Source organism: Pseudoalteromonas sp. McH1-42 (assembly GCF_022347845.1).
Lineage (GTDB): Bacteria > Pseudomonadota > Gammaproteobacteria > Enterobacterales > Alteromonadaceae > Pseudoalteromonas > Pseudoalteromonas rubra_D.
The window spans coordinates 1-88,958 of sequence record NZ_JAKRFU010000027.1; the positions used below are offsets into that span (position 1 = coordinate 1).

72 protein-coding genes and 8 tRNA genes are annotated in these 88,958 nt (G+C 48.5%); 24 read left to right on the plus strand and 56 right to left on the minus strand.

What is annotated here, in order from left to right; all coding sequences use genetic code 11:
- From MHN31_RS20360 to MHN31_RS20375, 4 genes are all read right to left on the minus strand, one after another.
- Positions 1 to 2,433 (minus strand): FimV/HubP family polar landmark protein (locus MHN31_RS20360; protein ID WP_275446870.1); only part of this gene is annotated, 2,433 nt, incomplete at its 3' end.
- Between the two features lie 325 nt (positions 2,434 to 2,758).
- Entirely contained in the window at positions 2,759 to 3,775 is a 1,017-nt protein-coding gene (locus MHN31_RS20365) for an aspartate-semialdehyde dehydrogenase (protein WP_239445178.1), read from the minus strand.
- Between the two features lies 1 nt (position 3,776).
- Positions 3,777 to 4,910 carry a 4-phosphoerythronate dehydrogenase gene (locus MHN31_RS20370; protein ID WP_239445179.1) on the minus strand — a complete coding sequence of 378 codons (1,134 nt, stop codon included), beginning with the start codon at positions 4,908 to 4,910 and terminating at the stop codon, positions 3,777 to 3,779.
- 62 nt (positions 4,911 to 4,972) lie between these two features.
- Positions 4,973 to 5,263, minus strand: a complete 291-nt coding sequence (locus tag MHN31_RS20375; RefSeq protein WP_125563472.1) for a DUF6419 family natural product biosynthesis protein — start codon at positions 5,261 to 5,263, stop codon at positions 4,973 to 4,975.
- A 209-nt stretch (positions 5,264 to 5,472) separates the two neighbouring features.
- Between MHN31_RS20375 and fadE the strand changes: the two genes are divergently transcribed.
- A complete protein-coding gene (fadE, locus tag MHN31_RS20380; RefSeq protein ID WP_125563474.1) occupies positions 5,473 to 7,923 on the plus strand; it encodes an acyl-CoA dehydrogenase FadE in 2,451 nt (816 codons plus the stop codon).
- Positions 7,924 to 7,984: 61 nt separating this feature from the next.
- On the opposite strand, the gene MHN31_RS20385 is transcribed toward fadE, so the two are convergent.
- From MHN31_RS20385 to MHN31_RS20400, 4 genes are all read right to left on the minus strand, one after another.
- The gene (locus tag MHN31_RS20385; protein WP_239445180.1) at positions 7,985 to 9,061 is read right to left on the minus strand and encodes a DUF6136 family protein; all 1,077 of its coding nucleotides are present in this window, start codon (positions 9,059 to 9,061) and stop codon (positions 7,985 to 7,987) included.
- 7 nt (positions 9,062 to 9,068) lie between these two features.
- Positions 9,069 to 9,650 carry an ATP-binding cassette domain-containing protein gene (locus tag MHN31_RS20390; protein ID WP_239445181.1) on the minus strand — a complete coding sequence of 194 codons (582 nt, stop codon included), beginning with the start codon at positions 9,648 to 9,650 and terminating at the stop codon, positions 9,069 to 9,071.
- A 67-nt stretch (positions 9,651 to 9,717) separates the two neighbouring features.
- Positions 9,718 to 10,623 (minus strand): SMP-30/gluconolactonase/LRE family protein, encoded by a 906-nt coding sequence (locus tag MHN31_RS20395; protein ID WP_082225463.1) that lies wholly within the window; start codon positions 10,621 to 10,623, stop codon positions 9,718 to 9,720.
- Positions 10,624 to 10,718: 95 nt separating this feature from the next.
- Positions 10,719 to 12,986 carry a DUF5916 domain-containing protein gene (locus tag MHN31_RS20400; protein ID WP_239445182.1) on the minus strand — a complete coding sequence of 756 codons (2,268 nt, stop codon included), beginning with the start codon at positions 12,984 to 12,986 and terminating at the stop codon, positions 10,719 to 10,721.
- 275 nt (positions 12,987 to 13,261) lie between these two features.
- On the opposite strand from MHN31_RS20400, the gene MHN31_RS20405 reads away from it, so the two are divergent.
- Positions 13,262 to 15,289 (plus strand): winged helix-turn-helix domain-containing protein, encoded by a 2,028-nt coding sequence (locus MHN31_RS20405; protein ID WP_239445183.1) that lies wholly within the window; start codon positions 13,262 to 13,264, stop codon positions 15,287 to 15,289.
- Positions 15,290 to 15,299: 10 nt separating this feature from the next.
- On the opposite strand, the gene MHN31_RS20410 is transcribed toward MHN31_RS20405, so the two are convergent.
- The 12 genes from MHN31_RS20410 to dnaQ all read right to left on the minus strand — a co-directional run bounded on the left by MHN31_RS20410 (position 15,300) and on the right by dnaQ (position 21,303).
- Positions 15,300 to 16,067 (minus strand): transporter substrate-binding domain-containing protein, encoded by a 768-nt coding sequence (locus MHN31_RS20410; RefSeq protein WP_239445184.1) that lies wholly within the window; start codon positions 16,065 to 16,067, stop codon positions 15,300 to 15,302.
- Between the two features lie 247 nt (positions 16,068 to 16,314).
- Positions 16,315 to 16,719, minus strand: a complete 405-nt coding sequence (locus tag MHN31_RS20415; protein ID WP_239445185.1) for a hypothetical protein — start codon at positions 16,717 to 16,719, stop codon at positions 16,315 to 16,317.
- A gap of 552 nt (positions 16,720 to 17,271) precedes the next feature.
- Positions 17,272 to 17,673 (minus strand): hypothetical protein, encoded by a 402-nt coding sequence (locus tag MHN31_RS20420; protein WP_239445186.1) that lies wholly within the window; start codon positions 17,671 to 17,673, stop codon positions 17,272 to 17,274.
- 594 nt (positions 17,674 to 18,267) lie between these two features.
- Positions 18,268 to 18,344, minus strand: a tRNA-Asp gene (locus MHN31_RS20425).
- Between the two features lie 32 nt (positions 18,345 to 18,376).
- Positions 18,377 to 18,453: transfer RNA gene (locus MHN31_RS20430), tRNA-Asp, on the minus strand.
- Positions 18,454 to 18,491: 38 nt separating this feature from the next.
- A tRNA-Asp gene (locus MHN31_RS20435) sits at positions 18,492 to 18,568 on the minus strand.
- An 87-nt stretch (positions 18,569 to 18,655) separates the two neighbouring features.
- Positions 18,656 to 18,732, minus strand: a tRNA-Asp gene (locus MHN31_RS20440).
- A gap of 35 nt (positions 18,733 to 18,767) precedes the next feature.
- Positions 18,768 to 18,844 (minus strand) — tRNA-Asp (locus MHN31_RS20445).
- Between the two features lie 27 nt (positions 18,845 to 18,871).
- Positions 18,872 to 18,948, minus strand: a tRNA-Asp gene (locus MHN31_RS20450).
- A gap of 27 nt (positions 18,949 to 18,975) precedes the next feature.
- Positions 18,976 to 19,052 (minus strand) — tRNA-Asp (locus tag MHN31_RS20455).
- Positions 19,053 to 19,159: 107 nt separating this feature from the next.
- Positions 19,160 to 20,506 (minus strand): TIGR03503 family protein, encoded by a 1,347-nt coding sequence (locus MHN31_RS20460; protein ID WP_230090656.1) that lies wholly within the window; start codon positions 20,504 to 20,506, stop codon positions 19,160 to 19,162.
- A gap of 86 nt (positions 20,507 to 20,592) precedes the next feature.
- Entirely contained in the window at positions 20,593 to 21,303 is a 711-nt protein-coding gene (dnaQ, locus tag MHN31_RS20465; RefSeq protein ID WP_010382759.1) for a DNA polymerase III subunit epsilon, read from the minus strand.
- Positions 21,304 to 21,372: 69 nt separating this feature from the next.
- Here dnaQ and rnhA point away from each other — a divergent pair, with 69 nt between their 5' ends.
- Complete coding sequence (rnhA, locus tag MHN31_RS20470; RefSeq protein WP_239445187.1) at positions 21,373 to 21,840, plus strand: ribonuclease HI; 468 nt, start codon at positions 21,373 to 21,375, stop codon at positions 21,838 to 21,840.
- A 66-nt stretch (positions 21,841 to 21,906) separates the two neighbouring features.
- On the opposite strand, the gene MHN31_RS20475 is transcribed toward rnhA, so the two are convergent.
- Positions 21,907 to 22,659, minus strand: a complete 753-nt coding sequence (locus MHN31_RS20475; protein WP_125563499.1) for a class I SAM-dependent methyltransferase — start codon at positions 22,657 to 22,659, stop codon at positions 21,907 to 21,909.
- A 51-nt stretch (positions 22,660 to 22,710) separates the two neighbouring features.
- Here MHN31_RS20475 and gloB point away from each other — a divergent pair, with 51 nt between their 5' ends.
- Both gloB and MHN31_RS20485 read left to right on the plus strand, forming a co-directional pair.
- A complete protein-coding gene (gene gloB, locus MHN31_RS20480) occupies positions 22,711 to 23,490 on the plus strand; it encodes a hydroxyacylglutathione hydrolase (RefSeq protein ID WP_239445188.1) in 780 nt (259 codons plus the stop codon).
- A 102-nt stretch (positions 23,491 to 23,592) separates the two neighbouring features.
- A complete protein-coding gene (locus MHN31_RS20485) occupies positions 23,593 to 25,155 on the plus strand; it encodes a LysM peptidoglycan-binding domain-containing protein (protein ID WP_239445189.1) in 1,563 nt (520 codons plus the stop codon).
- 57 nt (positions 25,156 to 25,212) lie between these two features.
- Here MHN31_RS20485 and MHN31_RS20490 read toward each other — a convergent pair whose 3' ends face one another.
- The 3 genes from MHN31_RS20490 to MHN31_RS20500 are packed head-to-tail and all read right to left on the minus strand — an operon-like array spanning position 25,213 to position 26,708.
- Entirely contained in the window at positions 25,213 to 25,656 is a 444-nt protein-coding gene (locus tag MHN31_RS20490) for a flavodoxin domain-containing protein (RefSeq protein ID WP_010382766.1), read from the minus strand.
- Complete coding sequence (gene truC / locus MHN31_RS20495; RefSeq protein WP_049864921.1) at positions 25,656 to 26,390, minus strand: tRNA pseudouridine(65) synthase TruC; 735 nt, start codon at positions 26,388 to 26,390, stop codon at positions 25,656 to 25,658. Before truC ends, MHN31_RS20490 begins: the two co-directional genes overlap by 1 nt.
- Positions 26,391 to 26,396: 6 nt before the next feature.
- Positions 26,397 to 26,708, minus strand: a complete 312-nt coding sequence (locus MHN31_RS20500; RefSeq protein ID WP_239445190.1) for a YqcC family protein — start codon at positions 26,706 to 26,708, stop codon at positions 26,397 to 26,399.
- A gap of 134 nt (positions 26,709 to 26,842) precedes the next feature.
- On the opposite strand from MHN31_RS20500, the gene MHN31_RS20505 reads away from it, so the two are divergent.
- Together MHN31_RS20505 and MHN31_RS20510 are read left to right on the plus strand one after the other, a co-directional pair.
- Positions 26,843 to 27,874, plus strand: coding sequence for a DUF3549 family protein (locus MHN31_RS20505; RefSeq protein WP_239445191.1), 1,032 nt, complete (start codon positions 26,843 to 26,845; stop codon positions 27,872 to 27,874).
- Complete coding sequence (locus MHN31_RS20510) at positions 27,871 to 28,173, plus strand: DUF3301 domain-containing protein (protein ID WP_010382772.1); 303 nt, start codon at positions 27,871 to 27,873, stop codon at positions 28,171 to 28,173. Before MHN31_RS20505 ends, MHN31_RS20510 begins: the two co-directional genes overlap by 4 nt.
- A 1,117-nt stretch (positions 28,174 to 29,290) precedes the next feature.
- On the opposite strand, the gene MHN31_RS20515 is transcribed toward MHN31_RS20510, so the two are convergent.
- Entirely contained in the window at positions 29,291 to 29,947 is a 657-nt protein-coding gene (locus MHN31_RS20515) for a GNAT family N-acetyltransferase (protein ID WP_125563512.1), read from the minus strand.
- A 105-nt stretch (positions 29,948 to 30,052) separates the two neighbouring features.
- Between MHN31_RS20515 and MHN31_RS20520 the strand changes: the two genes are divergently transcribed.
- The 3 genes from MHN31_RS20520 to MHN31_RS20530 all read left to right on the plus strand — a co-directional run bounded on the left by MHN31_RS20520 (position 30,053) and on the right by MHN31_RS20530 (position 31,511).
- A complete protein-coding gene (locus MHN31_RS20520; RefSeq protein ID WP_125563514.1) occupies positions 30,053 to 30,280 on the plus strand; it encodes a DUF2789 domain-containing protein in 228 nt (75 codons plus the stop codon).
- Between the two features lie 180 nt (positions 30,281 to 30,460).
- A complete protein-coding gene (locus MHN31_RS20525) occupies positions 30,461 to 30,736 on the plus strand; it encodes a hypothetical protein (RefSeq protein WP_239445192.1) in 276 nt (91 codons plus the stop codon).
- A 1-nt stretch (position 30,737) separates the two neighbouring features.
- Positions 30,738 to 31,511, plus strand: a complete 774-nt coding sequence (locus tag MHN31_RS20530) for a Zn-ribbon-containing protein (protein ID WP_239445193.1) — start codon at positions 30,738 to 30,740, stop codon at positions 31,509 to 31,511.
- A 37-nt stretch (positions 31,512 to 31,548) separates the two neighbouring features.
- On the opposite strand, the gene syd is transcribed toward MHN31_RS20530, so the two are convergent.
- Positions 31,549 to 32,094, minus strand: a complete 546-nt coding sequence (gene syd, locus MHN31_RS20535; protein WP_239445208.1) for a SecY-interacting protein — start codon at positions 32,092 to 32,094, stop codon at positions 31,549 to 31,551.
- A gap of 61 nt (positions 32,095 to 32,155) precedes the next feature.
- Between syd and queF the strand changes: the two genes are divergently transcribed.
- Entirely contained in the window at positions 32,156 to 33,001 is an 846-nt protein-coding gene (gene queF, locus MHN31_RS20540) for an NADPH-dependent 7-cyano-7-deazaguanine reductase QueF (RefSeq protein WP_194868413.1), read from the plus strand.
- Here queF and MHN31_RS20545 read toward each other — a convergent pair.
- The 4 genes from MHN31_RS20545 to MHN31_RS20560 are packed head-to-tail and all read right to left on the minus strand — an operon-like array spanning position 32,988 to position 40,207.
- Complete coding sequence (locus MHN31_RS20545) at positions 32,988 to 33,881, minus strand: peptidylprolyl isomerase (protein WP_239445194.1); 894 nt, start codon at positions 33,879 to 33,881, stop codon at positions 32,988 to 32,990. The genes queF and MHN31_RS20545 overlap by 14 nt on opposite strands.
- Positions 33,811 to 34,749: a transporter substrate-binding domain-containing protein gene (locus MHN31_RS20550; RefSeq protein ID WP_239445195.1), complete on the minus strand. Its 939-nt coding sequence runs from the start codon at positions 34,747 to 34,749 to the stop codon at positions 33,811 to 33,813. The genes MHN31_RS20545 and MHN31_RS20550 overlap by 71 nt, the downstream gene beginning before the upstream one ends.
- Complete coding sequence (locus MHN31_RS20555; protein WP_239445196.1) at positions 34,749 to 38,471, minus strand: translocation/assembly module TamB domain-containing protein; 3,723 nt, start codon at positions 38,469 to 38,471, stop codon at positions 34,749 to 34,751. Before MHN31_RS20555 ends, MHN31_RS20550 begins: the two co-directional genes overlap by 1 nt.
- Positions 38,471 to 40,207 carry an autotransporter assembly complex family protein gene (locus tag MHN31_RS20560; RefSeq protein ID WP_239445197.1) on the minus strand — a complete coding sequence of 579 codons (1,737 nt, stop codon included), beginning with the start codon at positions 40,205 to 40,207 and terminating at the stop codon, positions 38,471 to 38,473. The genes MHN31_RS20555 and MHN31_RS20560 overlap by 1 nt, the downstream gene beginning before the upstream one ends.
- Positions 40,208 to 40,389: 182 nt before the next feature.
- Here MHN31_RS20560 and MHN31_RS20565 point away from each other — a divergent pair, with 182 nt between their 5' ends.
- Entirely contained in the window at positions 40,390 to 40,716 is a 327-nt protein-coding gene (locus MHN31_RS20565; RefSeq protein ID WP_138538645.1) for a ribonuclease E inhibitor RraB, read from the plus strand.
- Between the two features lie 39 nt (positions 40,717 to 40,755).
- Here MHN31_RS20565 and MHN31_RS20570 read toward each other — a convergent pair whose 3' ends face one another.
- The 16 genes from MHN31_RS20570 to MHN31_RS20645 all read right to left on the minus strand — a co-directional run bounded on the left by MHN31_RS20570 (position 40,756) and on the right by MHN31_RS20645 (position 59,159).
- Positions 40,756 to 42,492, minus strand: coding sequence for a DEAD/DEAH box helicase family protein (locus MHN31_RS20570; RefSeq protein WP_239445209.1), 1,737 nt, complete (start codon positions 42,490 to 42,492; stop codon positions 40,756 to 40,758).
- 145 nt (positions 42,493 to 42,637) lie between these two features.
- A complete protein-coding gene (locus MHN31_RS20575; protein ID WP_125563537.1) occupies positions 42,638 to 42,943 on the minus strand; it encodes an H-NS histone family protein in 306 nt (101 codons plus the stop codon).
- A gap of 196 nt (positions 42,944 to 43,139) precedes the next feature.
- Positions 43,140 to 46,217 (minus strand): ligand-binding sensor domain-containing diguanylate cyclase, encoded by a 3,078-nt coding sequence (locus MHN31_RS20580; RefSeq protein WP_125563539.1) that lies wholly within the window; start codon positions 46,215 to 46,217, stop codon positions 43,140 to 43,142.
- A 27-nt stretch (positions 46,218 to 46,244) separates the two neighbouring features.
- Positions 46,245 to 46,730, minus strand: coding sequence for a phosphatidylglycerophosphatase A (locus tag MHN31_RS20585; protein WP_125563541.1), 486 nt, complete (start codon positions 46,728 to 46,730; stop codon positions 46,245 to 46,247).
- A gap of 12 nt (positions 46,731 to 46,742) precedes the next feature.
- Entirely contained in the window at positions 46,743 to 47,702 is a 960-nt protein-coding gene (gene thiL, locus MHN31_RS20590) for a thiamine-phosphate kinase (protein ID WP_239445198.1), read from the minus strand.
- A 44-nt stretch (positions 47,703 to 47,746) separates the two neighbouring features.
- Positions 47,747 to 48,157: a transcription antitermination factor NusB gene (nusB, locus tag MHN31_RS20595; protein ID WP_010382792.1), complete on the minus strand. Its 411-nt coding sequence runs from the start codon at positions 48,155 to 48,157 to the stop codon at positions 47,747 to 47,749.
- Between the two features lie 11 nt (positions 48,158 to 48,168).
- The gene (gene ribE, locus MHN31_RS20600; RefSeq protein WP_010382793.1) at positions 48,169 to 48,633 is read right to left on the minus strand and encodes a 6,7-dimethyl-8-ribityllumazine synthase; all 465 of its coding nucleotides are present in this window, start codon (positions 48,631 to 48,633) and stop codon (positions 48,169 to 48,171) included.
- A 116-nt stretch (positions 48,634 to 48,749) separates the two neighbouring features.
- On the minus strand, positions 48,750 to 49,862 hold the full coding sequence (ribBA, locus tag MHN31_RS20605) for a bifunctional 3,4-dihydroxy-2-butanone-4-phosphate synthase/GTP cyclohydrolase II (protein ID WP_125563545.1): 1,113 nt from the start codon (positions 49,860 to 49,862) through the stop codon (positions 48,750 to 48,752).
- A gap of 32 nt (positions 49,863 to 49,894) precedes the next feature.
- Positions 49,895 to 50,551: a riboflavin synthase gene (locus tag MHN31_RS20610; protein WP_010382796.1), complete on the minus strand. Its 657-nt coding sequence runs from the start codon at positions 50,549 to 50,551 to the stop codon at positions 49,895 to 49,897.
- A gap of 6 nt (positions 50,552 to 50,557) precedes the next feature.
- Positions 50,558 to 51,676: a bifunctional diaminohydroxyphosphoribosylaminopyrimidine deaminase/5-amino-6-(5-phosphoribosylamino)uracil reductase RibD gene (gene ribD, locus MHN31_RS20615; protein WP_194868409.1), complete on the minus strand. Its 1,119-nt coding sequence runs from the start codon at positions 51,674 to 51,676 to the stop codon at positions 50,558 to 50,560.
- Positions 51,673 to 52,125, minus strand: a complete 453-nt coding sequence (gene nrdR / locus MHN31_RS20620) for a transcriptional regulator NrdR (RefSeq protein ID WP_010382799.1) — start codon at positions 52,123 to 52,125, stop codon at positions 51,673 to 51,675. The genes ribD and nrdR overlap by 4 nt, the downstream gene beginning before the upstream one ends.
- 166 nt (positions 52,126 to 52,291) lie before the next feature.
- The gene (glyA, locus tag MHN31_RS20625) at positions 52,292 to 53,548 is read right to left on the minus strand and encodes a serine hydroxymethyltransferase (RefSeq protein ID WP_010382800.1); all 1,257 of its coding nucleotides are present in this window, start codon (positions 53,546 to 53,548) and stop codon (positions 52,292 to 52,294) included.
- Between the two features lie 255 nt (positions 53,549 to 53,803).
- On the minus strand, positions 53,804 to 55,090 hold the full coding sequence (gene thrC / locus MHN31_RS20630; protein ID WP_125563551.1) for a threonine synthase: 1,287 nt from the start codon (positions 55,088 to 55,090) through the stop codon (positions 53,804 to 53,806).
- A 1-nt stretch (position 55,091) separates the two neighbouring features.
- Positions 55,092 to 56,030: a homoserine kinase gene (gene thrB, locus MHN31_RS20635; RefSeq protein ID WP_010382802.1), complete on the minus strand. Its 939-nt coding sequence runs from the start codon at positions 56,028 to 56,030 to the stop codon at positions 55,092 to 55,094.
- An 8-nt stretch (positions 56,031 to 56,038) separates the two neighbouring features.
- Positions 56,039 to 58,456 (minus strand): bifunctional aspartate kinase/homoserine dehydrogenase I, encoded by a 2,418-nt coding sequence (gene thrA / locus MHN31_RS20640; RefSeq protein WP_239445199.1) that lies wholly within the window; start codon positions 58,454 to 58,456, stop codon positions 56,039 to 56,041.
- Between the two features lie 337 nt (positions 58,457 to 58,793).
- Positions 58,794 to 59,159 (minus strand): response regulator, encoded by a 366-nt coding sequence (locus MHN31_RS20645; RefSeq protein ID WP_125563557.1) that lies wholly within the window; start codon positions 59,157 to 59,159, stop codon positions 58,794 to 58,796.
- Positions 59,160 to 59,376: 217 nt separating this feature from the next.
- Here MHN31_RS20645 and MHN31_RS20650 point away from each other — a divergent pair, with 217 nt between their 5' ends.
- Both MHN31_RS20650 and rdgC read left to right on the plus strand, forming a co-directional pair.
- The gene (locus tag MHN31_RS20650) at positions 59,377 to 61,137 is read left to right on the plus strand and encodes a HAMP domain-containing sensor histidine kinase (RefSeq protein WP_125563559.1); all 1,761 of its coding nucleotides are present in this window, start codon (positions 59,377 to 59,379) and stop codon (positions 61,135 to 61,137) included.
- Positions 61,138 to 61,241: 104 nt separating this feature from the next.
- Positions 61,242 to 62,150, plus strand: a complete 909-nt coding sequence (gene rdgC, locus MHN31_RS20655; RefSeq protein WP_010382806.1) for a recombination-associated protein RdgC — start codon at positions 61,242 to 61,244, stop codon at positions 62,148 to 62,150.
- 46 nt (positions 62,151 to 62,196) lie between these two features.
- Here the strand turns inward: rdgC and MHN31_RS20660 are convergent, their stop codons facing one another.
- Positions 62,197 to 63,036 (minus strand): HDOD domain-containing protein, encoded by an 840-nt coding sequence (locus MHN31_RS20660; RefSeq protein ID WP_010382808.1) that lies wholly within the window; start codon positions 63,034 to 63,036, stop codon positions 62,197 to 62,199.
- A 325-nt stretch (positions 63,037 to 63,361) separates the two neighbouring features.
- On the opposite strand from MHN31_RS20660, the gene MHN31_RS20665 reads away from it, so the two are divergent.
- Positions 63,362 to 65,047 carry a Zn-dependent hydrolase gene (locus tag MHN31_RS20665; protein WP_239445200.1) on the plus strand — a complete coding sequence of 562 codons (1,686 nt, stop codon included), beginning with the start codon at positions 63,362 to 63,364 and terminating at the stop codon, positions 65,045 to 65,047.
- 34 nt (positions 65,048 to 65,081) lie between these two features.
- On the opposite strand, the gene MHN31_RS20670 is transcribed toward MHN31_RS20665, so the two are convergent.
- On the minus strand, positions 65,082 to 65,480 hold the full coding sequence (locus tag MHN31_RS20670) for an HIT family protein (protein ID WP_125563563.1): 399 nt from the start codon (positions 65,478 to 65,480) through the stop codon (positions 65,082 to 65,084).
- A 186-nt stretch (positions 65,481 to 65,666) separates the two neighbouring features.
- Here MHN31_RS20670 and MHN31_RS20675 point away from each other — a divergent pair, with 186 nt between their 5' ends.
- Positions 65,667 to 67,883 carry a S9 family peptidase gene (locus tag MHN31_RS20675; protein WP_228553452.1) on the plus strand — a complete coding sequence of 739 codons (2,217 nt, stop codon included), beginning with the start codon at positions 65,667 to 65,669 and terminating at the stop codon, positions 67,881 to 67,883.
- Between the two features lie 211 nt (positions 67,884 to 68,094).
- Entirely contained in the window at positions 68,095 to 69,729 is a 1,635-nt protein-coding gene (locus MHN31_RS20680; RefSeq protein WP_239445201.1) for a methyl-accepting chemotaxis protein, read from the plus strand.
- Here the strand turns inward: MHN31_RS20680 and MHN31_RS20685 are convergent.
- From MHN31_RS20685 to dinB, 3 genes are all read right to left on the minus strand, one after another.
- A complete protein-coding gene (locus tag MHN31_RS20685) occupies positions 69,726 to 71,258 on the minus strand; it encodes a leucyl aminopeptidase family protein (protein ID WP_239445202.1) in 1,533 nt (510 codons plus the stop codon). The genes MHN31_RS20680 and MHN31_RS20685 overlap by 4 nt on opposite strands.
- A gap of 149 nt (positions 71,259 to 71,407) precedes the next feature.
- Complete coding sequence (locus MHN31_RS20690; protein WP_138538656.1) at positions 71,408 to 73,099, minus strand: carbon starvation protein A; 1,692 nt, start codon at positions 73,097 to 73,099, stop codon at positions 71,408 to 71,410.
- 243 nt (positions 73,100 to 73,342) lie between these two features.
- Positions 73,343 to 74,413 carry a DNA polymerase IV gene (gene dinB, locus MHN31_RS20695; protein ID WP_125563573.1) on the minus strand — a complete coding sequence of 357 codons (1,071 nt, stop codon included), beginning with the start codon at positions 74,411 to 74,413 and terminating at the stop codon, positions 73,343 to 73,345.
- 192 nt (positions 74,414 to 74,605) lie between these two features.
- On the opposite strand from dinB, the gene MHN31_RS20700 reads away from it, so the two are divergent.
- The 5 genes from MHN31_RS20700 (at position 74,606) to MHN31_RS20720 (ending at position 80,990) form a co-directional block, all read left to right on the plus strand.
- Entirely contained in the window at positions 74,606 to 75,658 is a 1,053-nt protein-coding gene (locus tag MHN31_RS20700; protein ID WP_239445203.1) for an aldo/keto reductase, read from the plus strand.
- A gap of 85 nt (positions 75,659 to 75,743) precedes the next feature.
- The gene (locus tag MHN31_RS20705) at positions 75,744 to 76,262 is read left to right on the plus strand and encodes an NUDIX domain-containing protein (protein ID WP_125563577.1); all 519 of its coding nucleotides are present in this window, start codon (positions 75,744 to 75,746) and stop codon (positions 76,260 to 76,262) included.
- A gap of 73 nt (positions 76,263 to 76,335) precedes the next feature.
- On the plus strand, positions 76,336 to 77,037 hold the full coding sequence (locus MHN31_RS20710; RefSeq protein ID WP_239445204.1) for a hypothetical protein: 702 nt from the start codon (positions 76,336 to 76,338) through the stop codon (positions 77,035 to 77,037).
- 290 nt (positions 77,038 to 77,327) lie between these two features.
- Positions 77,328 to 80,003, plus strand: coding sequence for a bifunctional acetate--CoA ligase family protein/GNAT family N-acetyltransferase (locus MHN31_RS20715; protein ID WP_239445205.1), 2,676 nt, complete (start codon positions 77,328 to 77,330; stop codon positions 80,001 to 80,003).
- A 39-nt stretch (positions 80,004 to 80,042) separates the two neighbouring features.
- A complete protein-coding gene (locus MHN31_RS20720) occupies positions 80,043 to 80,990 on the plus strand; it encodes an ion transporter (RefSeq protein ID WP_125563583.1) in 948 nt (315 codons plus the stop codon).
- A gap of 33 nt (positions 80,991 to 81,023) precedes the next feature.
- Here the strand turns inward: MHN31_RS20720 and MHN31_RS20725 are convergent, their stop codons facing one another.
- From MHN31_RS20725 to MHN31_RS20735, 3 genes are read right to left on the minus strand one after another with little or no spacing between them, the layout of a single operon-like run.
- A complete protein-coding gene (locus tag MHN31_RS20725) occupies positions 81,024 to 85,487 on the minus strand; it encodes an EAL domain-containing protein (protein WP_239445206.1) in 4,464 nt (1,487 codons plus the stop codon).
- 8 nt (positions 85,488 to 85,495) lie between these two features.
- Entirely contained in the window at positions 85,496 to 85,918 is a 423-nt protein-coding gene (locus MHN31_RS20730; protein WP_125563587.1) for a GNAT family N-acetyltransferase, read from the minus strand.
- Between the two features lie 2 nt (positions 85,919 to 85,920).
- On the minus strand, positions 85,921 to 86,124 hold the full coding sequence (locus MHN31_RS20735; protein ID WP_010387258.1) for a DUF3283 family protein: 204 nt from the start codon (positions 86,122 to 86,124) through the stop codon (positions 85,921 to 85,923).
- Positions 86,125 to 86,280: 156 nt separating this feature from the next.
- Between MHN31_RS20735 and MHN31_RS20740 the strand changes: the two genes are divergently transcribed.
- Positions 86,281 to 86,964 carry a transporter substrate-binding domain-containing protein gene (locus MHN31_RS20740; protein ID WP_239445207.1) on the plus strand — a complete coding sequence of 228 codons (684 nt, stop codon included), beginning with the start codon at positions 86,281 to 86,283 and terminating at the stop codon, positions 86,962 to 86,964.
- Here the strand turns inward: MHN31_RS20740 and MHN31_RS20745 are convergent.
- Entirely contained in the window at positions 86,961 to 87,218 is a 258-nt protein-coding gene (locus MHN31_RS20745) for a DUF1289 domain-containing protein (RefSeq protein WP_138538680.1), read from the minus strand. The two genes, MHN31_RS20740 and MHN31_RS20745, sit on opposite strands and share 4 nt — an antisense overlap.
- Before the next feature lie 136 nt (positions 87,219 to 87,354).
- Between MHN31_RS20745 and MHN31_RS20750 the strand changes: the two genes are divergently transcribed.
- Positions 87,355 to 87,660: a hypothetical protein gene (locus MHN31_RS20750; RefSeq protein ID WP_125563591.1), complete on the plus strand. Its 306-nt coding sequence runs from the start codon at positions 87,355 to 87,357 to the stop codon at positions 87,658 to 87,660.
- A gap of 1,204 nt (positions 87,661 to 88,864) precedes the next feature.
- Here the strand turns inward: MHN31_RS20750 and MHN31_RS20755 are convergent.
- Positions 88,865 to 88,940, minus strand: a tRNA-Phe gene (locus MHN31_RS20755).
- Positions 88,941 to 88,958: the final 18 nt, after the last annotated feature.

Here is an 88,958-nt window from a genome sequence, read left to right on the forward strand (position 1 = left end):
TTCTAACAAACCATCGAGGTCATCCGGCTCTTCCGTCAGCAATGCTTCTTCCGGCGCTGCGTCAGGCTCTTCTTCTAACAAACCATCGAGGTCATCCGGTTCTTCCGTCAGCAATGCTTCTTCCGACGCTGCGTCAGGCTCTTCTTCTAACAAACCATCGAGGTCATCCGGTTCTTCTGTTAGCACCTCTTCTTCAATGGCCGGCTCAACAGCCTCTTCTAACAAGCTATCTATGTCATCAGGCTCTTCTGCCAGCATTTCTTCTTCAAGAACCGGCTCAGCAGCTTCTTCTAACAAGCTATCTATGTCATCCGGCTCTTCTGCCAGTACTTCTTCTTCGAGAACCGGCTCAGCAACCTCTTCTAACAAGCGATCTATGTCATCCGGCTCTTCTGCCAGCACTTCTTCTTCTTCGAGAACCGGCTCAGCAGCTTCTTCTAACAAGCTATCTATGTCATCCGGCTCTTCTGCCAGCACTTCTTCTTCGAGAACCGGCTCAACAGCCTCTTCTAACAAGCTATCTATGTCACCCGGCTCTTCTGCCAGCACTTCTTCTTCGAGAACCGGCTCAGCAACCTCTTCTAACAAGCTATCTATGTCATCCGGCTCTTCTGCCAGCACTTCTTCTTCGAGAACCGGCTCGGCAGCTTCTTCTAACAAGCTATCTATGTCATCCGGCACCTCAGCCTGCAAATCGTCTTGCGCAGCTGAATCAGAGACTTCCTCCAACAAGCTATCTATGTCATCCGGGACTTCCGCCTGCAAGTCGTCTTCTATATCAGTATCAACGGCTTCGTCTATGAGACTATCTATATCATCAACATCGAAGTCGTCCTCTGCAATATCCGGTTCATCATCCAGCGCACCATCGAGCAAGTCATCGATGTCGTCCGCACTCAGAATACCGTCATCGGTTGCTGCTCCCTCAGCCGCTGGGGACTTTGGGGGCGACTCCCCGACTTCATCGATCAGACTGTCTATGTCATCAAGATCAAAGTCTTCATCAGCCGCTGTATCCGAATTATCACCCTCTTCAAGGCTTTCTTCGGCTAACTCCTCACTTAATGCCGCAAGCGCATCATCGCTGACATCCAGGGTATCGTCATCGGCCTCATCACCGACTTCATTAAACAAGTCGTCAATATCATCAGCACTGAGTATGTCGTTGTCGCCCTGCGTGACTTCTGCGTCAACATCCAGCGTAATTTCATCACCCAAGCTATCATCAGCTTCATCAAAATTCTGTTGCAAGAAGTCATCGAGGTCATCGGTACTGGCTTCTTCATTATTAACATCAGACTCATCGTCAAACACAATGTCGTCATTGAGTAAACTGTCCAGCTCGTCCTGTTCGAGCGTGTCATTACCCTCTTCAAACCCATCGTCTTCGAGACTGTCAAAAACAATCTCGTCATCAGGCAGAATATCGTCATCCAGCTGCACACCTTCGTTTAAGGCATCTTCAGCACTGTCTTGCGGCATATCCAAATCGAGCGGATCAACCGCTGCTGTTGCTGCGGCAGCAGCTGCCGCTGGTGCAGGTGATTGTGGTAAGAACTCATCGTCTTCCTCAACTTGCTTGGCCTTGCCTTTGCGCAAACGCATGACAACCGCACCGATGATCAGTAAAGCAGGAATAGTCGCGAGTAAAGCAACAACCAACGGGTTGGCGAATAACTTAGCAATGCTGAATTCAGCTTCTGCCTGTGCCTGCATTTGCTGCTGAGCAATTATCTCATTTTGCATGTCAATCACAGCTTTCAGCTGCTGTTGAATTTCGCTGTCTCTGCCAAGCTGGTCCTGTACATTTTTAAGCTCTTCAGAAATATTGTTCAGCTTTCTCTCAAGCTCGTTATTTTCTTCAAGGATTTCCTCAACGCTACGCACAGAGGTTTTAAACTGAGTTTGCAGTTCATGGAGCCGAGAATCTTGCTCCATCTTGAGCGATTTGAGCTCATTGGTTAACGCCTCTCGCGCCTCCTCTACATCAACCTTGCGCGCCTGAGTAACACGTTTGTCAGCAGCATCTATGGTGGCCTGATCAAGCTTACCGCTTTTTTTCAGCTCCCATAGTTCATCATCCTGATCCGATTTTTGTCTTGCCAGTTGCGGATTAACACGGCGGATCTCAGCCAGTGTAGGAATTTTAAGGTAAGCACCGTCACGCATGTGGTTAAGGTTATTGTCGAGAAAAGCCTGAGGGTTTTTCTCATACAAAGCTTGCATGACCTGATAGATTGAAACCGAGTCGCTCGGGCGAATTTTATGCGCGATACGCCATAAGGTATCTGTTGACTTGATTGGGCCAACTGATCGCCCCTGAAGACCGAGATCCACTCCCTTTGGACCTTTAAGAACGGTCCCATCTTGAGTGTGAACGGGCGCTGCAATAAGGGCCATTGCTAAGATACAAATAAAGGCTAAACCGCGCATGCTGTTCCTTTGTATACTCTTCTTGCGCTGCCATGACGGCAACGCGACTACTGAATTGTGCTTAATAGGGCTTGTGCAAGCTCTGTTCCAATTGCCAACTATAAACCAGATAACAGCGAATATCCATCGCCAAAGTATTGAAAATTAACATTCTTATCATGCTTTTTGATGAGTTAGCTATGCATTATTTAAGCCGCTGAATACCCTCAAGGATAGTCGAAATACGTCAACTTGGCGGGACAGAAATCAAAAGAGGCAAATTGCTGCCGTTCAGGGACAGCCGAGGCGAAATGGGTCTGTCAGAATAAACAGACCCTGACAAAGATTATAAGTAGTGCGCAATCAACTCTTCAGCAATTTGTACGCTGTTCGTTGCGGCACCTTTGCGCGTATTATCAGATACAACCCATAGATTTAAACCATGCGGGTGAGAAATATCTGCTCTCAGACGGCCCACATAAACAGTGTCATTACCACTGGCATCACTGACCGGCGTAGGATAATCCTGTTCATCCTCAATCAGTTCAATACCCGGTGCATCATTTAATAGTTGCTTAATATGCTCCAGGTCGTAAGGCATGCGAGTTTCCAGATGAATGGCTTCGGCATGACCATAAAATACGGGCACACGAACTGCCGTAGGATTGACCATGACACTGCTGTCGCCCAGGATCTTTTGAGTTTCCCACACCATTTTCATTTCTTCTTTGGTGTAACCATTATCCTGAAACGCATCAATTTGCGGGATCACATTAAACGCGATCTGCTTGGTAAACATCTCGTTTTCTACTGGTCTGGCGTTCATCAGATTAGCCGTTTGCTTTGCCAGCTCTTCAACCGCTTCTTTACCTGCACCCGATACGGCCTGATAAGTAGACACATTGATACGGTCTATGCCATAAGCATCGTAAATCGGTTTTAATGCCACCATCATTTGAATTGTCGAGCAGTTTGGGTTGGCGATGATGTTGCGATTGCGAAAATCTGCCAGACTGGCACTGTTTACTTCAGGCACCACCAGCGGCACGTCATAGTCATATCTAAAATGTGAGGTGTTATCAATCACAACACAGCCCGCTTCCGCTGCTATCGGAGCATATTGCTCAGAGACGCTGCCACCGGCAGAAAATAAACCAATATGGGCCTGGCTAAAATCAAACTCAGCCACATCCAACACTGTGAGTGTTTCGCCGTTAAACTCTATTTCCTCACCCGCACTACGGCTACTCGCCAAAGGATACAGGTTGCCAACCGGGAACTTTCGCTCTGCCAGTGTTTCAATAATTTGCTTACCGACCAACCCGGTTACACCGAGCACCGCCACATCGTATTTCTGCGACATATTATTCCTCATTCGAATTAACTACTTTAAAACCAAGCTGCTGTAACTGCTGCCCACATTGGGGGGCATTTTGTACCGTAAGGGTATTGAACTCGCGGCGAGGCGGATAGTTTTTGCGCAACATATCAAACCCCTGACTGGCGATATTACTGCGCATCAGACCATCGTCTCGACGAATATCATAGACCAGATGCACCAGTCTGCCGAGCTCCTGTTCACTCAGCGTATGCTCTGCATAGCAAGAAGTCAGTGCCGGAATAGGTAAAAATGACTCAAGTGATTTACTCGCCTCTACCCCCAACTGATTACACAGCGCCTGATATAACATTTGTGTACCGCGTGCCTTTCCTTCTAAGGTATGGCCGGCAATATGGACCGAGGCAAACAAGGTATGTTCTAACAGCGGCATCAGAATGTCTGGCTCGTTTTCCCAGACATCCAATACCAGATCAATTGCTTGCCCCGCTTCAAGCGCATTTAACAACGCCTGATTATCAATCACATCGCCACGACTTGCATTAATGACTAACATGCCTGGTTTCAGGGCTGCAATACGCTGCGCATTGAGTAGATGACGGGTTTGATGCCCACCTGTTTTAACCAAAGGCACATGAAAAGTAACGATGTCAGCCTGTGCCAACAAGTCATCAAGTGGCATATGCTGGTCTAAGCTACCGGTCTCATGACGAAGCGGATCACACAACAACAACTCAATGCCGCTAGCAGCCAGTTTCTCACGTAAGCACTGACCAATATTACCCACCCCAACTATGCCCAGCTTTTTGCCTTGCAGATTGATCGCTTTGTGTTGTGCGTAGGCATACAATGCACTGATCACATATTCAGCAACGGCAACCGCATTACACCCAGGGGCACTGGCAAAACCAATATCACGCTCAGCCAACAAAGGTCTGTCGATATGATCAACACCTATAGTCGCAGTGCCAACAAACTTGAGCTGTGCTGCCTCTGCCAACAGCGTGCTGTTAACCTGAGTCACGGAACGTGTCAGCAGCACATCTGCATCTGCAAGCTGATGCGGACTCAGACTGCGGCCATCAAAACGTTTCACTACCCCTAGATCTGAGAAAAACTCTTCAACCAGGGGCATATTCTGATCTGCGAGGATCTTCATTTATACTTCCCAAACGATACACGGACCCCGTATTGTAACGCAGCCATCGTCCAGACAACAGGCTAACGTTTGCTGACACCAATACTGATAGCCGCAAACATCACGCAAAGTAAAAATATCACCAACACTTTAATACTGGGTTGCTCGGTCAGGTTAATCCATGGACTAACTAAAAATGCCTGCACATTGCACCAGGCTAAAAACATGGCAATGATACTGGCCCCCTGGTAACCATACATGGCGCACAAAACGCAGCTGGCAAGATTAAGAAATACAGCGGGTTGATAAAGGTGTGCTGAAAGCAGCATCGAAAAAAAGGTCGCTGACGCGACACACAATGTTCCATATTGCATGACTATTCCCTCCTAGAATCATCTCTTCAACTATAGAAGAAAACGTTAAAATTACAAATTCATTACATAAAAACAACACCAAGTTGGCTAACTCGCGTGGCAAATAAATAGCAACTAAAATAAAGATAAGATGCTATTTAGGCTTGAAATCACTGGTCCAACAAGCTAGCCTAGCCAGTGTGGTCAGACCTCTTACAAGGAATAACAACATGACACTATTATTTACACTCGCTTTAATCGCACTGGTGAGCGCTGCCTGCTACCACCGTGCGAGCTGGAACACCTGTCTGGGTGTTGCTGCGGCGACGTTGCTGATCGGCACCTTTGCCGGGGCCTTTGGCGCGTTTGCCTGGTTAATATTCTTAGCCATTGCAGTTCCTCTTTCGATGACAAACGTGCGTCAACAGTACATTGTTGCGCCTTTGTTCAAGGCGTTCAAAAAAGTGACGCCAAGCATGTCAGAAACAGAAAAATCGGCGATTGATGCCGGTACAACCTGGTGGGAAGCGGATCTATTCTGTGGTAATCCTAACTGGAATAAGTTGCACCAATATCAGGCTCCACGTCTTACTGCGGAAGAACAGGCCTTTATGGATGGCCCGGTTGAAGAAGTCTGTGCAATGCTGAATGACTGGGAAGCAACACACGAGCTAACCGACTTACCCCAAGAAGTATGGCAATATCTGAAAGACAACAAGTTCTTTGCCATGATCATCAAAAAGCAATATGGTGGTCTGGAATTTTCAGCGTACGCACAGTCTTGCGTATTACAAAAGCTGACCAGTAAGTCAACTTTGCTGTCTTCAATCGTTGGCGTACCTAATTCATTAGGTCCGGGCGAATTACTACAACACTATGGTACACAAGAACAGAAAGAACATTACCTGCCTCGTCTGGCGAAAGGTGATGAGATCCCTTGTTTTGCACTGACCTCTCCGGAAGCAGGCTCTGACGCGTCATCGATCCCGGATTTTGGTATCGTATGTAAAGGCGAATGGGAAGGTAAAGAAACCTTAGGTATCCGCCTGACCTGGAACAAGCGCTACATCACGCTTGCACCAGTCGCCACCGTGCTGGGTTTGGCGTTTAAAATGCGCGACCCGGATGGTTTGCTGGGTGATAAAAAAGAAATTGGTATTACCTGTGCGTTGATTCCAACTAACACACCGGGTGTTGAAATTGGCCGTCGTCACTTCCCATTGAACGTGCCATTCCAGAATGGTCCAACGCAAGGCGAAGACGTCTTTGTCCCTCTTGATTTTATCATTGGTGGCCCGAAAATGGCCGGCCAGGGCTGGCGTATGCTGGTTGAGTGTCTGTCAGTGGGTCGCGTGATCACCCTGCCATCTAATTCAACAGGCGGCATTAAGTCTCTGGCACTGGCCAGTGGTGCGTACAGCCGTATTCGCCGTCAGTTCAAATTGCCGATTGGTAAAATGGAAGGGGTTGAGGAAGCATTGGCTAAGCTTGGTGGCTATGCCTATAGCAGCGATGCGGCCGTGAGCATGTCAACCGGCGCTGTCGATTTAGGTGAAAAGCCGTCTGTTATTTCTGCCATTTTGAAATATCACCTGACTGAACAAATGCGTACCTCGACCATGCATGCAATGGATGTCCATGGTGGTAAAGGGATCTGCCTGGGTCCAAACAACTACCTGGGCCGTGGTTATCAGGGTGCCCCCATTGCTATCACAGTAGAAGGTGCAAACATTCTGACCCGTAACATGATCATCTACGGTCAGGGTGCTATCCGCTGCCATCCTTTTGTTTTGGCTGAGCTTAATGCCTGTACCATCAAAGATAAAGAAGAAGCCTTAAACAGCTTTGATAAAGCCTTGATGGGCCATGTAGGCTTCACCATTTCTAACCTGGTGCGCACTAAATGGCTGGCACTGACTGGAGGTCGCTTCAGCAAAGTACCATTTAACGATGAAACAGCAGATTACTACCGTGCTGCTGCCCGCTTCAGTGCGTCACTGGCACTCATGTCCGACATCTGCATGGCAGTGTTTGGTGGGTCTTTAAAACGTAAAGAACGCATTTCTGCACGCCTTGGCGACTTACTGAGTTACCTGTACCTGGTTTCTGCGACGCTGAAACGTTATAATGACGAAGGTCGTCGCAAAGAAGATTTACCGTATGTTCAGTGGGCCTGTCAGGAACATTTGTACCTGTGTCAGCGTGCACTGGCAGATCTGATCAACAACATGCCGTCAATGGCGTTACGGGGTCTGCTTAAACTCATCTTATTCCCATTCGGTCGCCCGGTTCGCAAACCAACAGATCAGATGGAGCATAAACTGGCGCAGCTACTGCAAACACCAAGTGCAGCCCGTGACCGTCTTGCCTCGCATATCTATCTGCGTGATGAGCCGCTTAACCTGATCGGTAAACAAGAGCAAACACTGAAAGACATTCTGGAAGTGGAACCGCTATTCGACAAAGTATGTCGTGCCAAAGGCGAAAAGCTGCCATTTATGCGCCTGGATAAAGTGGCTGAAATGGGTCGTGAATGTGGTGCGCTTAACAACGACGAAGCCGATAAACTGGCCGCCGTTGAAGCGAAGCGGCTCGAGGTTATCAATGTGGATGACTTTGACCCCGCGGACCTGCTGGCTGGCAAAGCCAGAGTGGTTGCAAAAGATGCGGACGCCGCATAACTTGTCTCTAACCTAAAGGCCAGCCATGCTGGCCTTTTTTGTACCTGGTATTTTATCTGCGCTAAATAAATAACACTTTGAACATCATCAGTGCCACGCTAATGCAGCCCCACACAACCGCTAATCGCCGAGGATGATAAGTAACTGTCCACACCAACAATGGCGTGCTCACTAACACCGCCAAATTAAACAGCTCACCATTGAGCAACACAATAGCACCGAGCCAGCTTGCAAAGCACAAGCCGTAAATCAATAACGACTGACTGCGTACAAGTTGAGGGTACATGTCAAGGCTGCGCCAAAACTGCCTGCGCCCCGTTACGTGTTTATCGGTATCCAGATACAAACTACTCCACCACAACTGATTAATCAGCAAGATCACTAACGTATAGTAATGCAGCAAATCGGGGCGCTCTTTGGCCATAATCAACCCTGCCCACAATGTGATCAATGATGCGCCGGCACGCCACACAATCATCCAGGGAGACGTCTTGATGACGTAATACCAAAAACTAGCAGGGGTCAGCGAGGGCTGCGGCAAAGCAAGCTTTATTTCAGGCCTGAACCAGTCCAATGCCAACCACAGTGTGATGACAGCCAGATATATTGGCAGACTAGGCACCAGCCACACGGCAGTAAAGGCAACCAGCAAGGAACTCACTAAAGCCTGAGGACGGTAAAGCAAAATTAATGCAAAACACCACTGCAAGAGCATAAATGCAGGCAACTGTGGTGCCTGCCAGAGCTTGTCAAAGCCAATACTCACAGCCAGGATCAGCGCAGCAACAAAGAGCACATGACACCCCAATAAGAGTATCCAGTCTGCGGCAACTTGGTGTAGCCGCCCGCGCAGCAATGTGCGGTGATAAGCGCGATGTGCTGAATCCGTGATTGCAGGTTTAAGCGCCTGTAACAGCAAGCTCTGTAGCAGCAAAAAGCCAAATGCCACTTTGATGGCAAGGTGATGCGAATCAAACGAGACCAGCTTTCCCAAACCATAAAACACCCCAATGATCAGCTGGGGAATAAAAATAAAAAATAAGGTTATCAACATCATCGAGAACTGTTGCAATTGCTTCATCAACACAGCCAGCTGAACGCGACATGCCCGATAACGATACTGATAATAATGTAACATTTGCACCTCACCGAAACAGTGGCTGTGTCACAAAGCCAATTTCCATAAAGGGCTGAGGTTCATGGCAGCTGATGATCACTTGGGCCGGGTGATGTTTCAGCCAGCCTAACAACACATCCAGGCTGGCGTGATCCAGTGCCGCACTTGGCTCATCCAACACCAGATAAGGCGTATTACGCATCATGGCGTTTATGAGCTGACACTTTTTCTGATTGCCGGATGATAACGCACCGTAACGAGTATCCAGAAATGGCTCAAAGGCCAGTTGGTGTATCATCAGTTCAGGCCAGGGACACGCCCAGCTCTTTACCGTCAATTGCAGTAACTGCCTGGCTGTCAAAAACTCGGGAAAGGGAATGGACTCGCTGGCAAGCGCCGCCACTCTCTGGGCAGCAGGCTGGGGTTGGCCGTCAAATAGCACTTCGCCATGAAAGGCGTCGTCCAGACCTGAAATGATCCTGAATAAGGTGCTTTTCCCCAGTCCGTTTGGCGCTTCGAGACAGAGCTTTTGCTCTGCCAGTACGGTACTATAGTCAGAGAAAACCGGGTCGTGCAGATACACTTTGGTAAGGTGTTTTATTTCTATCATACAGGTCCTTGTTCATTGCCTGTTCCGATATTAACAAAACACCCTGGCGCCGCATATGCGCCCGTCGTTACAAAGTATGTCGGTTAAAAGCGCGCCCAGCATACTCAGAGATAAAAGTTTCGATAGCGCCGCGCTTTTGCATCGTCACGAAGACCTGCTTACCATCTTTCCCACCAAAAGCAATATTGGTCGGATACTGGCCCTTGAGTGCAACCTTGCGCAGCAACTTGCCCTGAGCAGAGAGTATCACTACTTCGCCTGCGCCATAGCGTGCAACATACAGATTACCGGCTTCATCACAACGCATGCCGTCCAGGCCATGATCCTCAAACTCATAAAACAGCTCAGGCTTACCTATCATGCCCTGCTCGTCGAGCGAAAAAGCCCAGATCCGGCGCTGCACACTCTCATTGACATACAAAGTACGATTATCCGGACTGACTTCGATACCATTTGTGGTACCCATATTGGCGCGCAGCAACTGAGTCTGTCCATCGGGTGAGATGCGCCAGAGCTGCCCCTGACCATTTTGCCAGTCCGGGTCACTGGCGAAGAGCACGCCATTATCACTGATCGCCAAATCATTAGGCTGGTGCATTTTCGGATTATGGGCCAGCACAGAAACCGACTTATCGGGAGCCACTTTCAGGACATTGTGACCTGTGTAGTCAGCGATATACATATTGTCCCGGGCGTCAAAACGGATCCCATTGCCCGTGCTCCCTTCTGGTAAGGTCAGGTATAAGTTCGCCTCGTCGCGTCCGCTCACCTGGCCGACAGTGCCCTGTTGCGCAAAATTAACAGCAAAGAGTACCCCATTACGATTAACTGCTGGACCCTCTACCCCCTCGGTAAATACCCCATCCGCAACCCAGTCCTGTGACTGATATAACGCAGGTCCCGATTGAGAAGAAACACAGGCAGCAAGCAGGCTCAATGTCGCACCCAGGATAAAAACATGTCTTATTGGCATAGCTTTGTCCCTAAATATAAAAGTCTGAGTATGCGGTTTCGCCCACGGGCTGTGAATTGAGAAATATTCACGCAGAACTAAGGGCAGAGTGCCCCTCAGAACTTATAGCGCACTTTTAACAATACCGAATCCTGCATTGGGGCTTGCCAGAGCTGCTTTGCACTCTCCAGCCAGGCCTCTGAGCCAATCTGGCTGCGGGGCAACCTGTCGCCTGTCGCAGCGCCACGACGATAAACCAGAAACAAATCTGACAGTGCGCCCATCCGGTAACGGAGTTTAAACTGACTGGACAAGCGGCGATCTTCAAAGCTGGTGTCTACCCCATTTAATAACTGTCGCTGGTGGTCCTGTAGCGCAAAAACCTGCTCACTGCGCGCTTCCAGTATCGCCCACTCTAGGGTTGAGGAGAACTCCAACTTATCCGTTATCAAGCCACTAACCTGAATTTTATTGACGAAAAAATCCCGTTCATACTGTGTGACCTGATCTGTGTCGCTTGCCACCAGCCAGCCATCTCCGGTGCGATAAAAGTTATTAAACTTAAGCGTCCAGTTTGGATGTGGCAACCAGGTCAAATCAACGGCATACTGTTGCGCACTCCCCTCAAACCCTTCCTGATCATATTCAAAGCTGGCAGCCCATGAGAATTTACCTATGTAGGGACTGATATACATGACTCGGGTTTCCCAATTAGCCGGTACTTCGAATGCCTGGCTCTGGCGACCTATGTTGTCCTGCCAGCCACCATTGATCCGGTCAATATGAAAGTCAACCTGACCCCCATTTGTCAGCAACCATTGACTGAGATAAGCCTGTCGGGCCGGTAATTTCAAACCCTCACTATCGGCTTCATAACGAACAGTAAGTGAGTGCTTAATACGAGCTAACCAATGACTCTGAGTATTGATTGCATGACTCAACTTCGCCTCACTATACTGCCAATTGTTCCGCTGAGAATAACCTAAATCACTGTTATTAAATCCTTTATTTAGCTTAAGGTAACGTCCTTCCAGACTCGTATTTGGCGAGAACTGATATCCCAGCTGCATCGAGGCCCCATTGCCCGTTTGTTCGCTCATTTGTTCAACCTGGCTTGCCAGTAACGCCCCCTGAAACGACCAGGTTGCACTTTGATATTGGCTGTCCCAGGCCATGGTCAATGCGTTGCGATCCAGCCAGGGTCGATCGGTATAAGTGGCCAGTAATCCTGACTGCCAGTGCTTCTGGCGATATTTAGCCCGGGCGGCATAAAAGCGCTTACCGGCATCACTGTCTAAGTCCTTTTCTTTTACTGCAAACGCCCCCACTTGCAACGTCTCGCCCTGATGCACAAACCGGGTAGCCAGATCTATGGGTGTAATAAACTCACTGCCATCATCGCTGCCCGCACCAATTCGACGGGTGTGGATAAGCTTAGTATCCTGCAATGCCTGCACATTGAATACGGCAATGTCCTGGGTGAAGAAAGGCCGCTTGTCACTGCGGAGTGTTTCAACCGCACTGTAGTTGATATCCACTTCATCACTGTCCACCTGGCCAAAATCCGGATTCACCGCCACCGACAATTTCTGATGATGATTGGGCTTGTAAAACAAATCGAAACCCACGTCACTGTCGCTGTTATCCGTGGCCTGGTCGGCAAAATGTTGCTGATGACTAAAATAGGGCACAAAACTTAACTGACTATGGCTGGGGATCGCCGATGCCAGCTTAGGCATGGCAAGGAAAAAATCGCTATTACTGGTCGTTTGTTTTTGATTTGCATAGATATAATTTTTACTGAGGTCATAAAGCTGAATAGATACACCGATTTCTCCTTGCTCACTGTCCGCATTATGTGCCGGATTATAAAACGACACTGTATGCCAGGGGATGAACACCTCTGTGGACCAGTGATCTTCCGCTTCAAATGTAGCCGACTGCCAGTCTCCATCCCAATCACTGTCCTTAGTCAGCTGTGGCGTAAGCACCGCGTCCTGGGTACCCCCGCCCAGTGTAACGGCAAACTCATACGCGCCACTGCCATCACCGGCAAAATCCACAACAATCCGGTTAAACTCAGCCTGCATAAAGGCATCCTGAATATTAAACTGCTTCTGCCGACTTGCCTCATCCTGATAATTAATAATACCTATGTAAACACCCGATTGGTCGCTCAATACACGGGCATGCACCTTATCAGTATGCTCAGTTAAGGTTGCCGGAACCACCTGGTAAAACCGATTAAATTGTCGGCCGGTTTGCCACAATGCTTCGTCCAGACGACCATCAAGCTTGATGTGCGTGTTGTGTGTTTGATTTGCCCATAGCGCCTGACTGCTCAATGCCCCACTGATGCATAAGGCGAGATAATACTGCTTCATATGACTGCTCCCGATATGAGTGACTGCACTCATTACAACAGAAAAGCGCAACAGAAAAGCTGAAAGTTTCCTGAAGAAGCGTGATCAAGCTCTGATGATTATTGACTTTGTTCTGAACTAGGTTAGTTTCTGCTAATAATACGTGACCGGCTTAAGCTAACAGCTGCTGAGTTTTAAAAATAACAATGAATGCAATGAAAAAAAGCCAGAGCCCAGAACCCGATTACAGCACCGATAAAGACTGCAGGCATGGAATCATCAACGAAGGACCAAATATGGAAACATCCACACGCGCTCAACATTATCACTTCCTGTCCTGGCAGTTTGATGCCAGCAAGGATGAATTGCGCGCGCCTGACAGCCAGGTGGCGATAAAATTAGAACCTCAGGTTGCCAGGCTGCTAGAGCTGTTTGTCTGCGCACCGGATCAGGTGTTGTCACGCTCGACGCTGAATGAGGCATTGTGGCCAGACACCATTGTCGAATCTAACAGCCTGTATCAGTTGCTGACTAAATTACGCCGGGTGCTGAATGACAGCGCCAGGCAACCCCGTTTTATCAAAACGGTGCCCAAACGTGGGTACGTGTTTATTGCGCCGGTAGAACGACATCAGCCGACCTCTCAACTGAACGTGCATACTGATACTGAGATCCAGCGCGCCGCCGGGAGCAATCCTCATATCAGATTCAAAAAGCGCGCATTGATGGCGGCAATACCAGTCGTCACCGCGTGCTTCAGTGCCATAGCCTACTTTTCCACAGTACCTGAGCCAATCACGCTCCCCCAGTATGAAGTCGAGGATATAACCTATGAACTGGGACTGGAATTTGATGTTGCAGCCCACACCACGTTGCCGCTATTGGCCTATGTTGACGATTTTAAAACCCTGGTCATCTCAGATAAACAAGGCAATGTCACTCAGCGCCTGCATTTTGACGACCGGGTCGCCAAACCAGCCTGGCACCCCACTAAAGGCTGGCTGGCATTTTGGCAATATCAGGGAGATGGCTGTACCCTATTGATTGTCAATGCGAATGGGCAACAACTAAATCAGTCGCAGGCCATCCCCTGTTATCATATTCAGGCACCAAGCTGGCAATCAGACACCCTGCTTATTGCCACGGTACGCACCCAAGCAGGGACACTTCCTTATCAGTATAATATTGATAGTAATAAATATATTTCTATTCCACTCAAGCTGAACGACGATGAAAAGCTCATCACAACACTACGAGGCTGGGACAACCAGACCTACTACCTGATCAAAGATGCCAGTCAACACAGCCGCCTGGTTACCCTCGATGGTAAAGTTCAGATGCGCTGGTCTTACCCTGTCTGGTTGATTGCCTACGATCCTAAGCATCACAGCATGATCACCAATGACAACAGCAAGCACCATAATCTGATTGCGACCACCCGCGATGGACATGAATACCCGGTTATTGCCACGCCGCAGGGGATCTTCAGTAGTCTGAGTGTTGACGACGAGGGCAACATTTTTAGTGCCGCAGAAAGCTGGCAGGTTAATATTCGTGACAAAGACAATCTGCCAATTTTCTCGAGCTCAAGCCATGACTATCTGCCGGTTACCAATAGCCTCGGCGAAACCGCCTTTATGTCACGCCGCACTGGCGCCTGCGAGATTTATCTGCACAGTCATGATCGGGTTATTCAGCTCACGCATCACAAAGGCAGTGACTACGTGAACTTTGTCACCTGGAGCCCTGACAACGCTTACATCCTTGCCAATCGCGAAACACGATTATTACTGCTCGACCGCACCGGTGTGCAGAAAACCTTTACGCCTCAGCTGTCACTGCCTCTCAGACACTTTGGCTGGTTAGATACCGATACCCTGTGGGCCACAGATGGTCATGAGGTCGTTATTTACACCAAAAGCGGGCAATTCAAACACCGTGTTGCTATCGCATCTGACCTGATACTGTACGACTATCAAACCCAAAACTGGCTGATTTTTAAAGACTCGATGATTTATCGCACAGCAGATCTGGCGGGCACGTTTGAAGATGAAATGCCGCTCACTACGCTTAAGCCCCAGGCTTATCATCAGGTGACAAACCCCAGGCTAAGAGATGGCTTCCTGTACTGGCAAAGTGCCTGGTCTAAGACCGATCATATCTGGCGCCTGGCGCTTGATGGCAAAACCCAGCCAGAACTCCTGAAAACGCAAAACCTGTTATGGCACTACGACATCGCAGCGGATGGCACTTTACTGATTGCCAAAATGGAATCTGTCGAAGGGGACATCAAACGTCTGAGCCAAAAACCCGACCCAAATTAGCACCCACAGCTCAATTCTCCAGAGGAATGAACTCACCCTTGATAAGCCGTTGCCACTGACGTTCAACCTCGCCTGACGCTTTGAGCTTTTTCAGGCTGGCATTAAAACGCTCGCGCAGCGCACTGCTGCTCGCAATAGATTTAGGAAACAGTACGTGTGCCCGGTAGTTTAAAAAAGGCTTAGGGTGCGCTTGTATCTGGTCTTTCGGCATGGATGGAAAGTGTTCTGCCAGTAGGCTTTGCATCGCCGTATCACTGAGCAAAATCAAATCAACGCGATCATTTAGCAGCATGTTCAGGTTAAGTCGGTCATTACTGACCATAATCACATCCAGCTCCCCCTTTTGCATCGCCTGATGAAACTCTGGTACATATTCGTATCCTAAAATCGCGCCTATCCGATAGGACTTCAGATCGTCAATGCTGTGCCATTGCGGCAACGGCGTCTCAGCCCTGAAATAGAGTAACAGCTGGCCACGATAGAGCTCATCGCTACAATAAAAGTGTTGTTGATATTCACGCTCGCAAACCCAGTAAGACGCCATGTCATACTTACCTTGCTGCGCAGCCTGAAAACTGCGCTTCCAGGGCAAATAAACAAACTCGGCGCTCAGCCCCGCCTCTGCAAGTACCTGACGTATGAGGTGATTGACAAAGCCATCGTCAACAAGCTTGCTGCCGGTAAACGGTGGATATTCCCCAGTTGCAATGCGAATGGACTCACTTGCCCATGCAAAACTACAACCAACCAGCATTAATAAAACCAGGGTCCAGTGCATGTTGCTTCACGACAATAAACTAAGCCTTGCTGATACTATAGATGTACCTGACTGATCGCGCTATGTAGCTTGTCAGACTGAAACAACAAAGCACAAGGGCTTTTAACAGCGCCTAGACTGATTGTCTAAAATGTGTGAGGTGCAAGCACAAAAAAAGTGAGTGTGCTTTTAAACTCAAGCTCAGGAGACAGCTTTATGTGATATAAACCAACATAAAACAATGAACTATTAATGACATAGACTGTTGTTATAAGTCCTTATCTTGGCGCTTCTTAGCGAATTGCCAACCATATAAACAAGCAATCAGCATGCTAATGGCGCTAAACAACGAGCTGACTTCTCTTTGCAGTATGGAAACGAAAACCAGCAAAATTGAGCATATTCCGAAAAAAACACAACACATTTTAAGGCCATGATTGCTTAATAAACCTCCCCCTTTACGAGGTTTATTAAAAACCAATCGATAACCTAGTTTGCCAAACCACCAAGAGCACAAGGCCAACGCAAGTGAGCCTAAAACAGCAATAGAACCAAACACAGAATTCGCGAAAACCACACCAATCAAAGCTGCAAAAACGAGCGCAATGAAAAGAAGTGTTAAACCGACACAGACCTCTATACCTCTGCCTGATGATTGCTCATAAAAGTTCATGTGATTCCAAGGACATAACACCAGGCTAAATTGAGACACCAAGTGGAACTGAGCCTGGATTCAATCGCCTCTCTTAATTACTTTGCCCGGTGGCTTTTTGAGAAAACCACACAAGCACGAACAAGTTCATAGAATAAAACGATAGCCGTAAATATTAAACAATGATCTGCGGTTGAAACATAAGAATCACCACAATCCCCGTTATATGCAGTTCTGGTGTAAACGAGTGAAGCAACTATCAGTGCAATAGTGACTACTGAAATATAAGCCTTGTTCCTAGTTCTGCATAATCGAACAAAGCTGGCGACAGTAACCAGAATAAGTGCAGTAATTGCGTAAGGATCGGCATGCGCAAAACTTCGCTCATAGGCACTTCCATCAAAACAAGCGATTGATGAAAAGGGAAAAAAGCACAAAAAAATAGCGGCGAATTTAATCGTTTTCACTGTCGCTTAGTGACCTGTAGTTATGTTAAGGGGAAAGAAAAGCACTACCAAAGCTGTCACGCTCACCTCAGTTGCCAAAAACAACGCACGGTAAAGACGCCACGCATTACAACCTCTTATCAGTCATTTGCTGTCGTTCTTTTGCCCACAGTTTATCAGACCTAAATGCGTACATAAAAACGGGATAAGATATAAACAAAAGTAAGCCGAATGTCCCCAGAGAAAACACCAGCTGAATTAAACTAAAGTGATTAATTGTAAATGCAACTCCCCACAAAACAACCAAACTACCCGGAACTAAAATCGTAAGTACGAAGATTAGGATAGCTATCGCTTTGCTTCCAATTGCAACCCCGTAAGCATAACCATACATAGGTATCAGTATTGAACAGTACAATATGAGCGATACAAAAGTGTTGAGATCTATATGCTCTTTAAATGGTAAGCCAATAAACTCAAGTGCAGTGATGAAAGCTGAAAAGCCAAATAGTATTTTCCACTTTTTCACAACTATCCCCTTAATACATTACGCCTCAATCAACGGCAAAAAGTAGCGGGCAAAACTTTAATCAAGCGCCACCTGTAACCGCATTCTTCACAAAGTTCCAGTTTGGCAATAACATCTTTAATCTTTATCACCGCCCCCATATATTCAGCCTTAGCTGCCAGCGAATCAAAGTCACATTTTGCGTCCAGTTCTTTCTGTTGATTTTTAATACTTTAATTGCTGGATTCATCAAGGCACTCAATACAGGCAACAACCAAATATCCCTCAAATCATAAGGGCATAAACTGACAAGGCGCTTATATTATATGACTTTACCGCCAATATAAGTAAGTGATCACAAACTAAATTACAGACTATTAATAGGATACCAAGACAGATTAAGCGCAGGCTTTGGTGTAATTAAACACGGCACAAATAACCGACCTCACCGATGACAAATGGCGAACTTATCACACACTATTTTTTTTACTGGCCGGACAAATCGGTATTGAGGGTTTCTGGCTTTGGTTCAAACAATGAATATGAAAATTATAAGCTTAAAAAAGGAATGATATTGGGATGAGGAAACAGAATTTTACTGAACTTTATAAAAAGTGGCGGAGTGGACGGGACTCGAACCCGCGACCCCCGGCGTGACAGGCCGGTATTCTAACCAACTGAACTACCACTCCGCAGTGGTATGACTTTTTATGCTTATATCAAATGGCGGAGTGGACGGGACTCGAACCCGCGACCCCCGGCGTGACAGGCCGGTATTCTAACCAACTGAACTACCACTCCGCAGAGATATAATGCAATTTTTTTACTCGTTAAAATGTTGGCGGAGTGGACGGGACTCGAACCCGCGACCCCCGGCGTGACAGGCCGGTATTCTAACCAACTGAACTACCACTCCACGAGTAAATAACGATGTTAGTGACGTCGTTTTGTCATAAACTCAGACTACATTGAATCTGATAATCCAAACTAAACCCTGGCTAGATGGCGGAGTGGACGGGACTCGAACCCGCGACCCCCGGCGTGACAGGCCGGTATTCTAACCAACTGAACTACCACTCCACGGTGGTTTAGCTCGGTGTACTTCTTAAAGATGTTGGCGGAGTGGACGGGACTCGAACCCGCGACCCCCGGCGTGACAGGCCGGTATTCTAACCAACTGAACTACCACTCCAAAGAAGTACTGCACAGGATAAGCGATTGGCGGAGTGGACGGGACTCGAACCCGCGACCCCCGGCGTGACAGGCCGGTATTCTAACCAACTGAACTACCACTCCAGCGTGCGCTTATAGAGAAAAAGTATGTGGCGGAGTGGACGGGACTCGAACCCGCGACCCCCGGCGTGACAGGCCGGTATTCTAACCAACTGAACTACCACTCCGCAGCATCTTGTTCTCTCGCTGTTCAGGTGTGCTCCCTGACAGCGGCGTGAATAATACGAATGCCCCCCTTAAGAGTCAACACCTTTTTTGAAAAAATCGGGGATTTTTAGTCATCCGACATCGAAAGGTTCAAAATATCAGCTGATTTGTCATTTTTTGAACTTGGTTTGCCAGAGTTTTCTGCATTCTGATCTAACTCTTCCAAATCTAACTGCTTTTTCTTACCGATAAAGGGCAGGCTGATTTTTAATTTGATGGGCTTTTTCTGTACAAAAATGCGCACGGCCAGCCAACCCAACAGCAGGATCAGCAAATTACCAACAACCACAATGGCAACAATGGCACCGGTGCTGAGACCCGGTTCCGGTTCAGGCGGTGTGACCACACGCTGCGTTGGCCGCTCTGACTCAGGTAACTCCGGTACTTTTTCGATCGGGCGTTCTATTTCAAAGTTATAATCTGGCAGGCGTGCCATAAACTCTCGGCCGTTGATGTTTTCACCAAAGGCGGACAACTCCACACTGTATCGACCCCAGTCATAATTTTTAATTGCCAGCTGGCGGTACAAACGCTCTTCGCCATTAAGGGTGAACATTTGCTCTTCACCATTGGGGTATAAGATTTTTCCCTGAAAGATCACAGTTTCCGGTTTCACCACCTCGGACTCCAACCTGATAGTCAACTGGTGCTCAAAGTCTTCCTGCCCTGCCAGCATCAATTCAAAAGAAAAAGGTGGCTCTGCAATAATGATGGGATCTTTCACTACGCGACGTTTGAGGATGGGCGTTTCTATATAGAATTCGGGTTGCCACTCACCGGCTGGAAAATTCAGACGAAATTCACCAGTAAAGATGCCATCCAGAGGGCGCTCATCAAATTCCCGGCCATCATCTTTAAATTCGGCCACACTTTGCGTGCCCGCACCAAAGTTGGCGTACTGATCATTATTAGTGCTGACAAACTCGACATACAGAGTAACAACATCACGGAAGTAACCAATATCGACGGGCTGGCCATCGTTGGTGACCTGTCCCTGAATTTTCAGCATTTCACCACGGAAGATCAAAGGCGGTAAGGGATCAACCTGCAACTCAATATCCCCCAATACCATAACCCGGCTGTCCTGGCGGATCTGGCCTAACACCTGCCAGGGACCTGGCATAGGATCGGTCACTATCACCAGGTCATAACTGATCTCGTCATACCATTCGAGCTTTTCGTCAGCAATAGCATGCGTGGCGTAGTATTTACTGCCGTCGGGTTTAACCAGCACCACGGCAGGCGTACCCGGGGCACGAAAGAACAACAACGTAATTTTCTTAACATTGTGGTCAATGCGAAAGCGATTATCCAGTAAAGGGATCTCATTGACCTTGCCGTCTCGCTCAAGCAGCGTAATTTGCGGTGTGTCGGCCATCATCGTCGCGCTAAACACTGCGCAATATAACAACATCAATCCTGTTAAGCCGATCCGCATGCCACTTTACCTCATCATAAATTAATCGTTCTCTTGCACTACAGGTGCGAGCCTGAGTGCAGCTACTGCTGCCACAAACTCTGCCCGCAGGCTTTATTGACCAGCTCCATGCGCGCTTCATGCGCATCTAGCTCTTCTGCCGTCGCCAGCACCACATTCAGCGGCGCACGCTCAGCACTCAAGCGACGGATCCCCCCGCCACTGCCCTGCTGTGCCTGTTCATTGTGCTGAGCCAGATTAAGCTTCTTCTGGCCCCCTGTCATAGCCAGGTAGACATCCGATAAAATCTCGGAATCCAGTAAAGCGCCGTGCAATGTTCGTTTTGAGTTATCTATATCATAACGGCGACATAAAGCATCAAGGCTGTTCTTCTGACCCGGATGCAAGTCCCGCGCCATCACCAAAGTATCGAGTACCTCACATACCTCATGAGTTTTTGCAAACCCCTGATTAAGCATAGCAAACTCGTGATCCATAAAGCCGACGTCGAACGGCGCGTTGTGGATCACCAGTTCGGCCCCCTGAATATAGTCATAAAACTCTTGCGCAACATGATGGAAAAAAGGTTTGTCTCGCAGGAACTCATTGGTAATACCGTGAACGTCAATGGCCTCTTCTTCAATACTACGTTGTGGGTTGATGTAGACATGAAAGTTGTTGCCAGTCAGGCGACGATTCACTAATTCCACACATCCAATCTCAATGATCCGGTGACCTTCTTTGGGGTCAATGCCCGTGGTTTCTGTATCCAGTACTATTTGTCTTTTATGCATATCGTCGATTGCCTAACTTTGCTATGGTTAGCGTCTATTGGAGTATTTTACATAAAAACAGGCAAATTCGTGCAAAAATCCGTAGAGATCTATACCGACGGCTCCTGCTTGGGCAACCCGGGTCCTGGCGGCTATGGTGTGTACCTCAGTTACCGAGGTCATGAAAAGACCCTCAACGCCGGATATCGGCTTACCACAAATAACCGCATGGAGATGCTGGCAGCGATAGTTGCACTCGAAACACTCAAGCGTCCATGCCAGGTGATCCTGTACACAGACAGTCAATATGTGAAACAAGGGATCGAATCCTGGCTGGCCAACTGGAAAAAGCGCAACTGGAAAACAGCCGCCAAAAAGCCAGTTAAAAATGTCGACCTATGGCAACGACTGGACGCTGCGGTTCAGCGTCACACCATTGAGTGGCGTTGGGTTAAGGGCCATGCAGGCAACAAATACAATGAGCTAGTGGACGACCTGGCACGCGAAGCCGCTGGCGGTGCGGATCTGCAAGAAGATACCGGTTACCAGAGCGAGTAACCGACTAACTTTGTTCCTGATTACGACATCTGCAAGAAGATACCGGTTACCAGAGCGAGTAACCGACTAACTTTGTTCCTGATTACGACTGTGCTTCAGTCGCGCGCCTTTTACCGCTGGCGTCCATTTAGGACGCGCATGCCATTTGGGTTTAATCGGCGTTAAAGGTGCGACCCGTTTGCGGGCCACCAGCAAATAGACACTGCCCATCGGCTTCATGTAATGACGACAAAAACGTCGCCAGGGCGCAAAACGCGACAACCGTGAACCTCTTGCCAGTGAGGCATGGACGAATCGCTCATCGGCAAGAATTTCAAACCCCAGCAGATCCAGCCAGTCCTTAACCCGGGACGGGGTAAAAAAGCGTCCCGACCAGGGCAGTTTTTCTTTGCTAAATGGCAGCAAATGCGCCAGTCCACACAAACTAAATGGATTAAACCCGCTGATCACGATATACCCACCCGGGATCAGTGTTCGGTGTGCCTCCCGTAAAATATGATGGGGATCAGAATGATATTCCAGACATTGACTGAGAATACATGCGTCTACGCTATGTTCATAAAAGGGTAACTCATCGATTTCTGCTAACACGCCAACATGCCCCCCCTCTGGCGCAACACAAATCTGATGACTGATCGGACTTTGTGACGTATCCAGCTGACCACTCAGGCAGCCCAGCTTGAGCATATGATAACCAAACATTCGCGGCAGCCAATGAGCCATCCGCCTTTCTATGCCTGCGCGCACATAATCTCCATGTGGAAAATCCTGCCACTGGTAGGGTTTCGGACCCTGCTGAAAACTTAGAGCTGGTTTCATGATACGCACTCGCTATACTTGTTACACCTTCACTTTATAGAGCAATGAGTTATGGCGCAAGTCGCAGTGCAAATCCACCCCATCAACGCCTTCAATGACAATTATATCTGGGCAATATGTCCGTCAGATAGCAATTTAATGTGGGTTGTGGACCCCGGGCAAAGCGAGCCTGTTATTGAATTCGCCACAGCACAACACAAACAACTGGCCGGCATCTTAGTCACGCACCATCACTGGGATCATACCGATGGCATCGCACCTTTGCTGGCACATTATGGCAACCTGCCCGTCTATGGCCCCAAAAATACGCCATTTGGCGGCATCACACACCCCTTGAGTGACAGTGATAAGGTCACCATTGCCGGGCTGGAGTTTACCATTGCGCATACACCTGGACATACACTGGACCACATCTGCTACCTGAGTACTGATTTGGCATTTACCGGAGATACCTTATTCAGCGCGGGCTGTGGCCGTTTATTTGAGGGTAGCCCGGCACAGATGTGGCGCGCTATGCAAGCTCTTGCCCAGCTCCCTCCCGAGTGTAAAATTTATTGCACGCATGAATATACGCAGGCTAACCTGACTTTTGCCGCTGCGGTAGAGCCTGGCAATCACGACATTACTACATGGCAGGAGTGGGGCCAGCAACAGCGCGCACAGGCGCTACCGACCTTACCGACAACCATCGCACGTGAGTTAAGCATTAACCCTTTTATGCGGGCAAATCTGCCACATATGCTCGATACTGTACCGTCTGAGTTACAAGCTGACTGTGATGAAGACTGGCAAAGGTTTGCCGTGCTTAGACAATGGAAGGATAATTTTTAGGCACTGCTTTAATTTTTACAACTAAACAGTTAACATTGACGGGTTTTAGCTGTGGATTTTCTGCGGCACCGTACCCTGACAATGGATCAATGACCGAGTTTTATGAAAAAGCCTCTCTTGCTGCTGTTAGTATCAGCACTGTTGAGCGGTTGTCAAACCACGTTCGACAGCCCCACAATTGAACAAGCCGAACAACTGGATCACGCCAGTCCAGCCGAAATCAGCGACACTCTGATGAGTGCCATTCAGGAACCCGTGGAAGCCGATGAGCCGCCACCTGTGTTCGACGACGTCTGGGAGCGGATCCGCTATCAGTTGTCTATTGACGTGCCACAAAACCGGCCTGTAGTTGCAGAACGTAACTACTATCAACGCCACCAGGCTTACCTGGATCGGATTTCGAAGCGCGCCGAACCCTACCTGTACTATATTGTAGAGGAAGTTGAGAAACGCGAAATGCCGATTGAAATTGCATTGCTGCCAATCGTAGAAAGTGCGTTCGATCCGTTCGGTTATTCTCACCGCAGCGCGTCTGGGATCTGGCAGTTTATGCCACAAACCGGAGAGCGGTTCGATCTTAAACAAAACTGGTGGTATGACGGCCGTCGCGACATCGTTCAGTCAACTCGCGCCGCACTGGAATATCTCACTTACCTGCATAAGACACTCGAAGGCGACTGGCTCAATGCCATTGCGGCCTATAACTCAGGAGAAGGGCGACTACTCAAGGCGATCCGGAAAAATCGTAAGGAGCACTTACCAACCGATTTCTGGTCTTTAGATTTGCCACGTGAAACCACAGCCTATGTGCCTAAATTGCTCGCCCTGTCTGACTTGTTAAAACGCCAGGATGAGTTTAATGTTAAATGGAATAAGATCATTAATGCGCAGGTGGTTGATACCGTCGAAGTAGGATCACAAATCGATTTGGCGTTAGCCGCCGAAATGGCAGATATGTCGCTCACGGAGCTTTATCGTCTGAACCCGGGTTTTAACCGCTGGGCCACAGATCCGAACGGACCACATACCCTGTTGCTGCCAGCAGATAAAATCGAAGCATTTCAAACCCGCCTTGCCAGTACACCAGTCAAAGATCGCCTGCGCTGGCAATACTACACCGTTGCGCGCGGTGATAGTTTATCAGTGATTGCCAAGAAGTTTACCACCAGCACCAGTGCAATCCGTTCACTGAATAAATTGGATTCACATATGATCCGGGTTGGTCAGAAACTGCTGGTCCCACTGAGCGACGGCGAGTTACAAAGCGAGCATTTACCAGATGCCGTGCGCAGCGCTGCAAACAAAGCAACACGCAATAAAAAAACCCATACAGTCACCAGTGGCGATACCTTATGGGATATCAGCCGCGAGTATGACGTCACCGTGGCGCAGCTTGCCAAATGGAACAAACTCAAAGCCAACGCAGTACTTAAGCTGGGACAAAAACTCACCATTTATCAGAGCCAGAGTACCACTCAGCCTGTCGCAAACACGACCGAGCGCACCATTACCTATAAGGTACGTAAAGGAGATTCTCTGGCACGGATTGCGGCCAAGTTTAATCTCACTGTCAGTGAAATCGTAAAGTGGAACAAGCTTGCCGGTCAGAAGTATCTCTACCCCGGGCAAAAGCTGAAACTGACCGTGGATGTCAAACGTTCATAACGTTAAAAGCCGCTGACAACAGCGGCTTTTTTATTGGCTCTGGGCATCACGCCTTTGTCAAAGGTGTTGCAACCATTTCTGTAGCCAGGGCGCGACCGCTTCATAAGGCTCAAAATGCTCACACGCATCCACATCCAGCCTGGGCTCTGTCACTGTGGCATTGAGCTCCTGAACCAGCGCATCGATCTGGCGCCCGGCACCACAAAAGGTATCACCGTAACTACTGTCGCCCAACGCAACAACCCCTACGGTTTTCCCCGTCAGCATGGGAAACTGACTTTGCATTTGCAATACTAAGGGTAGCAGGTTTTCCGGAATATCGCCTTGTCCGGTTGTTGAAGAGATAAACAGTAAATTGTCCGCTGATTTGACCTGTTCGAGCGTAGGCACGTCGACGATCACTGCGCTATGCCCTTGCTGCTCAATGTCGTTTTTAACTTCAGAGGCTAAGTTTTCTGCATTGCCAAATACTGAGCCAACAAAAAGCGTAATGGATGCCATTATAGATAGTCCTTTTCTGTGTCTGGCCAGCCCAGTTGTTTGCATAAGTTCAGCATTTCTTCTCCCAAACTGGCGCGAATGGTGATGGGTTGTTGACTATAAGGATGCAAAAACTTGAGCTCAGTTGCAAATAACATCAAACGACGAATACCAAAATGCCCCTGAAAAAAGTGATTTTGCTTGTTATCGCCATGATTCACATCGCCAATTATCGGATGATTCAGGTGATTAAGGTGACGACGGATCTGGTGTTTTCGACCCGTTTTTGGAAAACACTCCACCAAAGAGTATCGAATGCTGGGGTATTTACCCAGCGGTATATTGAGCGTAGCCTGATGCAGACAGTTGAACTGAGTTTGTGCTTCCTGTGGCGCTTTATCCTGATCCGCAAACTTATCAGCAATTTTATCAAGCTGCTCTTTCAAGGGTTTATCAACATACACATCTTGCGGTGCAAAACCCCGTACCAAAGCCAAATAGCGCTTTTGCACCGTGCCGTCGATGAAGATCTGATTCATATCACGCGCTGCCTCGGAGCTCAGCGCAAACAACAAAACACCGGAAGTCGGCCGGTCAAGTCTGTGCACTGGGAACACATGCTGCCCCAGCTGGTCCCTGAGCATCTGCATCGCAAACTGCGTTTCACGTTTGTCTAGAAACGAGCGATGAACCAGTAAGCCTGATGGTTTATTAATGGCCACATAATGTTCATCCTGATAAATGATCTCTAACATCCGGGCCTACTCCGAAACAGCTGAGTCTAGGCGCTGTAACACACTCAGCAATGCATTAAACTGGGGGTGTTGCGCTAAGCTGACTTCTGCCATGGGCGCGATGGCCATATTGGCAGGTAAAGGGGCGCCGTTTTGCAACAAAGTACGCATCTTGACGATAAAAACAAACTGTAACCATTGCTCAAACCGTAACGTATCGCAGCAAAATGGCTGAGTAGACTGTAACGCCTGTTCCGAAACGGGTTCTGCCTGCCAAAGTTTAGCCTGGCGCAACGTGTGTTCGAGCTCATCAAGCAGTTGCCATACTGGGTGATCCATAGTGCTTCCTCAGACAAATACAAAAGCCTCATTATACCCGATCCGACCCGGGCGTTTGTATCTTTATGGTCACCCTTATCAGTCACCAAGAATAAAGTTATAATCGCGCTTCAACGCAATTAAGTGAGATGAAAATGACAGCGCAAATTACGACTTTAGGTGAACTACTAACTTCAGCAGGCACGCAATGGCGCGCCTATGATATTGGCCGTCGCATAACCAAAATCGATAAAAAGCAGTTTGCGCAAATAGAAACCACTCAGGTGCCCTACCCTTACCCACTCGCTGGCCACGCATTATTAGCGATTCAGTTTTGGGACAACCAGGCCACTCAGGACCCCTATGTGTGGTTTTTGAAGCTCCCCCTGGATGAACAGAGTAAACTGGTTGCTGCCAGCCGTGACCACTTTGCCTCTATGGTCATCGATGCCTTAGGCACTCAGCTCACCGGCGAAGCGGCGCAAGGTAAGCTGGATAACAACCCCTATGTCTATGCACCTAATGCCAATAAACTGGCCGCGTTTAATGCGTTGCTGAAAACCGAGCTCAAGCGCCCTGCGTCTCAGTACTATGAATATGCCGAGCTCTATATCGCTGGAAAACTGGGGTTAGATCAGTGGCAAAACCTGGCAGTACAAGGTCTGGCTGACTTTGCCATGCGCCTGGAGCATGGTAACAACCAGAACAATCTCAAGACACACTGGTCACAATTACCCAAGGAAGTTCAGTCGCCTCTGGCGGCCATGTTAGAACATGTTGCCATTGGTGTTGAGCTAACCGAGCACTTATTGGCTGGCCTGAAACAAGCCGTGAACGATCAAGACTTGACTGCGTGTATCAATCATCTCAGAGCATTATCGGGTAGCCATAGTCTCGGGCTCATCGCTGATGCTGTTGATGCTATATTAGACTCACCACTGGCTGCCCAGGCCGATCTGCAACTCACGATTACCGGGCGCTGTTGGGAAACACTGACTGACTCCACTAGGCTCATTAAGCTCATGGACAGTGCGGCACATAACACTGAGGTGGACGGCTTATTTGAAAGCATTTTCGCCGATCTGGTTGCAATTCCGACATTGCGCCCACATGTCTTAGCTCTACTTAGAACAGAAAATCGCAGTGAAACACTGTCCAGAGCAATAGGCAGGCTATTTAAACGATGATCACTCTTTGGCTTTTTATTCTTATTGGCGCAATCATTGCGTCATTTTGGTTTGGCCGTCAGATTGCTGAAGCGGCACAACAACACGCTGTAGGACAAGCAGAAAAGCTCAATGTCCAGTTACTCAGTGTCGCCTGTGTTAAACGCAGGCTCGGTGTACTGAGTAATGGAAAACTGGGAATAAAAAGCCAATTTGCGTTTGAATTCAGCTCAGATCAGCAAAGTGCTTACACCGGCACTATGCATCTTGAGAACCTCCGTCTGAAAAAAATGGATGTTCCACCCCACCGCATGCTGTAATTTCCATAGTCGGGTGACAGATTAAAGTGCGTTTTTCCGAACGGTCACACATGGTCAGTGTGATAATGGTGAGATGTGAGATTAAAGAATGGTTTTGAAGTGTACTTTCACAAAGCAAAAAACCAAGGCGTAACCCTTGCGCTACGCCCCAATCTGACGAATTTCCTGGGAGGTATCCAATTCCTCTGCCTACAACAAACTAGCAAGCCGCCAAGCTTCATCATCCCCTGAACGGGTATACATCCTGACATACCCGATCTTCTTCCCTGACTTCATCCGATAGGTTACATCCTGTAGATATCCTTACCGCATCCAAGCACATCCTTTGTCGACTTGTGTAAACTCTGTCACACCGCTCGACTTGTCTTCCCTATTCCTTTTATAAACAACGTCCTTTTTGTGTCCTAAGCCATCCTGGCCTTGTCCACTTCGCTTATCCTAAGCGTTCCTTACTTCCGTTGTTAAACATCATCCTGATGTTACCCGAGTCTCCCTTGACTCTGTCCACTTCGCTTATCCTAAGCGCTCCTGACTTCCGCTGTTAAACATCATCCTGATGTTACCCGAGTCTCCCTTGACTCTGTCCACTTCGCTTACCCTAAGCGCTCCTGACTTCCGCTGTTAAACATCATCCTGATGTTTCCTGAGTCATCCTGACTCCATCCACTTCGCTTATCCTAAGCGCTCCTGACTTCCGCTGTTAAACATCATCCTGATGTTTCCTGAGTCATCCTGACTCCATCCACTTCGCTTGTCCTAAGCGCTCCTGACTTCCGCTGTTAAACATCATCCTGATGTTTCCTGAGTCATCCTGACTCTATCCACTTCGCTTATCCTAAGCGCTCCTGACTTCCGCTGTTAAACATCATCCTGATGTTTCCTGAGTCATCCTGACTCTATCCACTTCACCCTTTCCTGGCACTGATGTCCTTCCGTCCTTGAACACGATTAAGTTTACGCAATCCTGAATAATGGAAAAGGCGCTTTTTCTCACACTTTTTTTCGTCACCTTCTTGAAACATTAACAAAAACATTAAATTTCAACAACTTAACTTATTACAGAGGGTTAAAACACTGATACTAAAACGCCTTGACCTACATTCATGTGAGAAAAGTCTCACAGGCTTTTTTCCATAATGGCGGTTCGACTTTTAAACAGCAGTTCACCCTGTACTGATTTGAAGGTTAAAACCTGAAGTTTTTCATAGCCATGCTGACTAAAAAAGAAGTTCTGCTCGGCTTCAGACACAAATACCCCGAGACCACTGGCCAACGGATTTTCTTTAACTAATTCGTCCAATGCATCCAGTAAATGATGACCCAATCCTTGACCCTGATAGTGCGGCTCTACGGCAATAAACGAGAGAAAATAATAGTGCCCGCAATCTGCCAATGCTTCACGTATGGTTTTCTCTTTGTCTATTAATTGCTGAGTTTGTAAATATCCAGCGCTCATCATTAATCGCAAACGCCAGTCCCAACGTCGCGATGCTTGTAGCTCTGTCTGAGCTTCAAATACACAGGCAATCGCCAGTAAGTCTTCTTCCTGGTAAAGACCGATTAAAGGTTGAGCGGACTGGCCAAAACAGGATAACTCCTCACGGATCAAAGCACGGAGCCGAGATTCATAGGTTTGTTCATCCGCACCACCCAGTACATCTTTGAATAACTTGTCATCATGGTAGGCTCTGTATAGCAAGCTGGCCGCCACTCTGCTGTCTTCCGGGGATAAATGTTTAATGGTTAGCTGCGCACTGGTTGTTGAGTTTGTCATGGTAAGTCCTTGTGTTTTTTGTTGTGATTATCCGACGATTTTTTCTTGGTCGGTGTTGTAAATCTACTATAGTTATAGCGTACTTTTTAAACAACCAGAGGGCATATGGACACCAGTGCACATAACCTAAAAAACTTATTCGCTCAGCTTGGATTAGACAACAGTGATGCTGGCATCAAGGCATTCTTTAGTCAGCACACACTGCCCAGCGATATGCTTTTGGCAGAAGCCCCGTTTTGGAACGAAGGACAAAAGCACTTCATTGAAGAGTCACTCAGAGAAGATGCTGACTGGAGTGAAATAATCGATGAGCTGGATGCAAGATTACGTTGAACAAAGCTGGCCACACTGACGATAACCGGAGCATTACCCTGCATGTGCAGTGCTAAACACATGTGACATTGAAAAGCGCTATATGTCATCTCACAAACACGAGATGCACCTTTTTACTGGTGATGTTGTGGCAGCTTAGGTGATACAATGCGCTAAGTTTTAATTTCCAGAGGCCGCTTTATGCACCCCGCAGTTTTAAACGCAATTGCCACACTCGTTGCGCAAGGCAAAACCCCTACCGTTGCCACCACCAAAGCCAAACTGGCTGAGCCCGTTGCAATGCCCTTGATCATTGCGGGACTGACGGCTTATAAAAATAACCCCGATCTGCTGTCAACACTGGACGATCAACCAATACAGAACGCACAACCAGCATCACAGGATAACGCGCAGACACAGTTAGATCGCATTGAGGCGAAACTGGATAAATTACTCGCTCTGCTGGAGTCTCGTTAAGATGTTCGTTGTTGATCTCACTTTTGACTGTTATCAGGACACTACGCTTGAGCAAGCAGAGCAGGCAATCAACCGAGTGGTTAACGCGCTGCGTTTCAACGGCCAAATCATTGGCGATGAATTTCCCACCGTTTTGAAAGAAGGCTTTTTTATCACTCGGGTAATGTGTCCACTTGAAGATGCACTGCATCCTCTGCATCACAGCCCATTCGTTAAGCACGCCATTGATCAACTTCAGCAGGCGGGATTGTTAGCACCTAAAGTCAAAGTGATAGGTCAGGATATTCATGCCAATGGCGCTGATCAATGCCAGTCTCCGTCCAGCTATATTCTCTATACAACCTATGTGCACACCTGTAGTCCGTTGTATTGTGGTGATGATTTTCAGCCAGTGCCTCTGTATAAGATCCCGGCCATCGCCAATGGCGATTATAAAGCACTAATAAAATGGCAAGAAGACTGGCAGGCCTGTGATCAGATCCAGATTAATGGTGCAACACGCTGCGAGTTTGCCGCTCTCAATGAATTGACCAGCCTGGACAGCGACCTCACCCGTCGGGGCCTGGATCTCAGTAAACGGATCCGCTATCTCACTAAAAAACCGGTTTATTATTACTTGTACCGGGTTGGGGGTGAAAGCCTGGAACAGGAAAAAGCACGCTTGTGCCCGAGCTGCGGTGCGCAGTGGGCATTAGATGAGCCCTGGTTTGGCATTTTCGATTTCAAATGTGATGCCTGTGAACTGGTTTCCAATATTTCCTGGGATTTTCAGTAAAGACGCAAGAGGTGGCCTCGCCACCTCCTGATATAGCTTAAAACTGCGAGATCAGCTGAGCCAGAAACGCACTCAGACTGGGCGCCAGCACTGTATGTGGCGTCTTACCCACGCGTTCAAGACATACTTCACCCGTACTGAGTTGCACTGTAATTAAGACATCTTCCTGCGCAGTTAAACCAATAAAAACGGTATCAGCTTGCTTCAGGCGACGCTTCATTAACACATGCCCGGTGATATTCTGTTGCAAGCGCTCGAAATCTTCTTCATTCCAGGCCTGCAGCAGTTCAACCTCTTCTCCATCCAGCGTAGCCACAATATTGCCACCATACGCTGTGCCATAAAACGCATTTAACTCAGGGCTAAACTGAGTTTCCAGCGCACTGGCCAGTGCAGTCAAATCACCGCCCGGATTTCTGGACACGGCTTGCCAGGCAATCAGGCCATCGCCTCTTGGCTCACCGGTTTCACACGGGCTGGGCCATTGTGCATCATGCTCGATCAATGGCCAGTGACCGTGGGTCTGCTGTACCGAGTTGGCAAATTTATCATGAAGTTCGAGGATCAAAGTGCTCACGCTCATACTGCTATTTTCGCTCATTATTCGCTATAATCGGAGCCATTGTAACTACTAATGGATCAACATGACAGACTACAATAACGCCCCGGAGTTAAAAGCCTCTGTGCTGGGTAAAACCACCGAATACGCCAGTCAGTACGAGCCAAGCTTGCTTCACCCTATCGCGCGCAAGCTTAATCGTGATCAGATAGCCGTTGATGAGCAGGCATTGCCATTTTTTGGTGAAGATATCTGGCATGGTTATGAGCTGTCCTGGCTGAATACAAAAGGTAAACCCCAGGTGGCCATCGCCCGGTTTGTGTTCCCTTGCCAGAGCAGTCATATTATCGAGTCTAAGTCATTTAAACTTTATCTGAACAGCTTCAATCAGAGTCAATTCGCCAGCTTTGAGGCGGTACGTGACACATTACAGCAGGATCTCTCCAAAGCGGCCCAGTGCGATGTTACAGTGACCTTGTACGGCCCTGACGACCACAACTGCCTGCCATTTTCAGCCCTGCCTGGAGAGTGCATTGATGAATTAGACATTACTGTGGATGATTACAGCCCGCGCGATGGCTTATTAACTCTGGAAAACGACCAGCAAGTGAGTGAAACCCTGCACAGCCACTTGTTAAAGTCTAACTGCCTGATCACCTCTCAGCCAGACTGGGCAAGTATTGTTATCCGCTATGAAGGGGCGAAAATCTGTCGTGAATCATTGCTACGTTACCTGATCTCATTTCGTGATCACAATGAATTTCATGAACAGTGTGTAGAGCGCATCTACTGCGATCTGCTGCGCGCGCTCAACCCCGCCAAGCTGGAAGTGTATGCACGTTATACGCGTCGTGGTGGCCTGGACATCAATCCGTTCCGTTCCAGCGAACAAAATCAGACCACCTTTAATGTCCGGATCAATCGTCAGTAAACGCTTCAATCGGCACACTGACAGCGCAAACATCGGTGTGGTTGGCCTGGTGTAAAAACCAGGCTTCAGGGCGATTCTTGCGCGCTGCAATCAAAGCCCGAAATGCATGACTATGGGTATTGAACACCCGAAAACGTTGCTTGTCGGTACGCTGAATATCCGCCAATACCTCAACGCCAAGAATAGGGTTAAAAGGCTGGTTTTCTTCAGGTTGTCTGCGCAATCGTTGCACATGTTCCATACCAGCTAACACTCGGCCAAAAACCGTGGTATTTAAATCCAGATACCGTTGTGCTGTTAATGTGAAATAGAATTCACTGCCCCCGCTATCAGCGCTATTTTGCCGCGCCATCGCAAAAGTACCCGGACAATGGGTCTGCCAGGTACGTGTCCCTTTGTCGTTCTGTGCTACGGCAAACCCATTTAAAAACCCGGTCCGTGGTGCATAACCATCGACCAAGTTTAAGGGAGTGATCTCCTGAGGCTCTGCAGTTGCCAGGAAAAGCTCAGCCGGAATAGTTTTTGACCCCTTGAGCGGGTGTTTCTCGTCGCTCTGATCTCCACCCTGTGCGACAAAACCTTCAACAAAGCGATACATAGTCAAGTCACGGTAAAAGTCCTCTCGCGCCAGCGCTTTAATATTTTCCACATGGCCGGGCGCCAGCTGCGGATTTAGTTCGACATAAACGGGTCCCGTTGGCAAAGTAATCTTAAGGATGTGCTCCAATGGTACTGACCGCCAATCCGCATCGCCTGCCTGTGCGATGATCTCAGCAGGGGCTGGTGTCGTCTGAGGTACATTAACACTATCAGTTTGTGCCAGTTTGTCGGTTGCCTGACAGGCAGTGAGTGCGAGGAGCAACAGCGCTGCTGTGCTCATCCTTGATGTTATTTTGCGTATTATTATTGTCATTATATGTTCCTGGTTGATACCACAATTCGCTGCGCGACAAAGGTGTCTCGGCAGACAAGGTTGGATTCGGCAAGCGTAGGTGAGTGCGCCCAGCCAAGTCGAGTTGTGTTAGCTGATCCGCGAAATGGCGACGAAATAGCTGCTCAAAACAGCCATCCGCAATCGCTTGCTCAAGGCCTGCTTGCAGCAAATCACGAAGCTGAATATTGGCTTTATCGACAAACAGATAAACTGCTGAGGGATAACTAATTAATAGACTGGGTTGCACCATAATATCAGTGCGTGAAGGAAAGTCATTGGCAGCCAGAATATCTAGCGGCACGACATCCAGGCGTTTGTTACTGAGCATAGTCATGGCTTTTTCGGTATCGTGGAAAGCCACCACCTGTAACCCGTTGCGTTCGAACACCGCTCTGTCAGGCCAGTCATGACGCAGCCCAAACAACAAAGGCTGCAACTGCCCCCAATGCTTAATATCCACAAAGTCCGCCGCTCGGCTGGCAGCAATGAACAACACACGATAGCCCAGCAAACCTTTAACCAGTGGGATACGCACAGCCAGGGCTTGCTGCTCACGCACCTTACTGGTCACAGACCAAAACACATCAATGCCCGATGGTTTGCCGAGCAAACGCAATGCCCGACTCTGTGTCGGGATCCCGACAATTGGCTTAAATGTCACAGGTCTGGGTTGATAAGACAGTGCCAGTGCCAGTAACTCAGTCACATAAGGGTTGGCGCCCGCAGTGACACGGATCTCAAGCGGCCCAATAGCACGAGAGGCCGTGGCAGAGCCGGAGATACAGAGCATCAGTAGCAACAAAAAACGGCGCATCATTCGTCCCAGTCAAACTTATACAGCAGATCAATACTCTTATATAAACCGCTGGTGGCTTCAATATAAAACTTTGAAAAAATACGATACCGCACTGCCACTTCGCTGAGCGATGCAAATACCCCGACCCGGTAACTCACCTGTACACTGGGCGTCAGATAGCCAGATACTTCAACCTGAGTATCGTCTCCGCTGCCTTTGGCGGTCAAATTCACATCCTTCACCCCTATCGTCTCTCCCGCTTTGGCGAAATAACCCTTACTGCGATCGATACTCTGCGACAATAAAAACTGTGCCAGCATGGTATTGTTATTACTTTCCCCCTCACCCAATGGCTGCCCATTGAGCAAATAAGCCAGCGCCTGTGCCTGATCCATCGCGGGCTCTGAGTAAATCACCAGCTCCGGGCTGCGAATGCTGCCTTTCACTTCAACACCAGCAATCACGCCATTGGCTGTGGTATCTGGGTTGCGTATCGCACGCACATTGATATAAGGCTTATCCAATGGGCCATTAAAACCCAGCTGACCAGTCTCTATGCTCAAATCCTGACCAAATGCCTTATATTGTCCTTCTCGCAGATTAATCTCACCGCTGGCCAGCATGGCTGAAGCGAGTTGTTTTTCCAGCGATAACTCACCTGCCAGATAAGCATCCAGCCCCATCGCTTTGACTCTGACATCATCAAGCAAACTGACATCCAGGTCGAGCCGATAATCCACTATCTGAGCAGACTCACTGGCACTGGGATTAGCGCCATCAATGATGACCTGATCGTCACTCACAGTAACAACCCCTTCTGGCAATTCTTCTATCTCGATACGTCCATAAGGGACACTGACCGATCCCAATAACTCAGCATACTGGCCGTTGTAGCTCAGTGACAAATCGGGCGAAATATCCAGTTCGATACCTGGCTGTGGCATCAGTGTCAGGCGCTCGCCATTGAGCCGCAATTTCGCCGCCATAGCGGCATGCCAATCGATCTCGCCGGTGAATGTAAGCTGACCTCGGGGCAACGTGTGTAGCTCACCATGGAGCAGAGCCTGCTGGCCACTCAATTGTATATCAAGGTCTAAATCGCTGATGGCCATCGGAATTTCACTGGCTTTTAGTTGAACATCCGTGACTCTGAGCTGCCCATTCAGCTGCGGCTGAGACAGTGCACCATCGATGCCTATCTGACCGGCGATAGTGCCAGCCAGTTCCAGATCGGGCCACAACAGACGGCGGAGCAAAGGCTTAAACTTATCAAGCTCTATGCCTGCGATGTTGACAAAACCGCGCATAGAACGTGTCTCTGCCTGCAATGGCATCTCCAGTTCGCCATTGAAATGACCTAACTTTTTGAGCGCCAGTTGCCAGGCCGTTTTGGCTTGTTGTGCATCACTGTTGAGTGTCAGTGCAAAGCGTTCTATTTCAAGAGGTAAGGTCGGCGCAACGCTGTCCTCACCATCATCGAGCTGCTCAGCAACAGCGCCATGTAGAATAACCTGAGCGTCAGACATATCCAGCTGCCCATCCAACGCCTGTAACTGACCTTGTGACCAGTTTGCCTTTGCATGACCCGATAATAAGCCTTGTAGCTGCGCCACGTTACTAAGTAACGGATTAAAATGCGCCAGGTCTAGTTGCTGCAACTCTACGCTGGCTTGGCCCTGAGCCCCCTGCTGCGCCGCGAAGCAAAGCTGACCGGGTGCCAGTGTCCAGCATTGACGCCCTATCTCCACTTGCCCGTCTTTAGCCCGAATACGCGCAGGTGCCACCAACGCCAGTTCGCTATTGTTTATGCGTAACAGACCAGTATCAAGTTGACCTGCCCAGGCTTGCTGAGCATACTGCCCACTCAGGGCCAGCTCGGCACTGCCGCCGCTATTGTCAACTTGCACCCTCAGCTGATGCTGACTTTGATCACCCTGCACCATCACACTAAGTGCCGTTTCGGGTAACTCACCCTGCGTCACAGCCGGCAAAGAGACACGCAAATCCGTCAACCAATTTTTGGCTATATCCACCGTCAGTGCCAGTGTACCGCCGTCAAGCGCAGTGTCCTCATAGACCAGTTTGTCCAGCTGGCTGTTCAATGTGAGCTTTGGCATACCAATCGGTCCGGTCGCCGTAAACAGCCCTGACAGGTGCGCATCCACAGGCAAAAGCGTATTTCGTTCATGGGCCAAGGTCAGCTCACCTTGCAAGTCCAGTTGTTTATCGGCTTTGCCTGACAACATAACCTGACTTTGCCCATAACTAAGCTGAGCAGCCTGGATCTCACCGTGTAAGTTACTATTTACTTCGCCTCGGACCATCACTTTTAGAGGCAATGCAGCCAGCTTGCCAGAAAGTGTGAGTTCATCGACCTGTGCCAGCCAGTGCTGATCCTGCCGAGTAAACTCGAGCTGATAAGCGCCCGACAGCTCAGTCTCATCCAGTTCAAGCCAGGCACCTAAAGGCAGCCTGTATAGCTCCCCCTGTAACTGACTGCGAAGCCCTTCTTGCCAGCTCACCTGAGCATTCAGTTGCGTATACGCTTCTCCCAGTGCTACCTGAGCTTCTTCCAGCGTCAATGCTGTCAGGCCTCCATTGGCAGCCAGTTTCACAGTGAGCTGATTATCCGGCACGGCCAGCTGTTCGCTCAGCACCACATTGGCATTCGCTGTAAACTGATAGTCATCCGCTGTCCCCGAAGCACTTAGCATCAGCTGCTGCAGCGTGTTATCCGCATCAAACGCAAATTGCCCAGCCTGAACATCCAGTGAAAACGGCCAGTTTGGAACTGCTGGAGTCACACTTAATACGACTTTGCCTTGCACCAGACCTGTCGTATCCGCAACCAGTTCAAGTTGCTGCAAATCACCTTTAAATGAGGCCGCACTTTGATAATCCGGATGCTGATAGTCAAGCGTACCCGATACAGCCCAGCTGCTCAGGTCAGCCTGCGCTGTGGCTACCAGCTGATGTGCGAGATAAGCCATCGACAAGCGCTTTATCGATAATTCGGACTGCTGAGCACCTGCGCTTAATGCTAACTGATTCAGTACCTGAGTATCGCCCCCGTAAGATTGATAAACAAGCTCACCTATAGTCAGTTGTTCAAGATCAACGGCCATTGGAAGGCGTATGGCTGGCAAGGATAGCGCTGGTATCTCTGTCGGCATAACGAAAGGCGCGGCAGGTGCTGGCGCTTCAGTTTGTGTGACTTGTATGCTGCGCAGTGCAAACTGACCAACCTGCATAACCTGCTCATCAATGCGCGCAGTCAGCATCATTTCATTAAGATCTATCTGATATCCCGCTGCTTTGATATCTGCAACGTCCAGTGTCAATTGCTCGATGGCAACTGAGAAAGGCACGGTCACAGGAGCTAGCCCAGACGCTGGCTCAGTGCCTGTAGTGCCAGGCTGAGCATTCCCTTGCTCAGTCAGATGCAACGTCACCTCGTCGGCACGGCCAGAGAGGCACAGGGTTGCACAGCTAAACCATTCAAGCGACAGACTTAGCTGACGCGCGTCAAAAACAAGCTGTTCGTTTTCAAACCGGATATCCAGCACAGCATTAGACAATAAACGTGCCTGCGGCGAGCTGATCTGTAAACCGGAGACACTGTGGTTGGCCACCCAGATAACGAACTTGTGACCGGGTAAGGTAAATAGCAGGCAAAATGCGGTCACACATACACCAAGGACAGCATAGCTAATGCGGCGCAGCCAGGTTTTCAATCCCATTACATCTCCGGTCCAATCACAATACTTAAACGGGTACTTTTGCTGTCTTTACTCAGCCCCCAGGCGTGGTCCAGCCGGATTGGTCCAACTGGTGTCAGATAACGCAGCCCGAAGCCGGCTCCCAATGCCCATTTCTCTTTAAAATCATCCGTCGCCGTACCGCTATCAACAAACAGCGCTACACGCCAGTTAGGCAATAACTGATAATTGTACTCAGCACTGGCGGTCGCCAGGTATTTGCCCCCCAGCAACTTACCATCCGCATCTCGAGGAGCAACCGACTGATAGGCAAACCCTCGTACGCTCTGATCGCCACCGGCGAAAAAGCGCATATTAAAAGGTACAGCCGCAATGTCATCTGCCACAATCGCACCGACTTCAAGACGCGTCAAAAAAAAGTGCCGCTGTTCCAGGTTTCGCAACCAGGCGTTTCTCCAGCGAACTTTGAGTAAAGACGTTGAAGAGATCACGGAGTCACTGGCCAGCTCGACCGAGATCAGTCGCTCATTCCCCCAGTAAGGCAACATTCCACCCAGCGTTTGCTTTTTCGCATAGCTAATCCCCGGGATCAGCATTTCAGTCTTAAGTACCTCACCATCTTGTTCACTGGTTTCATGTTCACGTTTTAAAAAAGCAGTACGCACCCAGTTGCCGGATGTCAGCCATTGACGCTGAACCTGGATATTCCAGGTTTTGGTATCCACCCCTTCGGTCAGATCATCTTGTAACTGATAACCACCAAGAACGCGAAATACATCGCTATTGGGGTCACTCATCGGGATAGTGTAAGCCGCACTGATATCCTGCTGACGCTGAGACACATTGAGATCTGAGGTCATCGAATGTCCCCCGTCAGTGATCCAGGGCTTACTCCATTTAAAGCGCGCTTTTGCCCCCAACTCAGTGCTATATCCCCCACCAACTTCATAGCTGTTGGCGGGTTTATCGACCAGCTCAACACGGATAGGGACCTCCCCCTCTTGCCTGGCTTTAAGCAAAGGATATACCCGAACACTTTGAAAATAGGGGGTTTCATTTAATGTCAGATTGTACTCAGACAATTTATCCGCAGCATACAACTCACCAGGCTGAAACGGGCTCAGCGCTCTGGCAAAGTCTATTGCTTTTGACTCAGATGACAAACGCAGCGCACCAAAGCGATAGCGGGGACCAGCTGAAAGGACTAAGGTAGCAGAAACCTGCTGCAACTCAGGCTCTACCGTCAGCTGCTTTTTCTGCCATTGAAAATCAAAATAGCCCAGCTCCAGCAGCAAGCTTTCTATTTGCGCTTTGGTGGCTTCATACTGATCATGTCTGACTTGCTCGCCCGCCTGGATTGCACCCGCGATTAAACGGCTGCGTAGGGTTTCATCTTCAACCCCCTGGAGGGAGATCTCGACTTTGTGCCAGGACAAGGGTGTCCCGGGATCCAGATGTAATGCGACACCGCGAGTCTGAGGGTCAAATACCACAGAGAGCGTATGGCGATAATATCCAAGTGCCTGCAATGCCTTAGTAACATCTTTATTTATAAGCTTAGTTCTGCGCGGCGTAAAAGGTTTACCCACATACGAAGCCATAAACCGTATGACATTGTCCCTTGCTTCATCAGTCAACTCAGCGCTGTCAGGGGCACTGTGGATGGTAAACTCTGAGATACCAGACGACGCTATAGCCAAGGAATGAAATGAAAAAAGTAGCACAACAAGAACGGTACTAAACGCAGATAAACGCACTAAATAACCCTATAAATCACAATGGCATTATAATACCACAGCAAGTTGACGCTGACATGGCGTGGTTAGGCTCATTACTGTGTTATTTTTATGCGCATGCATACAAATTTTTGCGGTCAGTGCTTTTTATTTTGTGTTGGATAGCGGACAATATCGCCAGCTATTTTAACTTGAGTACGATTATGCAATTCCCTGATGATGACAACGGCCAGCTTCTGTCTGAAATTGCTGCAGCCGGTGTAGATCTCACCCAGATGCACAGCATCGATTTTTTTATCTTGTTTGAACAAAAAGCCGACGCAGAACGCTTTATGAGTGCCATATCTGCTGATGAGTTGGCACCCAAAACTAAGCTGGATACCTGCCCGGATACTGGCGTGTGGGAAGTTGTGACGTCTGTGACTATGGTGCCAGATCACCAGCTTTTAAACCAAACCGAACAATACCTGGAGTCTATCGCGAACAGCCACGAAGGCTACGGTGATGGCTGGGGGATCCTCGCAGAGTAATGCTCGCGTGTTTTGGTCGCGGATAACAGCAAGCCCAGCTTAGCTCTTATCCGCGGTGCGATAACTGCCCTGATAATCAAAAATCTTCTCGCTCACCTGCCAGCCATACTTTTTATGTTGTCGCGCAATCACAAAATCCGGTGCCGATAACACAGTGGCATCCACCTGTGCTGCCTCTGTCCATGCCTTCACGTTAACGCCAGTCCGACAGTGCTTTTCATACTGGCGAACAAAATAATGTCGACTTTTAGGGTTTGAAAAATCAAACACTTCACTGACGCTGGCTCCGTCTTCGTCGAAATAAGTGATTTTCAGCACTTGCGCCTTAATCACTTCACCACTTAATCCGCTACAACGTATCACCATGGCGTTTTTTAAGTTCAACGCCGCGCGCAGCTTGTCATCGGGATCTGCCAGCATCACCCCACAACTATGGCACTGACGGGCCGCGATATCGTTCTCGGCACCACAACTGTCACACTCCTTGAACTTAAAACGATAGTCACATTGTTGCTCGTTGCCTTCATCATCCTGCAACAACCCCTGGCAACGTCTGCCAAAATGCTCTATAACTCGCCCCTGTTCATCATATTTACCCCAGAAAACATTGCCGAAGCCACAGCCAGGGCACAACACCTGAACAGGTTCATTGTCTGAGTTCGGTTTCTTACTGCCGACTTCAAGATGGAACAAATCAAATTCATTGGCTGCATAATCAATCACCAGACAGTCTTTTTTGCCCTCACTGAGGCGCAGACCTCTGCCCACAATTTGCTGATATAAACTGACAGACTCGGTGGGCCTTAAGATCGCAATGACGTCGACATGAGGTGCATCAAACCCCGTAGTTAATACAGACACATTCACCAAATACTTTATTTCTCGACGTTTAAAAGCAGCAATGATGTCATCCCGCTCCCGGTTATCCGTATCACCAATCACCAAAGCGGTTTGCTCTGTCGGTAAATAACCTATGATCTCTTTAGCATGTAATACGGTCGCAGCAAATATCATCACCCCATGACGCTCTTTACTCAATGATACGACGTGATTAATAATGCTTTTGGTGGCCCGTGTATTACTCTGCAACAGCTGATTCATATCCGCTTCACTGTAACGACCAAACGCATTGCTATTCAGCGCGGAGAAATCATAATTTTCTACTGCCGGATCGAGTTTATTAGGTGGAGTGAGATAACCATGCTTGATCATATAACGCAGTGGTAATTCATAAATACAACGGTGGAAAGGGCTATTTTCACTGCCCCGAACAAAGCCATGATAGTGATTTCGATACACCCAGCCACTGCCTAACCGATAAGGCGTTGCAGTCAGCCCTAAAAGCTTTAGAGCAGGGTTAAATTGTCGCAAGCGTTCAATCACCGCCATATACTGACTGTCTTCCTCACCGCTGACGCGATGACACTCATCGATAATCAGCAAAGAATAAAAAGTGTCTATCGCTTCTAAATTCCGAGCCAGTGATTGAACACTGGCAAACGTTACCTGATGAAGCGTCTCTTTTTGTTTTAAACCCGCTGAGTAAATACTCGCGTTTAAACCATAGCTTTGATATTTCTGGACGTTTTGCTCAACCAGCTCTTTTACGTGTGTCATCACCAGAATTTTGTGTTTCGCCAGTCGGGCTAACTGTGCAATCACCAGGCTTTTACCTGCTCCTGTTGGTAATACAATAACCGCACTGTCATCGGACTTTCTAAAATGCGCAATGGTATTAGCTACAGCTTCTTCTTGATAAGGTCTTAACGTGTAAATAGGAACACCTGAGAATATTAACGAATTAGGAAAAAGACAAAGGTGGAATAAGGCAGGATATGAGAGTGAACCGAATACTTGTCCACTTAAATAGTAGTAAGCCAGTCACCTTTGAAATACAGTGACTGGCCTTAGACGCTCACAATTAGATTTTGTGATCTTCTAAATTAACGCCAACAAACGCCTTTGGTGTTTTACCGCGACCAGTCCATTCAAATACTTCACCGTCTTTTTCAATTCGGTATTTTGGACGAACCTTGCTACGCTTATCTGTCGCACTTTCCGAAGCAAAATCTTCTAAAGACAATCCTTTTTCTTTAATCAGTGCCAAAACTTCTTTTTTGGCTTCTTCCTGTTTTGCTTGCTCATCAATAGCAGCTTGGATCAGCTCCAGCGCTTTATTCAAATCACTGTAACTTGCAGTCTTTATAAAAGATCTTATTTCACGCATTGGATTACTCTCATAGATTGTTGAATTTAGAATTTTCTAAGTTAATTAAGCTCGATATATAGAGAGTATATTATATTTATCTCATTTCAAATTAAAAGTGATTAAATTTATAATGCCTGTTGATAATTACTCAATATTAGACACAGCGCCAGAACATTTTCCACTCTTAGGCACAAAGACAGCATAGCAACCCAGGCTAACGCATCCACACTTTTACTTCAGCCAGACCATTCGACTGCAGCAACTGGAGTTGAGATTCCACATTTTGACTTTGCTCAAACTCAAAAGCATCCAGTTGTTCATCAAAAGTAATGGTCGCAGCGCCATCTCCACCGCGCTGTTTTACTTCATGTAATGCGATATCAGCCAGGTTAACCGAGGCCTCCCAGCCGATCACCTGTCCTCCCAGCAAGGGCAGTGGATAGAAAGACCAACCCACAGAGACACTCAGATTTAGTGACTTACCATTGGGTAGCTTAAAGTCAAATTGGGCAATTGCTTTACATAACTCACTGACATATCGCTCAACCTCAGAACATTTAAAATCTCGCAAAAGCAGCAGAAACTCATCACCGCTCCAACGCGCCACATAATCTGAGCCCTGCGTACGGGTATTGAGCAAGGTTGCAAGCTGCTGCAAACAGCTATCTCCGCCAATTGGACCATAGGCATCGTTGATTTTACTGAAACTATCTATGTTTAAGATCATCAGCACCAGGCTCTTATCCTGCTGACGCAATGACTGTGCATTGCGCTGATAGTGCTCAATGTCCTTAGGAAGCTGATCAAATAAGAAGCGACGACTGCGAAGCCCTGTCAGCTCATCTGAGTGGCTCACCAGTTTCAGTTGCGTATTCACCTGATTCAATTTGTCGTTGGCTTTTCTCAGTTCGGTCGTACGCTCAGCAACCAGCGCTTCCAGTGCAGCCTGTTTACGTCGCTCCTGAGTACGGAACACCCAGAACACCAGATAGAACAAAAACATGAAACCACAGGTGATAATCAAACGGAAAAACACCGTTTCATCAAACCGCTGAGGCAATTGCAAATTCAGCGACAGATTATGTGCCTGTTGCCAGTCCTGACCACGGCGCTTCACCTGTAATAAAAAGGTGAAATCGCCTGGCGGTAAATTCGTATATATGGCTTCGCGACGTGACTGTGCATCACGCCACTGGGCATCATGTCCTTCCAGTTTATAGCGAAACTCGATACTTTGCGGTGCATAAAAATCGATAGCCGTGTAGCGAATCGTCAAATCACGCTCGCTGGTGTCGAGTTCAACCGGGCCCTCAAGTCTGTCTGGTGTCAGGTTTCTGTATGCCGTAGAGATACTCTCAAATTTGGGTGCCAATTCAGCAGCACTAAACAATTGCACCTTTTTCGGGATCCGCACTATGCCTTGCAGGCTGGGATAGAGGAGATAATCATCCTGCTCAACCACAGCATCATGCCCCAGCCCGGTACAACATTGGCTCGGCACCCCATCCAGTTGCCTGTCAAAGGGGTTGATCACCTGTTCAACCTGCAGGTTCTGCACAGCTTCACTAAACTGCGCCACCGGCATCCGATACACCCCTTTCATGGTACTCACCCAAACGAGCTCCTGGGATTTATCGAAATGCAATGACAGAATCGGGCCATAAGGTAGTCCGTGAGAAGCATCCAGCTGATGCCAGTCTCCATCCTGGCTTCTATAATAAAGGCCATCATAAAAGGTCCCCACCAGAGTGGCGCTGCCTTCTATGTGTAAAATGCTGGTGACATAAGCAGACTCAAGGGACGTCTGTCCGCCTATCTTCTCGATGCCACGTTCATTATATTTATAAGCCCCTTTGTCGGTGCCAATAAAACCAAAGCGAGGGAAGTCGACGACATAGGTAATAAACTGGCTGCCAAGAAAGGCATTATAAGTGAAAGGTGTCAGTCCACTGTAATCGAGCCGATATAGACCACGCCCGGTGCCTAGCCATAATCCACCTTGATTGGAGGGGGTCAGTGTAAAGACCTGAGTCTGACGAAATTCTCGATTAGGGATAGCCAGTAATTTATCATCTTCATAAATAACCACACCACGACCGGTGCCAAGAAACAAACGTTCGCCAATAAACTCCATATCATGGATCTCAACCCCTTTGAGCTGCTCTGCACTGATCACCGGCTCAAAGTTATCGTTGCCATCCAACCGACCGACACCTTCACGGGTTGCAACCCAAACATTTCCCTGCAGGTCTTGCGTAATAGCAGAAACGGCCTGCTCGCGCTGCGTCCCAACGGCGAAACGCTCTACTCTGCCAGCATGCGCCAACCACAAGCCTTCATTGATACTGGCCATCCACACATTTGAGTCGTTGTCGATAAAGATATCTGTAAACCAGATCCCTTGATCCAGCTGTGCCAACTCAACATATTGCCACTGACCACCACTTTCTTTGTACAACAGCCGCCCGTATGTGGAGACCCACATGCCGCCTTGCTGATCACTTAAAAATTTATAAGTCGCGTTATTGCCAATCTCATCGTAGCGCCGCAACACTTCATCGAAATCAAGAAAGTATGCTCCCAACTGAGAAGCCAGGAAAAGCTTACCGTCTATCCAGGCAAGGTCATGGATATTGGTCTGCGCTAACTGTCGGGGTAATGAAACTTTGCTCGACAGTTCCAGTCGCATATCATTGGAACCCATAGATTGCGATTCGCTGATCCGCAGTAAATGGCGCTCATTGATCAGCCAAATCCCTTGCGGCGAAGAGGTCATTTTGGTTACAGAGCCAACGATTTGGCTGATATGCGTCAGGGAGAGTTTTTTACTATCGAGGTTATTTTCGGCCAGAGTAAGGCGTTTGGCCGACACGTAATATAAGCCATTTGCCGCGACCCAGATATTGCCATTGTGGTCTTCGAGAATATCTCTGACTTCACCCTGAACGTCAAAACGCTCTGCGACCAGCGTCTGTGGATTTAAACGGGTCACACCCCGGCGGGTACCTATCCACAACATGCCAAATCGGTCTACGAAAATCTTATTGACCGCATTGCTGTCGAGAAACGTGCTGTTTTGGGTCGTATAATTGCTAAACTGCAAGCCATCAAAGCGACTTAAGCCGAACTGTGTCCCTAGCCAGATATAACCCTGCTGATCCTGTACAACACTTTTTATACTTTGCGACGGCAGCCCGTTTTGCATACTCCACTGTTTAACAACATAATCATTAATTGCCGCATTCACGCCGGTGGTAAATATACACAGCAACAGTAGAAGTATAAATCGCATAGGCTCCCTCTTCGTACCCGTAAAAAATTAGCCGCCCAGGACCCCTGTTTTAAACAAAGCTTGCAGACAAATCAATGAAAATATCCCGGCAAGCAGGTCATCCGCCATGATCCCAAGACCACCATGGAGTTTTCTATCTAATAATCTGATTGGACCAGGCTTTGCGATATCAAAAAAGCGAAACAGCAAGAAGCCAACCAACAGAGACTGCCAGCTGATTGCAGCACCCACCATGGTAATATAAAACCCGGCAACTTCATCCCATACAATGGCTGGATGGTCATGTACCCCGACATCCCGAGCGGTTTTACCACAAATCCAAAAACCAGCCAGGCTAATAACGACCGCCAGGGCCACTTGTAACCACAAGGGCTGTCCCATTGTCAGCAAAATAAATGGCAATGCTGCCAGGGTACCAAAAGTACCCGGCGCTTTGGGCGCCAGTCCTAAACCGAACCCCAAAGCTAAAAAGTGGTGCGGGCGTTTGAGGTTGAATGATAACGGCTTATTCAAACCTGCTCCTCATTAAAAATGTTGATAACCACTGCGCGGCAAGGGGCACTTTTCGCCCGCATTGAACAACTCAAGCTTACCCGCTGAAGCCGTGACCTGACCGATACACACAGGCTCAACGCCATACTGGCGCAGTCGTGCTTCGACAGCCCCTTTATTGCTGTCGTTGACGGTAAATAACAACTCATAGTCATCGCCATAAGCCAGACTTAGCTCATGACGCAAAGATTCAGGTTGCAATTGTTGCATAATTGGTGAAACAGGCACATCTTCGATATTAATGATGGCCCCGACTGCGGACTTGTTCAGGATGTGCTGTAAGTCAGCCAGTAAGCCATCTGAAATATCAATACAGGCTGTTGCCATGCCACGTAAAACCTGCCCTGCCGCCACTCTGGGAGTCGGGAAATGCAACTTTTCTTCAAGCCGCTTTGCTTGCTTATCCTCAAGTACCAGCTGCCGCTTACGTGCTTCGATAGCCAGCGCTGCATCACCCAGCTCGCCGGTCACGTAGATCCAGTCACCCACTTTAGCACCAGAGCGTGTCAGTGCTTTATCATTAGGAATAATCCCCTTGGCACAAATGGTGATGGTCAGCGGACCCTGTGTCGTATCACCGCCAATCAGCTGAACATTATAGTATTCAGCAATTTCATGCATCCCTTCGGTAAACGCTTCCAGCCAGTCCATATCAACCTCGGGTAAGGTCAGTCCAATGGAGATCCAGGTTGGCTCAGCGCCCATGGCAGCCAAATCACTGAGGTTAACGGCCAATGCACGATGGCCAAGGGCTCTGGGTGGAATGTCTTCGAAAAAATGAACACCGGCAACCAGGGTGTCTGTCGTAATGGCAAGTTGGTGCTTTTCAGGAACCGTCACTATGGCACAATCATCACCAATGCCAACCTTTACATCACGACGCGCAATACCACGCCCCTTGAAGTAATGATTGATTAATTCAAATTCCTTCATACAATAAAAAAGCCGGCCTATGCCGGCTCTCCTCACGGTCTAGATTACTTGCGGATTATCTTAACCGCTTTGTCCAGTACGCCGTTGACAAATTTGTGACTGTCTTCGGCACCAAACATTTTCGCCAGCTCAATCCCTTCGTTAATGGCGACTTTGTAAGGGACGTCTTCGCGGAACTTTAACTCGTAAATGCTGACGCGTAATACGGCTTTTTCAACCATATCCAGGTCGTCAAATGGACGAGATAAATGCGGCGTCATCAATTCATCTAGCTGCTTGCAGTTCACTGCAACACCACGAGCCAGATCCTTGAAGTACTCTACATCAACCTTTGAAACGTCATTTTCGATCAGCATCTGCTGCTCGATATCAGCAATGGGGTTGCCACTTAGCTGCCAAGAATATACTGCCTGAAGGGCAAGGACACGCGCCTTACGTCTAGCTGCTGGTTTCACTGAGATTCCTCTTAAATTTGCTCTAGCACGTTCACCATTTCTAGTGCACCAAGCGCGGCTTCGCCACCCTTATTGCCCATTTTGGTTCCCGCACGTTCGATGGCCTGCTCAATACTTTCGGTGGTTAACACACCAAAGGCAACCGGGATATCGTAGTCCAGAGACACGCTCGCCAGGCCTTTGTTAGACTCATTTGCAACCAAGTCGAAATGAGGCGTACCACCACGGATGATGACACCTAATGCAATGATGGCATCGTGTTCTTTCTTCATTGCAACACGTTTTGCCGCTAAAGGTAATTCTACCGCACCCGGTACATACACAACTGTGATGTCTTCATCCTTTACGCCACCTGTGCGCTTTAACTCATCAACCGCGCCTTCTAACAAGCTGCTGCCGATAAAGTCGTTAAAACGAGAGATGACAATGGCAAATTTCTTGCCTGGTGCGTATTTATTACCTTCGATGATTTTCATTAGATGATTCCTAATCTAGTATAAGCAATTGCCAAATTGAGGCGCATAATAGCATAGAAAAAGACGAAACGCCTACAGGGAAATCCCCAACAGGCGCTCGTGCTGTTATTCGTAAATTATTGAGGTTCGACGTAATCGACGACTTCTAAGTGGAAACCTGACAGGGCGTGATATTTTTTCGGTAAGCTCATCAGGCGCATTTTGCTGATCCCCAGATCAGCGAGGATTTGTGAACCTACACCGACGGTTCTGGAAGTGCCCTGGAATTTGCGATAGTTCGGCTTCTCTCCGGCATCTTCTGCTGCAAATGCCTTGACCAGCTGTTCCAGATCTTCGGTTTTCTCTTGTTTGCCCAGAATAACCAACACACCTTCATTGTCGGCGATGTATTTCATTGCCCCATGCAAGGTCCAGCTGCGATCGGCACTGCGATCGGAAAGCAATGTATCATTGAATGTACTCTGTAAATGAACCCGAACTAATGTTGCCTCATCCGCACTGACTTCGCCCTTGAGTAATGCATAGTGCAACTGGTTATCTATGGTGTCTTTGTAAGTAACCAGGTCAAACTCACCGAATTCAGTCGGTAATTTACACTGCGCGACTTTTTCAATCGTGGTCTCATTAAGATTACGATATTCGATTAAATCGGCAATGGTGCCAATTTTAATGTCATGCTCTTTCGCAAAGACTTCCAGCTCAGGGCGTCTCGCCATGGTGCCATCCGGGTTGAGGATCTCAACAATCACAGAAGACGCTTCAAGACCGGCTAAGCGGGCTAAATCGCACCCCGCTTCAGTGTGACCGGCGCGAGTCAGAACGCCACCGGGCTGTGCCATAATTGGAAAGATATGACCTGGCTGCACAATGTCTTCAGGCACCGCACCTTTGGCTACTGCCGCTTGCACAGTACGGGCACGATCGGCCGCTGAAATACCGGTTGTCACCCCTTTTGCCGCTTCTATCGACATGGTGAAGTTGGTTGAAAACTGAGCGCCGTTATTTTTAACCATCAGCGGTAAATCAAGCTGCTGGCAACGTTCCTGCGTCATTGTCAGACAGATCAGGCCACGGCCATAAGTCGCCATAAAGTTAATTGCTTCTGGCGTAATATGCTCTGCCGCAATGATCAGATCGCCTTCATTTTCCCGGTCTTCGTCATCCATCAGAATGACCATCTTACCGGCTTTGATGTCGTCGATGATTTCTTGTGCGCTGTTTAAGCTCATAATCTTTCCGTTAGTAAGTCGTAATTGGCAAGTTATTTAATAAACCCAGCTTTGGCGAGCAAGCTAGATGTGAGAGTTGATTGCTGCGTGGCAACCGGTTCACCCTGGATCAACCTTTCCAGATAACGTGCTATCTGATCCACTTCCAGGTTGAGTAAGGTTCCCACCTTAAAGTCGACAATGGTGGTTTCCTGTGCGGTATGTGGCACTATCGTCAACTTGAATTTATCACCATCCAGGTCATTTACAGTCAGGCTTATGCCATCAATGGCCACGGAGCCTTTATAGGGGATGTATTTCATTAATTGTGCTGGCGCTTTGAGCCAGTAATCTGTGGCGCGTGCATTAGGCTGCACGGCGACCACCTCAGCAATGCCGTCGACGTGACCAGATACCAAATGACCACCAAGACGTGAGATCGGTTGCAGGGCTTTTTCCAGATTCACTTTTTGTCCAACCCGATATTCACCGAAACGGGTTAACTTCAGCGTTTCATTTGAAACGTCGGCACGAAAACCGTCAGCAAACTTCTCAACAACGGTCAGGCACACTCCATTGGTGGCAATGCTGTCGCCAAGTTGCACATCATTCATATCCAGTGTTGTGCTGGTAACTCGCACGCTGAGATCACCCTGTTTAAGCGTTAGCTCTGTCAATGTGCCCGTTGCTTCAATGATGCCTGTAAACATAATGTCTTACTTACCTTGTTGTTTGTGTGCCGTGACGCGAATGTCCGTCCCTATCGACACGACCTCTGCAATATGTAGTTCGGTGATCTCACTCATCGACGCCAACGGCGCACTGTTGAACAAGTCTTTACCATGGGTGCCGATGATCTTAGGTGCCAGATAAATCAGATATTCATCAATCAAACTTTGTTGATGCATGGCACCCGCCAGTGTTGCACCGGCTTCCAGCCAGACTTGATTGATATTACGCTCAGCTAACATGCTCAGCGCTGCATGCAAGTCAATTTTACCAGCATGGCTATTAATTTTAATTTGCTCTACGAAATGTGGCCAGTTGTGTTGATTATCAAGGTCTGAACGCAAAATAACGACAGGAGACGGGGTTTTAAACAAAGCTAACTCAGGATGCAGACGATTTTGCGAGTCAATAATCACCCGAACCGGTTGCCGCCATTGTTCAACAGGGCGCTCAATGTCTGCCAGCTCCTGTGCGCGCACATTAAGCCGGGCATCGTCGACCAGCACGGTGTCAGCGCCAGTTAAAATCGCACAACTTTGTGCCCGGCCAAGCTGAACATCTCGTCGTGCCGCTTCGCCGGTGATCCATTTGCTTTCACCATTACCCAGTGCCGTTTTACCGTCCAGGCTTGCTGCTAACTTACAGACAACAAAAGGCAAGCCGTGTTCCATGCGCTTTAAAAACCCCTTGTTCAGTGCTCGGGCCTGTTGTTCCAGCAGCCCAGAGGCTGTTTCTATCCCGGCCTCATTGAGCATCGCCAATCCCCGCCCCGCCACTTCAGGGTTAGGGTCAACCATGGCTGCAATGACTTTGCTCACTCCGGCTTCGATCAGACCTTTTGCACACGGAGGAGTGCGGCCGTAATGGCTGCAGGGCTCAAGTGTCACATAGGCTGTTGCACCCCGAGCTCGCGCTTTCGCTTCACGCAGGGCGTGTACTTCTGCATGTGGCTCTCCGGCTCGCAAATGAAACCCTTCACCGACAATCTCACCATTATTAACGATCACGCAGCCTACATTCGGGTTGGGTGTGGTGGTAAAACGACCTTGTTGAGCCAATTCAATGGCGCGTGCCATATAGGTATGATCGGCCTGTGTAAAACTCATTCATCCCCCAGTCGGGCAATTTCTTCGCCAAACTCTTTCACATCTTCAAAGCAACGATACACCGACGCAAACCGCACGTAAGCGACTTTGTCGAGTTTTTTCAATGCTTCCATAATACACTCACCAACCAGCTGGCTGGGCACCTCCCGCTCGCCAGTCGCCCGTAACTGAGACTTGATCTGGTGAACCACTTCTTCAATCTGCTCGGTGCTCACCGGGCGCTTCTCCAGCGCGCGATGCAAACCATTTTGTAACTTGTCTTCGTTAAATGGCTCTCTGGAACCATCTTGCTTGATGACCCTGGGCATAACCAGCTCTGCACCTTCAAAGGTGGTAAAGCGCTCATGACACAAAATACACTCGCGTCGCCTGCGGACCTGATGACCCGAGCCAACTAATCGTGAATCAATCACTTTGGTTTCTTTTGCCGTACAAAATGGACAGTGCATAAAAGCTCACTATGAAAAACAGATAAAAACCCAAACTGCTTCAGTTAATTCAGAACGCACTTTGAGCCAATTGCTGCCAGTATATCAAGATAGTAGCATTCGATGCACATAAAAAAGGCCGCACTTAAGGCAGCCTTTTCTTATCTGTTTAGGTGGTATCTCAGCTTTACGCGTAAACAGGTAGCTTAGCGCAGATTGCTTTAACCTTTTCTTTTACTTGTGCCTGTACCGCATCATCTTCGATGTTATCAAGCACGTCACAGATCCAACCTGCCAGCTCGCCCGCTTCAGCTTCTTTAAAGCCACGGCGCGTGATAGCTGGTGAACCAATGCGCAGACCAGAAGTCACAAACGGAGAACGCGGATCGTTTGGTACAGAGTTCTTGTTCACGGTGATGTTGGCACGACCTAGCGCAGCGTCAGCATCTTTACCTGTGATGTCTTTGTCGATCAGATCAAGCAGGAACAGGTGGTTGTCTGTCTTACCAGAGACCACTTTATAACCACGCTCCTGAAGTACTGCGACCATCGCTTGTGCATTTTTAACCACTTGTGTCTGGTAGGCTTTGAACTCGTCTTGCAACGCTTCTTTGAATGCAACCGCTTTAGCAGCGATTACGTGACACAAAGGACCACCCTGACCACCGGGGAAAACCGCACTGTTCAGTTTTTTGTAGATATCCGCATCACCACATGCAGACAAGATCAAACCGCCGCGAGGACCAGCCAATGTTTTGTGTGTAGTTGTTGTCACAACGTGTGCGTGTGGGATTGGGCTTGGGTAGATGCCCGCAGCAACCAGACCTGCAACGTGTGCCATATCAACCAACAGGTAAGCACCGACTTTATCAGCAATCTCACGGAATTTAGCCCAGTCAACAATCCCTGAGTAAGCAGAGAAACCGCCGATGATCATTTTTGGCTTGTGCTCTAATGCCAGCGCTTCAACCTGTGCGTAGTCAATTTCACCCGTTTCTTCATTCAGACCATACTGAATTGCATTGTAGGTTTTACCAGAAAAGTTCACGTGTGAACCATGCGTCAGGTGACCACCATGCGCCAGGCTCATACCCAACACAGTGTCATGCGGCTGAAGCAGCGCCTGGAATACCGCAGCGTTAGCCTGAGAACCCGCGTGAGGCTGAACGTTTGCGTAATCACAGCCAAACAATTCACAAGCACGGTCAATCGCCAGCTGCTCAACCACATCGACGTGCTCGCAGCCACCGTAGTAACGCTTACCCGGATAACCTTCAGCATATTTGTTAGTTAACTGCGACCCCTGAGCCTCTAGTACGCGCGGGCTACAGTAGTTTTCAGAAGCGATAAGCTCAATGTGCTCTTCCTGGCGGGTGGTTTCCGACTGGATCGCTTGAAATAGTTCTGGGTCAAAATCTGCAATATTCATGTTACGTTCTAACATGGTGTCTCCTAGGTACACGTAAGATTGGTTTTTGAAGGCTTGATTGTACGCAAATTGCGGCCATTTGCCTATGAAATCGGTGTGAGCCTATTTAATCAAGGATTGAATTTATTTCACAGTGTTTGGGGGATGATATTTTTTTATTTAAACATTTATATTTTTTATGGGAAAGTGCATTTATATTTCAAATTGAAATCTACTAAATACGCTTTACTGGTGACTCACTACACCACCAGCAAAGCAATAAACCGCCTTTTAACCCACTAAACGCGTTAACACAGCCTGTTTAAGTGCATCATAATCCGCTGACAAAGGCTCAGCCAGACATGGCTTTTCCAGCGCACTTGCCAGTGCCTCAGGCATCTCAATTGCCTGTTCCAGCACAGCTTCCACAGTTTCTCTGAACTTAGCAGGATGCGCCGTCGCCAGAAAAATACCGGTTTCCTCAGGCTGCCCATCCAATAGGAGCCCTTCATAGGCAATGGCGGTATGCGGTTCTGTCACATAACCTCCTTTTGCAACCTGACGCATGACTTCCTGCGTTCGCTCTTCCGATACTGAACGTGAATAAAACTCATACTTAGGAAAGTACCCACTATCCAGCATAGATTCCACGCGAGGCCAGTTATTAGGTTTACTCACATCCATTGCGTTAGAAATAGACTCCAAAGTCGCATTAGGTTGCCACTGCCCAGAATCCAGATAACGGGGCACAGTGTCGTTCTGATTGGTGGTTGCACTGAGGCGTTTAACTGGCAGCCCCAGCGCCGCAGCTATCATAGCCGCACACACATTGCCGAAATTACCGCTCGGTACGGAGACATGAACCTGCTCACGCTCCGCGACGGTTAGCTGGGCAAAGGCCTCGAAGTAGTAACACACCTGGGCCAGAAGGCGACTGATGTTGATTGAGTTGGCTGAATTCAGTCCCAGTGTTTGCTTAACCTCCTCATCCAGGAAAGCCTGTTTTACCAGTGCCTGACAGTCATCAAAGCTGCCCTCGACGGCGTAACAGTGAATATTTTCTCCCAGTGTGGTAAACAGCTTTTGTTGCGCCAGCGAAATTTTACCCTGCGGATACAAGATCACCACATCAACGCCTGGCATTTGATAAAATGCATGTGCGACCGCAGCGCCGGTGTCGCCACTGGTTGCGGTTAATATGGTCACCCGCTCACCCTGACTAAACGCACCAATACATTGCGCCATAAATCGACCACCGAAGTCTTTAAAGGCAAGCGTTGGCCCATGAAAGAGCTCCAGGCAATATTTATTTTCTTCAACTTGTACTAATTGGGCAGGAAAATCAAATGCCTGCTCGCACATGCTCTGTAGTGAGTCGAGCGGTAGCTCATCTCCGATCAGATGTTTCAAAATCGCGGCACTGCGCTGCGCAAACGGTTGTGCCAGTAAAGCATCAACGTCAGTCAGTGGCACAAGCTCAGTTGGGAAGAACACCCCCTGATTACGGCCAAGACCTGTTTTAACCGCTTCAATAAAGGATACTGTCTGAGTATCATCTTTTAAGTTCACCAATTTCATTCTACTCTCCTTCCTTTATTTCTCTTGTGCCCTGTAGGTCTAATCGGCATATGTGGCTGAAGCCATGTTCATTTAAATAGTGTTGTTGTAGCCATAGTTGGCATCGCTGTGCATCCTGATCGTTGTCGCACAATGCCAACAAGGTTGGCCCAGCGCCAGAAATACTGACCATCAGAGCACCTAATTCAGGCAAGCTTTGTTTGGCTTCTGCAAACCCTTTGATCAAAGGTGCTCTGGATGGCTCGGCAATCTCATCACGCATCAAGGTCACAGCTTTATCAAACTGATGCTGCGACATAAGCAATGTAAAGGCACTTAATCGCTGCGCAAATTCGACTGCATCGTGTGTTGCCAGCTGTTGCGGCAATACCGCTCTGGCCGCCGCCGTATTTAGTGCAAAGCCAGGGTAAGCTACAACCAGTCGCCAGTTGTCATCACTCGGTAAGCTCAGTGCCCTGTCCGGTATTAACTCGGCTGTCAGCTGCAACCCGCCTAAATAGCAAGGCGTGATATTGTCATAGTGGCGTGCGCCACTGACTTTTCCTTCAAAGTCAGCCATCAGCTCAATCATCTGCGTCTGAGACAACTGAGTCTGTGCAAAGGCATCCAGCGCTGCAAACGTCGCGACCACTGAACAGGCACTGGACCCAAGCCCCGAGCCAATTGGCAGACGTTTTTCCAGCGTCAATTTCACCCCGGGCATGGTCGCAGCGACATGCTCCCTGAAATGGACCAGACATTGATAAGCCAGATTTTCCTCAGCTCCCGACGGTAATTTATCCGCATAAGGACCAATACATTCAAAGCTGTCCTGTTCGGCTGCCTCAGCACTCACTACATCACCCAGCAAAGTGCCATCAAGCGGGGCTATCGCAGCGCCCAGTGAATCAAAACCGACACAAAAATTGCCGATGGATGCGGGTGCATAAAATCGTTTCATAACCACTCCTAGCGCGTCAGAGTTTTCAAGATATCAGCAAATACCCCGGCCGCGGTTACTTCCGCTCCGGCACCATAACCACGGATCACAAATGGTTTGGGCTGATAATACTGGCTTAATATGGCAAGCGCATTTTCACCATCTCGGATATCCGACAACGCATGTGAACGCTCTACCGCCTCAATACCCACCCGACAGCGGCCACCTTGAATACTCCCCACATAGCGCAGTACTTTGCCTTCGCTCGCCGCGCTTTGAATGCGATCTGCAAATGCCCCATCTTGCTGATGCAGCTGCGCCATAAATTCATCCACTGAGCTACCCGCAGCAAAGTCAGCTGGCACAACTGGCTCAACTTCGATATCAGCCAGCTCCAGTGCCAACCCGGACTCACGGGCAATAATAAGTAGCTTGCGTGCCACATCCGTGCCTGACAGATCATCACGCGGATCCGGCTCTGTAAATCCGCTTTGTTTTGCTTTCGCAGTCGCTTCGGACAGACTCAGGCCATCTTCCAGCTCGCCAAAGATATAAGACAACGAACCCGATAAAATGCCACTGAAGGACAACAGCTCATCACCTGCACCAAATAACAACTGGAGGTTATCGAGCACAGGCAGCCCAGCACCCACATTGGTTTCATATAAAAAGCGTCTGCCCTTTTGTTGCGCAACCTGTTTTAGCGCCTGGTAATAGTCATAGTCACTGGTATTGGCTTTTTTATTGGCGGCAACAACATGGAAGCCGGCAGCGAGGAAGTCATGATACTGATCAGCCAGATGTTGAGACGAGCTGCAATCGACAATCACCGGATTGATTAGGTGATTCCGGCGCACAAACGACTCAAGTTCTGACAGCTCAAAGCCCTGCTGCGCATCGGCCAGCACCTGCTGCCAGTGCTCAAAAGGCACCCCTTGTTCATTCAGATAACAGCGTTTTGAATTCGCTACCCCATAGAGGTTGAGCTTGATGTTACGCTCCGCCAGCCAGCTTTGCTGGCGTTGTAACTGCGCGATCAACTCAGCCCCCACTAAGCCACAGCCAAGCAAGAACACGTCAATTGAAGGAATATGGGTGAAAAAGTTTTCATGACAAACCTTGACTGCATCCTGACACAGCTCGCCCTGGATCACGGCAGAAATGGCACTTTCGGTAGAATCCTGAGCAATCGCCACAATATTAACCTGTGCCTGCGCCAAAGAGGCAAAAAACTTAGCGGCTAAGCCTTTGTGTGATTTCATGTTATCACCCACCAGGGTGACGATCGCCAGCGAACGACGTACCTGGATTGGCTCGATCAGGTGAGCTTGCATCTCCAGTTCGAAAGCAGTTTGCAGTGCCTGCAATGCCAGTGACAAATCCTGTTCATGAACACAGAAGCTAATACTGAACTCACAAGATGACTGGGTGATCAGAACAATCGATACATTGTCCTTGGCCAGCGCCGAGAAGACTCTGGCCGCCATGCCAACCTTGCCTTTCATACCAGGTCCGGAAACCGTTAGCATCGCCAGCTTGTCAAGGCTGGATAGCGCTTTAACTGGCTCGTCTCCCCCACCTTGTGCCGCAATCACAGATCCAGGTAACTCAGGCGCATGGGTATTTTTGATTTCACATGGCACACCTGCTTTGGCACAAGGCAAAATGGTTTTAGGATGCAAGACTTTGGCACCAAAATACGACAGCTCCATCGCCTCTTTATAGGATAAGCGATTCACTTTGGTGGCCTTTTTAATCAGTCGGGGATCAGCACTGTATACACCATCAACATCGGTCCAGATCTGACAGACATTGGCCTGAATGCACGCCGCTGCAATGGCAGCAGAATAATCCGATCCATTACGACCGAGGGTCGTCAATTCACCGGCACTATTACTGCCTGTAAAGCCAGGCATGATGTAAAACTGTGCCGGTTGAGCCTGTAATTGCGCCGCAAAGCGCTCACGGCTGTCGTCCAGCAAAGCTTCAGCATCCAGATAAGCGTCATTTGTCGCGATACAGGCAGTGGCATCAAGGTAATGGGCTTTGTGCTTACTTAGCATCGCCACCATCAGCGCCACACTCACACGCTCACCAAAACTGATCACATAAGCTTGCACCGCATCCGGGCATTGCTTAAGGAGTTTTACGCCCGCCAGTTTGTCTGCCAGCACGGTAAAATCGGGCCAATGTGTCACGTCACCAAATTCAGCTTCAACCTGTACTTTAAGCCCATTCAAACGCGCTGTGAGCGCTTGCCATTGATCACTAAAACTTTGCCCCTGACGCGCCAGGTCGCATAACTCAACCAGTTTATCTGTGACGCCCCCTGGTGCAGACAACACCACTAAGGCTTCGTGGTTACCCTGTGTCAAGATAAGCTCACGAACTCGTTGCAGGCAGTCGTAATCGGCCAGCGATGATCCTCCAAACTTCAATACTTGCATGTTTATTTTCCTCATTCCAAAAACAAAAAAGGCCTGTGCTCGCAGTGAGCACAGGCCTTTTCGAATACGCACCGACCTATGCCACTATCCCGTTAGGATGGTGGTGGTAATAATGGTCGTGGTGTTAATAATCTTGTTCATAGACTTTAGACTGCCTGAACAATCAATAAACTGTCAAGCACAAAAATTTAATTCGCACTGCAAAAAACTATGCAAAAAACTCAAGTTGTGTACAGCAGCGCGCAAAGTTTATGTCAAATTAATGAATTAACTGATGAACAAAGCAATATAAACTGAGGTGGGTGGAAGAAGTGGTCGTTTACCATTAACTCGATTATTATCGGATCCCGAACTTACTGAGCGTTGCCTGCAGGGATTCTGGCTTCACCGGTTTTTCCAGAAACTCAAGCGCCCCCAGTTTAGCAACTCGTGTCTTCATTTCGTCCTGAATGTCGGCTGAAATAACCACGACATAAGTTTCAATCACCTGGCGCTTGATCGCTTCGAGCACCCCGATGCCATCCAAAACGGGCATAGTCAGATCGAGACACAATAAATCAATATGTCGTTCAGCCAGCACCTCCAGCGCTTCGTGTCCGTTACTGGCTTGGCATATATCAGCGTCAATGATCCCGTTAAGACAACGGATGACTTGTTTGCGGGCAACGACTGAATCGTCACAGACTAATACAGAGTAGCTCATAGAGTGAATTGTCAAATAATCTTTATTGTTCTGTTTTGGGATAAAGGTTATTGTTGTGGTTAAACTTATAACACAATAATCTCCATCCAGTAAGTGCCCAAGGAACAAATTCCTTGCGATATCAGATTGAGATTAATATTTATTTTTAGCACTTTATTGGCTAACTTTAAGTGTATTAAGCGCGCAGAAACTCGTTGTTAGGAGCAAAGAACACTTCATGCTGCAAAAAAGTCTGTCTAAGAAGCTGCTCACAAACGTCTTGTCGGTTTACTTTTTGCTCACCTTTGTCGTGACTTGCGGACAAGTGGTGGCCGAATATGTCAACACTAAAGACTATATTCGCAATGAGTTAACTATGCTGCAAAAAACCTTCAGTCGCAGCCTGACTCGCGCTATCTGGGAGCTCAACACCAAACAAACCGTCACTACCGCTGAGGGCTTGTTAGCCATCCCTATGATTGAAGGGATCATAGTGCGTGACGACAGCGGCGAGATAATTTCTCAGCTGGGTCGGTCGCTCAATATTCATGAGCTTTACAGCCAACAACTCGTACAAGAGGAGGCGCTCATTGAAGATACGCCGTCAGGTCTGTTTGGCTATACCTTTCCTTTGATCTTCGAGTTTTCCGGCAGAGCCACGCAAGTGGGCGATGTAACGCTGTTTTCAAGCCGGGAAGTGGTATTCAGTCGTATCATGATCTCTATTTACTTTCTGATTGGTAATGCGATGGTCAAAACAACATTTTTGATTATCTTGTTCTTGCTCGCTTTCAGAAAATTACTCACCGAACCACTCACCGATCTAACCGAACAAATTGACGATTTTGAAATCGACAATGTCGATGGTCATAAAATAGACATTGATACCACAGAGCGCAACGAGCTCAAAGTGATGGAAGAGGCCTTCAACAAACTCATTGATCGCATCGCCGACTATCGAAAAAAACTCGACCAGGCGCAAAAAGAGCTGTTAATAAGTAATGAAAAACTCGACCAGCACAACATCCAGTTAGAACAAGAGGTCGCGCGTAAAACATCTAACCTGTCACAGGCTATGATGGACCTGCAACAACAAAAATATGAGCTGGAAAAGCAAAAACTGACGCTGACAGAAGAGATCGATCTTAGACGCCAAACCGAAGAAGAGCTGCTGACCAAGCAGAAGGAGCTGGAAAAGTATGTTGATGAACTCAACATGGCTCAAGAACGTCTAGTTGGCTCTGAAAAAATGGCTGCATTGGGTGGCCTGGTAGCGGGGATCACCCACGATATCAATACCCCTGTCGGCATCGGCGTTACGGCAACCTCATTCCTGGAAGAGCGCCTGCAAAGACTGGAAACCGCGTATCGAGATAAAACTCTTTCACCCAAGGCGCTGGAAGAATTTATCAACGAGGCGAAACAAAGTACCAGCTTACTGACCACCAACCTGGATCGGGCGTCAGAACTGGTCGCCAGCTTTAAACAAATTGCGGTTGATCAGGCCAGTGAAGCGGTACGCACCATTAACTTTAAACAATACCTGGGCGAAGTTATCCGCTCTTTACACCCCAAACTCAAAAAGACCGCGCACATTGTCAACGTAGATTGCCCGGAAGAATTAACCCTGCATCTGCCCGCAGGAGCCATCAGCCAGATTTTCACTAATCTGATTATGAATTCCCTGATCCATGGCTTTGAAGGTGTTGCGCAGGGCACCATAGACATAGAGATCCGAGAAGAAAACAACGACGTCTTTATCGTCTACAAAGATAACGGCAAAGGCGTTAGCAAAGCGCAGCTTGAAAAACTGTTTGACCCATTCTTTACTACCAAGCGTGAGCAAGGCGGCAGCGGCCTGGGCACACACATTACTTTTAACCTGGTTAAGCAGACCCTGAATGGCGACATTGAAGTCAATTCAGAAGAAGGCAGAGGACTAACTTATTACATCAGGTTCCCTAAAGAACTACAGAAGAACATTGCTATGTTCAGTTAATGAACGCCTATATCAACAAGGCGAAATATCTGCGCTGAGCCTTTGCCCGAGGGTATGTCGATTTGCTATGATGCGGGTCGATTTTACTCTTCGGAACCTGTTCTATGTGGTTTAGCAATCTTATCTGTTACCGTTTTAAACAAGACGTCTCCTACGCCCAGGAAGACTTTGAAGCAGCACTGGAGCACGACGTATTTCGTCCGTGCGGTAGCCAGGACATGAGCACCTTTGGCTGGACCAAAGCCCTTGGCAAACATGGCCAGACCCTGAGCCACTTTTCTCAGCACTGTATTCTGGTTTGTGCCAAGCGGGAAGAAAAAGTCCTGCCTGCCTCTGTGATCAATGAAATGGTTGCAGAAAAGATCGAATCGATCGAGCAAGAAGAGAATCGTCCGGTTAAGAAAAAAGAAAAAGACGAAATTAAAGAAAATATCACTGCAACCTTGTTGCCTCAGGCATTCAAAAAGTCCAGCCTGCAATTTGCTTTTATCGACCAGAAAAATGGCTGGTTAATCGTCAACAGTGCCAGCTTCAATAAAGCGGAAGAACTGACCGCATTACTGAGAAAATCCCTCGGCACTTTGCCTATCGTCCCAGCCTTTGCAAATTATGATTTGGATCTGTTCCTGACTGACTGGCTCACCAAATTCGAAGTCCCTGAAGGGTTTGCAATCGGCTCTGATGCCGAATTACAAGAAGCCGATGACAATGGTGCGCAGGTTAAACTTAAACAGCATGACCTGGCCGGCGATGAGATCAAATTGCACCTGGAACACGGTAAGCGCGTAACTAAACTGGGTATGGACTGGCGTGAACGCGTGCAGTTTACCCTGCAAAATGACGGCTCAATCAAGCGCCTGAGTTTCAGCGACACACTAAAAGAGCAAAATGCCGACATTCCTAAAGAGGACATGGCGGTCAAGCTCGATGCAGACTTTATTCTGGTCTCTGAAGAAATCAAAGAGCTGCTGGAAGAGCTGTCACAAGGGCTCGGCGACCAGGACGACCTGTAGCGTCTGAGAGGCGGGGCTAAATGCCCCTGCCACTTCATTTTAATAATTACGAAAATGCCGCTTTAATATCGTTCAGCATGTCCTGATAGGCATCATCATAAAACATATCCACTGAACCCAGCACCCCCTTCTCTTCGTAGACATGCAGTGCCGCGGCCTTATCAGACACTTGCAATATCCCTTCAACAATGGCGCCGACACGGATAAAGTCCACATAACAAACATGCCCGGGTTTATAGTTTGGATTAGCCCAGCTTTCAGCGACTTCAACAAATTCTTCCGTGAACCCCCACTCGCGCATAATTGCCCCCCCTATGCGACCACCCAGCTTTTGGATTGCATGCGCTAAAAAGCTCGGATTGGCGAAAACTTCAGGGTGATTTTCAGCTTCAGTCAGGATAGGAAGTACCCCGATATTGAATACCAGTGACGCCAGTGTAATGGTGTCTTTATTGAGCGAGGTGTGTTTGTTAATGCGCAGATAAAAGTCCATCGTGGTGATCGCCTGACAGGCCACTTTCAGCGTCTTCTGCCAGGCTTTATCCATATACGTTTTGATGAGCTTATTTTGCGAAACAAACAGCTGCTCCATCGCCATTGCTGTGGCGACATTTTTGACCTGACGCAAACCTATCCGGGTGACGGCCTGATTAAGAGTGTTAACTTTTACAGTACGGCCCAGAAATGCACTGTTGGCCACTTTAATCATACGTGCCGCCAATGCGGGATCATGAGAAATCACCTCGGACATTTGCATCAAATTAACTTCCGGGTCATCCGCAGCCTGCCGGACCCTTACAGCAATTTCAGGCAAGGTAGGTAGTACCAGGGTATCATTGTTTATTTTATCAATCAGAATCGTCAACAAGGCATTTTCAGTAGACATATTGGTTCAATCCTCGAATTTATTGGCCTCTGGAGCGCAGCAACTGCCTGTGGCGCTGGGCAATGTGCTGTTCATGTTATTAGTATTGTCTAACTTAAAGAGTAAGTTAAGAAAAGTATAAAAATTATTCGTGATAGACAAAAAATTCCAACGCGCTGAGTAAAATAAAATATTCAGCGACTTTGTGCCGCAACAGCAGCAAGTTGCAGTCAATTCATGTAAGGTATAGCACCGAAATAATAATACGGATCCCTGCAGGCTGCTATGTTCCGAGCGGCCTCTATGCAGTAAAGGTCCGACTAACACTCCAAATGAAGGAAAAATGATGAAACGCGCACTCTTATCCACGGCGGTCATGCTGGCTTGTGGCATGCTACTCAGCGGCTGTTCTGAGCCACAGCAACCCAAGACTGAAAGTCAGGCACAACAGAGCACGACACACAGCGGCTATCAGCTACAAGACCTGTCGCCAGAGCGACTGGATATCTATACCCAGGTCACCCTGAATAGCGACCTGTCACACCTCAATGACAACCAGAAAAAAATGCTGGGGTTATTGATTGATGCGTCTAAAATCATGGATGATCTTTTTTGGAAACAAGCATTTGGCATGAATAAAATGGAGTTTCTGACCAATATTCAGGACCCGAAGGTACGCCAGTTCGCTGATATTAACTATGGTCCCTGGGACCGCCTAAATGGTGACAAAGTATTCCTGAGTGGCTTTAACGCCAAAGCACCCGGCGCTGAGTTCTACCCTGGCGACATCAGTAAATCCGAACTTAATCAGACGGACGTAAAAGACAAAGCAGGTTTGTACTCTTTAATAAAACGAGATGCGCAAGGCCAGCTATATAGTGTCCCCTACTCCGAAGCCTACCAGAATGAATTAAACACGGCAGCTCAGCTATTGCGCGATGCCAGCAAACTGGCAGTGGATAAACAATTTTCCAAATACTTAAATTTACGTGCAGACGCGCTGGTAAATAATAGTTACCAAACCTCTGACTTCGCCTGGATGGACATGAAAAATAACCCCATCGATGTGGTGATTGGTCCCATCGAAACCTACGAAGATCAGCTCTTTGGTTATCGTACTGCGTTCGAATCTTATGTCCTTGTCAAAGACATGGCCTGGAGTGAACGTCTGGCAAAATTTGCCGCTTTCCTGCCTGAACTGCAGCAGGGATTACCAGTCGATGAAAAGTACAAGCAAGAAGTGCCAGGTTCAGATGCCGACCTCAATGCGTATGACGTCATTTACTATGCCGGCCACTCTAATGCCGGAAGTAAAACCATTGCCATTAACTTGCCGAACGATGAAGAAGTTCAGCTCCAAAAGGGCACGCGTCGTCTGCAGCTGAAAAATGCGATGCAGGCCAAGTTCGACAAGATCCTGGTACCCATTGCTGAACAGTTGATTGTCCCGGCACAACGTAAACATATTACCTTTGATGCCTTTTTTGCCAACACCATGTTCCACGAAGTAGCGCATGGCCTGGGCATTAAAAATACCATTACAGGCAAAGGCACGGTGCGTCAGTCTCTACAAGAGCATGCCAGCGCCCTGGAAGAAGGCAAAGCCGATATCCTGGGTCTGTATATGGTTGAACAACTGCTGAAAAAAGGCGAGATCACCGAAGGCACGCTGGAAGACTATTATGTCACCTTCATGGCCGGAATTTTCCGCTCTGTGCGCTTTGGCGCATCCAGCGCCCATGGTAAAGCCAACATGATCCGGTTTAATTTCTTCAAACAGGAAGGCGCATTTTCAAAAAATGCGGATGGCCTTTATGCTGTGGATATGGAGAAAATGGGCGCTGCCATGGAAAAGCTGTCTAACCTGATCCTGACACTGCAAGGTGATGGTGACTACCAACAAGTCGATCAGTTACTGGCCACCCATGGCGACATCAAAGCGGAACTTCAGGCCGATCTGGACAAACTGGCGGCAGCTAACATTCCGGTTGATGTGACGTTTAAGCAAGGTAAAGCGGTACTGGGACTATAATATCCCAACCCACATTTAGGCAGATAAACAGGCGCTAAATATCCAGCGCCTGTTTTATTTCGGCAATTTGCTGGTCACTGTATGGGATGGGTGGTAACAACCCCCACACAGGCTTTGGCCAGGCTGCATCATGCTCAAAACGCGCAATATGATGAACGTGCAGCTGAGGCACCATGTTTCCAAGGGCAGCCACATTCAATTTGTGCGGGTTAAAAACGGCTTTAATTAAGTGACTTAACTGGGCAGACTCCTGCCAAAACAGTTGTTGCTGCTCAGCACTGAGATCAATGATCTCACGCATGCCTGATACACGTGGCACTAGTATAAACCAGGGATACTGACTGTCGTTCAGTAATAGCAATTTACACAATGGCCAGTCGGCCAGTTCAATACAATCACGCACCAGTTCCGGCGCCAGTTGAAATGTACTCATTGGTCTTTTTAAGTTCATTATTGATGAGCTCACTGTAACTAACTTGCCACATAAAATCGACCCGATACGACGACGTTTTGTCTGCCACCACACCCATCGGATTTGTTTGCTATCAGGATTTACAGTCTTTAACATCGGGTTTTCAATCCAACATTACACAATTATAAAGGTGACTCTGTGCGCAATTTGCTATCTTATGCCGCGCTTGCCACCGGTTTGCTGGCCACCAGCCAGTTTACTGTGGCCCAGCCGCTGACGCTGGAACGTATTTTCGATGACCCCTCATTGGCAGGTAAGGCCCCTGTTAACCTTAAGTTTTCACCCGATGGTACTCGGGTAACCTACCTGCAGGGCAAAGTAGACGACTACAACCGCTACGATCTATGGGAATACAACATTAAGGCCGACACAAATCGTCTGCTGGTCGATTCCCAGGCCTTATTCTCTGGCCCTGAAACCTTGTCAGACGAAGAAAAGGCGCGCCGTGAAAGGCAACGTATCTTTGGTCGCGGGATCCTCGAATACAAATGGTCTAAAGATGGTAAAGCACTGCTCTTCCCACTCAATGGTGATCTTTACTATTATGAGCTCAGCTCAGGTAAAAGCCGCAAGCTGACCGATACCGAAGCCTTTGAAACCGATGCCCGTTTCTCTCCTAAAGGCAACTATGTGTCCTTTATACGAGAGCAAGACCTGTATGCTCTGGAGCTGGCAACCGGCAAAGAGATCCGCCTGAGCAAAGACGGTGGTGGCGTGATTAAAAATGGCATGGCAGAGTTCGTTGCACAGGAAGAAATGAGTCGTATGACAGGCTACTGGTGGGCCGGAGATGAAAGCAAAATTGCCTTCACCCGCATCGACGAAAGTCCGGTACAAGAAGCCATCCGCAACGAAATTTATGCCGATGAAGTCAAACTGTTTAACCAACGCTACCCGTTTACCGGCACGGATAATGTCCGCATCGATCTGGGCGTGGTCACCCTAAATGATCAGAAAGTGAACTGGATTGACCTGGGTAAAGAAAAAGACATCTACATTGCCCGAGCGAAATGGCTGGAAGATGACACCACTTTGTCATATCAGTGGCAAAACCGCGCTCAACAAAAGCTGGAATTGAGATTCTACAACGCCGACAGCAAGCAACAACGCGTCGCCCTGACAGAGACCAGCGACACCTGGATCAATCTGCATTTTGATCTGCACTTTTTAAAAGACAAAAAGCACTTTATCTGGGCCTCAGAGCGCGATGGCTATAAGCATCTGTATTTGTACCGCACCAGTGGCCAACTGGTTCGTCAACTTACTCAGGGCGACTGGATTGTCGAAAAGCTTCAGGGCGTGGATGAGAAAAAGGGCCTGGTCTACTTCTCTGGTCGCAAAGATACCCCACTGGAAAGCCATCTGTATGCAGTCCCATTGTTCAAAAAAGGCAACATTGAGCGGATCACAGAAGCCGGTGCCTATCACAAAGTGGTAATGGCGGAAGACAATCGCACTTTTATCGACAGTAAATCGTCCGTAAATCAACCTACATCGGTTTCATTGCGCAAAGCCAATGGCGAATTCATTACCTGGCTGGAACAAAATAAGCTCGATGATCAACATCCGCTGACGCCTTTCCTGAATGATTTGTCGACACCAGAGTATGGCACTTTGAAAGCGGAAGATGGGCAATTGATGCACTACCGTTTGTTTAAGCCTAAACAGCTTAAAAAAGGCAAAAAATACCCTGTGATCGTCAATGTTTATGGTGGTCCGCATGCCCAACGTGTTACTAATAGCTGGCGCAGTAAAAACCTTTATTTCCAGTATATGGTGCAGCAAGGTTACATCGTCTTCCAGCTGGACAACCGTGGTTCATACAATCGAGGCAAACGCTTTGAAGACCCCATTTACAAGCACTTAGGTGAAGTGGAAGTCGCCGATCAGATCCGTGGTGTGGAATTCTTACGCACACTGGATTATGTCGACCCGTCACGCATCGGGATTTATGGCCACAGTTATGGCGGTTATATGGCACTGATGACTATGTTTAAGGCAGGTGATTACTTTACGGCGGGCGTGTCTGGCGCGCCAGTAACAGACTGGGCACTGTATGACACGCATTACACTGAACGTTACCTGGGACATCCACAAACCAATGCGAAAGGCTACGAGCAAAGCGCGGTATTCCCCTACACAGACGGTCTGAAAGGCCCGCTGATGATCTATCACGGGATGGCGGATGACAACGTGTTGTTTACTCATGCCACGAAGCTGTTCAAACAATTACAGGATGAAGCAAAGCCTTTTGAAATGATGACCTATCCGGGCTCTAAGCACAGCCTGCGTGGTAAAAAAGTGCAGACGCATCTGCATCAGACCATCACCAACTTCTTTAATCGTCACTTTGACGTGAAGTAACACTCAAACACGGGCCATCGCTGGCCCGTGTCACTTATACGCACAAACACCCTCTGTCACTATTCGACAAATAGCTAATTGCCTTAAGCTTTCCTCTGTAAATATATTATTCATTTGATTTAGAACAAGTTTTACCTCTGACCTTGTTGCAGAATACGCAATCATAGCTGATTCAGTGCACAATCTTGTGCTTTAAAAAGGAGTAGGTGCTATGGCATTTTTAAGACAGTTCACCATATTTGGCCGCCTTGCTATGCTGGTGGGCGTCGTCGTACTTGGCCTGAGCGCACTGGGCATAATGAATTTGCAGCAGCAATATCAGGCACTGAGTGAACAGCAATATGAAAAAACCAAGAACCTGGTTGAAACAGCCCATAGTCTGATCGCCCACTTTCATCAGGCACAGCTCAACGGCACACTCAGCGAAAGCCAGGCCAAAAGCGCCGCTCTGAGCGCACTGAAAGACCTCAGATACGATGAAAGCAATTACTTTTGGGTCAATGATCATTACCCTCGCATGGTAATGCACCCGTTTAAGCCCCAACTCAATGGCCAGTCACTACGTGATAGTAAAGACCCAGACGGAGTTGCGCTGTTTCAGGAAATGGTGGCCGTTGTTAACAGTCAGGGAGATGGCTTTGTGCCTTACAAATGGCCCAAACCCGGCAAGTCTGCACCCGTCGACAAGATTTCTTATGTAAAAGGCTTTGCTCCGTGGCAGTGGATCTTAGGCTCTGGTGTGTATCTTGATAATATCGACGAGCAATTTGCCCAACTGCGCAATCAGATGCTGTTTAATATCGTCGCACTGCTCATCGTGCTGATAATTCTAAGCTTTATCATCGGCAATAGCGTGTTACAACCGATGCGTGCAGCTGCCAACATGATGCGAGACATTTCTCAGGGTGAAGGCGACCTGACACAGCAACTTGATGAGCATGGCCGTGATGAGATCTCACGCCTGTCTCGTTTTTTTAATGCCTATACAAGTAAAATGCGCCGCTCGATCACCTCGGTCGCGGGCAACGCCGCAGAAGTAGAAGCACTGGCCGATCGCGTAGATGACACGGGTGAGGTAAACCTGGAATACATTGAACGTCAGAATGACAGCAGTCGCCAGGTCGCAACAGCCGTTGAGCAAATGAGTGCCCAAATCAAAGAGATCAGCCAACATGCTGAGGCTGCAGAGCAGGCAGCCGGAGATGCAATGCGCACCAGTGAAACCGGTAAAACCACCATCAGTGCCACCATCAGTGCCATAGGTACGCTATCAGACACCATTGAAGAGGTCAGTGTGGTGACGCAGGCACTGGCAGAAGAGAGCCAGCATATTGGCTCAGTGCTGGACGTGATCCGGGGTATTTCGGAGCAGACCAACCTACTCGCACTGAATGCCGCCATCGAAGCTGCCCGAGCCGGAGAGCAAGGTCGGGGGTTTGCAGTCGTGGCCGACGAAGTACGTACACTGGCAAGTCGCACCGGACAAAGTACCGATGAGATCCAGACCATGATTGAAAAGTTACAAAAAGGCGCTCAGGCCGCTGTTGATGCCGTGCAAAACAGTCAACGTCTTTCTGCCAATACCGTGAGTCAGGTCCACGAGGCTGAGCAGGCATTGAGTGAAATTGAGCGTCTGATCACCGTCATTCTGGAAATGAACGGCCTGATCGCGCGTGCGACGGATGAACAAAGCAGTGCAGCTGCCGATGTGAATGTGCGTATTAGCGACCTGTCAGACGCAACCCATCATTCACTCGACACTACCCAAACCTTGTCTCAGGCTAGCAAAGAGCTGAAACAGGCAAGCCATCAGCTTGCCCAGATTGTGGATGGTTTTAAAGTTTAAAGACAGTAGCGCACAAACAAACTGCTGACAGTGGCGGCTGTTGGCTTACCATGTTGCCAGTCACCTCCCTCAACACCACTGCCCGCGATGTCCATGTGGACATAAGGCAGTGGTAAGTCAGACTTACAGCCGTGCTTGTCCAGTCCACCAACAATAGCCAGGAAGGCCATTGGGAACTGGTGACCACGCGCAGTCACTGCCGAAGGAGCGTTATTGCTCGACAAAACATCGTCCGCCAGAGTACGTGGCTGCACGAAATCGTAATCTTCACGACGACTGCGCGATACCTCAGCACAGTCAGCCCACAGATCACCGATATCAGCAAGCTGACGAGATACCTTTTGTGCACGCGCCGGGCCGTTTTCAACATAAGCACTGTAAGGCCCCATCGCTCGGGCGGCATGTCCGGTTAGTGTAGCCACCGTAAACAGCTCAGGATTCACTTCCTCAGTGGCCATATCTTTAAGCTCACTCAACAAATCTCCCATTGCCAGACGGCCTTCCGCATCCGTGTTACCAATGCGCACTTTCACGCCTTCACGCGTGGTGATGATCTCATCCGGGACGAAGCAATCAGAGCCAATCGAGTTACGCACCACAGCCAGGTACGCGATCACTTTTACGCCTTTAGGTTGAAAGTCTGCAACGGACTTCATAAAGCCGGCGACTGAGGCAGCGCCACCTTTGTCACGGCTCATGCCCGCCATAAACCCGCCAACTTTCAGATCGGCACCACCTGTGTCATAAACCAGGCCCTTACCAACAAACATCAAGGTGCGCTCAATGTCTCCTTGTGGTGTATAGACGAGCTTAACAACACGCGGGTGGTGACGCTCTACCGCATAAGATGCGCGCGCAACGGTGCCCAGCATCGGGTAGTCTTTGTCTATGGTAGCCGGGTCTGACACGACTTCAACGCTGACACATGTGTCCTTAAATAGCTCAACACAGTAATCTGCAAACTTAGGAGGTGCCATGCGCTCCGGCTCCGTACCACACAAGTCTCGGGCTGCATACTGACCCGCTGCCATAGCGTTTAACTGACGACATTGCTCTTCAGAAGCCCCCAACAGAGCAATAGATTCAACAGGTTCGATCGCTGGTCCACGATATTCACGGGCTTCCAGAGGTTGCCACAACGCCTGACACGCTCCCAGGTAAGCCACTTCAAGAGCATTCTGATAACGCGTATCGCCAGGTACCCCAGCCACCATCAATACCGGCTTAACCGCACCGGCTGCTTTGGCTTCCAGCACAGCGGCTTTACCCGCTTCAAAAAAGCGTCGCACGTCATCATAGTCACGGTTAAGCGGGCCTGTTGGTGACACGATCAGGCGCTTGCCAGGTACACCTTCAGCCAGCAGTAAGCTGGCTTTGCTGTGTAATCGTGCGTCAACCGCAAGATAAGGGGCGACCGCACTGTTTAATGCCGCAACAGAAAGATCTGACACATCGGAGGTGACGACGATAACAGCATCGGCGTCCTGAACTTGCCAGTCACTGACCGGCAGAGCGAGAGGAAAAGACATATAATCAGCCCTTGGTTATTAAAATGCTGGGCTGATTATCGGTTATTTGTCCGCAAGAGCCAATACCATAGGGGTAATTGCCGGGACATAACAGAACGCGCGTCAGCGTATGACACACTGACACGCCCTGTTAAGCCGCAAAGTAATCGTTAATCCGACTGTGATATTGCGCCGCTGTCTTTTTGTAATTTGAGCTTACTGACCACAGACCAGGCTTCCAGCATCACCAATACACTGACAACCAGAACCACTATGTCCAGACCTACCAGCAACCAGTTACCCTGCTCATAGTACTCACCCAGCTTGATCAGCCCGGCAAAAAAAGCCATCAGAATCACAAACATCATCGGGATCAGCGTGAATTTTGCCGGACGCCCCAGCTTCATCAGATACACAGAGATCACCAGCAAGGTCAGGCTGGCAAGAATTTGGTTGGTCGAACCAAACAAAGGCCAGATGATCATACCGCCGCTGCCCGACGCACCGCCTGCACCAAATGCCAGCAGCAAACAGCAGCCTACTGCCACCAGGGTTGCAAGCACACCGTTTTTCAGGGCATTGAGTTGATAAATTTCACCCCATTCCTGAATAATATAGCGCTGCAAACGCACACCAGAATCCATGGTAGTACCGGCAAACAGCACCACCATGACCGCAAGCAGAGTTGATGCGATCTCCACCGACAATCCCCAACCATTGCTGATCAGGTTAGCCCCGCCCTGGATAAATGCACCGACACTGCCCGCGCCGAGGTGACTGTAAATTTCGTGCCATTCCTCAGGTGACACTGCCAGCATGACGCCGCTCACGGCCACCAGCGTGATCAATGCCAATGAGCCCTCGCCCACGGCCCCCAGGTAACCGACAAAGCGGCCATCGGTTTCTTTATCCAGCTGTTTCGAGCTGGTACCAGAGGATACAATGCCATGGAAGCCGGAAACGGCACCACACGCGATGGTAACAAACAATAAAGGAATGATGCTTGGCGTATCAATCGCAGTTTGCGTATTAAAAGCGGGTGCCGTGATATCCGGCATCACCACAAATACCGCACCATACAGCAATACCAGCCCTACCAGTAGCTGCATGCCATTAATAAAATCGCGCGGTTGTAACAACATCCAGACAGGTAATAAAGACGCCACAGCCGCGTAAATAAACAGAATAATAATCCAATTGGCTTTATCGGCCAGCCCGAACAATTCGCTGGGCAACGCCAGTGGCATACCCGACCCCACGTAAATGCTGGCGTAAAGAATGGCGACCCCAATCACACATAAGGGTACCAGTGGCACCTGACGTTTAAGTAACTGGCCAATCACCAGCGCCACCAAAATGGCGGCCCAGGCAGGGAACACAGCACTGGGGTTAGCCACAAAGGAATTAGCGATAACGACCCCAAATACGGCATTCACCATCAGCAGTACCAGGAAAACCACAATCATAAACAATGAACGCGTGCGTGTACCTATAACAGTTTCTGACAGCGCCCCCATCGACTTGCCTTTGTGACGCGCACTGGCCCAAAGTGCGCCCATATCATGCACACCCGCAAAAAAGATGGTACCAAACACCACCCATAAAACCGCGGGGACCCAACCCCAGTAGACGGCAATGGCTGGGCCAACAATAGGTGCGGCCCCTGCTACGGATGTAAAATGATGCCCCCAGAGCACCACTTTGTTAGTCGGTACATAGTCTACCCCGTCATTTAACTCATGCGCCGGTGTAACGAACTTATCGTCCATTTTAAATATTTTTTCGGCGATGAATTTTGAATAGACAAACCAGCCAAACAGCATACCAAGTATGCCAAACAGCACGATCATGATTGACTGCATTGTATTCCCCCTGTTGTCCTGTTGTTGTTCTTGATGTCCGCTAAATATCAGTGTGTTATTGCCCGTGCAATTCAGCTATATTGCAGTACACGGCAAAGCCAGCGACTCAGACAATATCTGGCCGCCAGGTGATCCGCTATATGCTATCGAGATTGTATTGCGCTAAATAAGTCTGAATTTAGCCGGATAGGCTATACCCTAGCACACCGCCGTGTGATCACAGAGCCTTGTCATTGTTATCTTTTAGTCGAAGGTCTGAACATCAAACAGGCCTAACTGAGCCTGACCGGATGCCACCTCACCTAACCCCAGTTGTATCCCTATCAATCTGACCGGCTTACTGCCAAAGCGCTCAACGGCCTGCTCCAGCAAAGTGAACAGCACTCCTTCATCAATCTCATGATACTGACACTCTTTGGTAGTTTGCGTAAAATCATAAAACTTCACTTTAACCCCCAGTTTGTTAAAGGTCCGCGTGCCGCGATAGGGCTCAGCACGCCGCTGCAATTCAGGAAGCAGCCGCTCGCGAAGCACGTCCTTAAGTGCATCCAGATCTTGTATGTCTTTTTCAAACGTGGTTTCAACACCGACCGATTTGCGAATACGTTCAGTTTCCACTTTACGCTCATCAATGCCCTGACAACGCCGCCAAAGTACATCTCCGAATTTACCAAACCGCTCTGTCATCTGAGTTCTGCTGCTGGCCTTAACGTCGCGGCCATATTGCAATCCCATTGCCAGCAGTTTTTCATGTGTCACTTTGCCCACGCCGGGGATTTTTTTCAGCGGCAAAGTGTCAATAAACACATCCACGTCGTCAGGGGTGATCACATACTGGCCGTTCGGTTTATTTTCGTCGCTGGCGATTTTGGCCAGGAATTTAATTGGCGCAATGCCCGCAGAAGCAGTCAGGCCCGTTTCTTGATAGATATCGTTGCGGATCTGCTGCGCAATTAACGTTGCGCTGCCCTGACACAAAGTGCACTCCGTAACGTCCAGATACGCTTCGTCCAAGGAGAGTGGTTCTATTAGGTCTGTGTAACGGGCAAAAATCGTGCGGATCTGCGCAGACACCGCTTTGTATACCGCCATCCTGCCGGGCACAATCACCAGCTCAGGGCACAGCTGCTTAGCCTTGTAGTTAGACATGGCAGAGCGCACACCATACTGGCGCGCGATGTAATTGGCCGTTGATAACACGCCACGGTGGCTATTCCCGCCAATCGCAATCGGCACATTGGCCAGCGCTGGGTTATCGCGCATCTCTACGGCAGCATAAAAGCAGTCCATATCAACATGGATAAACTTACGCATGAACTTAACAACTGGTTATTTATACAGTCATTATGGGCAAAGAATTTCAGTATGGCAATATGATTGTGTGTTTTTTGTCATCGCGTCTCACCTGTATTTTATGGCCAAATACTCTAAACTGGTCAGACAATGGCCGCGTATCAGTGCATAACTAAACTGAGCCGCCAGACCTATTTAACACAAGGAGCATTTATGAAGTACAGCCACCTGGGTCATTCCAATTTAGAGGTATCACGTGTCTGTCTGGGCAGCATGACATGGGGCGTGCAAAATAATCAGCATGACGCCGATGAGCAAATCAATTATGCACTTGCACAGGGTGTTAACTTTATCGACACTGCCGAGATGTATGCCGTTCCTCCGTCACCTGAAACCTATGGTAAGACCGAGGAAATTATCGGGGACTGGTTACGTCGCCACCCTGAAAAGCGTCAGGATATGGTCATCGCCACTAAAATAGCCGGTTCAGGGCTAGCCTGGATCCGTGGCGGTGCCCCCATCACGGCCGAAGCCATTGTCGCCGCTGTCGATGCTTCCCTTAAGCGACTGCATACCGATTACATTGATGTATACCAGCTACACTGGCCAAATCGGACTTCCCCCCATTTCTCTAAACACTGGCCCGGCATGATCACTTTCAGTGATGTATCAACGGAGCAGCACAAAACAGAGATGTTAGAGATACTGGGTGCACTCAAACAGTGTATGGACGCAGGTAAAATTCGTCACTGGGGACTGTCCAATGACACACCCTGGGGCATAAACACCTACTTGCAACTGGCGCATCAACACCAATTGCCAAGACCGGTATCAATTCAGAATGAGTTCAATCTGTTACATGCTAAAGACTGGCCTTACATCATAGAAAACTGTGTCCATGAAGACATCGCCTATCTGCCCTGGTCGCCACTTGCTGGAGGCGCTTTGTCAGGTAAGTACCTGGGAGGTGCACGACCAGAGGGATCGCGCTGGACCTTGATCCAACGCAACGGCTTATTCCGGGACACTCAGTTTGCACAAGAAGCCACGGCGGCCTACGTCGAGATTGCCAAAGAGCACAACATCACCGCATCTCAGCTCGCACTGGCCTGGTGCGACCAGGTCGATGGCGTGACGTCTACCATCATAGGCGCAACAACGATGACGCAGTTAAAGGAAAATATCAAAGCCTGTGATTTGACTCTGCCACCAGAGGCGTTGGCCGAAATTGATACGGTGCTAAAAGCGTATCCATTGCCCTATTAACAGATACGCGCCCGACGGGGTTCCGCTCGGGCGCTGCTGTCTGAATCGAAATGTGGTAGAATCAGCGCTTTTTCGGGACTCTGCCATGCGCGTTCTTAATCCAGCCCCAGCTGTGCCTTTACCTGGTACCAGTTTCACCCGGCCTGCAACACGAGCCATTATTACCCGTCAATCGCAAATCTTGTTGCTCTACACCCAGCGCTATGATGATTACACCTTACCCGGTGGTGGGGTTGACGAAGGAGAGTCTCTCACAGACGCGCTGGTACGCGAGGTCAAAGAAGAAACCGGTGCCCGCTCTGTAACCAACATCGCGCCCTTTGGTATATACGAAGAATATCAGCACTGGTACAAGCCCGATTATGACAATGTACACATAGTTTCGCACTGCTATCAGTGTGAAATTTGCGGGGAATTTGATGAGCCAGAAATGGAGCATTATGAAGTTAGCAATGGTATGCAACCACAATGGGTGGAGATCACCGAAGCCATTGCCCACAATGAAGCCGTACTGGCAAATAGCGATAAGCAAGGACAATCTCTACTCAGAGAAACCCGCTTGCTCAAGCTCATTGCCAAAGAATTAATGCAACTGAACTTTTAACCCTTAGCCTGAGTCATACGTGTGTTATGGATAGAAAAACAAAATAAGAAAATCAAAACACTAAGGAAAAGTGATGCGTTCATGGCTCAGTGCAATTGTCATTTCCGTTGCCTGTCACTCAATATTACTATGGCTGCTGGCTCAACAAACAGTTGTGGCACCTGCCCGCGCGCCTCAACCAAGCATTAAAACCTACTTGATCGTCTCACCGCCTGAACGCACACAGGACCCCAGGGATACCGAGCAACCATCACAGCCACCCACTGAGCCCATACAGGCATCTGAGCAGCAGATAGCCTCGGTGCAGCCAGTGCCCGAAACAAAACAGGCCGAATCACATGTCATCTCTACCAAGACTCCCCCCACGACTCACACTGACCCTCAGCCACAGGTTCAACAAACCAAAGCACATGTCAACAAGCCCTATAAACGTATCGATCCAGCTCTGGGCCTGTCACGTCTGCGCCAGCAAATGCTAAATCAGCCTGTGATACGTCAGACACCACGCAGTAATACCCAGCCAAAACGCCTCGGCGTACCTAAGTCACATCAAACCTTGAACCAACCTCTGCGACAGATTGAATCGAAAAACCACATTTTCACGGAATATCGAGAAGGAGACCGGTGTTACAAAGAGGTTCAGGGTGACCCAAACAACCCACCACCTGAAGGGTTTGCTAAAAACTGGCTTACCGCAAGCAGCACCTGCGACAAAACAGCTATCTCGGATGCTTATGATGCTGCTATGGGCAAGTGGCTGAATAAAAAACGCTGACCACACAAGCTTAACAATGTATGTTTGCCCAACACTGTGCACCAGCAAACTGTACTGAGATCAAAACAACCCCGGCTTTGACTCGCAACCTGCCGCTAAAGCGATGAGACGATTAATAGCTAGCTGTTACCCCACCCGCAATCCAGCAAATCAAGTGTATTTACACCACACTGTGTGCCAACAAACTGTACTGAGATCAAAACAACTCCGGCTTTGACTCGCAACCTGCAGCTAAAGCGATTAGTATTTAGCTGTTACCCGTCCTTAGTTCGGCAAGTCAAGGAGTTAGTATGAGTATAAAGCGGATCAACCAGTTTTTTAACCCCCGCTCGGTGGCCGTTATTGGTGCCTCCAGCAACACGGGCCGAGCCGGGAACGTGGTGATGCGCAATCTGCTACACGGCGGGTTTAAGGGCCCCATTATGCCTGTTACACCAAAATACGCTGCCGTTCAGGGGGTATTGGCCTACCCAACCATTGCCGATCTCCCTCAGGTACCTGATCTGGCCGTTATCTGCACCAATAAGGCGACACTAATACAGATTTTAACCGAGCTATCGGAGCGCGGGTGTAAAAATGCCATTGTTGTGGCAGCGGGGCTCGACAACGAGCAAAAACAACGCTTACAGACACTTGCCAGAGACAAGCAAATCACACTGCTAGGCTCCAACAGCCTGGGTATGCTACTCCCTCACCTGGGGCTAAACGCCAGTTTTTCTCATACCACCGCTGATGCAGGCAAACTGGCCTTTATCTCCCAATCTGCCGCGGTCTGCTCCACCATACTGGACTGGGCAAAAAGCAAACGCATCGGGTTTTCCTATTTTATCTCTCTGGGCGACAGCTTGGATATCGACTTCGACGAATTACTGGATCTATTCGGTCGGGATGCCAAAACGAAAGCAATTTTGCTGTATATCGATAACATCAAAGATGTACGTCGCTTTATCTCCGCAGCAAGAGCTGCCGCATTTAGTAAGCCCGTCATAGCTATCAAAACCGGCCGTACTCAGGCAGGTGCTGAGGCCGCTGTGATCCATACAGGCGGGTCAACCTCAGACGATGCAGTGTACGATGCCATGTTCCAGCGCGCAGGTATGCTCAGGGTTACCGATCTGCGAGAACTATTTGCAGCTACACAAACGCTGGCGCTGCACCCTAAGCTATTACAAGTTGAGCACCTCACTATACTCACCAATGGCGGTGGCCCAGGTATTATGGCCGTAGATACCTTGTTACAACGCAGCGGCAAACTCGCCGAGCTCAGTGACAAAACCATCGCTGCACTCAATGCCGTGATCCCACAGTCAAATCACACTGCAAACCCGGTTGATATTTTCGGCGACTCAGCGCCTCACCGCTATCAGCAGGCACTGGAGATTTTACTCAAAGCGGAAGAAGTGAAGAACTTACTCATCATTCATACGCCATCTGCCCTGGCCCCCAGTGAAGCGTATGCCCAGATCATAGCGCAAACCCTGAGTACGTTACCTAAAATGGCTCGCCCCTTTGTGATGACCAACTTTATGGGAGAGGAAGCTGCCTGGGAGGCCCGTGATGTCTGCGCCGAGCACAGCATTCCGACGTACCGCACACCAGAGGGCGCCGTCGGGGCTTTTATGCACCTGATCAGCTACCGGCGTAACCAGAAGCACCTAACGCAAACCCCGGAATCCATCAGTCAGGATGAACTGATCCACAGCCACAGTGCAAAAGCGCAGATTGACAGCTATCTTGATCAATCACTCACGCAATTATCGACCCACCAGGCCAGCCAGATCCTCTGCCATTACGGCATGGAATGCATAGATACCGACATAGCACTGACTCCCAGTGAAGCCAAAGAGCAGGCACAAATACTCGGTTTTCCTGTCGCACTCAAATTGATCAGCCCGTCTATCCCGTCAAAATCTGAGGTCGGCGGCGTGGTGCTCAACCTAAATGATGGCGATGAAGTAGAACAAAGTGCTTTTGCTATACTCCTGCGTATCAAACAAGCCTACCCAGACGCTATTATTGAAGGGTTCTCTTTGCAAAAAATGGCGCCCAGGGCAGGCAGTCAGGAATTACGTATTGCAGTCAAAACCGAGCCCGATGTAGGACCGGTTATATTACTTGGTGAAGCTGGCACCGGATTTAACTTCAATCAGGCGGCCGTTGCCCTACCCCCATTAAACATGAACCTGGCTAAATACCTGATAGCCGCAGCGTATGATAAAGGTGTCCTGAAAGAGCGCCTGTTACCGGAGAAAGTAGATAAGTATCGTCTCTGCGCGCTGCTCACCCGCGTCTCCCAGTTAGTGGTGGATCAGCCAGACATTCAGGCTGTAGAATTGAATCCCATTTTGGCGACCGATGGGCACTTTTTGATCCTCGATGCCAATATTACTTTACAACGCTACGAGCCGCTCCCGGGACGCAAGCGATTAGCCATTAAACCCTATCCAAAAGAATGGGAGCGATCGGTTACCCTGAAAAATGGCACCCAGGCACAGCTAAGGCCAATCCGCCCCGAGGATGAACGCAACCATCAGGAATTTGACCAGTCCCTGAGTAAAGAAGACAGATACCGACGCTTTTTCGGAGAATTGCCACAGTTTACTCATGAGCAATTGGCTAAAATGACGCAAATCGATTATGACCGCGAAATGGCATTTATCATTACCGAGCCCTATAAAAGTGCACAACGGACACTGGGTGTTTCACGGGTGTTGATGGACCCAGACAATTTACTCGCCGAATTTGCTGTGGTCGTGCGTTCAGATTGCCAGGGCCTTGGCCTGGGCAAACTACTGATGGAAGCAGCTATCGACTACTGTAAACGTCAACGCGTCGGGTGTATTGAAGGGATCACCTTACCAGAAAACACCGGCATGATAGGGCTGGCGAAAAAGCTCGGATTCACGGTGACCCGAGACTTTGAAGAAGGCACTGTGGTGATGAAAATGCCACTCACAGCACAATAACGCGGCACAACCCTTAATAGCAAGGTTAACAAGATAACTATGGATCTGACACTCAGACAAAAAACCGCCGGGCTACTGGAAGCCAGCGGGCGATTCAGGAAAGCCGGACATGCCATTGATGTCTTTCTGATCTCGCTCATCATTATCAACGTCATCGCCATAGTACTGGAGTCTGTGCCAGCACTTGCTACGCGTTATCACAGGCTGTTCTTTTTCATCGAAGTCACGTCGGTGGCGATTTTCACCATTGAGTACTTGCTCAGGCTGTGGTGCTGCGTTGATAAACTGGAATTTAAACATACGCCAGGTAACAACACGAAAAAACGTATGCGTTATGTGTTCTCGCCACTGGCCATTATCGATTTACTGGCTATTCTCCCCACGTTACTCATGGTGTTCTTCACCTTTGACCTGCGTTTTTTACGGGTATTCCGTTTGCTGCGTATCTTCAAACTGACCCGCTACTCTCGCGCAATGCAGCTATTGTTAGCAGCATTCAGAGAAGAGAGCAGTTCATTGCTGGCGGCTTTCTTTATTATGTCGCTGGTGTTGATTGTGGCGTCGTGTGGCATCTATCTCATTGAACATGACGTGCAGCCTGATAAATTTGGCTCGATACCGGCCGCCATGTGGTGGGCAATGGCCACACTAACCACGGTGGGATATGGTGATGTGGTGCCCATCACGCCTTTGGGGCGATTTTTTGGCGGAGTGATCACCTTACTGAGTATGGGAATGGTCGCTATCCCTACGGGTCTGCTGGCGTCCAGCTTTGCCGATCAACTGAGAAAACGTCGCGATGCCTTCAATGAAGCCGTGCTGCACTCACTGAGCGATGGGGTCGTCGATGAGCAGGAAAAAGAACACCTCGAAGCCCTCAGAATTGAACTGGGGCTCAGTGCTACGGAAGCCAATCAGGCCATAAAAATGATGACCAGCCAGCGCGTACACAACCACTATTGTCGTCATTGTGGCGGCAAGCTATAGCAAAACAAAGGCCTGCATCACGCAGGTCTGTCACTAGCTGGCGCGCGCAAATACCTGATGCCAGTTACGCCTTAGTAGTGCACCAGCTTCGCTCGCAGGCAGCGCTTTACTGAACAAATAGCCCTGGAAGCGTTCGCACCCAAGCATTCTCAAAAAAGACAGCTGCTCCATTTGCTCTACGCCTTCAGCAACACAATACTTACCCAGACTGTGTGCAAGCGATAAGGTGGAGTGAATGATCACTTCGTGTTCCTTGTCGCAGCCAATGTCGCTGACAAAACTGCGATCAATTTTAAGCGCATCGACTGGATATTGTTTAAGGTATGTCAGTGATGAATAGCCAGTCCCAAAGTCATCCATATAAAGTCGGCAGCCCAGCGCCCTCAGCTCATGCATACGCACAATTGCCTGCTCGGCATCTGCCATCATCACTGACTCGGTGATTTCGAATACCAGATGGCGACCATCCACACCATTTCGTGCCAGAATATCGGTGATCCGGACCAGTAATTCTTCGTACTGAAAATCCAGTGCCGATAAGTTAACCGAGATATACAGATCGGGATGGGTTGTGTGCCACTCTTTCAGGTCGACCAGTGCTCTTTCCAGTGTTTGCAACATAACCCGGGTAATGATCCCCGTCTGCTCTGCGGTATGGGCGAGCTCCTCGATGCTATAACTGGGTGTTTGTGGCCAGCGCAGCAAGACTTCAAAACCTTCTACCGACATATGAGTCGCATTGATAATGGGCTGATAATGATTACGAAACGCTTCTTCCTGATAAGCTTTTAACAGCGCCTGTTCAATAGCCAGAGCACGCTGAACCTGCTCATTGATCTCACTGTGATAGAATTGATAATCTGTCACCAGAGACTGCCTGGCATGATTGAGAGCTGTCTCAGCGGCCTGATTGAGGTCAAAAGCGTCACTGGCATCATCCGGGAACATTGCAATTCCCAGCTTCGCTTTCACATGCACCTGTTGCTGCTCAATCTCAAACCCTTTTTCAAATCGCTCAAGCAGGCAATGAATATACCGCATTACCTGTTCCACGCCCGTTAGCTGCTCCATCAGAATATAGAAATCCCGCTCGTTACCGATGGCCAGGCTATCCACTTCCCGAAAACAACACTGCAAGTTGGTTGCGAGCTTTTGCGTAACCAACGCAAGGAAGTCGTTGCCATAGGTATCCGCGAACCTTTGCAAGCGACTGAACTTAATCGCGATAATCGCCAGAGGTTGGCGTGATAAATGCGCCTGCTCTATCGCATGCTGTACGCGATCCATGAATAACACTTTATTTGGCAGCTTAGTCAACGCATCATAGTTAGCCAGTTGATAGAGTTCTTTCTCTGTGCGCTTTTGCTTGGTGATATCGGTGAGCACCAAAATATAATGCTTATCTTCCGTCGCACTGATTTTTAACAGTACCTGACGCTTTTCGCCGCTGGGCAGTCGCAAAGTTTCTTCGGCAACATATAAGTCATCGACTTTTAGTTTGCTGATCGCACGCAGATACTTCATCCTGACATCGCGCTCCAAACCCAAAGTGACGCTGGTACTGGATGAAGGCGCGGCACTAACAGAGAAGGCACTTTGCAGTGCTTTGTTGCAAGCAAGAATGCGCAAATGCTTGTCAAAGATCATGACCCAGTCACGAGTTTGCTCAAACGCCGCACCAAACAGAGTTGCCCGCTCTTCGAACACCCGCTCCCGGGTCAGGTTGGTATACGTCCCGGCAACCTGCACAGGCACCCCATCCTGCCACGCCATTACTTTGCCGTAGTCCTTGTACCAACGCCATTGACCATTGACATGACGTAAACGATAAGTACAGTCAATAAAACCTTTTTCGGTTGAAACAAACTCCAGCCACTCAATCCGGAACAGGGCACGATCCTGTGGGTGGATCAACTCCAAATATTCATCCAATACCAGGCTCTCATTGCTGTAACCCAGGTCGCTCACGAGCCGCGGCTGGTAAACAAACTGGCTTCCAGACTGCCAATCCCAGACACCCGAATTACTGCCCTCCAGAGCCATCTTCAGGCGCGTTTCACTGTTTTGTGTTTCACGGTGGGCAGCCAGGATCATACCCGCCACTTTATTTTTCCGGTGCACCCAAAAAGCGAATAAAGCGGCGGCCAGCAAGACATAGCAAAACAGTGCCCAGGGCGCACGCCAGATAGGGTAATGCACCACAATCTCTAATTGAGCAGGTGGGGTATAATCTCCCGTCAGGGGATCCTTCGCCCACACTTTGAGGCGATAATTGCCGGGGCTTAATTTAGGAAAAACCACCCGGTTACTATTACGGCTCAGAATGCGCTGCTCACCCGAGAGCTGATATTCATAAACGATACGCTCTTGCAGCGTAAACGCCATGGCCGAAAACGACACTTCCAACCCGATATCATCATGGTTCAGTTCGATGTAAGAAAATGACTTGAGCCCGGATGGCAAAAGATCCCGAGACATCAGATCAACATCGGTTATGTTCACACGATTTAGTAAGGATTTAGCCGGGCGATGCGCCTTGGGGTCGAATAGCGTAAAGCCCTGTAACGAGCCATAACCAATGCGACCATCCGACAGCTTGACTGACGCCCCGCCGTTAAACTCATTGCTCATCAGGCCATCAGCCGTAGTAAAGCCCTGCAGATGAAAGTTATCCGGGTCCAGCCGCCAGATCCCCTGGTGAGACGACATCCAGATCATGCCGACATCATCTTGTACCATTTCATACAAGATATTATTGGTGACAGTATGCTGCTCATTGGGCATAGGCAACAACTCGTAACCATCTGCGGTAAGCCTCACCAGACCATGCCTGGCAAACGACAACCACAGCACATTATGCTTATCTATGGTATAGCTCAGCAAATCGACCGCGCTTTGCTTATGTGCTTTAGGCACCTGGTATATCTCTACCAGCTGGTGTGCCTGCGTGTCATACCGGAACAACCGTCCTTCACTGTAAAAAACTGGGTCCTGAGGATGTGTACTCAATGGCTTATAAAAACCATAGCTCAGAAAAGGGTCAAACCGGTCGAATTCTTCGCCCAATTTCGAGAGCGTGCCAGCATTGATATCAAACACATAAAACCCGGTTTTTTCATCAACCAGATAAAGCTGACCATCCCCTACAATTACTGCCCCTTTGACAAATCCGGACAACACGCCTGTGGCAGTGTCATCCTGTGCCTGAGGCCGATAAATTTGCTCAGATTCAGGCTCGAAAATAAACAGCCCACGGTTACTGCTCAGCCATAGCTTGTCCTGATAGTTCAGTAAGCCAAAGATAGTAAACTCGGGATAAAAACCATCCCCCAAAAAACCTGCTAAATACTGTTCGGAAGTTCGGGTTTGTGGGTCGTAGCGGGTCAGTCCATCTCGTGTCCCAGCCCAGATAAAGCCATCGTATTCGACCAGGCCCCATACCGTGCCTTTCGAAAAGCGCCCTTGTACAGATCCCGGGTGTACATTATCAAACCCCTGCGACTCGGCTGGTAAGTAAAAAGCGCCGTCTTTTTTGGTCGCGATCCAAATGCCACCAAAATCATCCCGAATGAAGTAAATAACACTGCTGTCTGAAACCGCATAATGGCTGCTGGCCAGTCTTGTATCACGATGAACTGCACCAGTGGCGATGTCATAGTGCATCAGACCATGATCTGTCCCCAGTAACAACTGCGTACCATTACGCTCGATTTGCCAAATATTGAGCTCTTCAATCAAGGTTTGGTAAGTCACTTCGGCGTCAAAGTCACGGCGTAATGCACTGATATCCAGCTGATACATACCAATTACAGCCCCTAAAATCAAGGTGTCGTCATCGAGCAGATACATTGATTTGGTATTGGTCTGAAAAGGGTGAGTGATCTGATCGCGGTGGGTAATGGCACGCAACTGTTCGGTATCTGTGTTATACACAAACAGGCGTTCAGCGGATGCTATGAACAATAGGTTGCCATGTTTGAGTAAGCCGCGCACTGCCATTTGACGATCTTCAACAGGCAAAACTATCTCTTGAGTGATGCTCCCTGTACGCGTATCCATCACCGCGACATTTTGTGCTCTGCCCAGCCAAAGCTCATGCTTACTCTTGCTGAGCATTTGAAATACACTGTTTTTAAAGTAATCTTCTTCAGATTCCGGTGCTGACGTGTAACGACGATAGCTATCTTTCTCAGGGTCATAACTAAACAAGCCTGCGCGCCCCGACGCTATCCAGATGATGCCATTTTCATCCTGATAAATGCGGTCTATCTGCATTTTGTTCAGGTCCTGATTTGGCCCCCCAACCTCTAGCACCTGATACCCATCATAACGATTAAGGCCGCCTTCGGTTGCCAACCAAAGGTACCCATTATCATCAACTAATAGCGTATTTACATAGCTTTGCGACAGGCCCTCTGCTGGAGACAAACGAGATACCTGCGCCAAAGATAGAGAAGAGAACACAACGAGGATAAAGCTGAGGATTATTCGCAACATAGTCGATTCTACTCAGGGTTAATGCATTGCATTGCCAAGATCTGTCGACCTTGTGCAACATAGGTATGATACTTGTCTGCCAGTCCCTGAGGCAGCGCCAATGGGTCAATCGCCGCAAAGCCCAGACCTGCGTAAAACCCACTCAAATGACGATAAGCAAAGGTGTACAGAGGAGCCTGTTGTTGCCCCAACACGGCATGCAAAAGAACTTTTGCAAACCCCTTGCCTCGTTGCTCAGGTGCAACCAATACGGTAGACAAAAAACAATGCCCTGTAACGTGCTGCACTCTGCACGCTGCAACAATATCAGGGCCTTTAAGCACCCAGTTCTGATCCTGACGCGTCGCTTTACCCCTGGCTTTGTGGGCTTGATAAAACTTATTCACCAGGGGTGTTTGAATGGCCGGTAATACCTGAGCAACTACTTTCATGGCTATGCCAGCATCAGCCCCAGATAAAACTCGAATTTTTCTTTCAACATCGCCTGCTCTGACAGGGGGCGCTGATTGATTGCATCATAAATGGCCTCACGGCTATTCTTACCGCGTTTGATTTGATAAGCCCAAAAAGACGCTTCGTACTCTAATTGAATTTGATATTTATCTTGTCTCGATAAATTACACAGGTTATAGCTCATAGTAAATTTGGTTACAGCAATCTCTGTAAAAAGTGTATCATAATTACGCTAAGGTGTATCCGTTCATGTACACGCTCAACGCATGTTACCGACGTGCTACTTTGTGCCGCAGCCCCACAGCTAAAATAAGTGGGTCGATTTTTATAGGGAGAACCATTGCGAATTTTTAGTTTGTTATTGTTATGCTGCCTGAGCACACACAGCGTCGCAACCGATAACCGCACACTGTACTTTAATCGCCCAGCGGACACCCCTCAGGCGAGATACGTGATTGAGTTATTGCAAACCGCTTATCAGCAGCTTGGTTATAAGTTAGAAGTCGTTGATTTTAATCGCCAAAGCGCACTCATCGCAGCCAATAATGGCGCTCTGGACGGGCAACTTGGGCGGATCCATGGCGTGACTCAGGCCTACCCAAATTTACTCCAGGTACGCTTTCCCTTGTATACTTTTAACTTGCAGTTACTCAGTCGCTGTTTAAGTTGTACCTTTGAGCAGCTCGACTCGCTGGTCATTCAAAGCGGTTACCTGGTATCAAACCAGTATCTCGATAGCGCGCCTTTTAATGGCCAGCTAATAGAGGTAAAAAACAATATCACTCAACTCAATCTGGTTACCCAGGGAAAAGTACAGGCAGCGTTGGTGGTTGACTTTCACTTGCGAGAGCATCTGGCGGATATGGATCTGGAGACATTTAAAATTGATACGCTGCTAACCATTGAGACTTATCACTATTTACACATAAAGCACAAAGCCCTAATCCCGCGCCTTGAAGAGGCATTACATGACTTGGCAAAAAAGGGCACTGTGGCTATGCTCAAAGCCAAATACCAGATTTAAAACAGGTCTTCCTGATTCCCTTGCTGTTGAGCGTCCGTCGGCTCGGCTTCTGCGCTACGCTTCTTCGCGGCCATCACACGCTTTTGGCGTTGCGCGCATAGCTCAATCACCTTACGCTTTTGCTGATCACTCAGCGCATGCCAATGAAAGCGCTCTTCGCGACTGCGAAAACACCCTTTGCAATACCCCCGATTATTCACCTCACAAATACCCCGGCAAGGGCTGGGGATCTCGAAAATCTCAATCTGTTCCATATGCTTCACTGGTTACTCTTTATCCGGTACTATGGCCAAATTGATGCTCAGATCGCGGCTTACCAACATTTAATTGAGTATAATATAGACTAAAATTAATTATCTATAACTGTGTGGCCCTAAGGAGACACCATACATGAAAAAATGGTTTTACTTATTCCTACTTTTGCCATGTTTTGCTTACGCTGACTGGCACAGTGGCAAGATTGAAATGATAGCAATAGGCTATGATGGCAAAACAATATCAATTGGTATGGAAGGCTCAACAAAGACCGAATGTACATGCTATCCAACCTGGCCTAATCGGTTTTGCCTGAATAGAAACAGAACCTCGTTTAACGAGGAATTTTCATTACTATTGTCCGCCAAAGCGAAAGGTAAAAGTGTTTCACTGCAGATAGATGAGGCCACTTGTATGGTGAATGCCATGTATGAGAATTGATGCCTGTTCAAGTTTAGCAAGGCTACGGTAGTAGTGATTAATATCTGATAAGCTGACGTGCTTCCTCCTTACCGTCGGCATAATCTATCATCCTCAACCCGATGAGGATGACCTAAAAGTAGGCGGCGTATCTCACGCACGCCAGTTTAGAGTGGGAGTTCGTGCCGTCAAGCTGAAGGCATATTTCAAACAACAATTTTGTGTGGCTGTCCATGTAACTATTGTGTCTACCTACTAGGGTGGCCCCTTAATTTACAATAAATGTAACGAAAGAGTCCGGACAAAACAGCTAATACTAGACCTATAATTAAAGGTTCTGAGAAGTCATCACATATTTTAGTTTCAGTATGTTTACACCCTACTTCCTCACCACTATAAATAGCGTAAGAAAAGTAAAAAAAGCCCAAGCTTGCAAAAAACGAACTATAAAAAAGCCTTCCAAAAATTTTTACAACATTACTAATTTTATTCACCCTGTATAAGTTTCTTTATTCTCAAGTCAACGGTGCTTCCACAGCTCATACCAAATCCGAGACTCGGTCCATCAATTAATACACCATAAAATGAGCTATTTTGCCCTACGAAGAATGTATGCCCTCCAATAGGAGTTTCAATATTAAATGCATTGCTGTTGACTATAGTCTATGTATCTTCCCAAATTAGTCCAGCTTCTAACCCTCTACCCATAACCATTCAGCTTAGCCCTGTCATACCCTCAATTAGAATATCTAACCCAGAGACTAGGTTTTGACCATATTGAAAAGCATATGGTACACCCCTTACAAGTTTTGGAACGAACTCTGCATCCAAGGCATAGTCAGTCATATAGGCAGTTTCCCCATAAGCAGTGCGCCCTACAACTCCAGCGTAAACTTTAAGCTTTTCGAAAAACCCTTTAACCTTGTGCTTTGCTGAAGGGCTTTGCTCCTCAGCATTCAACCGAGGCATTTTTTAAGTGATACCCAATGGTTGGACATTCCAATTACCGGGGATCACTTCATATTGCGAGGCTTTTGAATAATGGTGCCCAGAGGCGGGCAAAGTGGTCCGGAGCCACTTTGAACAGCTTTAGCTGGCCGCTTACGGTGAAATACAAGGACGTATTTCATCATCAAACCACCCGCAAGCGTGTTCGATTACGCCACCACAATTCACACAGAACGCGGAAACAAAAAAGCCCCGCTAATGCGAGGCTTTTGAATAATGGTGCCCAGAGGCGGAATCGAACCACCGACACGAGGATTTTCAATCCTCTGCTCTACCGACTGAGCTATCTGGGCTAAAACTGGTTATATTGT

Bases quoted from the DNA above. Each gene is read 5' to 3' on its own strand.
- MHN31_RS20365 (WP_239445178.1), bottom strand. From the start codon at position 3,775: ATGTCGCAGAAATACGATGTGGCGGTGCTCGGTGTAACCGGGTTGGTC.
- MHN31_RS20370 (WP_239445179.1), bottom strand. From the start codon at position 4,910: ATGAAGATCCTCGCAGATCAGAATATGCCCCTGGTTGAAGAGTTTTTC.
- MHN31_RS20375 (WP_125563472.1), bottom strand. From the start codon at position 5,263: ATGCAATATGGAACATTGTGTGTCGCGTCAGCGACCTTTTTTTCGATG.
- fadE (WP_125563474.1), top strand. From the start codon at position 5,473: ATGACACTATTATTTACACTCGCTTTAATCGCACTGGTGAGCGCTGCC.
- MHN31_RS20385 (WP_239445180.1), bottom strand. From the start codon at position 9,061: ATGTTACATTATTATCAGTATCGTTATCGGGCATGTCGCGTTCAGCTG.
- MHN31_RS20390 (WP_239445181.1), bottom strand. From the start codon at position 9,650: ATGATAGAAATAAAACACCTTACCAAAGTGTATCTGCACGACCCGGTT.
- MHN31_RS20395 (WP_082225463.1), bottom strand. From the start codon at position 10,623: ATGCCAATAAGACATGTTTTTATCCTGGGTGCGACATTGAGCCTGCTT.
- MHN31_RS20400 (WP_239445182.1), bottom strand. From the start codon at position 12,986: ATGAAGCAGTATTATCTCGCCTTATGCATCAGTGGGGCATTGAGCAGT.
- MHN31_RS20405 (WP_239445183.1), top strand. From the start codon at position 13,262: ATGGAAACATCCACACGCGCTCAACATTATCACTTCCTGTCCTGGCAG.
- MHN31_RS20410 (WP_239445184.1), bottom strand. From the start codon at position 16,067: ATGCACTGGACCCTGGTTTTATTAATGCTGGTTGGTTGTAGTTTTGCA.
- MHN31_RS20415 (WP_239445185.1), bottom strand. From the start codon at position 16,719: ATGAACTTTTATGAGCAATCATCAGGCAGAGGTATAGAGGTCTGTGTC.
- MHN31_RS20460 (WP_230090656.1), bottom strand. From the start codon at position 20,506: ATGTTGTTATATTGCGCAGTGTTTAGCGCGACGATGATGGCCGACACA.
- dnaQ (WP_010382759.1), bottom strand. From the start codon at position 21,303: ATGCATAAAAGACAAATAGTACTGGATACAGAAACCACGGGCATTGAC.
- MHN31_RS20475 (WP_125563499.1), bottom strand. From the start codon at position 22,659: ATGAAACCAGCTCTAAGTTTTCAGCAGGGTCCGAAACCCTACCAGTGG.
- gloB (WP_239445188.1), top strand. From the start codon at position 22,711: ATGGCGCAAGTCGCAGTGCAAATCCACCCCATCAACGCCTTCAATGAC.
- MHN31_RS20485 (WP_239445189.1), top strand. From the start codon at position 23,593: ATGAAAAAGCCTCTCTTGCTGCTGTTAGTATCAGCACTGTTGAGCGGT.
- MHN31_RS20490 (WP_010382766.1), bottom strand. From the start codon at position 25,656: ATGGCATCCATTACGCTTTTTGTTGGCTCAGTATTTGGCAATGCAGAA.
- truC (WP_049864921.1), bottom strand. From the start codon at position 26,390: ATGTTAGAGATCATTTATCAGGATGAACATTATGTGGCCATTAATAAA.
- MHN31_RS20500 (WP_239445190.1), bottom strand. From the start codon at position 26,708: ATGGATCACCCAGTATGGCAACTGCTTGATGAGCTCGAACACACGTTG.
- MHN31_RS20505 (WP_239445191.1), top strand. From the start codon at position 26,843: ATGACAGCGCAAATTACGACTTTAGGTGAACTACTAACTTCAGCAGGC.
- MHN31_RS20510 (WP_010382772.1), top strand. From the start codon at position 27,871: ATGATCACTCTTTGGCTTTTTATTCTTATTGGCGCAATCATTGCGTCA.
- MHN31_RS20515 (WP_125563512.1), bottom strand. From the start codon at position 29,947: ATGACAAACTCAACAACCAGTGCGCAGCTAACCATTAAACATTTATCC.
- MHN31_RS20520 (WP_125563514.1), top strand. From the start codon at position 30,053: ATGGACACCAGTGCACATAACCTAAAAAACTTATTCGCTCAGCTTGGA.
- MHN31_RS20525 (WP_239445192.1), top strand. From the start codon at position 30,461: ATGCACCCCGCAGTTTTAAACGCAATTGCCACACTCGTTGCGCAAGGC.
- MHN31_RS20530 (WP_239445193.1), top strand. From the start codon at position 30,738: ATGTTCGTTGTTGATCTCACTTTTGACTGTTATCAGGACACTACGCTT.
- syd (WP_239445208.1), bottom strand. From the start codon at position 32,094: ATGAGCGTGAGCACTTTGATCCTCGAACTTCATGATAAATTTGCCAAC.
- queF (WP_194868413.1), top strand. From the start codon at position 32,156: ATGACAGACTACAATAACGCCCCGGAGTTAAAAGCCTCTGTGCTGGGT.
- MHN31_RS20545 (WP_239445194.1), bottom strand. From the start codon at position 33,881: ATGAGCACAGCAGCGCTGTTGCTCCTCGCACTCACTGCCTGTCAGGCA.
- MHN31_RS20550 (WP_239445195.1), bottom strand. From the start codon at position 34,749: ATGCGCCGTTTTTTGTTGCTACTGATGCTCTGTATCTCCGGCTCTGCC.
- MHN31_RS20555 (WP_239445196.1), bottom strand. From the start codon at position 38,471: ATGGGATTGAAAACCTGGCTGCGCCGCATTAGCTATGCTGTCCTTGGT.
- MHN31_RS20565 (WP_138538645.1), top strand. From the start codon at position 40,390: ATGCAATTCCCTGATGATGACAACGGCCAGCTTCTGTCTGAAATTGCT.
- MHN31_RS20575 (WP_125563537.1), bottom strand. From the start codon at position 42,943: ATGCGTGAAATAAGATCTTTTATAAAGACTGCAAGTTACAGTGATTTG.
- MHN31_RS20580 (WP_125563539.1), bottom strand. From the start codon at position 46,217: ATGCGATTTATACTTCTACTGTTGCTGTGTATATTTACCACCGGCGTG.
- thiL (WP_239445198.1), bottom strand. From the start codon at position 47,702: ATGAAGGAATTTGAATTAATCAATCATTACTTCAAGGGGCGTGGTATT.
- ribE (WP_010382793.1), bottom strand. From the start codon at position 48,633: ATGAAAATCATCGAAGGTAATAAATACGCACCAGGCAAGAAATTTGCC.
- ribBA (WP_125563545.1), bottom strand. From the start codon at position 49,862: ATGAGCTTAAACAGCGCACAAGAAATCATCGACGACATCAAAGCCGGT.
- MHN31_RS20610 (WP_010382796.1), bottom strand. From the start codon at position 50,551: ATGTTTACAGGCATCATTGAAGCAACGGGCACATTGACAGAGCTAACG.
- ribD (WP_194868409.1), bottom strand. From the start codon at position 51,676: ATGAGTTTTACACAGGCCGATCATACCTATATGGCACGCGCCATTGAA.
- nrdR (WP_010382799.1), bottom strand. From the start codon at position 52,125: ATGCACTGTCCATTTTGTACGGCAAAAGAAACCAAAGTGATTGATTCA.
- glyA (WP_010382800.1), bottom strand. From the start codon at position 53,548: ATGTTAGAACGTAACATGAATATTGCAGATTTTGACCCAGAACTATTT.
- thrC (WP_125563551.1), bottom strand. From the start codon at position 55,090: ATGAAATTGGTGAACTTAAAAGATGATACTCAGACAGTATCCTTTATT.
- thrB (WP_010382802.1), bottom strand. From the start codon at position 56,030: ATGAAACGATTTTATGCACCCGCATCCATCGGCAATTTTTGTGTCGGT.
- thrA (WP_239445199.1), bottom strand. From the start codon at position 58,456: ATGCAAGTATTGAAGTTTGGAGGATCATCGCTGGCCGATTACGACTGC.
- MHN31_RS20645 (WP_125563557.1), bottom strand. From the start codon at position 59,159: ATGAGCTACTCTGTATTAGTCTGTGACGATTCAGTCGTTGCCCGCAAA.
- MHN31_RS20650 (WP_125563559.1), top strand. From the start codon at position 59,377: ATGCTGCAAAAAAGTCTGTCTAAGAAGCTGCTCACAAACGTCTTGTCG.
- rdgC (WP_010382806.1), top strand. From the start codon at position 61,242: ATGTGGTTTAGCAATCTTATCTGTTACCGTTTTAAACAAGACGTCTCC.
- MHN31_RS20660 (WP_010382808.1), bottom strand. From the start codon at position 63,036: ATGTCTACTGAAAATGCCTTGTTGACGATTCTGATTGATAAAATAAAC.
- MHN31_RS20665 (WP_239445200.1), top strand. From the start codon at position 63,362: ATGAAACGCGCACTCTTATCCACGGCGGTCATGCTGGCTTGTGGCATG.
- MHN31_RS20670 (WP_125563563.1), bottom strand. From the start codon at position 65,480: ATGAGTACATTTCAACTGGCGCCGGAACTGGTGCGTGATTGTATTGAA.
- MHN31_RS20680 (WP_239445201.1), top strand. From the start codon at position 68,095: ATGGCATTTTTAAGACAGTTCACCATATTTGGCCGCCTTGCTATGCTG.
- MHN31_RS20685 (WP_239445202.1), bottom strand. From the start codon at position 71,258: ATGTCTTTTCCTCTCGCTCTGCCGGTCAGTGACTGGCAAGTTCAGGAC.
- MHN31_RS20690 (WP_138538656.1), bottom strand. From the start codon at position 73,099: ATGCAGTCAATCATGATCGTGCTGTTTGGCATACTTGGTATGCTGTTT.
- dinB (WP_125563573.1), bottom strand. From the start codon at position 74,413: ATGCGTAAGTTTATCCATGTTGATATGGACTGCTTTTATGCTGCCGTA.
- MHN31_RS20700 (WP_239445203.1), top strand. From the start codon at position 74,606: ATGAAGTACAGCCACCTGGGTCATTCCAATTTAGAGGTATCACGTGTC.
- MHN31_RS20705 (WP_125563577.1), top strand. From the start codon at position 75,744: ATGCGCGTTCTTAATCCAGCCCCAGCTGTGCCTTTACCTGGTACCAGT.
- MHN31_RS20710 (WP_239445204.1), top strand. From the start codon at position 76,336: ATGCGTTCATGGCTCAGTGCAATTGTCATTTCCGTTGCCTGTCACTCA.
- MHN31_RS20715 (WP_239445205.1), top strand. From the start codon at position 77,328: ATGAGTATAAAGCGGATCAACCAGTTTTTTAACCCCCGCTCGGTGGCC.
- MHN31_RS20720 (WP_125563583.1), top strand. From the start codon at position 80,043: ATGGATCTGACACTCAGACAAAAAACCGCCGGGCTACTGGAAGCCAGC.
- MHN31_RS20725 (WP_239445206.1), bottom strand. From the start codon at position 85,487: ATGTTGCGAATAATCCTCAGCTTTATCCTCGTTGTGTTCTCTTCTCTA.
- MHN31_RS20730 (WP_125563587.1), bottom strand. From the start codon at position 85,918: ATGAAAGTAGTTGCTCAGGTATTACCGGCCATTCAAACACCCCTGGTG.
- MHN31_RS20735 (WP_010387258.1), bottom strand. From the start codon at position 86,124: ATGAGCTATAACCTGTGTAATTTATCGAGACAAGATAAATATCAAATT.
- MHN31_RS20745 (WP_138538680.1), bottom strand. From the start codon at position 87,218: ATGGAACAGATTGAGATTTTCGAGATCCCCAGCCCTTGCCGGGGTATT.
- MHN31_RS20750 (WP_125563591.1), top strand. From the start codon at position 87,355: ATGAAAAAATGGTTTTACTTATTCCTACTTTTGCCATGTTTTGCTTAC.